Here is a 115,343-nt window from a genome sequence, read left to right on the forward strand (position 1 = left end):
GTTGTTTACGGCAGGCGCGTGCAGGCCTTATCCTGTATGTATAACAGCTAAGACGACAGGTGATGGTGGCACATGAGAAATCCTTTCAAGACGTTTTCGTTTCAGGCGACTTTCTACGTTTCTTTCCTAGCAATTTCCGCCCTTCTGATCCTGCTTCTCGGTTGGACGAGTTATTACATTACGAATCAGGAAGTAGTAGGGCAGACGATATCTTCAAGGAAGCTGCTTCTGGACGAGATCAACAAGCAGCTGGACATGCAGCTCCAGTCCGTCGAATACGACTCGCTCGCGCTGGCGAGCAACCCCAAGCTGATCCATTATTTGCAAACTAACGAAGATCCGTTCGAGCGCCTCGGTCAAACGTCGGAAATGATCGATCTGCTCAGCCGGCCGAGTTATGTGAAGGATGGCATCTTGTCCTTACAGCTGTATGCGAAGCATACGACAGGCAGCAGCCATATTGCCGGGAGCGGGGTGTACGGCTACGATCTTCTGGAGCGGGTTTCCTGGTATGACCAGATCAAGGATGCCGATTACTGCTGGGTCGGCGCTCATCCGGTCGAGGTCGGCGATTATCCGGAGGGTGACCGGCAGGTCGTCACCTTTGCGAGAAAAGTGCTGTCCGCGGCGGGCCAAGAAGCCGGCGTCCTCGTCGTAAATGTGAAGCTTTCCTATATCGAGAAGCTCGCGTTCGGCAGCAAGACGGATGCGAGCCGCTTTATACTCGATACGAACGGTCGGCTGATCGCGCAATTTCACGGCGGCCCGGTCCAGCCGGTTTCCTACGACAGATCCAGCGGCGATATTGCCGCGATTATGGACAAATCCGCTTCTGACCAATATGCGATAGCTCCGTTGGATATGAAATCGCTGATTATTTGGAACAAGCAGACCCGAACGTCATGGGTGACGATGGACGTCATTCCTTGGGAGACGATTACGAAAGGAAGCCGGCGTATTGCGAGCGTAATCCTGGTCGTAGTCGTTTTATGCATCCTGCTGACGGCTGCGATGGCGTTTTTGTTGTCCGTCCAGTTCGCTGCTCCGATTCGCAGACTGATCCGCGCGATGAATGCGATGAAGGTCGGGAAGCTGAACGAGAGGATCGATAACGATTACCGGAACGAATTCGGTCATCTCAACGATCATTTCAACGAGATGGCAGAACGGATCGAGACGCTAATCCGGCAAGTCACGGAGCAAAACCGGCGGCAGCGCGAAGCGGAAATTCAAGTGCTGCAAGAGCAGATCAACCCGCATTTCCTGTACAATACGCTCGATATGATGAATTGGCACGCGATCGAATCCGGCTCGCACGACATTAGCCATATGCTGGCCTTGCTCGGCAAAATGCTGCGGATCGGGCTGTCGAGCGGCGCTACGTTTATTAGCGTTCGCCAGGAAATGGAGCATCTGAGCTGTTATGTGGAGCTGCAAACGATCCGCTATAAGCAGACGATCCGCTTCGAGCTCTCCGTGCCGGATGAGCTAAAGCACTGCTATATTCCGAAACTGATTCTCCAGCCGTTCGTAGAGAACAGTCTCCTTCACGGGCTGCACGGGCAGCACACGGGCGGTACGGTGTTGATTACCGCCGGGGAAGATGATCGGGGCGTGTATTTCCGGATCGAAGATAACGGACGAGGAATGGAGGCCGTCCAATCCGCGCCCGGACGGGAGCGGGGCGGGATTCGGAATGTGCACGATCGCATTCAGCTGTATTTCGGTGAGCGTTATGGGGTGGAATTGCGCAGCGTGCCCGGTCAAGGAACAAGCGTAACGCTTCGTGTGCCCAAGCTGACGGAGGAGCCGGCACCGAACATCAGGGGGGAGACAGCATGATCAAAGCCGTCATTATCGATGACGATATGACAACCGTTCAAGGACTAACCCGCTCGGTCCGGTGGGAGCGATTCGGCATCCGGGTAGTCGGAACGGCGATGAACGGGAAGGAGGGGCTGGAGCAGATCGAGGCTCTCCAGCCGGACCTTATCTTAACGGATATATTCATGCCGGTCATGAACGGGATCGATATGCTGAAGGCGCTGCGGGAGGCGGGCAACACGGCGGAAGTGATCATTTTAAGCGGATATGAAGATTTCAAGTACGCCCAATCCGCGGTCAAGCTGCGTGTTCACGATTATATGTCAAAGCCGGCGACACTGGATGAAATCGAGCGGGTGCTGAAGGACGTCGCCGACCATATATCCAAGCGGGATTCGGAGGAAAAGGAAGAGAAAGAGCTCCGGGAGCTGCTTGCCTACAATTTGCCGACGACGCGCCGCCAGCTGTTGAAGGGGCTGCTTGAGCCGGGCTTTTGCCAAACCGGCTTTTACCGCAAAGTGTCCGATTATTTGAAGCTGGACTTCTCCGGCCAATATGTAACCGTCGTTCTGATCGAGTTTTTTATCAATCGGGAGCGTCACACGTACCGGCCGAACGATCTGTCCCTGTTCGCCTACGCGGTCCAAAATATAGTGGACGAGCTCGCGGGTCATCGGGACGGCGTTCATGTCGCCGATATTCAGCGCAACCTGCTGTCCGTCGTCGTAGCGGTTCCTTCGTGTGCGAGCCAGGAGCGGGCCAGGCGGCAGGGGATTCAGGTGGCGCAGGAGCTGCTGGATCATGTCCGGGACTGCCTGAAGCTGCAAGTGTGGGCGGCGGTCGGTTCGGTGGCGCAGGACGTCCGAGACATCCCCCGTTCTTACGCGGCGGCGGTCGATCTGCTGGCCAGACGCGAGCGGATGTCGGATAAACAGCTGCTGCTGAAGGAGGACGTCCGGGAGCTGGCGAAGCCCGTATCGCGGCGCCCGATCGAAAGTTATCAGGCGGTCGTCGACGCCATGATGCTCGGGCAGGAGGAGCTTGTCGAGGCCAGAATCGTCGAGCTGACATGTGCGCTTCGGGAAGGAGACGCTCCGAGCATCGGCGATTTGCGGGAGTTCGCGATCGATATCGTCGGCATTGTGACGCTGGCTTTGCACGAACACGGATTGCAAATCGAATATTTCCGCGCCGATTTTACGATGTACAAGGAGCTGGAGCTGATCTACGGCATTGCCGATTTCGCCGGCTGGCTCCGCGATCTGGTGTTTCCGATCTGCCGGGCGATGGACGAGCGCAGCTCGCAAAAACACCGGAAAACGATCGATTTCATCAAACGGTACGTACAGCAGCATTATGCGGAGGATGTAACGCTTGACGTGATTGCCGAGAAGGTGTATTTGACCCGCAACTATTTAAGCCAAATCTTCAAGCAGGAAACCGGCGAAAATTACAACAGTTACTTGACGCGCGTGCGGATGGAAAAAGCGAAGGAATTGCTGCTAACCGGAAACTATAAAGTTTTCGAAATCTCGCAAATCGTCGGTTACAAAAACAATGCGTACTTCAGCCAATTGTTCAAAAAGCATACCGGATATTATCCGTCGGAGCTGAATAAATAAGACTGGCAGCCGGGAGGAGAGACGGGGACGTTCTTGCAGACGATCCCCGTTATAACGGCAAAAAACGTACGATTCGGCACCTGTCCCAACTCCGTATATTCGTAGTAGTTATTGTAGATTTCTCTAATTTTAATAGAAATTCAACATTTTATAATGGAGTTGTACAAAAGAAAACTATCGAGGGGTGCATACACAATGAAGTGGCGGAACAGACCGGAAAGACGGGTACTCGGTTCATTGTTGGCGATGACGCTGTTAGGGGGCACGCTCGCAGGCTGCGTTCCTACGGAAAAAAAGAGCGGCGATCAGCCGGATGCCGGCACAAACAAAACGGAAGCGCTTCAAAATGTGGAGCTGAGGTTTGCCTGGTGGGGAAGTCAGGGCAGACATGACAGAACGCTGAAAGCAATCGAGAAATTTCAGCAGCTTCATCCTAACATTAAAATCAAGCCGGAGTATACGAGCTTCGACGGCTACTGGGAGAAGCTGTCTACGCAAGTCGCAGGGAACAATGCGCCGGATCTGATGCAGATGAGCGTGCTGTATATTAAGGAGTATACCGACCGCGGCGTGCTAGCCGATCTTACTCCGTATGCGAACAAGGAGATTCAGGTCGCCGACCTGAACAAGGAAGTGATCGCGAATCAGGGAACCGTCGGCAGCAAATTTACCGGCTTGCCGGTGTCCGACAACGCGTCCGTACTTATCTACAACAAAGAAATGTATCAGCAGGCCGGAGTTGAGCCGCCGAAGCTGGATATGACGTGGGAGGAATTTTTCGCCAAAGCGCGTGAGGTCAAGTCCAAGCTTGGCGACAAAGTGTACGGTGCGTTCGATATGTCGGCCTCGCTGGAAGCATTTATGTATTACGCTTTCTCCGTCGGAGATACGATGTACAAAGGAAACAGGCTCGGCTACTCCGATCAGACATTCCGAAACTGGCTGAAAATGTGGGACGACGCCCGGAAGGAAGGAATCGTGCCGACGGCCGCGATGACCGCTTCGTTTTTGCCGCTGGGCAACTTCGACCCGAACAAGGACGCGCTGATGAAAGGGATCGTCCCGATTATCGGCCCCCAATTTACGGCGACGTTCCCCGCGTACGAAAACGTCATGAAGGACAAGATCGATATGGTCTCCTATCCGAAGGACAAGCATACGGGAAGCGTGCTGCTGCCGGCGATGTTCTTGTCCATGTCGGCCAAATCGAAACACCCGAAGGAAGCGGCGATGTTTTTGGACTTTTTCCTCAACTCCAAAGAGGCGGCCGATGTGCTCGAGATCGAAAGAGGTCTGCCGGAAAACAAAAAGATATTGGAATATTTGACCCCGCGATTTAACGACCGCGACAAAAAAATGATGAACATGCTGGAGCATGTGACGGGTAACAAACCCGGCATGTACGACGGAGGGCCGAAAGGCACGGGCGAGGTAACGAAGCTGTTCGAACAGACCGTGCAGAAGCTGCAGTTCGGCAAAGCTTCGATCGACGATGTCGTCGCCGAATTCCGCAAGGAAGCCGACAAAATTTTCGAAAAAAACAATTAAGAGTGCAAACGGGAAAGGGGATTCTCCGGCATGAATAAGCGCCAGTTTTCCGTTATTGGCTGTCAGCATGCGCATATCGGGATATTTATTAGCGAAATGCTGGAGCTGGGTTACAGCTGCGCTGGTATCTATGAGGAAGAGCAAAACGGTCTTTCCCGCGCTTTGTCCGACAAATTCGGCATTCCGCTGGCGCGTTCCAAGGAAGAGCTGCTCGGCGACTCCGTTGCCGTCGTCGGTTGCGCGGCGATTAACGACGAGAAGATCGACGTGATCGAATACTGCGAAAGCCGGGGCAAACATGTCATGGTCGATAAGCCCGCAGTTGTCAGTATGGACGGGCTGCAGCGGTTAAAGGCGGTTGCCGGAAGAGGGAACATCGAAATCGGCATGCTGCTGACCGAGCGGTTTCATCCGGCGATTCACACCTTGAAGAAACAGATCGAACAAGGCGCTTTAGGCGACATCGTAACGGTTGGAATGCGCAAACCGCACCGTCTCGATGCCGCCGCCCGTCCGGAATGGTTTTTTTCGAAAAAACAGTCAGGCGGGATATTGATCGATCTGCTCGTGCATGATTTCGACCTTTTGCGATGGTTAACCGGCAAGGAGATTGAAACGGTGAGCGGATACATCGGAAAAACGATAATGCCCGAACGTCCGACCTTTTACAATTCGGCCAGTGTGCAGGTGTTGATGCAGGATAACATCGTTGCTCAGCTATACGCCGATTGGCACTCGCCTGTCGGGAGCTGGACGTGGGGAGACGGCCGGATATTCGTGACCGGGACGGAAAGCTTCGTGGAGCTTCGGCTGCAGGGCGATCCTTTGGTCGGGGCTGATCCGGTGGTTATCCGCTCGACGAACGGCGAGTCCGTCGAATCGCTTCCCGCGCTGCAGCCGCCATGCACGATTACGGAAGATTTCTTGCGGCGGATCGGCGGAGGGGAGAGCATCCTGACTCAGGACGATATCGTCAAGGCGTCGGAGGCGACGATGTGGGCCGATCGTACAGTTACGTACTTGAATCGATACGAAGCACCGTGAGCGGATGAAATCGGCGCCGGCAATGAAATCTGATTATCGGCTCATATGTGTAACCGACGAACAGGGCATGGATAGAAGTTTTCTCGTTAGAAAAAGCCGCCAAATGGCGGCTTTTTCTATGTTAAAGCATATCGTTGTTGAGAAAATATGACATAACAAACAGCTTTGCCCTGTGTTAAAATTATCCAAGGGCAACTGATATACCTTTCCTAAAAGAGGTGACGTTATGAGTCAGAGTGCGAAAGATCTAATCTCTGATGGTGTTGCAGGCAGAACATCTTCGGACGGGTACAAACCAGCGAATGTTCCGAATGCATTAAAAGTCATATACGATCATTCCAAAAAATCCTTGGAGGATGAAGACATGACAAGTACATCAAGTGCAGCGGGAACGAATGTGCTTTCCAAATCACTCGCACATTTAACTTACAGTACATTATACACAAGCGATTTGCAGAAATCCGCCAAGTGGTATTATAAAGCGTTTGGGATCCAAATCGTAGCCATCAACTCAGATTTCGCAACCATGGAATTTGCACCCGGTCGTATTGTGTTTTTTGAAAGAAATTCCGACTTTCCGCGGAAAATCAGCTTTTCAACGAGAAACATGGAGGCTGTAAGGAGACAACTTCAAATTGCGAATGTCGAGTTCGATGCGGATGAAGATTCTTACTTGAGAATCAAGGATATCGATAATAATACCATTGAGGTTTGGAAAACCGTCTCTGAAGTAGAGATCTCGATGCCAAATGAGTTCGTGCGAGATTTGATACGTTGTCGGTTGGAAACAAAGGACGAGATTCGTCTAATTGCTATGCAAATAGCTGAGGATCTTGACTTCCATGAGGCTGCGGCAATGCTTCGTGCCTTATTGAATCGGCATAAATGGAGCATAGAGGCAGAAACGTTTATCGCTTCCCGCTATTCCGGCAAGGTAGAAGCTATATTCGTATGTATGGAGGTTTCTGAAGCAGCTGATGGTTTGCTCGAGCAAGGGCTGGAATACATTCCTATTCCAAAGCACGATTACTGCGTCTTCCCGGTATCTTATGATCACAAGGATAAACTTCGTACGAAAGAGCAGTATGGTGCCAGGGCGGGTTTTATGAGTTGGTCGTTTACGAAGCCGGAGGAGAGCTACTACATACTCGAATTTTACAGAGATGATTGCATAGAGCTGTATATGCCCTATTACTGGGATAAAGGTTGGAAACTACATGATAATGCGGTAAATGGTGCCGGGGAGGTAGAGAAGGATGAGTAAGCAGTATTTAGAGTTCTCGGTTATTACTTTGTACGCTAGTGATATTCAAGTATCCGTCAATTGGTTTCGTAAAGTGTTGGGTTTTCAAGTCTTGCATATAAACGGCCGTCATGCTGAAATGAAAGTCGGACCTGGAGTCACTTTTCATTTGAGCACGAATGAAACTGCAGATCGAAGGTTGGATCTTATCACAAAATATTCTACAGAGCTGCGAGAACAGCTTAAAGTCAATCATATTGAAATCGAAGATGAGGATGACAACCATTGGTTTGCATTTCGGGACCCGGATAACAATTGGATCACCGCATGGGCAGGTGGCTTCGGCATGGAGAAAATGGAGATCCAAGAACGAGAGGGTGTTTCCTAGTCAAAACGTGTATGTGTGCAATTTCTTCAACTTGGGTAGTCGTTATTAGGCAGTATACAGAGATTCCGATGCAAATGAAAGAGCAACATTTCAAAAGCTCTCCTATGTTACAACTAGTATGAACTCGACAAGGGAGATGAAACGCATGAGAAGACTGGAAGGAAAAATTGCATTAGTAACCGGAGGCAGCCGGGGAATTGGACGCAGCATCGCCTTGCGGCTGGCGCAAGAAGGCGCATTTGTAATCGTGCACTATGGGAGGAGGCAGCATGAAGCGGAGGCTGTCGTGCGGCAGATCGAACAAAGCGGAGGGAACGCATGCGCGATCGGCGCAGACCTGAGTACGATGGACGGCATTTTGGATCTGTTTGCGGCGCTGGATGAAACCCTACATAATCGTACGGAGGGCAGCGGACTCGATATTTTGGTCAACAATGCCGGAATCGGTCAAATCGTCGGTCTGGAAAAGACGACGGAACAATCGTTTGACGAGGTTATGCGGCTTAACGTCAAGGCGCCGCTGTTCGTAACCCAGCAAGCTCTGCCACGGCTGAACGAGGGAGGACGGATCATCAATCTCTCCTCTTTTGTGACGCGGGTCGCCTCTCCTACCGTTTTCGTCTACAGCATGTCGAAAGGGGCGATCGACACGTTTACGCGTCTTTTGGCCAAACAGCTGGCAAGCCGCCATATTACGGTGAACGCGATCCAGCCCGGCATTATCAACACGGAGATGAATGCTGGGACGCTGCAAGATCCGCAAGGTCAAGCGTACGCGGCCGGTCTTTCCGCCTTCAACAGATGGGGAGAGCCCGAAGATGTGGCCGATATCGCCGCCTTTCTCGCTTCGCCGGACAGCCGCTGGATAACCGGTCAATTGCTCGACGCCAGCGGGGGGTCTCGTCTATAAACGGCTCACTGCCGATCAAGCGTAAATAGAAGGTATTGAAAACTTGCTCGATGAAATTAGGTAAGCTGCGGAAACAGTCCGAATTGGAATTACTCCAAACGGTAGCTGTGGAATGGCATATCTGGAGGTTTCATTAGAAAATTGCGTAAGAATAGTAGAAGTTCTTGTCCCGGGCTGGGACAAGAACTTCTATGAAAGGCAAACGATCTGACAATGCTGCTAATCGCTTTACTGATCTGTATTGATTTCACCGGCCCGGGCTCCCGGCTCCATGTCCCGTACCCGCTTCAAATAGGAGGTCACGTTTCGGTCCTCTTCAATCGGGTACACGAATTGCATTCGTTCGGCCACTTCTCCCGCCGTACTTCGGAACAAGTCCAACGTGGCGAACAAGGCCCGCCACACTCCTTCGTAAGTTGCCTCCGGGTAAGTGGACATGAAAGCCGACCAACTCGCCCTCGGAAGGTGCTTTTCCATATACTTCCCATTTTTCCCCGTGCTGAGTGAGAATCCGGTATCGATGCCAATCTTCCATTCGAGCATTTTGAACAGCATCGGTCTTACATACAGGTTCAAATGGTCCAGTGCATAAGTGATTTCTCGTCTCCACAAGCCTTTGGCGACATAGGTGGATACCCACCAAAATTCGTTGCAGCAATCAGCGAAAAAAGCGGCCGACGGACGTTTCACCCAATAATCCTCATCCGAAGGCGGCGCAAGCTTCGGTAAAGCTTGGTCCTTATCGAGCAGCACAACGGATAATTTGTCGCCGTTATTCCAATTGTCCTTTTTCTCGATCGGACATAGGGTAAGATCGATTCGGTTGCCGTCCGTAAACAACATCAGATAAGAGAAGTTTCCGTCCAGTTCGGGCGGGAATAAATCCATATCCTCCGGCGTTTGCATAACGATCCGGCTGCCGAAAACATCCACCCAATGTTTGTCCCCGATAAACGAATCCATGTCGGTTACCAAATAAACTACATCGTAATCCTGAAACCTGTCCTTTGGAGCGTTCGGATTCGTTCGCGATCCGTTCATCGCTACCGCCCGGACCCGCTCGTCATTGCGGGCAAAGTTCAAGATCAATTCCATCATTTCTCGTTCGCTTCTCATCTTGGATTTCAGCCTCCCCTAAAAAAATAGTTGTATGGGCAGGTGTAGGAGGGCGGTCCGCGAATTCGAACGAACCAAAACCGGCGTCGATCAGATCGTTACAAGTTAGGAAGCATCACTTTCATCGGATAAGTTCCTCCTTTAGTTCTATAACGTGTTTGTTAAGCAGCCAAGTTCGCAGTTACTGTCCATTTTACCACATGTTGGACTGTGAATCAGCCATTCCTTGTGAATCCACAGGTGGACTTAACTAGCCGCGTAAATCGCGGTTATTTTGGAGAGATCTCATAGATCAATTTTTGACGGAAATTCGGTCAATATTTTAACAGACGGCAAGTGCGCCTATACCTATAATTTGATTTGATGGCAGAAGTTCTATGTAAATGATCGGCCGAAACGGTTTGTTGGGAAGCAGGCTTAGGATATGAACCGCAATCGTTCGATAGGAGAAACGGGGGAAAAGAAGTGGAAGTGAAAAGTCAAACGGCACCTTATGCGAGTCTGGAAATTCATGCGGATGTTGCTGTTATCGGAGGCAGTCTTGGCGGTTGCGCCGCAGCACTGGCGGCCGCGTCAGCCGGCAAAACGGTAGTTATGACAGAAGAAACGGCTTGGATCGGAGGCCAGTTAACGAGCCAGGCGGTTCCTCCGGATGAGCACAGGTGGATCGAGCAGTTCGGCTGTACCCGCAGCTACAGAAATTTTCGCGAAGGGATTCGCAGCTATTATCGGCGAAATTTCCCTTTGACGATCGAGGCGATCCGCAAGCAAAACCTGAATCCGGGCAATGGATCGGTAAGCAGGCTGTGCCACGAACCTCGCGCTGCGCTGGCCGTGCTTCAGGAGATGCTGGCGCCCTATGTGCACAGCGGCAAGGTGAGGCTGCTGATACGGCGTGTTCCGATCCGGGCGGAAGTCGAGGGGGATACGGTGCAAGCGATTACGGTGCGCCATACGGAGACCGGTGCAGAGGAGACGATTGTCGCTCCTTATTTCCTCGACGCGACCGAATGCGGGGATTTGCTGCCGATGACCGGAACGGAATATACGACAGGAGCGGAATCCGTACACGAGACCGGCGAGCCGCATGCCGTGGATGGCGATCCGCTGCCGATGGATATGCAGGCGTTCACGTATTGCTTCGCTATGGATTACATCGAGGGTGAAAACCATACGATCGAGCGGCCGAGAGATTATTTGTTCTGGCGGGATTACGAAGCCGATTTTTGGCCCGGAAAATTGCTCAGTTGGACGGGAGTTCTCCCTCGGACGTTACAACCGCGCGAGTTCGGCATATTTAGCCAAACGGCGGATTTATGGCGTTACCGGCGGATCGTCGATAAGACGAATTTTACGGAAGGAACATTTCGCAGCGACATCACCATTGTGAATTGGCAGCAAAACGACTACTGGCTCGGTCCGATTATCGACGTACCGGAAGAGGTGCGCAACAAACATTTGGAAGGCGCCAAACAGCTAAGTCTGTCTCTCCTGTACTGGATGCAGACGGAAGCTCCGCGCCCCGATGGCAAGATCGGGTACCCCGGGCTGAGACTGCGCAAAGATGTGGTCGGCACGGAGGACGGACTTGCGATGTATCCGTATATTCGGGAATCGAGGCGCATTCAGGCAGAATATACCGTGTTGGAGCAGCACATCAGCCCGGATGTTCAAAAAGACGGACGGGCGGAACTTTTCCATGATTCCGTAGGGATCGGTTGTTACCGCATCGACCTCCATCCGAGCACGGGAAACAGGCATTATATCGATATTTCGTGCTTGCCGTTTCAAATCCCGCTAGGGGCGCTGATTCCGGTTCGCATGCAAAACTTGCTTCCCGCCTGCAAAAATCTCGGTGTTACTCACCTTACTAACGGATGTTATCGGCTGCATCCCGTAGAATGGAATATTGGCGAAGCCGCGGGATTTTTGGCAAGTTATTGCATCGACAAACAATTACAGCCCAGCGCAGTTCGAAATCATCCCGCCGCTCTTAAAGATTTCCAGCAAGTATTGACGAGGGCAGGAGTTGAATTGAGTTGGCCGGACATCCGTGCCATGTAGTGCAACCAAATCAATCCTATCCGGCCGTTTTGACCGGGTAGGGATTGATTTGGTTGTTTCACGTTATCGTAAAAAACCGGTTTTAAGTATAAAAACTTATTGACGATCCCGGATATACCTTGTATGCTAAAAATAATTTAAGATATTATGGTATGACCAATGTACAACTGAACTTGTACAAATAAATAAGGAATTGAATCCTTCTATTGGTCGGACCATAATATATATTGAGAGGGGAGATGTTTACTTCATTTTTTGTGATACTTCGAAAGAAGAGTTCAAGTCGAAGGCGGTCAAAGGAAACACGAATGGTCAGATTGACGTTGTACCTAAGCAGACAAGGAGATGGTGTGGATGCTCGCGAAAAAAATATGGCTAACAGTCGGAATATGCGTTGTCGCGACCGCTTGCGGAAGTAAGCCGGAGACGGATACCGCTCCGGGAGATACAGGCAAAACCCCGGAGCCTGGGATGTCGGTCCAGAAAGTCGTCGATACGCCGACCGACCTGTATATCGCTTATCCGGGCAGCGGGGAAAAGGATGAGCTGTTCATGCAGCGTTTCGGCGAGCAGATCAAGAAGAAGTTTCCGAACTACACGCTGAAGTACGTACCGCGGACTCTCGCCGAGGGGACAAATTATTATGCTTCGTATCTTGCCTCCGGCGCACCGATCGATATTATGATTTCCTCTCTCGGTACGACGTCGCTTTATTTGACCAATCTGAGACTTGAAAGCGATATCAGCGATTTGATCAAAACGTACAATTACGATCTGACCCGCATCGAGCCCTCCTTGATCGACATACAGCGTCAGCTCGCGAACGGGGGGATCTACGGCCTGCCATGGACGAGCGGAAGCTTCGTTTTTTTGTACAACAAAGACTTGTTCGACAAATTCGGGGTGTCCTATCCGAAGGACGGCATGGGTTGGGACGAAATCTACGAGCTGGCGAGAAAGCTGACCCGCACGGATTCCGGAACGTCGTACAAGGGCTTTGCGATCCAGTTCGAAAACGCTATGGGTACGAATCAGCTGTCGGCGCCGTACTTCGATCCGAAGACGCACAAGTCGAAATTTTTGGAGGACAGCTTCGTCAAAGCTTTTGACAACATGGCCCGGTTTTACAAAATACCCGGCAACGAACCGCCGACCACAAGCATTCCCCTCGCATTCCAAAAAGAGAAGACGGTGGCGATGTTTATGGGTACAAGCGGCCAAATCAAGCCTACGGCGGAGCAGGTGCCGAACTGGGACGCCGTATCGACGCCGGAGCTGTCGCAGAAACCGGGCGTCGGCTTTCAGGCTGCGCCCGAGTACTTCTATATCACGAGTAAAAGCAAATCGCGGGATGCCGCGTTCCAGGTGCTCGCCTTTATCGCCTCGGACGAATTCCAGGAGTGGCTCGGCAGAACGACGGCCATCCTGCCGGTGACGAAAGACCCGAATAAGCTGATGCAGACTTTCGGCGCCGATCTGCCCGGTTTTCAGGGGAAAAACGTGAAGGCGCTTATTCCTCGGACGTATGCTCCGTTAACGATCACCCCTTATCTGACCATCGGCAATTCGGAGATGACGACTGCGCTCAAGGATCATTTGGCCGGCCAAGATGTGAACACCGTATTAAGAGAAGCGGGAGAGCGTGCAGATAAGCGTATCGCGACCGAGCAAGGAAAGTGAGCGGTCCGGTGATAAACCGGCGCACATAGATATCAAACGGCCTGGAGCCGAATAGGGAGAGAACATACATGGGAAAACAAGGCTTTTTTCCGGCATTGGGTACGCCTCTGGACGAGAATGGACGATTGATCGAAGGAAGCTTGCGTCGACACGTCGCGGATCAAATTGAAGCAGGTGCGGCCGGGTTGCTCGTTATGGGATCGATGGGGCAGCAGCCCTATATCCGCGGCGGTGAAACAGCCGAAATCGCCAGAATCGCCGTCGAAGAGGCGAGAGGAGCTTGTCCGGTGCTCATCGGCGTAATGGACAATTCGATCGGGCGGGTCCAAGAACGGATGGATCGGCTCGACGGGCTTGCGATCGATGGAGTTGTCGCCACGACGCCGTTTTATTACCCGCTGACGCAAGCCGATATCGTCAACTTTTTCACGTCGTTGGCCGCTTATTCGCCATATCCGGTTTATTTGTACGATTTGGCGGTTGTGACGCAGAGCAAAATTTCGGCACAAACGGCGGAAAAGCTGATGAAGGTGTCGAACATCGGCGGCATCAAAACCGGCGATCTGACGACGGCGAGAGTGCTGTCGAGGCTGCAGCCGACTATCAATCCCGATTTTCGCATCATGTTCAGCGGCCTCGATGTGTTCGATGCGGCATACGCTTACGGAATCCGCGACAATTTGGACGGCATGTTCAGCTGTACCGCGTCTTTAACCACTGCCATGTATAAGGCTCTCGAGTCCGGGGACAACGAAGCCGCGGCTCGGAGTCTGGACGGGATATTGCTGCTGCGGGATACGTTTGTCGAAGTCGGCGTTTTCCCGGCCTTTACACATGCGATGAATTTGCTCGGATACGAAGGGACGTTTCATCCCGATTACATGCAGCCGATCGGCCCGGAGCAGCAGGAAAAGGTGCATGAATGCATGCAGCGGCTGGCACTGATCTAACATTTCGGGATATAGTCCCGGCATTGCCTGGTTGTCGGAAAACAGCCGAGGGAGCGGTATGGACAATTATACAGGGGGACCGGAATATCTAGGGGATGCGTTCGGCCCGGAAGGCAGCGCCGTATGTTTGCCGGGTGGAGCGATTCGATTCTTTTATACCGATAAATCCTCCAAGCCTTCCCATATCGTTTCCCGTACATCACGGGACGGAGGGAGAACTTGGGAGGAGCCGAAGCGGGAATTTTCTACTCCTCCGGTCGCATACCCGGATAAGGGCGGACCGTCGATCGACACCCAGACTTGGTATTCTACGGCTTCTCTGATCGATGAAGACGGGGAAATCCATGTGATGTTTCAGGTATACTACGGGACGGGAGCGATAGGCGTCACCCGGTTTATGGATGTGTACCATATCAAATCCGTGAAAGGGCGCACCGGCTGGTCGGAAGCCGTCCCGATCCGTTCCGGCATTTGGTGCGGGGCTGCAAAAGGGCTGACGACGATCAAAACATCCGGGGGCTGGCGGCTGGTTGCCACTTTCGGCGAATGGAGGGTCCCGGCCGTACCGGGCGAAGGCGTGCTGGACAGCCATGTGTACTACTCCGACGATAATGGCTTGACATGGACGGAAGCGGATTATGCGGACGGCAAGCCGCTGTATGCCCCGGTGCGGGACGATTTCAACGGAGCCAATTACGGGGCGATCGAAGGATGCATCGTCGAACGTGCACCCGGGTTGCTCAGCATTTACATGAGAACTCAAACGGGATCGATCTATGAAGCGTTGTCCACCGATTGCGGCAGCACGTGGTCTGCAGCAACCCCTTCTCCGCTCCGCGGCTCCAGTTCACCTGCATATGTGATCAGGCTGTCGGACAGCCGGCTTGTCGCCTTCTGGTGCAACCAGCCCCAGCTTCCTTTAATGGAGGCGGCCGGAGGAGGCGCGATCGGCATTTACAGCGGGCGGGACGCCCTGCACGGAGCGATTTCGGACGACGGCGGGACGACGTGGAGTGGATATCGCGAGCTGCTGCTGGACCCTAGAAGAAATGAAACGCCGATTAAAGGAGATGTCGGGGTCGCTTATCCGAGTGCTGTCGAATTGGCAGACGGAACGATCTTCCTGACGACCGGTCAAGGCATTTCCAGGGCGATGCTTCGCTTTGCTCCCGACTGGCTGTGCGAGACGAAACGTTCGGATTCTTTTACAAGCGGGTTACTCGATTGGTCGACTTACACCGTGTACGGTCTGGACGGCGAGACACCGGGTCTTGGCAAGAAGCCGCCGAGAACCGAAGGAGCTTGTTTGGTTGACCACCCCGACAGGGCCGGGGCCCAATCGCTGCATATCCGAAAAGCCGACCCGGAAAAACCGGCGGACGGAGCCACTTGGAACTTCCCGGGCGGAAACGGTGTCCGGGGTAAGCTTCACCTGCGGGTGAAGTTCAATTCCGGCTTTCAGGGAGCATGGATCTCGTTGAATGATGCCTTCTACGATCCCTGGTACCTGGATGGTGAAAAAAACGCGGTTTTCCAGCTAACCATCGGCCCTGAAGGACAAATCGACGGCGGCAGCCGATTGGAGCTCGACCAATGGCTGGATCTGGCCTTCGCTTGGAATATGGACGAAGGGCGCTGTCAGGTCGCCCTCGACGGTGGACGGACGCTTGCCGTCTTGCAGCAAAAGAATCGTGGCTGTGATGGAACGCCGATTTGTTATTTGCGGCTCAAGTCCGGTGCGGTGGGAGCGCTGCCGGACACGAAAGGGTTTATGGCGGATTCCGTATGGGCGGATACGGGCGTATGAGCCGGGACAGAAAATTCATTGAAAGAGGTGTCGAACCATGCTGCAAAAAAAAGGCGGCGTCGTATTGGATTTGCGTCCGGGAGAAGGGAATCCGCGCAACAGCGAAGGGGCGTTTCTCGAATTGCAGGACGGCAGGCTGTTATTCATCTACAGCAGGTTCATCGGAGAATCGAGCGGGGATGCGGGACTTGCTTGTCTCGCCGCACGGTATTCCGAGGATGAAGGGGAGAGCTGGTCCGGGGATGAGCGAGTCGTAAGTCCGGAAGAGCACGATGCGATGAATTTGATGAGCGTGTCGCTTATGCGTATGCAGAACGGGGATGTCGGCCTGTTTTATTTAATCCGGTACGGTTTGCACGATATGCGGCTTCATCTCCGGCGTTCTGCCGACGAAGGAAAGACATGGGGGGAAGCGATATGTTGTATCCCCGGGCCGGGCTATTATGTGACGAATAATGATCGGGTCATTCGGCTGGTCAGCGGCAGACTGGTCTTCCCGCCGCTTATCACAAGGTGCGCGGCGATAGCCGGGCGGACTGGAAATCGCTCGATGTCAGAGGTGTGGCGCACTTTTATTTGTCCGATGACGACGGATTTTCATGGAGAGAAGCCAAAAATTACTGCGTGCTGCCGTATTCACGTACGATTAGCGGTCTTCAGGAGCCCGGTGTCGTTGAACTTAGCGACGGCAGCTTGTTCGCATGGGCTCGAACGGACGTCGGCTGCCAGTACGGGATGTATTCCCGAGACGGCGGCGAGACATGGAGTTCGCCTGAGCCCACCCCGTTCTCTTCGCCTTGCTCGCCGCTTTCGATGAAGCGGATACCGGATCAAGACGCGCTGCTCGCCGTCTGGAATCCGATCCCTCATTATCAGACGAGGGAATATACCAGAATTTCGGGAGGACGTACGCCGCTGGTAGGAGCGATCAGCAAAGACGAGGGGCAATCATGGGCGGACTTTTTCGCCGCCGAACTGGAGGAGGACCGCGGGGGTTATTGCTACACGGCGATCCATTTCACGAGCGACTCCGTCCTGCTCGCTTATTGCGCCGGTGAACCGGAGGACCGCTCGCGTCTCGCCCGGCTGAAGGTGCGGAAAATCCGGCTGTCGGACATCGTTTTTTCCTAAGAAATCGGATAAACTGAAGATAAAGATGACGTTCAATCAACCGGGTAAACGCGGAGGATGACTCTATTAGGAAGAGTTGCCGATACTAAACAGAAGATGCACCACTAGGGGTCCGCGTACATCGCGGATTATTTTTTTGTATACAGCTATTGATCCAGTGCCGCTTCCTGCGGTTTATGAAATTACGTGCATAAACATGCTACAATGGAACTGGAACGATAGCTGATTAGGGGAGGTTATACATTGGGAGCCGAGATTATTAAAGTTTGCAAAGAACATTTACCCTCCCTGCGATTCATAGGCAAATGTTACACCGATGCGGATCGGGGACCTGACGGCGGTTATGGTCACAAATGGAGGGAATGGTTTCAGAAGGGCTGGTTCCAACAGCTTGAACAGCTGGGCGTCCTTCAAGGGATCGAGAACGGATATTTAGGCTTGATGGGTTGTTCGGACCAAGCTAACAGTTTTCAATACTGGATCGGCGTCTTTTTCCCGGAACAAACGGCTGTCCCCGAGCATTTCGATTCCGTCGATATCCCGGAAGGGGACGTAGGGATTTGCTGGATTTACGGAAACTCGAATAACGGCGAACTGTACGGGCAGGAGCCCCATAATCGGTGCATGGCCAAACTGCAGGAAAACCAGATGGGGCATTTTCGTGATGATTTTAAGGGCCCGGAAGAGAAGTGGTGGTGGTTTTTTGAGCGATACAACCATCCGCGGTTTACGACTCCGGACGATCAGGGGAATGTGATTTTAGATTATGGGATGTATTTGGGAAAGTAGACTGCCAGCTAGCCGTTAACATGCTTTCAACTGCAGCTTCGGTGCACCGCGCAGCCTCTCGCTCCTACAGCAAATTACATATCGGGGAAGGGCCGCTTCGCTAAAGGAGCGGCCTTCCTTATTTCCAAAAACGGGCAGCGAGGGCAAATCCGTTAAAAATAGATAGCAGTTGTTAAATAAATACCATTTTCAAACCGGGACAAGCTATTCTTATAATGGATTATCCGGAATAAACAATGGGAGATCGCCTCAATGATACGTATTCGCAAACGCAGCCTTCGGCTTTATCTTACGATCGCGCTTCTGACGCTGATGGCGGCATGGACGACCGGCTGCCTCGACGACGGCGGGCAAGCGGAACGCCCCGGCGGCATGGGTGAATCGCTTCTCGGGCGAAGCATTACGGTATATATGGGCAACAGTCCGGCGGCCGATGCGATTCGGGTATTGCTGCCCGAATTCGAAGCGAAAACCGGATTGAAGGTCGATTTGACGAGTTTCTCGAATGAACAGCTCAGCCAGAAGCTGTCCGTCCAATTCGCGGCGGGCAGCATCAACCCGGACGTATTCATGCTTCGGCCGCTGGAGGAGCTGAGACTGTTCGGCGTAAGCGGCTCGCTGGAGCCGTTAGACCGGTTTATAGACGGTGACGCGGAGTATGACTTCGCTGATTTTTCCCAGATTGCCGTCGAATCCGTCACCTTGGACGGAGCGATTGCGGCGATGCCGCTGTCGACGGAGCAGCAGATTTTGTACTTCCGCAAAGATTTGCTGGAGGAAGCGGGATTATCCGTACCGCGTACGCTTAGCGAGCTGGAGGCGGCCGCCGGGACGCTGCACGATCCGGCAGGAGGCGTATACGGCTTCGTAGCCCGCGGACAGCGGAATGCGTTGGTCACCCAGCTGTCTTCCTTCCTGTATTCGGAAGGAGCCGATTTTCAGCAGAACGGCAAGGCAGCGATCAATACCCCGGAAGCGATCCGGGGGATCGGCCGCTACGTGACGATGCTGAAGCGGTACGGTCCTCCCGGCGTATTCAACATGGGCTGGCAGCAAGCGGCGGGGTTGTTCTCGCAGGGAAAAGCGGCGTTTTACACCGACGCGAGCGCCATCTATTCGATCGCGATCGGCTCCGAGCAGTCGTCCATCAAGGGCAAGGTCGGCTTCGCCACATTCCCGGCGGGTCAGGCAGGCGCAAGGCCGTACAGCATTACCGCCTGGGGCCTGGGAATGAACGCGGCGTCGGACCGGAAGGAGGCCGCCTGGCAATTTATCCGCTGGGCGACCAGCAAGGACATTGTGTTGAAGTCGCAGCAATTGGGAAATCCGGGTGCGCGTCAGTCCGTCTGGAGCGATCCGCACGGCATGTCGGGTTTTCCGGAATCGTACATTGCCGTCGTAACGGAATCGATGCGCATCGGTGTTGGTCATGACCGCCCGAAGGTCGTCGATGTAGGGGCGGCTCGTGATCTGATCGGCGATATCGTCGTTCAAGGATTGCTGGACGAAGACATTCAGACTGCGGCCGACAAAGCGAATCGCGAGTTTCAAGCGCTCATCGACAAGGAGCGAAGCCCATGAACACGTTCGGCAAAATCATTTTACTGCTCGTCTCGCTGCTGATTCCGATCATTTTTCTGTACGGATACTCCAATCAGGTTAGCGTAAACGTTGTACGCGATACGATCGAAGCCGGCAACAAAAACCGGCTCGACTTTTTTATGAGCCAGATGGAAATGATGATCGATCAGTTGACGAAATATTCGGTAACGGCAAGCCGCGACTACAGCATCAAGGAGTATTTGGACGGCAGAAGCGCAGATTCGCGGGTCGTGCAGATGCAGCGGCGCAACCGGATCGTCGAGATGCTTAACATGCAGATTGCGACAAGCGCGTGGAACAATCAGATTATTTTGTATCTGCTCGATTCCAAAGAAATCTTATCGACCGATTACTCGGTCCAATTCGACGAAGGGTACATCCGAAACCCGCAATGGAAATTGTGGTCGCACCGGAGCGCGGTTACGTTCGGTATTACGCAAACGTTTTTCTCGCGGATCAAGGAGAGCGATATTCCGAACCTGCTCGTCGAGGTGCGGTTTACCGACGACAATCTGCGGAATATGCTGAACCTGCTCAAGCAGGGCGGGGAGCACGAGCCGTTCCTGTACCATGCCGGAAGCGAGCCGATCATCAGCTACACGGCCAACCGGACGCTTGTCGACCGGATCGCGGAGCGGCTGGACGGGACGGAGCTGTCCCCGCAGGGCGGCAGTATGACCGTTCAGCTGCAGGACGGCACCTATATCGTCAATTACGTCCGTTCGGAAAGTCTGGGCTGGTTTCTCGTTGATATCGTCCCGCTCCAGTCCGTGTTCGCTCCAATCGTTACAAGCCGGAACTTGTTTTACGCTTCGATCTGCCTGCTGATGGCGCTCGGCGTATTGGTTACGCTGCTGCTGTATCGTAACGTGCAGCGGCCGATCCGGATGCTGATCCTGGGCGTACAGCGGATCAAGGACGGCCAATATTCGGCCAGGCTGAAGCGTCAGCCGAACAACGAATTCGACTTTCTGTTCGGCAGCTTCAACGAGATGGCCGGACAAATCGGGGATTTGATCGAGAAAGTGTACAAGGAGACGCTTCGGTCGAAGGAAGCGACGCTTAAGCAGCTGCAGTCGCAAATCAATCCGCACTTTTTGTACAACTGTCTGTTTTATATTAAAAACATGTCTAACTTGGGCGATAAGGATGCGGTATCCGCTATGGCGCTTAATCTCGGCGAGTATTACCGCTATTCGACCCGCCTCGAAAAACCCACGGCGTCATTGGCCGAAGAAATGAAGCTGATCGAAAACTATTTGACGATCCAGACGATGCGTATGCAGCGGTTTCATTACGAGATCGACATTCCCGAACCGATGCTGTCCCTAGACATTCCGCGCCTGCTCGTCCAGCCGCTTGTGGAAAATGCGATCGTGCACGGTGTGGAAAACAGCGCCCGCTTCGGCTTAATTACAATTACCGGCATGGAGGAAGACGGGGTGAGACGGATCGTCGTTGAAGATAACGGTCCCGGCCTGTCCATGGAGCAGATTGCGGAGCTGCAGCGTAAAGTCGCGTCGCCCCAAGACGAGGAGACCGGGTTCGGCCTGTGGAACACGCATCAGCGCCTCGTGCATAAATACGGCGGAAGGTCGGGGCTGATCTTCGGCCGCTCCGAATCCGGCGGCTTGCGCGTGGAGCTGGTATGGGAGGAGCGGCTGGATACGCCGTGACTGGAGCTTATGGGCCGATTAGGAGGGATTCGGATGTTTCAACTGTTGATCGTCGATGACGAAGCGAGTGTGGTAGACAGCTTGGCCGATACGCTGCCTTGGCAGGAAATCGGCATTTCCGCCGTATTTAAAGCTTATTCGGGCAGTGAAGCTCTGGAAGTGCTGAAGACGAATACGATCGATATCATGATGACCGACATTCGCATGCCGGGCATGGACGGGCTCGAGCTGCTGGCGCTCGTCCGCCGCGAATGGAAATGGGTGAAATGCATCCTGCTGTCGGGCCATGCGGAATTCTCTTATGCGCAAGAGGCGATCCGGCACGACGCCCATGAGTATTTACTGAAGCCGGTCGGAGACGACGAAGTGTTGGCCAAGGCCGGCCAGCTGGTCGCCGAGCTGCGGAGGGAACGAGATGAGAGCCGGGCGTACGAGCGTGTCGCTAAAGCGTTCCAGGAGCATCTTCCGAAGCTGCGCGGCGATCTTCTCGCCGATCTGCTGCAAGGAACGAAGCTGTCGGCGGACAAGCTCGGGCATAAGCTGGAATCGCTCAAAATCGAGATGGCGACGGACGAACGGTTCGCGCTGCTGCTGTGCAGGCTGGAAGACCGGTTGGCCGAGCTCGATTTTTACAGCTTGTCGCTGATGGAGTACGCGGTCGTCAATATGGCGGAAGAGCTGTTCGAGGACGAGTTCAGGCTGTGGAGCTGTAAAGATATACACGGCTATCTCGTATTTCTGGTCACGCTGCGGGAACGGCGGGGCAGCAGCCCGGAGCAGAGCGAGCCGCCGGCGCCGCCGATGCCATTCGCGGAGCGGGCGACGGAACCTGAGGAGAGCCGGCTCCAATCGATCGCGTCCCAGCTGCAGCTCGGCGTGACCCGGTATTTGAAAGGCAGTGTGTCGGTCCTGATCAGCCGCTGGGGTTCGTTCCCGGCGGATATACAGCAATTGTACGAAGAGATTCTGTTATCGATGCGCAGACAAGTCGGTCAGCAAAGCGGCCTGCTCATCTACGTGTCGGACGAACTGGAGCGGATGCCCGTCCATGCGCTCCAGCGTCTGAACGAACCGCCGATGCTCGTCCATCTGCTGGAGTCCGGCGACTTCGAGCGGACGCGCGACAAGCTGAACGGCGTCTGGGAGGAGCTGAGCTTGAAATGGGCCGACTCCCGGGAGCATATGACGGAGGCGTTTTTCTCTATCTATGCCTCGTTCAGCTCGTTCGCGCATAAAAACGGCCGGCAGCTGACCGATATGATCGGCCCGCTGCTGTCCGATGTGACCGGCTTGACGCCGATCCGCTCGCTGGAGTCGTTTCATCAGTGGATGTTCCAGTCGCTGGAGCTGCTGCAGCAATGTATGGAGAGCGAGACGCGCAACGACCGGGAGAACGCGGTGCGGAAAATCAAGCATTTTGTGGAAAAGCATCTGGTAGACGACGTGTCGCTGCAGACGATCGCCGACTCGATGTATATGCACCCCGTTCATGTGTCGCGAATCTTTAAGCTGGAAACCGGAGAAAATTTGAGCGATTTCGTGCTGCGTCTGAAAATGGAGAAGGCGGCCGTGCTGCTTGCCGATCCGTCGCTGAAAAACTACGAGGTTGCGCTGCGGCTCGGGTATCAGAACCCGAACTATTTTATCAAAGTGTTCAAAAAATATTATTCGGTCACACCGCAAGAGTTTCGCCAGAAGCTCGAAACGGTGGGCGAACTATAGCGGGAAGCGGCTCATCCTCAAAGGGATGCAGCCGCTTTTTTTGAGCGTTGCTTATGATGGAAGCTGCTAAAGCGTTTAGTTTAGTCTAGTCTAGTACCAGCAAGTGTCGCAGGTCGTTTTTTGTGGACCCGCGCAAGAAAGCTGTTTACGGGACGGTAAGGCGTCCTGCCGCCATAAAACTTCAACCAAACACACTCAAAAACTCCTATCCGAACCGACTGCCGCGATTTCGTTAAATTAGTATCATCCCAGTTAAATAGTTGTCATTTTAAGCGTAACGGAAACGTCTTACTATGGAGACAAGAGGTTTTCGTTCCCCGCAGCGGTGGGTTGCACGGAAGCTCTGATCAAGAAGGCGGCGCATATGGCGGCCGCTATAACGGGAGGTCACCACGAAATGAATCGATGGATCAAGAAGGGGGCGGCCGTGTCGCTGCTTGCGGCGCTGGCTGTGGGCTGCAGCACGGGAGGAGAGACGGCGAATCAGGGTGCCGACAACAAAACCAAGCCGACGCTCACGTTCTGGATGAAAAAGCAGCTGTTCGAGGACCAAAACAAGCTCGTGCAAGAGCGGGCCAAGCAGTTCGGCACCGAACATAACGTCAACGTGAATATTGAACTGATCGCTTATGAAGACTTCTACCCGAAATGGTCTGCCGCAATCGAATCGAGGACCGTACCGGACATCTCATTTTTCGGCTATCAGGAAATCGGCCAATTTTACGCCAAGGGCGTGCTAGAGGATACGACCGATCTGGTCAAATCGATCGAAAGCAAAAATGGCGAGATGCAGGCGAGCATGAAAAAAGCGATTACCTTCCAAGGGAAGCAATACGCCATCCCGTTCTGGACCGAATCGCAGGTGCTGTACTACCGCAAAGATTTGCTAAAAAACGCCGGCTTCGACGCCCCTCCGAAAACATGGGACGAGTTCCGCAAGATGGCCAAGGCGCTGACCGATCCGGGCAAAGGCGTGTACGGCGCCGGCATGGGCTACGGCAAAGGCAACTCCGACGCCGAGTTCCTCACCCGCGGCATCATCTGGTCGTACGGCGGATCGCTTGACACGAAGGACGGTAAGACGGTAATTGCGAATTCGCCGGAAACGATCGAGGCGACGAAGGTAATCCGCGACATTTTCATGACAGACAAAAGCACGCCTCCAAGCGCAATCGGCTGGGACGACAGCGGCAACAACAAAGCGTATTTGAGCGGCCAGGCCGCAATGGTGTTCAACGTCGGCAGCCTGCTCAGCACGATCAAGAAGGACAACCCGGAGTTGTACGAGAAGACGGGAATCGCTCCTTATCCGGCCGGGCCGAAAGGAACGTTTATTCCGGGGATCAGCAACAACCTCGGCATTTTCAAAGATTCGCAAAACAAAGAGCTGGCCAAGCAGTTCGTCGAGTATATGCTCGCGACCGACTGGTACAAAACGTGGATTGAAAAAGGCGCGCCGCTTACCGGTCCGGTGTATACGAAGCTGACGAGCGAGCCGGTGTGGCAGGACGAGCGAAACAAAGCGTTTGTCGATTCGGTGAAAGGGTTCTACTTCCTCGGCTATCCGGGCGAATACAATCCGAAGGCGGGCGAAGTGTTCAATCTGCGCATCGTGAACGATACGTTCCAAAAGCTGCTGCTCGAGCCGAGCTATACGCCGGAGACGGCGATCAAAGATTTGCAGACGAAAATCGAAGAGATTTATAAGAAGTAATAAGACCAATTCAGGCTGCGGTCCAAGGCAGTGTCTTCGCACGGTTTGCCTGCGCCCGCAGCCTACAGTTAGGCGGGATTTCACTTGAGAACGAACACGGACAACAAGCTGGCGTATGCACTGATGAGTCCCGTATTGATTTACTTGCTTGCCGTTATGGTCGTTCCGTTCGGCTGGGCGCTGTACCTCAGCTTCACGAATAAAGTCGTCGGCAGTAACGCCACGTTTATCGGACTCGGCAATTACATCGAGCTCGTCCAGGATTCGCTTTTCTGGAGAGCGGTCTGGAATACGGCGGTGTTTACGCTGGTGGCCGTCATCGGCAAAACGGTGTTCGGCATGATCATGGCGCTAGTGCTGAACGAAAAAATCGTATTCCGCAACGTGTTCCGGGTACTGCTGTTTTTGCCGTGGACGATTCCGACGATCGTTTCCGTTTTTACGTGGCAATGGATCTATTCCGATGTGGGCGGCGTGCTCAACCATTTGCTGCTCAAGGCGCATCTCATCTCGCAGCCGGTCGGCTGGCTGGCCAGTCCCGATCTGGCGATGTTTTCGGTCATCCTGGTCAACGTCTGGCGCGGCATTCCGTTTATGGGGATCGCCATCCTGGCCGGACTGCAGACGCTGTCCAAAGAAATGTACGAAGCGGCGATGCTGGACGGAGCCGGGGCGATCAAACGGTTTTTCTATATGACGCTGCCTTCGGTGAAGGAAGTAACGGTGCTGGCGGCCGTCATGACGACGATCTGGACGCTGAACGATTTCGAGATCATCTGGCTGCTTACGCGCGGCGGGCCGTCGAACGGGACACAGGTGCTGTCTACACTTAGCTACACGATCGGATTTTTGAATATGAGCTTGGGGAAAGCGATCGCAATCGCGATCATGACGATGCCTCCGCTGATCATGCTGATCAACTTCGTCACGAAGCGTTCGCTTTCATCGAATGAGTAGGTGATGGCAGATGGAACATAGATCGATCGCGAACCGGATAATCGTATACGCTACATTGGCTGTCATGCTTATTTTTGCTTTGTTTCCGCTGTACTGGATGTTTAATACTTCGTTCAAATCGAATGCCGAGATTTACCGGATGACTCCGACGTTTTGGCCGGAGCGGTTTACTTGGTCGGCTTACGAGAAGCTGTTGACGGAGAACGGGTTTTTGCTGAACGTCAAAAACTCGCTGGTCGTCTCCGTATTCGTCGCGCTCGGCTCGATCGCGGTCAGCATGCTGGCCGCATATGCGATTGCCAAGCTGCGTTTTCGCGGCAGAAGCATCGTGTCCCGGGGCATTTTGTACGCTTATTTGATGCCGCGTGCCGTATTGTTCATCCCGTTGTATATGCTCGTCTCGCTGATCGGCGTTAATAATTCGATCTACGGACTGATGATTATTTATCCGACGATTACGATTCCGTATGCGACCTGGATGCTGATCTCGTATTTCAAATCGATTCCGGTCGAAATCGAGGAAGCTGCTATGATCGACGGATGCAGCCGGGCGCGCACGATGTGGAGCATCATTTTCCCGCTGGCCGCTCCCGGAATCGCGGCGACGTTTATCTTTTCGTTTACGCTTTGTTGGAGCGAATATTTGTATGCGCTGGTCGTAGTGACGAAGGGCTCGGACAAGACGCTGACGCTCGGGCTGTCGGATATGATCGTCGGGGACGTCTTCGCCTGGGGACCGCTGATGGGCGGCTCGATTCTCGCCTCGATCCCGGTCGTCATTATGTACCTGTTCACTTCTAAATATATGGTTAGCGGCATGACCGTAGGAGGAGTCAAATAATGGGCGAACTGAAAAAAGTGCTGGTGACCGCGACGAATTATTCGCGGTTGTGCGCGGAAGCGAAGCGGCTGCTCGAGGAGGGCGGCTGTGAAGTGATCGAGAACAAGGTCGGACGTCCGCATACGTTCGAGGAGCTCGCTCCGCTTGTTACGGATATCGACGGCGTCGTGGCCGGCGTGGATACGTGGGACGAAGCGGTGTTCCAGCTGGCGCCGAAGCTGAAGGCGATCGCCCGGTTCGGCGTAGGCGTGGACAATATCGACCTGGCCAAAGCCCGCGAATACGGCGTTCGGGTGACGAACGTACCGGGAGGGAATGCGAACGCCGTCGCCGAGCTGACTGTCGGAATGCTGCTGGCGCTGATCCGCAGCATTCCGGCGCTGCACCAGTCGGCCCGGCGGGGGTATTGGGACCGCCACGTCGGCGGGGAGCTGGCGGGCAAAACGGTCGCTCTGCTCGGCTTCGGCAACATCGCCCAGATGGTCGCCAAAAAGCTGAGCGGATTCGACGTCGAGATTATCGCTTACGACAAGTACCCGAATGCGGCGAAAGCCGCGGAGCTTGGCGTCGAGCTCGTCAGCGCCGGGGAAGCGCTGGCGCGTGGCGACATCGTCAGCATGCACCTGCCGAGCCTTCCCGAAACGCGTCATATGATGAATGACGGGCGGTTTGCGGCGATGAAGCGCGGCGCTTATTTCATCAATACGGCGAGAGGGGCGCTCGTCGACGAAGCGGCGCTGTACCGCGCGCTGAAGTCGGGAACGATTGCGGGAGCCGCAATCGACGTGTATGAGACGGAGCCGGTATCGGCGGACAATCCGCTGTTTCAGCTGGACAATATCATCACGACGCCGCATACGGCTGCAGAGACGGAGGAAACGTACCGCCGGGTCGGACTCGTCACGGCTCAAGCGCTGCTGGACGTATTCGCCGGCAAGCAGCCGGACAATCCGGTTGCCGCCGGTTAAGAGCTGCGGCCCCCCGCGGGAGTGGCGGTTTGATAAGGATGGGAACACCGCAGATTAATCGGAAGGAAAGGAAGGGAGCCATGGAACGAAGCGCTGTCGTCATCGGCAGTTTGAATATGGATATTGCGGTAACGGTCGATCGGCTGCCTGCGGAGGGAGAAACGCTGCAGGGCGGCGGGCTCGTCGAGGCGCCGGGCGGCAAAGGGGCCAATCAGGCGGCGGCGATCGGCAAGCTGCAAACCCCGGTGCGGATGATCGGTAAAGTCGGCGCGGACCGCAATGGAGCGGCACTGCTGCAATCGCTCGAAGCGTCCGGGTTGGATACGGACGCCGTGCATACGTCGTCCGGGCAGCCGACCGGCGTGGCGCTCGTTACCGTCGACCGGGCGGGGCGGAACCATATCGTCGTTGTCCCCGGAGCGAACGGAGAGTTGACCAAGGACGATATCGACAGCCGCGCCGATATTATCGAGCAATGCGATATGGTCGTGCTTCAGCTGGAAGTTCCGATGGAGACCGTCGCTTATGCGCTTCGCCAGGCGAAAGCGCTCGGCAAAACGACCGTGTTGAACCCGGCGCCTGCCCGCAAGCTGGACGACGAGCTGCTGCGGCATGTCGATTTCCTCATTCCGAACGAACACGAGCTGCAAACGATCGCAGGGCTCGATCAAGTCGACGAGCATTCGGTCGGGGGAGCGGCCCGGCGGTTCGCGGAGAAAGGCGTCGGCGCGCTCATCGTTACGATGGGGGAGAAGGGCTGTTATTACGCCGACAGCAGCACGGTCAAGGCGTATCCGGCCCGCAAAGTGAATGCGGTCGATACGACGGCAGCCGGAGACAGCTTCATCGGCGGCTTTGTGGCCGGCTACCTGGCATCCGGGAACGCGGATACGGCGATCCGGCTGGCGCAACTTGCCGCCGCTATTACGGTGACGAGGCATGGCGCCCAAAGCTCGCTGCCGACGAGGCAAGAGGTCGAAGCGTTGTGGCAAAGTGCGAACGAATAGTACGGCTCAGAAGAGGAGAGATCGAGAAATGAAACATTTATACGGCGTAACGACGGCTATGGTCACTCCGTTTCGTAAAGACGGTTCGATCGATTTCGAAAGCGTGGAGAGATTGACGGAGTTTCTCATTTCGAAAGGAGTTCACTGCTTGTATCCGCTCGGCACAACCGGCGAAATGCTGCGATTGACTGTAGCCGAACGCAAAGCGGTCGCCGAAACGGTCGTACGCCGGGCGGCGGGCCGTGTTACGGTGTTTATCCATGTCGGCGCGATGACCCAGAACGATACGGTTGAGCTGGCGATGCATGCGAGCGAGATCGGAGCAGACGGTATCGGGGTCGTGACTCCGGCCTTTTTCGGTGCGAACGACGCGGAGCTGGAGCATTATTTCGTAACAGTCGCTTCGAGTGTGCCGGACAGCTTCCCGGTGTACTTGTACAACATTCCTCAATGTGCGGCCAACGATTTGAAAACCGATGTCGCCGAGAAGGTGGCGGCACAATGCGCGAATGTAATCGGCATCAAATACAGCTATCCGGACTTTTTGCGGACGAACGAGTATTTGACCATCAGGGACGGGGATTTCTCCGTTATGCAAGGGGCGGACCGCCTGTTTTTGCCCGCTCTGGCGATGGGATGCGAAGGAGTTATCTCCGGCGTTTCGTGCGTCTATCCCGAACCGTTCGTCGCGGTATACGAAGCTTTTCTCGCAGGCGATCTGGATCAGGCGAGAAAGCTGCAGCGGATCGCGATCCGGTACTGCGAAACGCTCAGAAGCGGCAGCAACATGTCCTACTTTAAAGAAGCGCTCAAACTCCGGGGCATCGACGCATGCTACATGAGAGCACCTCAGCTCGATCTGCCCGAGGCGGAGATCGGCGATCTGAAGCGCAGACTGGACGAGCTGAATGCACTGACCGGGTATGCGTAATCCGAAGTAGATGGATGGATAGTCTTGAAAAACCGTTCCGGTTACCGTTACCGGGCGGTTTTTTTGTTGTTGAAAAGAAATAACAAACTTCAAATTATGTTGGATATGATGCGGTACTATATTTAATAACATCAAATATTAATTACATAAACTAAAATGCGAATAATGCCGGCAAAACTTCTGCTAAGTGACTTACCTGCATCTAAGTGATGTAACCACAGAAATTTTTAAAAGTTTAATAATCGATTATAAATCACGAGGAGGGAATAAAAGGAAAACATAGAATTAGTTACATGACTTATCCTTTGTTTAACACCGTACTTATCCTTTTTGAATGACTGTTCCTTCATGTTGTTTCGAATTGAGTTGGTCGATCCTATTGTAATGTCCGAATCTAAATTAGCGGAGGGGTTGGATGAAGAAGGAATACATTTTTTCTTTTATATTATCAATAGGCTTCTTTTCGTTCCTGCTAGCAGGCTGCAATCGAGAGGAAAAAGAAGTTCAACAGCAAAAAGTGGTCAAGCTGATGTTCTTAAATGAGGAGACTTACCGTCGCGAGTATGCGAATGTACTGGAGTATAAATTTCCGGAGCTGCAGATAGAGATCATTCCCTATTCGGATCTAATGCAGCCTGGCAAACTGAACATCAAATCCTTTATCGAATTTGTACTAAACCATAAGCCGGATATCGTTTCAATACTACCTATTCCAGGATTGTTCGAAACGATGATCCAGGAAGGGTACTTGCTTCCGCTGGATCAGCACATTTCGAGACATCGGTTTGACCTTGACCAATATGCACCCGTTGTGACGAACCTGCTTCGCGATAAAGGGCAAGGAAGTCTATATGGTGTACCTCCATCCTTCTCAACCAGCGCTTTATACTTTAATAAAGATCTGTTCGACAGGCTGAAGATTGAATATCCCCGTAACGGGATGAGCTTCAAGGATGTGTTGTATCTGGCCTATCGCTTTGCACGACAAGGAGACGGGGAGCCTATCGTCGGATTTTATATGAAAAATATGACTCCGAGAACAGTATGGCGTTATGCGGGAGATATGGAAGGGTTGCAATGGATCGACGCAAACGGTCAAAAAATGACCATACAAACTGCGGCTTGGGAGAAAGTGTTCTCGAATGTTGTTGACGCTTACCGGTCGGGGGCTATGTTTGATGCGTCATTGCTGCGGGCACAGTCGGATCAACAAGAATGGATTAAAAATTACGAGGCGGTCATCGCGCAAGCCAGAAGCAACAGTCTGTTTGCAACCGGCAAAGCGGCTATGACGATCGATTCGCCTCTGCTTATCAATGATATTAACCGGTTTGAGCCCGGTATGAACTGGGATCTGGTTTCTTTGCCGAGCAATGGAGGCGCGGTTCCTTCCAACTATGTGCAATTTCAAACCCTACACTCTATAGCTTCGGGAACGTCACTGGCAGAAGAGAGCTGGACCATATTGCAGCTTTTACATAGCGATCGGATGGAGAAAACGAATGCGATCCAAAACGGCGTTTTATTCAATAAGCTGCCTGTTAGGACGAAAAACATTTCATTTCCTCAAGAGAAAAATATAGAAGCTTTTTATTCCTTAAAAACAGAGGAAAAGGGAGCGGCTGTAGCGCAAATACCCGCCGGGTTGGAACCGCTGATCGAACAAATGATCACGGATCTGTTGGACGACAAATTATCCGTTTCCGACGCTTTGCGCGTCATTCAAGAACAGGGAAATGTGATGCTGCTACAAGATCGGGGTGTTCAAGATGAGTAAAATGAAACGTGGTCGTTTGACGGGACTGTTAACGGGGATCGCTCTCGTTGTCAGTTCCTGTTCGTCAGACACCCCGGAACCGGATAAGCTCACCGGAACTTTGAAAATTGCGGTTATGAATCAGTTTAGTTATTATGGAACCGCAGGAAAAATTTTACCGTTTTATTTCCCCAATATTACCTTCGAAATGGTTGATGTGGAGCATGGGTCTCCGGATCAAATAGCGGAACAGATAGACGAGTTGAAACCGGACATTGTCACATTCCTTACTCCCGCCGACTATGTGACGATGCTGGAACGCGGTTCTTTGCTGGACTTAAGCTCCCGGATCAAACGGGATCAATTCGATCTGGATCCGGTGCATCCTCAGGTCGTCCGCTACCTGAAGGAGATCAGCGGAGGCGGAACATTCGGTCTAGCCCCCGTCTTCAATAGTACCGCCCTTTACTACAATATCGATTTGTTTAACCAATACGGTGTCCCATATCCGACCGATCGGATGAGCTGGGAAGAACTGTATCAATTGGCCGCGCGATTTCCCTCCGGCGAAGGGAATGCAAAAGTTTACGGTTTTCGTTATTATGGGGGGATCAATAGCCAATTATCGATGGTTGCCCACGCGGAACATCTCAGTTATTATGATGCATCGATGGAGAACCTGCAAATGAACACGGATTCGTGGCGGCACTTGTTCCAAACCGTTATGGATTGGAACAAGAAAGGGGTCGTGGATACGAACATTACGGATTTATTTATCGAAGGCAGAGCGGCCATGACGCTGGGAAGCCCCGAATACATTTCCGTATTAAAGGAAAAAGGGAAGGAGATCAATTGGAGTATCGTAACCACTCCATCCAATTCCAAGGACCGCGACTTCAATCATTCGATCGGGCTAAATGACATCTATACCATACATGCCAAAGCCGCTTCTCCGGACCTGGCCTGGGAAGGTTTGAAGTTTGTGAATGGAGACGATATAGCCAAATTGCAATTTAAGTCACTCTCTACGCGAACATCCTACAGCAGGGAAAGGGAGGGCGTGTCTCTGGAGCCGTTTTATAAACTGAACTTCGATACGTTTGGTACTTTTGAAAGTTTGCGTAGAAGGGGAGTACCCGCGGATTTTCCGAACAGCTTGAATAAACTGGTCAATCAGAAAACGGAAGCTGTCATGAAAGGAACATTAACTCCTAATGAAGCCTTGGAGCAAATCCAGAACGAAGGCCAATTGCTCCTGCGTTCCGCAAAAGCTCCATGATGACCCAATAAATTCCAATATGAGTTTTTCGGAATCCAAGTACGATAGCGGCTCGTCTTTTTCCGCATGTAGCCGGATATACTGGTAGTAATTATCGTACAAGGAGGCAAACTTATGGCAGACCAAAGCAAAGTCACAATTAAGGTTAACGACAACGGGTCGCTTCGGGTGACCGGGCCGGTCGAGCTGGTGGACGCGGAAGGAAACCCGTTCGAGCACAAAGAGTCGTTCTCGCTGTGCAGGTGCGGAGGATCGGGCAACAAACCGTTCTGCGACGGCACGCATAAGTCCATCGGCTTCAAAAGCGAGCCGAGAGCGAAGTAGGAGATGGTTTACATAAACGTTGCCCGGACTCGATAAGAGACCGGGCTGTTTCCTATGCGGCCATGATGCCGGAAAGGAGCGAAGCTTTATTTTATTGCACACGTGTAATATAATAAGAAGCAATCCCGGCGATTAGGGGGAAAGGAGCCGTGCCGCAACGAATGACCGTTACGATTAAAGACATAGCCAAAATGGCCGGCGTCAGCCATCCGACCGTGTCAAGGGCGCTCAACGACGACCCTGGCGTAAACGAAGAGACAAGACGGAAGATTTTGAGGATTGCCAAACAGTTGAATTATGTGCCGAATTTGGCGGCAAAACGGCTGGCCGAACGGAAATCGAACTGCATCGGTATGATTTGGCCTGCTTTCGAATCGATGTTTTTCTACAATTTGAGTAAAGAAATCCAGAGAGAGGCCGGCAAAAAGGGGATGAGCGTGCTGCTGTCGCTGGACGAACCGGTTGAAGCGATGCGTACGCTGAACCAGCAGTTTGTCGATCACGTCATCTATTGGGCGGCACCGGATTGGGAGGCGCCCGCAGAGTTTTTGAAGGAGAAAGAGCGGTTCAAAGGCGACATGCTGCTGATTGGCGGAGGTACGGTCGAGGATGCCCACTGCCTGAAAATCGACAGAAGGCAGGGGATTTACGAAGCGGTCCGGTATTTGGCCGAGCTGGGCCATTCCCGAATCGGCTTTATCGGGCAGACGACGGACAAACTGGTCGGATTTACGCAAGGCATCGTCGACTCCAGACTGGATTTTCGAAAAGATTTTCTCGTATCGATCGGAGATTCCCACTCGGCCGACGAACCGTTCGACGAGAAGGCCGTAACCGATCTGCTGCTTGGGAGCGGAAAACCTACGGCGTTCGTACTGGATAGCCAAGTGACCTTTTTTCAACTGGCCAGAATGCTGAGACGCCACAAAATCCGTGTTCCTGAAGACTTGTCGTTAATCGTCTATGACGACGTTCCGGAGCTGCAGCTGTTCGAGGTTCCGCTCTCGACGATCGGCCCTCCGCTCCATGTTTTGGCGGAACGGGCGATAGCCATGTTGACGGAAAAAAACGCAGCGGACGAAGTGACCCCCTGTTGGCAAGTGGAAGAGATTAAAAGTGAGCTCGTAATCAGACATTCGGCCACGCCGCCTCCCCTGTAAAAAAATATGCAGGGGGCAGTTTACACATTATGAACACGTGTGCTATTATTAGTTTGTAAATAGCACATTATTTTATGTACACGTGTGTATAATTCGACAAGAAGGGAGACTATGGAACCATCTGCCGTATGGGGGGAGGGTACCCATCGGAAATAGCGGGTGAGTAGGCATGCAGCAGTCGCTAATCTCATATTTGACAGCGCTTACAATTGTTTTACGATTTAATCGCACCAGGAGGTTGGACAGCGAAAAACCGGCAAAAAAATCGGAGGAGGTATCGCTAAAACTCGAACTGCACAGCTTTACGATCATAAGAAACTAGGTGCCGCTGGCACTGTGCCAACCTGACGACATGAACCGGACGTTCGAATATGTAACGTTATTTTTGAGAGTGATGTACAGGAAAGCCCAGTTGAAATAAAGGAGAGGGTCGGGCATGGTATTGAGTAAAAGAGCAATCATCTCTGCAAGCATGATGGCATTGTTGCTGGCGGCTTGCGGCGGGGAAAAACAAGCAACCGGGGGAATCGCCCCGGAAACGGCGAAGACGGAACCAAGCAAACCGGTTACGCTGCAGATGCTCCAGGACGGGGCGACCATTACCGACGAAGAGTTCGATACGCTGATCGCGGCGCCTGTAAAAGCCAAATACCCGCACATCACCGTCGAGATGATACGCAACAAAAACGGCAACAACGGGCTTAGCGAACTCCTTACATCGGGAAGCTTTCCTGATTTTATGTTTATCACGTCTCTCCAGATCAAGGCACATCGGGATCTTGGCACAACGGAAGATCTGACGCCGTACATCCAGAAATTCGGGATGAACGTCAATCAGTTCGATCCGGCGGCGCTGCAAACCTCCAAAGTATACGGGGGCAGCGAGAAGTTGTACGCTGTTCCGTTCTCCTTGAACTTCCTCGCTTTGTTTTACAACAAAGATTTGTTCGACCGTTTCGGCGTATCGTATCCGAAGGAAGGGATGACCTGGCAAGAAACGATTCAGCTCGCCGCGAAATTTTCCAGAAGCGAAAACGGCGTCGAGTACAAAGGACTGCTTACCAATGCAATTACCGACATGTCCACGCAGTTATCGCTGCCGCGCGTGGATCCAAAGACGAATAAAGCGCTCATCAATACCGATGGATGGAAAAAGGTGGCGGAAGTTATTCAGGGAATTAACGCCGTACCCGGCAACAAAGGAGTCAATTTGGACCATTTCCTGAAAACCCAGACACTCGCCATGGTCGCCAGTTACGATGCGAGGTTCGCCGCTCTGGAGAAATTGCACGGCACCCCGGAAAATTTCAACTGGGACGTCACGCAATTCCCGAGCTACCCCGAACGTCCGAATACGAGTTTCCAGTCCACAGGGCACTTCCTTGCCGTATCGGCTCTGAGCAAAAATAAAAACGAAGCGTTCCAAGTCATTCAGCTGTTGACGGGGGAAGAGATTCAAACCGTGATTACCGAACGAGGCCGCTTTACCGCACTGAGCAACGAAACGATCAAAAATAAATATGGTGCGAACATGAAGTCGATGAACGGCAAAAACATCAAGGCTGTCTTTAAGAGCTCTTTTGCGCCTCCGTATGAGCCGACGACTTACGATCCGCTGATCAATACCCCACTTAACGATGCCGTCAAAAACATCGTCGATAACGGCCTGGACATCAACAGTGCGCTGCGCCAAGCGGAAGAAGCGGCTAACCGGGCGATTGAAGCGGAAATGAAATTAGCCAAGTGAGGATGGAATTTCGAGATCGATCTAAATCGGGGAGGGTTTCGGATGAGCGTTCGCAGCAATAAAATGCGGTTGGCTTTACTGATGTCGGTTTGTCTCGTCTTTCAAGGATTTACTTTCGGAGGGAGCGAGGTTTCGGCGGACTCACCGCCATCCGCCAATTTACTAGCCAATGCCGGCTTCGAAACGGTAACGAACGGTGCTCCATCGGGGTGGACGGCTATCGGAAATACATGGACCGGAGCGGCTGCAGCCGTTCCGGAAGCGGCGAGAACGGGGGGCTACGGCATCTCGATCCAGACGAACACGGCGAACAACCCATGGGTCCAGCAAGGGATTCCCGTGGAAGAGGAAGCGACGTACAAAATTTCGTCGTGGTTCAAGGCGATCGGCGTAAGCGGCGCGCCCGGCTACAAGATCGAGTTTTACACCTCGCAAGTCTTATCTCCGCAAACGGCTTTGCCCGGATATTCGTACCGCAGCTCCGCATCCGGCCTCGACGGACAATGGCACGAGCTGGACTATGAAGTGAAGGCCCCGATAGGAGCGAAATACATGTACGTTTATTTGCGCCTGTACGGAACCGGCAAAGTGTATTTCGACGACGCGGCGGTCGCCAAAACGAAAGATGCGCCGCAAATCGTGCTCACGCCCAATCATACCTACTATTACCCGGATCTCGCGTCCGGCAGCATCAATGTGGTGCTTAAGCCGCAAGACGGCATTTTTACCGGGAAAACGGCGGACATCAAGCTAATGAAGGAAGCTGACGGCACGGTTGTATTTGCGCAAACCGGTGCAGCCGCCGCAGTGGAGCTTAATGTTCCGTTCCAGCCTTCCGTCATGGAGCCCGGACAGCCTTACGTGCTTTCGGCCGAATTGAAAAACGCCGTAGGGGTCATCCTTTCGCGGGAGGAACGAACCATTTACCGATGGAACCGCCCGACGATGCTGCCGCAGAACGGTCCCGTTCAAGTAGGCGGACAGCCTTTTTTCCCGGTGATCGCCTACCATGCAGGCCTGGACGATTTATTGTATTTGAGCCAGATCGGGGTCAATACGATCCAAGGCATCAACACAGCGAGCGAGGCGACGGTACAAACGTTACTTGATACGGCACAGGCGAACGGCCTCATGGTGCTGCAGACGCTGTACCTCAACATGCAGGTCAAGGAAAATTTCGCGCTTACAGAGCAAATGGTCGCCCGTTTCAAGAATCACCCCGCCCTGCTTGGCTGGATGATCATGGATGAGCCGACCGGCAACGGAATCCCCCAATCGGAAATTCTCGAAGCGTACAAAAGGATCCGCTCCATCGACCCCGATCATCCGACCTATATGGTCGAGTCTGAGACCTATGCGTACCGTCCCACCGGACAGGCGACGGACATATTAGTGACCGACGTCTACCCGTACAATAGGGTGAATGCGCAGCCCATTTCCGCCGTCGGCGACGGAGTCCGCAAAGCGGTGCTCGATACGGAAGGAGTGAAGCCGGTTTGGACCGTATTGCAGACGTTCCTCTTTCCGGGTTCGACGTCGTGGGATTATTTGCCGACGATCGGGCAAGTGCGTAATATGGCTTACCAGTCCATCTTGGCCGGAAGCAAAGGTCTTGGCTACTACTCGATTAACGATCCGGGCTGGAAGCTGCGGGAATCGGTGTTATGGGCGGGATTGGCCGCATTCAAAGACGAACTGCCGCTGATGGGTGAGTTGGTGTCGCATGGAAGCAAAACGGCCGAGCAGATCGGGAGCGCAGTGCAGTGGGGGCTTTGGAATAAAGGGCAGGAGCAGTATGCGGTCGCCATCAATGTGACGAACACCGCCCAGTCGGCGGAGATTCCGCTCGCAAGCGCGGGCAACCGGGTACAGCTGCTGTATGGCGGCGAGCCGGCTTCGTGGGATAGCTGGAACGGGAAACTGAATGCGGACCTCGGTCCCGAGCAGGCTCTAGTTTACCGCATTACGCCGTTCAGCTCGGAAGTCGCAGCGGCGATCGATGCGATCGAGAACGCAAACGATATGCTGCAAAGCAGCTATTGGAGGCAAAAATCGGGCGATCTGGCTGCCAAACTCGCCGATTTGCAGCATTTCTTAGCGGGGCAGACTCCGGACGTAAAACACGTCATGAACAAAGCGGATAAAGTGCTGGACGATACGAATAAGCTGAAAGCATGGGTAAACGGACAAAACGATACCGTCCTGGAAGGTAAAAGGGGAACGCTGCTTTTGCTGCTTGACGGCATATATGACCGGGTAGTTCCGATCGTCCACTCGACGATCCGGCTCGAGTTGGAGCCGTTTCCGCTTGCGGCAGCACCCGGAGAACAAGTGACGGCAAATGTGCAGATCCGTAACACGGGTGATAAAACACTCCGTCCGTGGCTGCGCATCGATCTTCCGCACGTTTTCGGGCTGGCGCCGATCGAGAGGGAGTTCGGTCCCGTCAACAGTGGGGATGCCGGTTCCGCCTCCGCCAACTTTACAATTCCGTCTGCGGTTCCGGCGAAGGCTTACACGGTTACGGCATCGGTCTATTACGAGTTCAAAGGCTCGGTATTTCAGGTTTCGTCGTCCCGCGAGCTGAACGTGACGCCGCTTTTGCAGGCGAAGCTGACTCCAGGGACAATCGAGGCGGCGCTGGCCGGCACCTATCCATTTATCGTCGAACTGACGAACGGCTCGGCCGAACCGCTTACGGTGGAGCTGGAACGGTCCGTTCCAAGCGGTCTTGCGGTAGAACTGGCTTCGACAACAACAGTTGCAGGGCGCGAGACAAAGGCGATACAAGGGAACGTGACTATTCCCGCGACGGTGACGCAGGGCGTATACACGGTAACGATCGTACCCAAACTATTCGGCGCCAGCTATGCTTCGTTGCCACTCACAGTCACGATCGACACAAATCTGGTATACAACGGCGGCTTTGAGCAAGGCGGCAGCAGTCCGGACGGCTGGTTGATGCGCTCAGGCGTATGGGAGAGAACAACCGCTCACGGCGGAACGGCATCCGCCAAGCTGAACCCGGATGCGGGCAATACATGGAACGTAATCAATACGGATGACGCCAAAGAAATTCCGGTTGTGGCAGGACACCGGTACGTGTTGACAGGATGGGTGAAAAACAGCTCGACAACCGGATCGGTTGCACTCGGCATCCGGCAAATTGACGCGAGCGGCGTATCCGTTCAATACAATTGGGCGGAAGCGGCAAGAGGCGGCGACTGGACGAAGGTACAAGTAACCTTTACAGCACTGCCTCAGACCAAACGCGCTGCGGTATATTTCAAATTGGATCAGAACGTAAACGGACCGGCCTGGGTCGACGATTTGGAGATGCGTGAGCTTCCATAATAGGTAATGGATACGCGATTTCTCGCCGTCCGGCCCATATCCGGGATGATCCCGATGCCGTGCAGCGGCGGTGAATAATTGCATTTACAGGTGTGCGCATGCGATCCGGCATTGCGTCCTGGCGAAGGCCATAACCTATCTCCTTTTTGCAGGGGATAGGTTTTTTGTATGTTCCCAATCTCGGATTGGATGCACGAGCGGGGCTCCCTTTACTCCACCAGCCCCATTTCCCGATATACTTGAAACGAGACAACTCCGTTTGGAGGTAAACGATGATCCCGCTGATACTTTTTCAGCGCAGCGGTCGTATCGGAACGAAACTTGCCGTTGCTTGTTCCTTTGAAGTAACCCGCGCTTTTTAGACGGGACTGGATCAGCTGGACATCCGCTCCGACATCGCCTTCGGCCAAATCCCTGGGCCCGTGATTCGAGTCACCTAATACATGTCCGTGAATCGACACTTTTGTGCCCAGAGGAATCATCTGATACAGCTCTGTGACATCCCGGTTGTGCATCCGGATGCATCCGTGACTCTGATGCTGCCCGATCGAAAAGGGCTTGTTCGTCCCGTGTATACCGTAATATCCCCACGGAACATTGAGCCCGAGCCAGCGAGGCCCGAAGGACGGTCCCCAATTTTCCCCTTTGTACACAATCTTGTATTCTCCGATCGGAGTGGGAGTCGCCGGATTCCCGACGGCAACCCGGTATGATTTTATCAGCTTTCCGTGTCTTAACACTTTAAGGCGATGCTGCTGAGGATAAACCTCGATTTCATATTCACTCTGATCAGCTACGATCGGAAGCGACGGGTCGGCCGAAACCGGCGGAGTCCATCCGAGACCGGTCAAGACCCCCATCAGCCAAACGACTGTAAAGAAGCGCAAAGAAAAGGAGAATTTGGATTTGTTGTGGTTGTAGGTTTGACTCATAGTTCACCACGGCTATTAGTTTATTTTGCTGCTAAGACCATCCGAAAAACGAGTTAATGGTCCAAATTCATAAGTTATCCGTTCATAATCACTCCGCCGGTCACATGAATGAACTGCCCGGATACATAGGAAGAATCCTCGGAAGCCAAAAAAACGTACGCGGGAGCGATCTCGTAAGGTTGCCCCGCACGGTTCATCGGAGTTTTCGCGCCCCATTTTGCAACTTGCTCGGCCGGAAATGAAGCCGGGATGAGCGGAGTCCATATCGTCCCGGGGACAACCCCGTTAACGCGGATTCCTCTGCCATGCAGCGATTTCGATAAAGAGCGTGTAAACGCTACGATCGCTCCTTTAGTCGCAGAATAATCGATCAGTTGCTCGTTGCCCTCGTAGGCTGTTAAAGAAGCTGCGTTTACGATCGTGCCGCCGCGCTTCATATGGGGCAATGCCGCCTTCGTCAAATAAAACATGGAGTAAAAATTCGTTCGGAACGTCTGCTCCATTTGTTCGGATGTGATATCTTCCAGTCGATTTTGCACATGTTGCTCGGCCGCATTGTTCACCAAAATATCCAGCTTGCCCAAATGCCGAACCGTTTGTTCCACAATCTCCTTGCAGAACGGCTCGCTGCCGATATCGCCTGCGAACGATAAACAGCGGCGGCCTCTTTGCTCTACAAATTGTTTCGTTAACTCTGCGTCCGAATGTTCGTTCAAATACACAATGACGACATCAGCGCCTTCTTTGGCGAATGCAACGGCAATCGCTCGTCCTTGACCGCTGTCACCGCCGGTTACGATCGCAACCTTGTCCTTTAGTTTGCCGCTGCCGACGTAGTCCGGATTATCGAATACCGGCAATGGATTCATGAGCGATTCCAGACCTGGCTGTTGATCCTGGTGCTGCAGTGGGTAAGGAGGGGCCGGCTGTTTTTGTGAATTCGATATTTGCATCAGTAGTTTCTCCCTTATACGTGTGATAAGAAATCCGGATGCGGAATACGCGCTGTACGAACATTAATCAGACTCGGTTTGCTGCTGTTTTGCGACATAAGGAGTGCATTCGCCAATTGATCTGCATGTTCTGCGTGATAACTGATCCATCCGCAAGCTTCGGAAACTTTTACGAAATCCGGATTCGCGATCTCCGTATCTTGCAGCTGCAGTCCTTTCATAAGCATCTTATCCCGCTCCATTTGCAGCGTGCCGTTCTGAAAGACAATGACCGTAATCAAGAATCCATATCGGGAAGCCGTGATCAAATCGGCCAACACCATCGCCAGCCCGCCGTCACCCGTAATACAGACGACTTGTTTTTCAGGCAAACAGCATTTTGCCGCCATCGCAGCGGGTAATCCGAAACCCATCGTCCGCCAATGTTCCGAGAGAAGGACGTTCTGCTGCGCCGCACGAAAATTTCTCAGAAACCACAGGGTCGAATCGCCCTCGTCCAGAGCGATCACAGCATCAGCGGGTATATGGTTTTCCATAACTTGAATAATAGCTGAGGGGGAGAGTGGAGAAGCATTCTGATTCCGCTCTTTTTCGTTAAGTGCGGCCCACGCTTGCTTGCACTCCCGTATTTGCCGTTCCCAACCCGGATCCGGCTCGTATTCACTTAAGCCATCGATCCAATTCTCAAGGATTGAATTTGTATGGCCAAGAATCCTGCGGCTCGCTGATCGAAGCGTTCCGAATTCGCTAGGATGGCTGACCAGTTGAATAAGGGCGGGTGATGTCGTAATGAATTTATCCGGCCAGGACGCCTCGACGGCCAACACGACATCGGCCCTTTCGAGCAATTCGGGCAAATACGGATTACCGCCTTCACCAAGGCCGCTTACCATGAGCGGATACGAATCCGGAACGATTCCAACAGCTCCATAGCTGTTCGCGATCGCGCATCTCCACACTTCGGCCAACTTTCGGATAGGTTCCCGGGCTGAACGTGCCCGGCTCCCCACCAGCAAGACCGGTCGTTTAGCCGAACGCAACAGATCCAGCGCATGCCGGATTTCTAAAGGATCGGGGGACGAGACCGATACAGGGGGTGGTTCACAGGGCTGCATAGTTGTAAACATGGTAAAAACATCGGACGGTATCGATAGATGCGATACTGTGCGCTGCAGCAAGGATGTATACATGGCATGCGTCATCGACTCCAGAATCGCATCCGGATGTACGGCCATTTGGCTGAAAGAAGAAACGGCTTGGACGAGCTGCTGTTGATCGATGTATTGTTTGTATGTTGTACCGATTTTGTTCAGGGGCACTTGTCCCGTTATCGCAAGTACCGGCACTTTGTCCAGATATGCATCGCCAAGCCCGGTAATCAGATTGGTCAGACCCGGTCCCATATGCGAAATGCAGACTGCGAGCCTGCCTGTTACTTTCGCTTCCGCCGACGCCATCATGGCAGCAACGGATTCGTGCTTCACCGCAATAAAAGAAATGGATGTTTGCTTGGCAAGAGCGTCAATAAGGCCAAAAACAGCATCCCCTACAACCCCATATATTCGCTTGACGCCCCAAAGCCCGAGCTGTTCCAGAATCGCTTGCGCTACTGAGCGCGCCATAGGCTGGTTATCCGTTGTCGTTTGTGTACGTACGCAGATCGGTCAACTGGATCCATGGGAGGCTCAGCCGGAATGATGAAGCGAAAATATGAAGGAGAAGACGTGGATGTCGTCATTGTCGGGGCAGGTGCGGCCGGGGGCGTACTGGCGAAAGAACTGAGCGAAGCCGGCATGAGTGTAGTCGTGCTGGAAGCAGGGCCGTTTCGCGATCCTCAAAAGGAATTTGCAAGCGATGAGCTTTCCATGAAAAACTTGGGCTGGCAGGATACACGGATCGTGAGTGGATCCGACCCGCTTACGATGGGACATAACAATTCCGGCCGGGGCGTAGGCGGCGGGACGGTTCATTTCACAGCGGTGTTCCTTCGCTTTCATGACTCCGATTTTAAGGCGAGGACTATTGACGGCGTTGCGGATGATTGGCCGATCGATTATAACGAATTGGAGCCGTATTACTCCAGAATAGAAAAGGAAATTGCGGTATCCGGTCCCAAATATTTTCCTTGGGGAAATTATGCAGGACCTTATCCGTATCCGGAACGCGAGCCGCTCAGCCCGAACGCCTATATGTTCATGAACGGCTGTGAGAAGCTGGGAATCCGTTCGTCGGTTGCTCCGCTTGCGATTTTATCCGCACCGTTCGAAGGGCGTCCCCCGTGTATTAACCGGGGATTTTGCAATCAAGGTTGTATGCCGGACGCCAAATTCAGTACGCTGATCGTACATATTCCGAAAGCGATCAAGGCTGGAGCCGAAGTATTGGCCGATTGCATGGTCACCCAAATCACGATGGGAAAAGACGGCAAAGCCAAAGGCGTCGTATTCGTTCATGACGGAATCACGTATGAGCAAAAAGCGAAACTCGTGATCGTGTCCGCGTATGTGGTAGAATCGCCGCGGCTGCTGCTCAATTCTGCAAATTCCCAGTTCCCGGACGGACTCGCCAACAGCAGCGGGATGGTCGGAAAGTCGATTATGGTGCACAGCAGCCATGATGTGTACGCCTTATTTGATGAGGAAATCCGGTTATATAAAGGAACGCCGGTATTGGCCACGTCTCAGGAGTTTTATCGGACACATCCGGAGAACGGCTTCGTCCGGGGGTATACGATTCATTCGCACGGCGCGAGACCGGTCGAGTTCGCAAGCGGCGTGTCGAAAGCGAATGGCGGACCGGTTTGGGGCGACCGGTTCAGGGAAGCGCTGCTGAATTATAATCGTTACGGGAGAGTCACCTTAGTCGGAGAAGTTCTTCCTAGCGTAACGAATCGTGTAACCCTGGCGGACGAGAAAGACGAGTACGGGCTGCCACGCGCTAAAGTTACGTTTAGCTATGGAGATAATGACCGGAAACTGATCGATCATGCGGTAGGTAAAATGAGCGGGATTCTGGAAGCGGCGGGTGGAAATGTACATTTCGTCGTACCGGATACCGCTCATATGATGGGAGGATGCCGGATGGGGGACGATCCCGGTTCGTCGGTCGTGAACTCCTACGGGCAATCCCACGACATCCCCAACCTATTCATATGCGATGCAAGTATCTTCGTCACTTCAGGTGCCGGCAATCCGACGAATACGGTTATGTCGTTGGCCTTGCGGACAGCCGACTACATCAAGGAAAAAACAGGGAAGTTGGAGCTGACCATATCGGGTTAACCGGCCTCAAGAAAACGCACGTATTGCCGATAGGCAAACTCATCCGCACGCGCTTCGATCTGAAGCTTTCGATACGGCGTATTTGTACGAGCCGCTCTGGCCAGAGCGGCTTGATACGATTTTAGATCCTGATCTTGTCTGCAATGCGATAAAGCATCTATAAGATGATAGTATTCATGAAAGAAGATGAAATAGGGAAGAGCGTTCCTATTGATATTATACTTGGCCATCACTTGACGTTCGTCTAAGGTAAGATAACGGTCATAAGGCAATTGGACCTGAATTCTCGCTTTCGTAGACTTCCGGTTTAGAAGAACAGCGCCTCCATAAAAAGGACCCCATGATAAATCCAGCGAACAGCGGACCGCCTGAGGAAACTGGTTAGAGACAAGCTCTAATTGATCCAGCAGCCTTTTCTGCCAAACCTGCTTTCGCAGCTTTCTCCACTTGTATTTTCCCCATAGTTTTCGGAACATCGGTACCCACTCCTTGCTTCAACCATACAACGATGAGGTTAAGGATACAACGTTAAATAAAGGGAGAGGCCTTTGTGAGCCGAGCAGGCCAAAGAAGCCATATTTTGCGGCAGCATCCCGTTTCCACACATGAATCCGTTCGGGAGGAATAGGATTTATACATATATAGGGGAGCGGGAAGGAGGAAGGATGTGACGATCCATTTCAACGGGGTTTCGTTCCGATATGGCGGCGACGAAGCGTGGGTGATTCGAGATGTTTATTTCACGATCCATCCCGGCGAACGAATCGCCATTGTCGGTTTGAACGGAAGCGGGAAATCGACGCTCGGCTTGTTAATGAACGGCCTTCTTTCGCCAACGTCAGGCGATGTATTCGTCTTTGGCCGAAATACCAGGTCGTTGTCCGACTTAGCGGCAATCCGTCGAAAAGTCGGTTTCGTCTTTCAAAATCCGGATCAGCAGCTAATCGCGAATACGGTTGAAGACGACGTTGCGTTCGGACTGGAGAACTTGGGGATTTGTCCGTCCGAACAAGAACGGCGGATCGAGTACGTATTGCGCTCGCTGCGCCTTGATACATTGAAACAGCTGGATCCTAACGATTTGACTTCCGGGCAAAAACAAAAGCTGGCTGTAGCCGGCGTAATCGCCATGGAACCGGATGTGATCGTTTTCGATGAAGCGATGTCCATGTTAAGCCCGCGAGACGCAGAGGAATTGAATCAAATAATGACGGCTTTTCATAAACAAGGCTTAACGGTTGTTCAAATTACTCATGACATGGAGGAGCTGTACGATTGCGATCGGGTCATTGTTTTGAAAGAAGGGGCGATGTTGCTGGACGGTCCTACGTCCCTAGTTTTTTCCAACCGGGGGATATGGAAAGAGTCCGGTCTTCTTCCGCCATTTGCCGTTCGGGTTAGAGAAGCATTAAGGGATCGCGGGATTTCTTTTCTTGAAGACGCTTATACCGAAGATGATTTGGTGAGACGGATATGCGGATATATTTCGAAAACGTGAGCCTTATATGGAACCGAGGCACTCCTTTTTCCAAAAATGTACTGAGCGATATTTCGCTGGAGATTCCTTCGGGTCAATTTGTTGCGCTGCTCGGTCCGTCAGGGGCGGGAAAATCGTTATTCGCCCAGGTCGTGGGAGGACTGAGATTTCCGGATCGCGGGAGCGTGACCGTAGGATCGTTCCGGATATCGAAAACAAACAAGCAACTGCACCGGCTCCGGAAAAGTATCGGATTCGTCTTTCAACAGCCGGAACATCAGCTTGTACGGGAAACCGTAGAAGAAGACATTGCTTTGCGTTTATCCCCCTACGATGCGAGCTTTCCTCCCGAATTGGAATCGCGTGTGGAACTGATGATGGAACGGCTCGGGCTGCCGTACGGAGCACTTCGGCACCGGTCACCGTTCCGGCTAAGTCCGGGCCAGATGCGGCGTATCGCTTTGGCGGGCGCCCTTATCGGCCAGCCCGAATTGTTGCTGCTGGATGAACCTGCGGCCGGACTCGACCCTGCCGGACGCGAAGCGATGCTAACATGTGTAAAGGAGCTTCACGAATCGCGGAAAACGACAATCATCTATATTACGCAACGTTTGGAAGAAGCATTGGAGCATGCAGACCGAATCGTAGTATTCAACAAGGGGACGATAGCCGCGGATTTGGCGCCTCCCGGCGTACCTGATCATATGAGCGAACTGTACAAAGCGGAAATTGTCGCGACTCCGCTGCTCAAATTCGCCGAACGGCTGTATTCCGTTGCGCCAGGTCTTGTTCCGCGCCACTTTGTACAAGAACGTGCGTTCCTGATGGAGCTCGCTAAGCAAATCCGGCGAAAGGAATAATCGCGATGTTTGAATGGATTGGGATTGGGCGGTACGTTTCAGGGAATCGTTTTCTGCATAAGATGGACCCCCGCTGTAAGCTGATCATGGTCTTTATGTTCGTATGCCTTATTGCTTTCACTCCATCGGTCTGGATGATGGCTGTTCACGCGGCCGCTGCAAGTACGGCGGTGTTCTCGGCGCGAATCCCTATCTCCATCGTCTGGCGTTATTCGAAAGGGATCTTATTGATCGCTTCCGTCGCGGCACTGTTTCAATTGGTTAGTCATGGGGGAGGGGACACGGTCGGATCGGCCGGCCTATTCTCGATTTCAGAGGATGGCATGAAACAAGCGCTGCTTGTGTTCGGACGGATCATGCTTTTGATCGTTTCCGTATCTATACTCACTCTGACCACTTCATCCTCGGACCTGGCCTATGGAATGGCGGCGGTTCTTTACCCGTTGCGGGTTTTCGGCATCCCGAGCGAGCGTTTTGCTTTTCTAATTATTCTATCTTTGCGGTTTCTCCCTGTCTTCCAGCGGGAAATCCATCACATCGTTATGGCTCACAAAGCGAGGCTGGGCGGGTTACGACGTTCCGGTCTGTTTGCCTTTATTCCTCAACTGGTTTCGCTTTTCGTTCTCGCGTTTGCCCATATGTATAGGCGTGCTGAAGGTCACTCGGCCGGTTTGGCGGCAAGAGGTTATGTCATGGATGCGGAAAGAATCAGTCGGCGTACGTATCGGACCGGATGGCGCGATGCAGTAGGTTTGTTTATCGTTGTCGCGCAGTATATCGTAACATTCGTTTGATCCGAATGAGGCAAGTACGGGCGGATCGATTAGACCCATTGCGGCAACGTTTAATGCGGGAGGTGACACGGAATGATGAGGAAGGGATATCATTACTGGACCAAGACCGTTACAGAAGACGCCGCCGCGTTACATCGAGCCTTTCAGCATCACGACAACGGGATGAAGGAGATGCTGATGGTCGCGTTTTTGGGGGCTTTGGCCGCCATCCTTCAAGCCGCCGGAGGCTTCCTGCCAGGGATCGGACTATTCATCAGCCCTCTTGCTTCGGCTCCGATAATACTCGGGACGGTGTATTCGTTGCGCTGCGGCTTTTTGACCTATGGAGTAACCGTCGTCGTGTTAATGATCATTCAGCCCGGCGAGCTGGTTATTTTCCCGTTTACCACCGGGCTTCTAGGAATATTCCTAGGTTTCGGACTATTACGATTGAAAAAGAGACCAGGAATCCTCGTTGCAGGAGCTGCCGGTTTATGCGCTGGAATTGTTCTCCTGCTGTACGTCTTGCATGTGCCGGTGTTAGGGCCGGCCCTATCCGGATCGTTTCAAGTCAGGACGTTCGGAATTTTACTATTATTTTGTTTGGCATACAGCTGGTTATGGGTCGAACTAAGTCTAGCCGGATTAAGAAAGCTGCGAAAAATCCTGGAGATGGGGGTTCCATAGATTTCCCTTAATTTGTATTGTACTATGGGGAAAGGAGTGCAATTTCAGTTTGCTTGGCCGCTGCAGAACTAACGGTTGACCCATATAAAGGAGAAATGACAATATGCCGAAGCAGGTGCTCGTGACCGATGACGATCCGGAAATTCGCGACGTCATCCGCATCTATTTGCAAAACGAAGGCTACCGGATCTACGAAGCGAAGGACGGGCTGGAGGCGATTGACATCGTCAGCCGGGAATCGGTTGATCTGATCGTACTCGACGTGATGATGCCTCGCATGGACGGGATCAAAGCTTGCCTCAAAATCAGGGAGAAGACGCGAGCGCCGATCATTATGCTGTCCGCCAAAGGCGAGGATATCGACAAAATAACCGGACTGACGACTGGTGCCGACGATTACGTCACCAAGCCGTTTAATCCGCTTGAGCTCGTTGCGCGTGTGAAAGCTCAGTTTCGGAGACAAACGTTTTCGGAAGGGGGAACGGGACCGTCCGGCGGCCGATCGGTGATCGAGATCGACGAGCTGGTTATCGACAGCAAGCGTCACCGAATTACCGTCGCCGGCAAGGAAGCGGCGCTTACCCCTATCGAGTTTTCGATTTTGGAGCTGCTTGCAGGCAATCGGGGACAAGTTTTTAGTGTAGAACAGATTTACCGAAACGTATGGAAGGAAGACAAATATTCTTCGGACAACACGGTTATGGTCCATGTGCGGAATATCCGGGAGAAAATCGAGGTCAATCCGCGTGAGCCGAGGTATATCAAAACCGTATGGGGAGTGGGGTACAAAGTTGAGTAGCGGATGGTTGTCGGCCCTCAATTGGAGAAAAAGCATACGCCTGAAAATGTTCGGAGCGATTTTGCTCAGCTTTACGCTGACGGTCATGCTTACTGCGGCCATCCAAACGTATTTGACCCGGGTCACTTCGGTAATCGGATACTACATGTCATTTTTGTCAGACACAGCAGGAGATCTACTATTTCTGGCTTTTTTCGTCTGCAGCTTTTTATTTTTGTTCTTTTTGTTCATGCGCAATATCGTTCACAATATGCGCTCTTTGGCCGACGGTTTAATGTCGATTGCTAACGGCGATCTCGATTTCCGGGTGCCGACGTCGAGACAGGATGAACTCGGTATAGTGGCACGCAATATTAATTATATGGCCGAGCAGTTGCAGGTGACGATCGCCAAGCAGCGCAAGCTTGAAGAGTCGAAGATGGAGCTTATTACAAACGTCTCGCATGACTTGCGGACTCCGCTTACGAGCGTAATCGGCTATTTGAATTTATTGCAGCAGGACGACTATGACGATCTGACCGAGCATAAGCGCTATATTCGCAACGCGCTTAACAAATCGCAGCAACTGAAAAAGCTGATTGACGACTTGTTCGAATATACGCGGCTCACGAGCGGCGGTATTATGCCCCAATTATCGGCTGTCGATCTGGGAGCATTGCTCGAACAAATCGTAACTGAATTCGAGCCGATCGCAGGCGAGTTTGGGTTGAAGGTAAAGCTGGAAAGGGAGGAAGACCCCGTCATCGCCCATGTTGATGTGAAGATGCTGGTACGTGCAGTCGATAATTTGCTGATGAACGCTTTAAAGTTTTCAATCAAGCCCGGTGAAATCATAGTCCGGCTGACACTTCGCGAAAATCGGATCGTCGTTGCCGTGGACAATTGGGGCGAGCCGATAACGACCGAGCAGGAATCGCTGCTGTTCGACCGATTTTACAAGGCCGAGCCGTCGAGAACCGACAGCGGCATCGCTCCGGGAGCGGGGCTCGGATTGTCGATCAGCCGTACGATTATGGAGTTGCACGGAGGCTGTATACATTTGTACCACCGGGACGGCCATTACTCGTTCTGTCTCGAGCTTCCACCGGACAGGGTTGGCGATAAAAACACTAATCACATTAATAATTAACGACATAAATTAAAATACCTATGAACAAACCGGCTCTATTAGATCCGGTTTTGTATCGTTTGAAGCTCCATCCGAATGGTCGCTGGAAGGATCGTATTTTTTATGATTAGGTGATTCTTGCAAACGATTTTCCGCTTCTCCATGATACAATCGATATAGTCCGATTTTTTATAAAGGAGATTGATATGCCAGCCTTTCAGATTGAAGAAGCCACGATCACAACGATGCAAGATGCCATGGCCTCAGGCTGGCCAAACCTAACGTGCAGTTGATGATTTACGGATTCATGGCATTCGTCTGGTGAAAGGGGCTATCCATTTGGAGCATACATCATTTCCCATGAAAAGGTTTAACCCAAATAGACCTGGTGCCTTGATCGGTACCCTAACGGATCTATCGGAATATTTGAGTTTGCTTTATGCTTTATGCAGAGATCGCTTGCGACATATGCGTGACGCAGGCACGACCAGCAGGGGGAATCTTAGAGCGATCCGTTTTCTCTCCCGCCAAGATAGATGCCCGAGATGTAACGGTAAGGAATCGAGTCCAAATGATATGGCGATAACCATCGGCGGACGTTCCATAACGGAGATTTCGAGATTATCGATTCCGGACCTGCTTCTATTTATTAAAAATTTTTCTGCTTTGCTGGACGCTTTTGAATTCGAAGCATGTACGGAGATACGCAATGAAGTGGAGATGCGGCTGAATTACCTGCATAAAATTGGTCTAAAGACACTGCCTTCCACCGGCACCTAAGCGCCGTGAGCTTGTGCAATTCGAATATTGATTTTGAACACTTCAAGAAGCAGTTACCGCCGGCAACTGCTTCTTCTTTTCAAGTAAAGGGCAGACCGGATCCAGACCCAGATTTTCCCGGAGCGTGCGCCCGGTATAGGTTTCGGGAAAAAGCTGTCTCCGTTGCAGACTTCGCCTCCGTTTCGGTAGAACCGACTAGCACATGCAGACCGGGCAACACTGGAGGAGTGGGGAAATGATGGGGAAACGGAAGTGAACTTCACGGGAACCACGTTCACCGCTTTCGGAACGTAATCCATGAGATGAACGCGTTTTTCGCCGCCGTTCCGCCCGATCTTCAGGCTCAGTTCCATGTTTTTTTCAAAATGTGCAGATAGGAGAAAAAGTGCGGAACGGCGTTCACGGAGCCGGAGACGACGGCCGAAAGCAGATCTTGAAGACAAGGCTCCGTCTCCGACCGATGGGGCGGCCTCCATCGCCGGTCGTTGCGGTGCCAACGGAGTTTGGCGGACGTCGATTGATAGAGGCGAATGATCTCCTCATTTTGACCAAGCGATACCCATTGCTGCCACATCTCGCTTTCAAGCTTGTTTATAGTATCGGGCGTTTCCCCGGCGAACGCCTCCATTCGCCGTCCAAAGGACGATGCGGCTTCGGCCATCTCCGCCGGTTTCGTCCGTTTAAGCAGCTCGTACGCAAACAGAACAAGCGCGATCCACGTCTCCAGCAAGTCGCCGACCCGCCCGGCGGAGGACGGAACGATATGCACCCCGTGTTTGGGCGCGATGCGGACGAATCCTTCGGTTTCCAGCTGCTGCAGCGCGGCCCGAACCGGCGTCCGGCTCATGTCGAGCGAACCGGCCAGCGCGATCTCGGAGGTGACGGCGCCTTCCGGTATCCGGCCGGAAACGATCCATTCGAGTATGGTTTCGTAAGCGGTTTCTCGGAGCGACAGCGGTTTCATTGTGAAGCAGCCCCCTCTTGTAAGCGATTCGGATTCATTATACCATCATAAGGAAACAGGACGTACAGGAGGAACCGGGATGCCGATTCAGCAAGCGCATCAAACGTTGAAGGAACGGGCTTTCGAGACGATCCGCGAACGCATCGTCAGCGGGGAATGGCCGGGCGGGACGTTCATACCGGAACGAATGCTGAAGGAACTGCTGCAGATGAGCAATACGCCGATTCGCGCGGCGTTGGATCGGCTCGAGATGATGGGGCTCGTGAAGCAGTCGCCGAATCAAGGGGCGATCGTTCAGGAAATCTCGCTGAAAAACATACTGGACCTTTACGAGCTCCGGCTCGTGTTGGAGACCTACGCGGCCAGAAAGCTGACCGGCCGGATGGACCGGGCTTTTTTCGACGAGCTGGACGATAATTTGAAGCGGCAGGAACGGATGATTCAAGCGGGCGATATTGCGGCTTACGTCCGGCTGGACCGGGAATTCCACGAGCGCATCGTCAGAGGGCTCGACAATATGGAATATACGGAAACGATGGCGCGTCTTCAGGACAAGTTCTTAATGGCGGTGCGAACGACGTTCGTCAAAAACAAAGAGAGATTGTGGGGGAGCATCGAGGAGCACCGGCAAATTCGCGAAGCGCTGGCCGGTACCGACCCGCACCTGACGGAACGGCTGGTCGAACGACATATCGAATATGTGAAGACGATTATGCTCTGATGTATACAAGTTATGCATATTGTGCGTTTTCCAAATGCTGTGATACGGTTGAGACGGACGTAATCACTCATGCGGGAGGACGTACGGGAATGAAAATAACCGGAATTCGTACGGCTATACTGGGAAATCCGTGGAAAAACTGGCTGTTCGTGCTCGTCGATACGGACGAAGGCATAACGGGTCTGGGAGAAGGCACACTGAACGGCTTCGCCAAGACGGTGGAAGCGGCGGTACACGAATTGAAGCATCTCGTCGTCGGGATGAGTCCGTTCGATGTGGAAGCGATCGGCCTGAAGCTGTTCCGCGACGTGTATTCGGACGGCGGACAGATTCAAGGGTCGGCGCTGGCCGCCATCGAGACGGCGTGCTGGGACATTATGGGCAAGGCGCTGGGCCAGCCTCTGTACAAGCTGCTGGGAGGACGATGCCACGATAAGCTGCGCTGTTATGCGAACGGCTGGTACCGCGGCCCGGGAACGCCCGAGAGCTTTCATGAAAAAGCGAAGCTGGTCGTCGCCAAAGGATATACGGCGCTGAAGTTCGACCCGTTCGGAGCGGCCTGGCGGACGGTGGAGCGACAAGATTTCGAGCTGGCGCTTGAAAATATCGCAGCCGTTCGCGAGGCGGTCGGACCTTTTACCGACATTTTAATCGAAGGGCATAACCGCTTCTCGGTCCATACGGCGCTGCAGTTCGCGGAAGCGATGCTGCCGTACAAGCCTACCTGGTTCGAGGCGCCGACACCGCCGCACCGCATCTCCTCGATGGTCGAGGTAGCCAAGCGCAGTCCGGTGCCGGTCGCCTGTGGGGAAGATTACTACTGCCGGGAACAGTTCGCCGAGCTGTTGAAGCACGACGCGGTGCATATCGTCCAGCTGGAGCCGCAATTTCTCGGGATCTCGGCATCGAAGCAGATCGCCGGTATGGTGCACGCCCATAACGGAGTGATCGCGCCGCACAGCGCACAAGGGCCGGTATGCTCGGTCGTCTGCAGCCATCTGAATATGGCGACGCCGAACTTTTATTTGCACGAAATCTTCGACGAATTCAACGAGCCTTGGGAAGAGCGCGTATTGACGCCTGCCCTGAAGGTGGAGAACGGGTATTTGCAGCCGCCGGAAGGACCGGGCCTCGGGGTCACGCTGAATATGGACGAAGTCGGCAAGCATCCTTACCAGGTCGGCAACTGGCTGCCGCTGTTCCGTCAAGGCTGGGAGAGAAGGGAGTCGGTAACATGACGACGGCGGACAACCGGGAGCTGCATACGCAAACGCCGCCGACCATGAAAGCGCTTGTGTACGAAGGGCCGAAGCTGCTGAATATTCGTGACGTGCCGCTTCCCGGGCTGCAGGACGGCGAAGTGCTCGTCCGTGTGGCGCTGGCGGGCATATGCGGCTCCGAATTGAGCGGTTATCTCGGGCACAACTCGCTGCGCAAACCGCCGCTCGTTATGGGGCACGAATTCGCGGGTGTCATTGAGCGGTGCGCACCCGGGGAGCCGTTATTTCGGACGGGAGACCGCGTAACCGTCAATCCGCTCGTAACTTGCGGCGCATGCTCGCACTGCGCGAGCGGCCGCTCCCAGCTGTGCGCGGATCGCAGCCTGCTCGGCGCGCATCGGCCCGGCGCTTTCGCCGAATTCGTGGCGGTACCGGGCAGCAACGTCCATCTGCTGCCGGATGCCGTCTCCTTCGGGGAAGCCGCCTATACCGAGCCGTTCGCCTGCGCGGTGCATATCGTCCGGCTGCTTGCGCTGCACCCGTCCGATCGGCTGATCATCTACGGTGCCGGTCCGATCGGCTTGCTGGCAATGCAGGCTGCACACGTATTCGGCGCGGGCGATGTCGTGATCGTCGACCGGAACGAAGCGCGGCTGGAAATCGCCCGGGAACTGGGCGGGATCGGCGTAACGGAGCTTGAACAGCTCGGACCGCAGCTGGGGAGCGGCTTCGATGCGGCCATCGATGCGGTGGGAGCGGGCGTCACCCGGCAGGCTTGCGTCAAGGCTGTCCGCAGGGGCGGCCGGGTCGTCTTCACCGGTCTGCACGAGCCGGACAGCGCGCTGCCGATCAACGACATGATCCGGGAAGAAATCATGACGATCGGAGCGTTCGCCTACTCGGCTGAAGATTTCGCCGCTGCTCTGGCCTGGATCGGTCAAGGCAAAGTGAATTTGTCGCCTTGGACGGTGACGAGACCGCTTGAGAACGGGGCGGAATGCTTCGAGAGACTGATCGGTGGACCGGGGAAGATCGCCAAATATTTGCTGCAAATCGCGAGCCGGTAACCACCCGGATGCACTGTGGAGGTACAACGAGTTGAGGATGGAGGAAGACGGGATGAAGTTACCGTGATTCGGCTGGCAGCTAAACTCTACGGTGAACAAATCCGTTTTCTAACATTCTTAATCCGTTTTCAGGTAGCGGGCCGGAACCCTTTTCTCCTAAGCTGGGATGAGAATGATTATTAGCTGATGGAGCGAAGGGAGAAACGTACGATGGCCAAAATCCGTTTCAGTAGTTTTTTCAGCGTATTTGTAGCGATGGTGGGCTTAATGATAATCGCTCCCGTTATGCCGCCGATTATTCGTGAAATGGGGCTCTCCGAGACGCATTCGGGATTGATTATTTCGCTCGGCTCGGTAGCCATGGCGCTGATGGCGCGGGTGTGGGGAATATGGAGCGACGTCAAAGGCAGAAAGACGATTATCCTGGTCGGCTTCCTGGGGATGTTCGTAAGTTACGTCCTGTTTACGGCAACGATCTATGCCGGCTTGAACCTGCTGGTCGGCAGCATGGTTTTACTGCTTTTCTTCGTCAATCTGGCCGTTTATTTCTTGGCGTACTTCCTGTTCGGGATCGGAGCCGGGTTGATGATGCCGGGGTTTATGGCCGGCGCGTCGCTAGCCGTATCCCGCGAACAGCAAGGCGGCGTGGCTGGCTTGGTCGGGTCGGTCCAAGGCATCTCAGCCGTCATTGCCCTCATCCTGAGCACGACTCTGTATCAACTGGATAAACATATCCCGTATGCGGTAATTGCCGGACTGGTCGTATGCATGGCCATCGTGCTGTTTGCGGGATCGGTTCGTGCGGCGGAACGGCCGCAAAGCCTGGAAAAGTAACGGTTGGAAAAAAGCATGGAATCCTCGCTTGTGTTGGGCGGGGGTTCCATTTATTTTGAGCGGCCGTGTAGCTGGATCAGACGCCCGCGTCGGTCTGGTTGTAGGAATAGGCGAACCGGCAGCAGCTGGCGTTAACTTGTCGTGTAGAAGAAAGAAATAGACGTAAATTCTTTCCTCGAAGAAACATTATTGCGCATATGCAAATTAATTCCCTTGATGTACACTGATAATGTCACAGGTAGTCCTTGAATAATCGCCGCTGTCAATTGTCCGGAGCGGGTGTTTCGTCAAACCGTTCGCGGACGGAGCGGTGCGCAGATCAGAGCATGGATGCAGGAGGGATCGCCTTGAACCCGAGCGAAGCTATGCTGATATATCAAAGGAATCAGACGGCGCGAAAATGACCGTTTATGTAAATGGCCTCGAAGAGAATGTCACAGAAAGGCTCGCCTGACAGGGAACAGGGGACGTTCCCATTTCCACGCGAAAGGACCTCAATTTCCACCGCAATGCGGGGGCCGAGGTCCTTTTTCTCTAAGAGGTCAACAGCGCCAGCATTTCGTCCAGATGACGCTCCAAAGCTAACGCATCATAAAGGCCCCAACGATGATCGACGATGTACGACCATTTTTTTTGGACGGCAGGAAGGCATCGCCGAGAAGCAATTTTAAGAAATCGGCGCTCAATCAATCTCCAAAACCGCAATAACCGCTGCCAGTCTCCGCACATGCTCTTCAATTGTTTGTTCGTCGAAGCGCAGCGAAGGGCCGGATATGCTTAGTCCCGCGACAACGTCGCCCTTGCGGCTGCGGATCGGCATGCCTACGCATTTGATGCCGAATTGGTGCTCCATATTGTCGATCGCATAGCCGCGAAGACGGATCGTGTTCAATTCGTCCAGCAGCGCACCGGGATCGGTAATGGTGTTGTCCGTTATCGAAGCCAGTCCCCGCCCGATCACGGTATCCACGACCTCGCGGGGGAGGTAGGCGAGCATCGCTTTCCCGATTCCGGTGCAATAGAGCGGAGCCTTGATGCCCATGACCGATTTGACGGTCATCAGATTTCGCGGCGAGGAGGAATCGAGGTACACGACTTCCGCGTCTTCGCCGGGAATCGCCAGGAAAATGGTCTCGCCCGTAGCGTCGGCCAACTCCTGCATATGGGGCTGGACCGTTTTGCGGAAGCTGATGTTGCTCGATACGACATGGCCCAGCTGCAGCACTTTAAGCGTAAGCCTGTACTTGCCGTTATCCGGATTTTTTTTGATATAGCCTGCTTTGACGAACGTGTCCATGATGTTATGCACGTTGCTTTTGTACAAGCCGAGACGCTCGCTGATCTCCGTAACGCCCAGTTCGGGCGTCGTCGCGGTGAAGCAATCGAGCACCTGCAACGCTTTAAATAACGTTTTTGTTTTGATTTGATCGTCAGCCGCCATAAGCTTCCACTCCATCCCCATTCCATAATCGATATAACAATCCTAAAGGTTTGCCATGTTTTTCGCTCTGTTTCCGCTATAATTTAGAACTCAGTTCTTATATTTAGAATTCGATACAGCCTCATTATACGATAACGGTTTGCGTCAATCAACGATCAGGTGTGAAAAACGTTCGAAATCCGGGATTGTATTTCAACGATCGCTGTGCTACTATTTGGGTGTGAAATAATAGAACGTCGTTCTAATAATTAGAACGTTGAGGAGGTGACTTATCCGCTAGCCGTTCATTGTCTCAATTTGCGGACGGAGAGCGGGGGATGAAAAGAGCACGATGCGTCTGTAAGCGGTCGCATAATCACGAAAACAACACGAATCAAGGGGACGAAGGAGGACGAACGATGCGTTACGATGTCATCGTATGCGGAGGAGGCCCGTCGGGAGCCGCAGCTGCCATTGCGGCGGGGCGTGCAGGAGCGCGCGTTCTGCTGGTTGAGCGGTACGGTTTCTGCGGGGGCATGGCGACAAGCGCCCTGGTGAATCCATGGGCCGGCCATGAATACCCTCATCCGGTAACGGGCGATATGGGCTCGCTGATCGGCGGCATATTCAAAGAAATTGTCCGCGGGCTGCACGAGGCGGGCGGCTACGGCTCGGAGCTGACACACTCCGCGTTTGACGAGGAACGCCTGAAAGTGGTCTATGACTGCATGCTGCAGGAGGCGGGCGTTGACATGCTGTATCATACGATCGTGACGGATGTCGTCTGCCGGAACGGCCGGATCGAATCGATCGGCGTCGCTTCAAAAGACGGCGCGAGGGCTATCGAAGGCGATATGTTCATTGACGCGACGGGCGACGCGGACTTGGCGAGCCTGGCCGGCTGCGAGTGGAGCCTGGGCCGGCCGGCGGATCAATTGACGCAGGCTATGACGGTAAGCTTCCGCATGGGGAATGTGAACAAGCCTCTGATGCTCAAGCATCTGCGCGAGCGCAACGAGACCGGACACAAGAAGGCGCGGCTGCTGGTCGAGCCGTATTTTCAGGAGGCGATCCGGGCTGGGCGGCTTCACTATCCGTACCGCAATTGGATTCATTTTTATGATTATCCGCACCCGGGTGTGTTGCATTTCAATATGACGCGGATCAACAAAGTCAACGGGCTGGTCGCCAAAGATTTGAGCTTCTCTGAAACAGAGGGCCGCAGACAGGCTTTCTTGCTGGCCGATTGGCTGCGTGCCGAGGTTCCGTACTTCTCCGGCGCTTATTTGGAGAAGGTCGCCTGCCAGGTGGGCGTTCGGGAAACCCGGCATATTCAAGGGCTGTATACGGTGACGGAGCAGGACATTACCGGTGCGGCAAAGTTTGACGACGCGATCGTGCGCAGCCGTTATTTTATCGATATCCATTCGCCGACCGGCTCGGGCTTCGACCACGAATCTTCGACAGGCTACGGCGCGGTGGCGGACCGGTACAATGTGCCAGAGGGAGATTATTACGAGGTTCCGTACCGGGCGATCGTGCCGAAGGGCGTCCAGAACCTGCTCGTACCTTGCCGGGCATTGTCGGCGACACATGAAGCGTCCGCAGCGATCCGCGTCATGGCGACGATGACCGGGATCGGCGAAGCGGCGGGGATTGCAGCCAGCCATGCGGCCTCACGGGGGATAGCCGCGCAGGAAGTCGATCCGCAGTGGCTCAGAAGCAGGCTGGATTATTTGTCCGAAGGCCCCGATTTCGATCCGTTATGGAACGGCTGCGCCAGCCGGCGGATGACGGAAGCCTCCAAGGCTCCGGAGACTCCGGAAATTCGGAAGATTCCCGGGATGCCGGGCGTTTGAGATTCGAGATTTCCTCAGCATTCATCGATTAAGTGGTTCATATAGGAGGCAGAGCGCATGTTCAAGGTAACCCCTTTAGCGAACGAGCATTTGACGATATTCGAATCCCCCGAACCGGCCTCCACCTTTGTGGGCAGCCCCGGCATCACCCGGCTCGCGAGCGGGAGAATTGTCGTGACGATGGATCTGGGCAATCGTTGGGCGGACTGGACGTATACGAAACCGAAAGATTTGAGCAAGATGGGCAAAGTGTTCGTATCCGACGACCACGGCAAAACCTTCGTTCTGAAGAAGGAATACCCGTTTTTTCACGCCAGGCCGTTTGCCGCCGGGAGCTCGCTTTACGTCTTGGGGCATTGCCGCGACTTGATGGTGATGCGTTCCGACGACGACGGAGAAACCTGGACGGACGCTTATCCGCTTACGGAAGGGCAAAAGTGGCACCAGGCCCCCAGCAACGTCCATTACGCAAACGGGAACGTATACTTGGTCATGGAGCGGATGGCGTACACCGACTTTAAAGGCTGGGGCGTCGGCTCGCTCGCTCCCGTGCTGATGCGGGGCAGCGAAGCCGCCGATCTGACGCGCAGGGACAACTGGACGTTTGCCTCGGAGGTTGCTTTCCGCGATGTGATCGACAGTGGAGAGCTGGATTATTTCGGCGTACCGTTTTATGAAACGCCGCCCAACGGGTATGCGCTTATCGCGCCTAAGCGGAAGGCCGACGCGGCCGGCTGGCTGGAGACGAACGTTGTGCAGTTCGTCGATCCGAACCATTACTGGCACGATCCGGACAGAAGAACGTTTCATTTGTGGATGCGCGCGAATACCGGAGGAACGGGATATGCCGCGATAGCCAAAGTCGTGGAACAGCCAGACGGCTCGATGGTAACCCAGTTGGAAACTGTACCTTCCGGCAAACGTATCGCGTTCGTCCCTTGCCCCGGCGGGCAATTGAAATTTCATATTTTGTACGATGACGTATCGCGGCTGTACTGGCTGTTAAGCTCGCAAGCCCGCGACAGCATGATCCGAGCGGAGCGGATGCCGGACGACCGGTACGGCTTGCCCAATAACGAGCGCGACCGGCTGCAGCTGCATTTCTCCACCAATTGCGTCGATTGGTGCTTCGCCGGGCTCGTGTGCGCCGGAAGCTTCGCCAAGGAATCGCGGCAATACGGCAGCATGGCGATCGACGGCGACGATCTGCATATCGTCAGCCGCTCCGGAGGCGAGCATTCGGTGACCGCCCATGACGCTTATAAGCTGACGTTTCATACGGTCCGCAATTTCCGAGAACTTGCGTATTAAACGGTTCGGGGAAACAGCCGCTTCGGCGTCCGGACGAAATTAGGAATTAGACAGGGGGAATCCATCCATGGGGGACTCAGGAAGATCGAGAAGACAGAGCCTTTTATACACGACGCTGATTGTCGGCGGATTGCTGATCGCGAGCGGCTGCGGTCGCGAGGCGGACGTAGGCAAGACGCCGGATAATCCGGCGGGATCGCTGGCGGGAGGCGAACCGGTCACCTTGACTTTGTTCGCGCATGGCATACTGCGGGATCAAGATTTTATCGATTATATGCAGGAGCCGATTAAGAAAAAGTACCCGAACGTCACGCTCCGCAAGGTGGACGCCGACAAGCAGGTGACGATGTCAAACCTGATCGCTGCGGGCGACATTCCCGACCTGGTATGGCTCGGCCTGACCAATCTTCAGCAGTTGACCGATCTGAACGTGCCCAGCAATCTGGAGCCGCTCGTCTCCAAGCATCAATTCGATCTGAAGCGGCTTGACCCGCAGGTGGTCAAAAGCATCCGCTCGTATACGGATAAAGGGGAACTGGTCTATCTGCCATTCCGCACCTATGCCTTCGGCCTTCATTACAACAAAAGCATCTTCGACAAGTTCGGAGCCGAGTACCCGCGAAACGGCATGACCTGGGACGAAGTCATCGAGCTGGCGCGCAAGGTGACACGCACCGAAAACGGCGTCGCCTACCGCGGCTTGAATGCGGGCACCGCTCTGAACCGGATGCAGTCCCAGCTGTCGCTGCCTTATGTGGACCCGCAAACCGACAAGGCCCTTGTTTCTTCGGATGACGGCTGGAGGAGACTGTTTCAAACGTTCCAGGATATATACGGCATTCCGGGCAACTATCCGAGCGGAGCGACGTTCGGCGACGGCGCCAAGGCGTTTTTGGATACGAAAACGCTCGCGATGTTCCCGCAGCTGCTGCTGCTTAACAATCTCGATTTGGCGAAGGCCGCGAGCGAAGGGTTCCAATGGGGCGTCGTCAGCTACCCGACGTTTAAGGACAAACCGGGCGTCGGCCCCGGGCTTTTCTCCGACGGCTTCGTGATTCCACACGGCAGCAAGCATCCGGATCAGGCGTTTGAGGTGATGGCCTATCTGCTGACGGATGAGATGCAGAAGGGTTACTCCGAAAAGGGCAACATGTCAGCGCTGGTGAACCCGGATATCCATAAACGGTTGTATGCCGAGAGCCCGCTCAGCAAAGGGGTGGATATCGCCGCGCTGCTGGCCGTCCGGTCCGCCGATCCCCACGAGAAGACGATCTACGACGAGAAGGGAAGAGTGATCGTCACCAAACATCTGGAGGCGTATTTTACAGGGAAAGTCGATATGAATACGGCCATGCGGATGGCAAACGACGAGCTCAACAAGGCGGCAGCCGAGATGAAGGCAGCGAAGCAATAAAGGCAGTCGGAACGATGAAAGCGGTTACCTCTTGAACCTAAAAGAAAGCAGGTGATCCCATTGTCGGAGGAAGAAAAAGGCGCATCGCAGGGGCCGCAAGAGGAGAAGGAGTTTTCCCCGTCCCCGAAGATCAGCAGAAGAAAGCTGCTGGCCGCCGTAGGCATGACCGGAGCTGCATGGGCGGCAACCGGCGCATATGGGGTGGCAGACGGCAGGTCGGTCAGTACGGCGGTTTATGGGTGGATGGGCGGCCCCGGGATGCCGTTCCGCAACGTGAAGGCGCTCGGTTCCGTAGCCGAGCTGGCGGGCTTCGAAGGAGAGTACGACGGGCGGCAGGCGCATGTCATCGCTTATCATCCGGGTAAGGAGGTCGGCGGCGGTCTTTTCTACTTCGATGCCTCACGTCCCAAGTCGGAGCATGACGGCGGAACGGTCATCAGTTGGACGGTCCCTTGGGACGGTCAGCAGGCGACACTCGCGGATTACTTAAACGGAGCCGGGGAAACCGATCCGAACGGGCTCGGCTGCTGGGTACGTCCCTTCGACGGGCGCGGCGTGTATGCAGAGTGGTTCGGCGTAGTGGGGGACAACGGCGACGAGACGGCCGGGCTGCTGGCAGCCAAGCGGGTGGCGGAGGCGGAGCCTAACCGGTACTTGTACTTGCCGGCTCGCATCGTGACGGTCACACTGAACGAGCCGCTGCTATTTGCGGTGCAGAGCTCCGGCTTGTTCGGGACGGGCGCCGATCCCTACATCTACTCCCCCAACGAGCAGAACGTATCCGGCCTGCGGATCAACGGCGGACCTGTCGGTGAAAACAACCGTGCGGCGGTCGTGTTCGACGGATTGGGGCAATGCGGCGGCAACTTCATTCTGATCCCGGGCGAGCAGAACAACTGGTATTGGCCGCTGGATACGTGCGTGTATTCCGGGGATTTTCAGCGCATCCGGACCCGGAGGTTTAACGGCGGACACAGAGTATACAACTCCGTGACCCACGGCCATGAATCGAACAACAACAAGTTTGAGATGGTGGAATGTTATGCCATCAAAAAAGGTCTGCTGCTGGGGGTCAACCCCGTGCCCGGGGCGAAGCAGGTAGCCTTTAATGAGAACACATGGATCAGCTGCCGTTACCGCGGCAACGTTCATTGCTTGTACATGTACCGCAACAGCACGCCGAAAGCATACGGGAACGTATTCATCAATTGCATATTCCAGGAACGGGCGGCGCCGCTTCAAGGTGATTTCGAAATGTTCAAGGCCGAAGGGGGCCATGTGGAAGGCGTCACGTTCATCAACGGACGTTTCGAATGCGTGCAGGAAGCCGGACGGCAGCGTCCGGTAATCCATCTGAACGGGTTGTCCGGCCGGTCGTTGTGTACATTCATCGGCACTTACATTCATTCCACGATTGCGATCATTGACGATAACAACATTATGCGCTCGCTCGGGACCGTGCACAACCCGAACTGGACGGCCAAAGTGCTGGAAACGAACTCGTTGACGGCCAGGGGCACCTCGGAGATGGTTAACGCGCTTAACCCGAGCAACTCGATCCGCTGGACGGGGAAGGGCGATGTGCAAACGCCGACGCGCCATTGGCTGGAAACGCCGTATATCGCGAACGGACACACGAGCGCAGGGTATGGGGGCAAATACCGCAAAGGTTCGTCGTGGTCGGAAAATGTGATCGAGTTTCTCTCCACGGGCGGGGTGCGCGAAACCAAAATGTGGGTGGACGGCGTGCCGGTAACCCGCACGATGTTGTCGGGCACGGACAAATTCCATGCGCCGGCGAGCGACGCGGACGTTCATCTCGGCGCATCCTACGCCCGCTGGGCGGACGTATACGCTGCAAGCGGCGTTATTAACACGTCGGATCGGCACGAAAAGCAGGATATCCAGCCGATCCCGGGCGCTGTGCTCGATGCGTGGGCTAGCGTGCAGTACCGGATGTTTCGTTTCAAGGACGCCGTAGCGAAGAAGGGAGACGGGGCCCGGTTGCATATCGGGCTCGTGGCCCAGGATATCGAAGAAGCGTTTCGCCGGTTCGGGCTGGACGCCTTCGCTTACGGCTTGCTGTGCCGGGATGAGGTCGTCGAAGAGAAAACCGGCAACCGGCGGGAAACTTGGGGTATCCGGCCCGACGAGTGCCAGTTTCTCGAATCCGCCTTGCAGCGCAGGGAATGGAACCGGCGGATGAGTGAGCGGTTGAACGGCCAATTTTAAGTTCATTCGGGAGTTAGTTCACGTAGACCGGCACGTCGTGCCGGGAGCAACGGCAGAGTTGGATGAGTGTTACTTATCCGACCCTGTCGTTTCTTTTGGTTTTTTTCGGCCGAAGCGGCGTCCAGATTAATCCGTGATCGCAGGGCAGGAACGGGTGCGTATGTTTGCCTGAGGAATGGACCTCATCTTGGAATGATCGGTAATTTATCGGTATATTAAATCGGGTTTCTAATGTAAAATAATTGAAATGCGTAAACTAGGAACCTGATAGGAACAGCTTAAACGTTTGGAGGAACAAGACTGTTTGCTCGGCAACTGATCTTAGTACGAAAAAAGGGAGGATTTCATTCATGAATCAGATCAAGGATGACTCGATCGTACAGGAAGTTAATTTTATTCATATCCCTGTCAGTAACGTTGATGAGGCTATGGAATGGTAAATGAAGCACCTTGGATGCAAAAATGCCCATAAAGTCCATGATGGGTTAGCGAGCGTCAGCCTTCTCTTTGATTTTTATAATCCATATGGAAACAGGTTTACGATATGGGGATGCCAGGTCGAGGATTATAATCGCTCATGAAATCAGGCTGGAGATTTCATTTATAGGGAGACACCAACGATGTCATAAAGTAAGATATTAGGGAAAGAGCCAAAGGACAATGGACAACTGGCATTGGGCGCTTGGAGATATCTATTCCATCACCAAGGGTGACGATGGATTATGGAAGACAAGGATTTGAAGGTTGTAGAGGAATACGCAATGAAAAGGTAACTTTATTGGGAGGAATTCATGAGGAATATTCTAAATTTACTTGTTACACTTATTGTGTTCTGGGTAGGCAATCAGTATTTTAATGAGTATCTATCCATTGCGGATACTAAGACTTTAGTAATTGCATCTGTTCTAATGTTTGTGATTAGTTTTTTGTTCAGTTTGGCCATGGCATTGTCAGTGATGCTGATTGTAGTGGGGGTTGGCTGCTTAACAACACCGGCATTAATTCTCGCCTCCATAGTGCTGACGCCAATAAAACTCTGGCTGCTTGATAAATACCTTGGCGGTTTTGAGATTCATGGGTTCTGGACATACGTTTTACTTACGATAGTTCTCAGTATTTTTACGGTGAAAGTAAAGTCGAAACAAGATAAATGATAAGACAAATCCATTGGATAAAATAATACTTTCATTAGGAAGTGTGGGGAACTTAAGTGTCAATGATTCAAGATAAACCGGGATACTTGTCGAAAGTCCATTATTTATTTGGGAATCATCAAAACTACATTAATACAACGGAAAAGTTTCTCTATGACTTAGAAAAGGTAAAGACAACTGAAGCAATCGCTTTTCACAATGGGGAAGAGCAAGAGGTTATCCATACAGAGATTACTAATGTCGATACTTTAAATCATTACCCTCATATTTATAGAAATTCACTATTTATTACAATAAGCAGCACGTTAGAAGTGCTTCTTTATGAACTATGCAATAGGATTAACATAGAAATGAAGTTGCAAAATCCTTTTCGTAGCGGAAAAGATACACTTACAAGAGCGTGTAGATATATGAAACAAGCTGGCTTTAAATTTCCGGAGGATGAAAGATTGTGGCATCAAATTAGTGACCTGAATAAAATTAGGAATTGTATTGTCCACCACCAAGGGAACATTAGTGAAGATCGGGAAAATCTACTTTTGATTTCAAAGCGCTATCCTTCAATCACTCATAATAAAATGGATCTGATAAACGAATTGCTTCAACAATCAGGAGCAACAACTCTTCAATCAATGAGCGATTTTGAATTTGAACCGGAATTCATCTTCTTAAAAAAAGACTTTTGTTCCGAAGTAATTGAGATATATAAACGTTTTTTTGAACGACTGTTTTCGATTAATAGTATCAACAATCAAGAAGCCCGGAAGGATTAAAATGGATGATATTTAAGTCACCCACCGATCCAGTCAATTAGGCTGGCAATGAACCGATTCGGATTCAATGTTCGATCTAAAAATATGCTTATCCAATCCTCCAGCAGGTGGGAGGCCAGAACATCAGGCCGTTCTGTGTTCAGAAAGGTAGAAAAAGGAGAGAGCGTTTTATCCTGAATCCACTCTTCTATGTAGGCACTGTCCAAAATGCTGTCAATCTGAATCGATTGGATGCGTTTTCGGAATTCATTTACAACGGATTCATTGGCAAGATGTCCGAGATAGAGTAAGTTGATTTTCGTTTCTGTTTCCGTACCTATGATGAACTGCTCAATTCGAAAATGGACATTTTTATTCTTTTGCGCAGGAGGGACAGGTTGACGGAAATGTCTTCGGTAAATCTTTCCTGTGGTCCGAGAACAGTGGATTCCATCAAAGGTTCCGATACATTGCGGTGAGTCGTCCTGGACGCATCCAATAACAATACGGCGCCTTCATCGGCGCTGCGGGCAAGCAGTCCCGGCAAGGGGACGCTTTTTGCCTTGAACCGCGCCACCTGCCGGATTCGCCCAATCAGCCGGCCTTTCCATCCACGGTGTTAAGGCCCGGCGAATGCTTCCAGGCGACGACCATTTATAAATTTTCGACTGACGCGGATTAAGAGAGGATGGACTGCAGCCGTTGTGTAAACCGGGATGAACCATAGCAAGGGCACTTAAAGAAAAATTTGGCCCTACTTAAAAGATGGTTCCACGAGATGATTCCAATATCGTCCGGGAGTCATCTTTTTTGTCTTATGGTTTGGCCGTACTTTCGCTTGATTACAGAAGAGCAAAATAGTACTCAGTTTTAGGCATCATCATCCGTTGGAATGCCGGCGGGGGCGATTGTATGATGAAGAGGAGACGGCGAGGCGAGAGGAGATCAGCGGCAAAGCAATGGGCAAGGCAAGCCGGAGAAGGGCGGTCAGCAGAAGGCAAGAAATAATGACGGATTAGGGAAAGGATCGATCGATATGTTCAGAAAAAGCGCGGCAGTATGCACCGGAATCGCATTATTTGTAACCGCTTGCAGCGGAGGCGGGGGAAGCGGCAGCAACCCGCAGGCCCAACCGGAGGAGAAGCCTCCCGAGCCGGTTCAACTCGTCATGCTGCAGGATGTAGCGGCGCTGACGGACGATGAATTCGCCAATTTCATCGCTGCGCCGGTTCGTGCCAAGTATCCGCATATTACGGTAACGATGGTCAGAAACACCAAGGGCAACGATGGATTGAGCAACTTGATCTCGTCAGGCGAATTTCCGGATTTTATATTCACGACGTATCCGCAAATCAAGGTGAACAAGGAACTGGGCACGGCACAGGATCTGAATGAATGGATTCAGAAATACAAGGTAGACCTTGGCAAATTCGATCCGGCGGCGCTGCAAACTTCCCAAATATACGGAGGCGGCGATCATTTGTTCGCCCTTCCGTTCTCCTTGAACTTCCTCGCCCTGTTCTACAACAAGGATCTGTTCGACAAGTTCGGGGTCAGTTATCCGAAGGAGGGGATGACGTGGGACGCAGTCATTCAATTATCCCGAAGCTTTGGAAGAACGATGGAAAATGTGCAATACCGCGGTCTCGGAGCGATCCCCGGAGCGTCGGATTTGAGCACCCAGCTGTCCCTTCCGTATATAAACCCGAAGACCGGCAAAGCCGAGATTACGACGGACGGCTGGAAGCGGATTATGCAGCTGTTGAAGTCCGTGAACGAAGTTCCCGGCAACCAGGGAGCGGTATTGGACCATTTCCTCAAGGACCAGACACTGGCGATGGTCGCCAGCTATGATGCGAGATTTGCCGCTCTGGAGAAGCTGCATGGCACGCCGAGCCAATTCAATTGGGACGTTACCCAGTTTCCGAGCCATCCCGAGCGGCCGAATACGAGCCTGGCCTCATCTGGTCACTTCCTGCTCGTCTCTTCCTTAAGCAAGCATAAGGAGGACGCGTTCCGGGCGATCGAAGTGCTGATCGGCGAGGAAGTCCAGAAACTAATTACGGAAAACGGCAGATTCACCTCGCTTAAAGACGACACGATTAAAGGGTTATTCGGCAAAAACATGAAGTCCATGGCGGGGAAAAATATTAATGCGGTGTTTAAAAGTGCTTTTGCAACGCCGTTTGTGCCAACTACGCATGATGCGCTCGTCAGGCCGCAGCTGACCGAAGCGGTCAAAAAAGTGACCGGCGGCCAGACGGACATCAATACGGCTCTGCGCGAAGCGGAAGAAGCCGCCAACAAAGATATTGCAGCTCAGCCCAAATAAGACACGACGGCAGCCGGCGCATGGCGAGGCTTCCGGGACCGTGCTCCCGGCTGTTCCGGAGCGGCACAAAATTTCATAATGTCTATTCGGATAGCCCCATTCAAAGAGTGGTTTGAGCATCTTAATACCGGCCAAAAGGGAGCCGCCCCACCTGTTGGATGAAATAAGGGGTGCAAACCATCTCTATTTGTCTCTATCATCCCTATATGCGGAAAATAGAACATGCCAAAGACTCTTATCCTATTCGTTTGCCGATACCCAGTTCAGCTTCAACTGAGCCATACTCGATCTGCCCGCAACCGAGCTGTTTCCGGGCCGCAGTTGAGGTCGTGTCGTTTCCCCTGAACAACCATCAACGAGCGTCTGGAGTGAAGTACCCATACCGATACCGATTCCCATCTGTGGGAATCCAATCGCTGCGCTCGTGTTGGAGTTCGCGGGCGATCCGGGGGGCTGCCGCCGGACGAGCTGCGGAGCCGAGCCTTCTTTTACCCGTTCTGCGGATCATAGCCGCTGTTCCGGTAACACTTTTTGAACTGCGAGGGCGATACGCCCGCTTCCCGTTTGAACACTTTGCCGAAATATTGAATGTCGCAAAATCCGGTCCTCTCGGCGATTTCCATCACGGACATGTCGCTGTTCAGCAGCATTTTTTTGGCGAGACGGATGCGAGTGGCCGTAATATGCTCCGTCAGGGTAATGCCCATGCTTTTTTTGAAAAACCGGCTGAAATAATAAGGGCTCATGTTGACCAGCTCGCAGAGCTTGCTCAAATAGATCGGTTCGGAAGCATGCTCGTCGATATAGTCGAGAACCGGGCTAATCACGGAGAACTGGCGCTCGATCTGCAGTTTATGGCTCGCCGGGTCCATGAAGTTTTCCTTCCAGTAATGGCGCAGAATCGAGACAATCATGCGGCTGATATGCGACTGGATGATCGTTTCGTGGTACATTTCTTTCGTGGCGTATTCACGGATGGCCGCATCCATGCATTCGCTCAAATTCGCCCATAAGGGGTGGGAAGAGGCATATAGATTGTAGTGATGATTCCCTCGCAGATACAGCGTGTGCAAGTACATGGTGTCGATATTTTCCGCCAGCCGCGTCATCAGCAGATTGTCGAAGATCATGCCTTCGATTCTAGCATCCGGTCCCGATATCGCTTCAACGGCGTGAATTTGTCCTTTGTTGATGAAAATGATGTCATGCTCGGTCGCATCGAATTTGCGGTTGTCGATCGTAACCAGAACCGTTCCGCTTTTCACTTTAATGAACTCGGGCTGCTCATGCCAATGGGCCACAACCAAATATTTATTGTTTTGCTTGACGACGCTGGTTGTTTTGAATGGAAAGCGCTTACCCTTTGTTGGGTCCTGTTTATCCACAGACTGAAGCATACGGAGCCCTCCTCCCAGACATCCCATTTTAAGAGCCAAGCCAATAGAAGCGTTCGGCGAAGCTGAATACGTTCTGCTCACAAGAAAAGTTGCTGCTGCACAGGATCGCCGTTTACAAGATTTCGTTAATCGTTCAGACGTTTTTCTTACAGCTTACCATCGAATCCCGTCGTTTTCCAACTGATTCCGGCGCGCGTTATTATCTTTTCTCGTCCGATATCCGCTTCGGGTCTTGAACAAAATATTACTTAGTTTTCGGCAACAGCGTCCGTTGGAATGCTGGCGGGGCGATTATATGATGAAGGGAGACAATGGAGGAGGGCGGTCAGAGGCAGAGCCCCTGTGAAGAAACGGTACGCCGGACGGGCCGTCTGCTGTAAATCGGTTTTTTTGTCTAAAAGGTCCGAAGGAGGCATCATTTATGGAAAAAAAGCTGAGCAGGAGAACACTACTCGCATCGACGGGCGTAACAGGAGCCGCGATGATCAGCGGCGGTATGTTCCCGGCAACCGTGAATGCGGAACAACCGGAGGGGGACGCAGTGTTGATGCTGGACAGTGTGGCCGATATCTCGCAACTGCAGGCCGCCCAGATCAAATCCGGTCAAATGTTTTATTTGGCGGGCTGGCACCCCGGTGCGGCGCTTTCCTCTCCGCAGGGCGTTACAGGCGGAGGAATATTTAGTTATGACCCGAATTGTTCCAAATCCGAACATAACGGGGGAACGAAAATAAGCATCACCGTACCGTTTAACGGCAGTGTAGCCGATTATATAGCCGGTGCGGGGGAGACGGACGGGTCCGGGACGGGATGTTTGCTGCGGCTGGAGACAGCGGATGCAGGGATACGGGACTTCGGAGCCAAGGGAGGGGACGCTTCCGCCGACACTCCTGCCATCCATGCCGCTTTTGCCGCGCTGAACGAAGTGCTGATCCCGCCTTCCACCCAGCCTTATGTATATGACGGCATCCTGAATATTACCAAATCGGTGCGGGGGACTTCCGACAGACCGACGATTCGTTGCAATGGGGTTCTTGTCGAAAATACGAAATCCAGACTCCTCATCGAGAATCTTATCTTCAACGGATCGAAAGATTACAGCTCCGCGAGCGCCGCGGACGACGGCACGGTCGGAATCGACTTTCGCGGCCAACATTGCCGGGTAGATAACGTCATTGTCGAGAAGTATTACCGCGGCGTCTATGTAGACGGCTGGAGCAATACGTTTCATTCTCTGATGGTCCGGTACTGCCATGTATCGCTCACCGGCCGGACGAATATGCAGAATTGCCATTTTGATTTGTTCAAAAGCATCAACTGTCACGCGTTACCTGATTTGCGTAACAGCCACGGCATCTTGTTCAGCATCCCCCAGTTTCAAAATTATGGCGTGGCGATGTTCGTTTATCAATCCGATGTCATGTTAAACGCCCCGTATTTTGAAACGCATAAACAAAAGCCGTCCAACGGGATGATACGAATCGGAAGCGCGTTTGAGGTTTCAGCAAGCAGCGTGACCATCCTTTCGCCGGTAGTGAACACGGATGAACCATATATTTTCCAGAATAGCCCGGTAAGGCCCACGCTTACGATCATGGGGAGAAGAGCCGAGAAAATCAAGATCGTCCCGGTTAGCCAAGGCTCAAGAAGTGCGGTAAATGCCAAGAGCGTGTTAAGTGACGCTCAATATATTTCCACTCCCGTACTGGCGTTTGGCGGCGGGCTGGGATATGGAAACGGCATGGATCCTTCAACGCTTGTGTCCGTTCAGCTTGGCAGACATTTGCTGCAGCTTGTCTTTCATGCGCCTGATCAAGGGTTCCGGTTTTCCGGCTTAACCGTCGGCAAGCGCTATTATATGATCTTTGACTGGGAGCTGGCAAGCGGAGCGACCATCCGCTACGACTCCGGTCTTACGGAGCAGTTGCTCGGGGTGCACCAAGCGGACGGCAGCCGGGTAAACGGAATCGTGGAGCTGTACGCCGCGGAGTCGTCGGGAGCGATTACGTTTGCGGACACGAATGTGAACATTTATCATTTCTATTTGTGCGAATCGGTTCAGCCTATGGCAGCAGGCGTCATGAAAGCATACAGCGTCTCTCAAGCGAGCGGGCCCGGATGGCAGCTTGGCGATCTTCTGGTAACGGCGGAAAAACACCAAGGCTCGTACCAGCATGTATGGAACGGCACGGCGTTTGCGAAAGGTTGACCCGGTTCGATTCCGTAAATCCGTGCGGACCTGTACCTAAAGTTCCATTTTTTCAAGATTACCGATTGATTGCAGACTGGGCGGTGTGCGATAATTTAATGGATTCATTTGTCAGGTTATTAGAAATCGATATCTAGTAGGAGAGGTTGTCATGAAGATCGGACTGGCCGAAGTGAATGTGACGCCGCCGCTCGGGATGCAGATACCGGGTTACGGCCCCAAATCACGGCTGTCAACGGGATTGAAGGACGAACTGTTCGCCAAAGCGATGGTGATCGAGTCGGGGGAAGCTGTTCTTGCTTTTATCGTTATCGACATTCTTTCGCTCGAGCTGGATTCCTCGGATCGCATCCGCAACCGGGTGCATGCCTATACCGGGATTCCGGCCGAGCAGGTGATGGTCTCCTGCACGCATACGCACACAGGCCCGCCGCGCCCGCTGGATGAGGCGGCGCTGGCCTACTACCCGACGCTTGAGGCGAAGGCGGCGGATGCGGCGATACTGGCTTACGGCAACCGGGAAGAAGCGAAGATCGGCTGCGGCCGGGGGAGCGAGGACAGCGTTGCTTTCAACCGCCGCTTCTTCATGAAGAACGGCGGGCTCCAGACGAATCCGGGCGTTCTGAACCCGAATATCGACCGACCGGAAGGCCCGATCGATCCGGAGGTGCTCGTCGTCCGCATCGATAACGCACAGGGAGAACCATTAGGCATCGTCAGCAACTACGCGGTTCATACCGATTGCGTGGGAGGAACGGAGTACAGCGGCGATTACCCGGCGTACATCAGCCGGACGATCAAGCAGCTGTACGGCGAGACGGTCGTCAGTCTGTTTTTCCAAGGGGCGTGCGGGAATATTAATCATATCGACGTGTTGGGCCGCCACGACCCCAAGGTAATCCCGCACCGGGTTCGGATGGGGAATATCCTCGGCAGGGAAATCGCCAAGGTACGGGACAAGACGACTACCGATTCGAGCGAGGTCGCACTATCCGCCGCCAGCCGGTTTGTAAGCGTATCCGAGCGGGCGCTGAGAGAGCATGAAGTCAAGTGGGCGCACAGCACTTTGGCAGCTCTGCGGGACGTGCCTGACGACGAGTTGAGCGGCAGACAAGCGATGGAAAAAGCTCGGGCCGAGCAGCGACTGGAGTCGCTCCGGCAGCCGCTTGGTTCCCGGGAATATGAAGTTCAGGCGGTTGCCATCGGCGATCTCGCGGTCGTGGCGCTGCCGGCCGAAATATTCGTCGAGTTCGGGCTGGAGATCAAGGAGAAGTCTCCGTACCCGTATACGATCATCAACGAATTGGCCAACGGCTCGGGCAACGGTTATGTTTGCACGCCGGAGGCTTTCGACCGGGGCGGCTATGAGCCTACGGGAACGAAATTCGCCGAAGAGGCGGGAGGTTTGTTCGTCAGCGCCGCCCTGGAGCTGCTGAACGAGCTGCACGGACGGTCGCAGTAAGCGCTTCGGATTACGGGCTCAGCTCCAGCAGATCAAACAGGTTCAACAAGCAGCGGGAATGAAGCTTGCCGGCTCTACCGGAGGTTTCATTCTCGTTTCGTTTCAGTTAGGCAGGCTCCTTGGACGCCGAAACGTTTCATTGCGAATTTCAGCTTAAACCAGCCGCTTACAAAGACAAGCCAACCGGCGGTTTCCGAACCAGTCCGTCCATGCAGCCGTCGATGTCGGATCAATCAAGTTCCGATAATATGCCGGACAAATGAATCCGCCGTTGCAGGAGGTTTATCGCCTTCGAAACAAACAAAGACGCTTTCAGCGGTTTTGAAAGCGTCTTTGCACGTCTTTTGGAGCGGTGCCGGCTCGGATGATGAGCTCCGGAATGAGCAGAAGCAGCACGATCGAGCCGTATACGCCATATGTATAGCCGGTAACGTAATCGAGTCCGAATCCCTGTTGACCCGCGAACGTAAGGAGATGGATGACCATGTTCGTAAAGCAGAAGGCGTAGCTTCGGATCATCCAGTTCCGGTGCCTTGCGATCCGTTTCTTTCGGATTTGAACGAGCGCCGTAATGGTGAATAGCGGCCAGATAATATTGAGCGCGTTAAACCCCATGCTGCTTCCTTTCCCTCCGGTGGCGTACGGCGCCATATATCCGGAAGTGAGCACAACAAGAAATACGGACACTACATATACGTAGCCGTTTAGACGATGGAGCTTGCGTTTGTTTTCCAGCAATCGATTCGAAAAATTAAGCAGCCCGGATGCCATGGCGATGCAGGCAAATGCGACATGGACGTACATCACGTTTAGCCAGACGGGTAGGTACAGCTCGCGCTTGAGCCCGGTCTTATGGCTCAAAAACTGTTCGGCCCGGGGATCGATGATATAGTTGTTTACTAGAGCGTATAGAATAAATCCGATGCAAATCGCGGCCAATAGGACGGACCATAGATTTGGTTTGTTCAAGAGATGCCAGCCTCCCCTTGCTCCATATTTAGTATCCGGGCGTTATTCGGGTTCACGACACCCGCTGACCCGCTAAGTTCGATGCGGCGCGAAAAACTTCGTAAGGCGCAACGGCATCCAGAAGATCAAAGCCGTCAAAAAGCGCGATTTGAACCGTAAACGTCAAACCTCTCACATCCTTCTCCATAACCGGTCGGAACCCCGTCTTCCGATGATCCCGCTTCGGTTGAGCCGCAACTCGTGGTATTCCGTTCCGTGTCCGCAACAAGCATTGTAACAAACGAATATCCCAAATGAAGCTGTAAAAAGGTCACAAAACAATAAAGAACCGTCACAAAATAGACGGCTGCGTTAGTTTGTTCCGGGAAACATGATAAACTGGAGTCCAAAGGTGGGATACGATGAGCGAAGGAAATACGATACTAGTAGTGGACGATGATCCGAGTATTGTCGATTTGTTGAGAGACTTTCTGGAATACGAAAATTATCGCGTCCTTACCGCTTGTGATGCCGAGCAGGCCTGGTCCGCATTCCAGACTAACCCGGTACATGGCATCGTTCTGGACATTATGATGCCGGGGCTGAACGGATTTGAGCTGTGCCGCCGGATCCGGACCGAAAGCAACGTTCCGATTCTGTTCCTGAGCGCGCGCAGCGACGACGTGGACAAAATTCGGGGGCTGACGCTCGGTGGCGACGATTATATCATCAAAACCGCTTCGCCGGGCGAGATTATAGCCAGAGTCAAAGCGGTATTGCGGCGTTCCGCCTCTCAGACGCAAACTGGTCATAAGATGCTGGACTTCGGCCGCTTCCAGCTGAATCTGTCGACGAGAGAAGTGATCGTGGATGAGAAGAAGGTTGTGCTCACGCCGAAGGAGTATGAGTTGATGCGACTATTCGCCGAGCATCCGAGACATGTTTTTACGTATGATCAGATTCTTGCAAAGTTTTGGGACGGGGTGGGCGACCGGCATACGATCCGGGTGCATCTCGGGCGGCTTCGCGAGAAAATCGAATCCGACCCGAATCATCCGGAGTTACTGGTCAACGTGTGGGGAGTGGGGTACCGCTTCGAGGGAGGTTGACGTGAGAACTCTTCGGATACGAACCATTACGATGCTGATCCTGGTCGTCATTTTGCTGGTGCCGTGGATCTTTTACGTTACCGTCTACTTCATGGAGAATTTAACGCTCCGTCTCGGAAAGGACCGCCTGCAGGACGAGATGGTGCAAGCACAACTGAACGAGATTGTTCGTCTTATCGAGACGGGTTCGGGTCAATGGGGGGATCCGGGTTGGCAGGGCCAATTGATTGCTCGCTTGCAGACGGCGAAAATGGAGGCCGATCTTATATCCGCGTCCGGGGAGGAGCTGTTTCGATCCGATCCGGTACGAAGCGGCGGCGCTTTTACCTTGACCGAACAGTTTTCTTTCATCGAAGACGGGTGGCTTCGCGGGAAGGCCGTCGTGTACGTGCCGAAGTCGAATACGGTTCCGGTGCTTTCGATGTTTGCCGGACTTTTCCTGATATTTATCATAGTTGGCGTTGTTATGCGAAGAGTCTTGCTAAAGCCTCTGGAAAGGATGAGCTTTGCAGCCCGGCAAATCGCCGCAGGCGATTGGGAAGTAAAGCTGCCCCGCTCCAGGATCACCGAGATTTCTGAAGTTCGCGACGGATTCGAAGTGATGGTGAACGGGCTTCGCCAAGCCTTTGACAAACAAACGGAGCTGGAAGAAAAACGCCGATTTGTGATCGCTGCCGTCGCGCACGATTTGCGAACCCCGTTGTTCGCCTTGCGAGGCTACTTGGACGGTCTGGAGCAAGGGGTAGCCCAATCTGTGGAGAAAGCGGCGAAATATGTGGCGGTCTGCAAGGAAAAATCGGCGCAACTGGATCGTCTGGTCGAAGATCTGTTTACCTATACAAAGCTGGAGTATCCGGAAATGAAGCTTCACTGCAGGACGATCGACTTCAAAACATTCATTCAGAAGTCGATAGACAGTGTAAGTCCGCTAGCCCGGCTCAAACAAATTTCAATTGCGAACCAAACCGCAGACGGCTGCACACTTAGCGGCGACATGCACTTATTGGAGCGTGCCCTCGACAACCTGCTCGATAATGCCGTCAGGTACACCCCCGCGAACGGTGAAATCGTAATTCAATGCTATACGGAGAATGACAAGATGAAGTTTACGTTCCGCGATACCGGGCCGGGCTTCTCATCCGAAGACCTGCAGCGTGTGTTTGAACCTCTATACCGGGGGGAAACGTCCAGAAATCGTTCTACCGGGGGGAGCGGATTAGGGCTGACGATCTCGCATACCATTATGAAGCGTCACGGAGGCGGACTTGCCGTAAGCAACCATCCGGAGGGTGGAGCCCTCGTGACGGGCTGGCTTCCTGTAAACGGACAAGGATAAAACAAAGATCTCGTAGCTTTAACATTAGTAAGCCGAAAGAAGCCTGCAGTTTCAGGCTTCTTTTTTAGGTGAACACAAATGCGGCAGGCCGTTCATATAAGCTACTACATACGCATAGGGCAAGCCGGGTATAGCACGTCGCCGGATCGGGACGGACCAAGCTGCGCCATTATTCCAACCTTTTCACCTTCGAACGGAATTCGGACGGGCTGAAGCCGGTCTCCTCTTTGAACCTTTTCCCAAAATAATGAATGTTGCAAAAACCGGTTTTTTCCGAGATCTCCGTCACCGTCAGCTCCCGGCCGGCGAGCATTTGCTTGGCCAGATGAATCCGTGTGGAGGTGAGGAAACGCGTAATCGTAACCCCGTTCAATTCTTTGAAAATCCGGCTCAAATAATTGGGACTGATATGGATGACTTTGCATAAATCTTCAACCGTAATGGTTTCGGCTATATGCTCCTCAATATAATCCATAACCGAACGGATCAGGACGAGTTTTTGTCCGGCCTGGTATCTGCGCGACCCGGCATTCCCGGTTCCCTGCTGTAAAAAGTAGCGGATAACGACCGTTACGATCCGGTAAATGCTGGACTTGATCGCCATTTCATAACAATGCTGCTTGCCGGCAAACTCGTTTTTGGCTATCTCCATGCAATCGTTCAGCTCGCTCCAAATCGGTTGGCAAGGGGAAAACGACTGGCGTTCCGAACGAATGCCGGTGTTGACAAACAAATGGTAGGTGTGCATGCTGTCGAAGCCTTCCAGAAAGTTCGTGACAAAAAATTTGTCGAAGATGATGCCGTTAATGCGCACAGATTGGCCGGATAACGACCGGATAGAATGAATTTGACGGCTGTTAATGAAGACGATTTCGTTTTCTCCGGCTTCGAACTGGTCTTGATCAAGGGTAACCGATACGCGTCCCTTCACGATCTTGATGAATTCGATATGATCGTGCCAATGAGGTTTTACCAAGTGGCCGTCAAATTGCAGTTGAACGTCTGTTATGCGGAATGGAAAGCGCTTTCCAACATTCGGATAGTGAAATAGTTCCGGTTGCGCCATTCGCGTATCCCCTTTTCCGTAATCGGTTCGCTAGATTCTGCCTGCATTTATTATATCAAATCACCGGTCCAGTGATAATGCGTCCTTCTGCCGGCGATGAGGATAGAATTGCATCAATTTCATGTGCGAACTTATATAGAACGAAAACGGCAGTAAAAGTAACCTATACCTATAAGCCGCAGCGGAAGCTCCATCAAGAGTGCGGCTTCTATGCTCGGGAAGGAGGACCGGTGATTCGCAATCGTTACATTCATCGTGCACGACGCAGGGTAATAATCACGAACGATCGGAGGAGTCCCAATTGTTGAATAAAAAAGACGACCTTATTCATCCCTCGCATGAGGAGCACCTTAATCCGGTTGCACTGCACCACAAGATCAGTAGAAGAAAGCTTCTCGTTTCCTTAGGCGCGACCGGTGCGGCTGCGTTTCTGTTGAACAACACGATGCTTGCGGCGCAGGACGACCGCCCGACGATTACGGAGACGGTATACGGACCTGGCGGCGGAAACTCGAACGGATCGCTGCATTCCTCTAAATGCCGAATGACCACAATAGCCCAGCTTCGGACGATATCGACATCCGATGCGAATACGATTTATTTTGTAACCGACTCGGGCAAAGAGGGCTGGTTCTTGCACGATCCGGGGGATACGGTTTCGGCGGATAATACGGGAACGGTGATCGTTTCCGTATCGGGTGCACGATACAAGCGGGTGATAGAGAATGATGCGCTCAATGTGAAATGGTTCGGGGCTATGGGAGACGGGAGTACGGACGATACGGCTGTTATTCAACAGGTGCTGGATGCTGTGCCTGCAAGCGGGGGAACGGTCTTCATTCCGAACGGAGAGTATATGATCAATTCGCTCGTAGCCTTGAAGCCGAACAGCAACACGAATCTGCTGTTAGCTCCGGGCGCGGTATTGAAAGCGATTCCGAATGCGGCGAATTTATACCATATCATTAATATTGTCAGTAAGGACCATGTAACGGTTCAGGGCGGGACGATTGCGGGTGACCGATACGGGCATCTGGCTGCAACAGGCGAGCATGGAATGGGGATTTCGATACGCAGCAGCCGGAATGTTACAATCCGGGACACTATTATCAAAGACTGCTGGGGCGACGGAATATATATCGGAATAGTCAGTGCGACCACCAGAATCCAATGCGAGAACATTAACATCTTAAACGTGACGTGCGAGAATAACCGGCGGCAAGGCATGTCCGTCACTGCCTGCGTCGGCGGGCTCGCACTCGGAAGCCGGTTTAATCAAACCAATGGTGTAGAGCCCCAAAGCGGTATAGATATAGAGCCCAATGAAGGGGACGTCGTTCAGAATTTCACTGTGCTGAATTGCGTCTGTAACGATAATAAAGGCAGCGGAATAGCAATCTATGGGACCACCGGCGACAATGCCCGGGGCAACATCCTCGAAGGCAATACCTGCGATCGCAATATCCGCGGGATTCAAGTTAGAGGCGCATCCCATAATAAAGTGCTGTACAATCACTGCAGCGGCAACACCGACATGGGGATCCGAATCGCCGGGAACAGCCGGACCGGGAAAAATCAATACAATCAGATTATCGGCAATACGGTACTCGACAACGGGACAAAAGGAATTGTAGTGGAGGGAACAAGTGCAACGGATATCGGATATAACCTATTTCAGCTTAATGTGTGCAAAGGCAACCAGAATGAAGGAATCAATCTTACGCATGCCCGATACTGTCTTGTGACTGACAACCAGTGCGATACCAATCAGTTCGGCATTCGCTTAGTGGGAGCTACCTGCCAGCATAACGATGTTTCCGGCAATTTGTGCGTCAGAAACCGGTACGGTCTTCAGTTGTGGGAATCCTCGTTTAATAAGCTGCAAGGCAATCGTTGTAATGACAATATGCAAGCCGGCTTATGGCTGCGGAGACAGTCGAACTCCAATCAGATCGTGTCGAATACATGCATCGGAAACGGCCAGGAAGCCCACAACACGTTCGACAATCTGCTCATCATGGAGCAAAGCAGCAACAATCAGCTCCAGATGAATACGGTTCGCAAAGGTTCCGGCAACATCCGGCCGAGGTATGGGGTGAACATCGCCGACACTAGCAGCTCACATAATTTCGTAGCGAATAACGATCTGCTGGGCGGAGGGGAGACGGCGGCATTTTTCGATGCAGGAACGGGAACGATTACGATTTCGGGGAATCGGATCTGAGCAGTATGGATAACGGTTATAAGGATGCAGAAAACGCCTTTTGATCGAAGAGATCATAGGGCGTTATTTTCTTTCCTCTTCGTTTAGAGGCTTTTCTTGTTCCGTAAACTGAAACGGCCGTCCGCAGCCTAATACCGGTTTTGCTTGCGGAACTCGGATGGGCTTACGCCCATCGTCTTGCGGAATACCCGGCTGAGATAAAAGCCGTTCTCGTATCCGCATTTCCCCGCTATGACATCCAGCGTCCATTCCGTAACGAGCAGCAGTCTGCAGGCCATCTTTACCCGAATCGAGGTTAAGTATTGCAAAGGGTTCACGCCGTAGGCGCTTTTGAATTTCCGAATCAGCTGCACAGGCGTCAATCCGAACAGACTGGCGACATCCCGGACTTCGATCGGTTCATGCGCATGGTCTTTGAAGTAAACGGCGACATCGCGAATGAACTCGTCTTCGTTCAACAAAGAGACGGAGTCGGGGGATTCCAGCGCCTGCTGGGTAATCATCAGCCAGATGTCCGATAAATAGTGCTGCTTCGGCATTTGATTTTCCGGGTTGAAGGGAAGCTGCTGATCCGCCTGTCTTAAGCTGCTGTAGTTTTCGGACAACCGCCGGAATTGCGGCAGCCGGATTTTCCGCTGCGCCAGAAGGGGCATCAACTGCTGAGGTTCGCCGTCCGGCAAAGTGAACGTAATGGAGTGGAAACTGAAGCTCAAGGGTGTCAGCACGTTTCGGTAAAAGGCGACCTGGGGCGGGCACACGACGACATCGCCGAATTCGGCCACTCCGTAATCTTCTCCGATCCGGTATTCGAACTTGCCTTCCTCTACTCCAAACAAAACCCAAGTGACATACGTATCCGTCTCGTATAAAAACTGTTCTTTTTTGCTCCAGTACACATGGTAAAAAATATCGGGCAAGCCTGCGAACAATTCTCTTCACCTCATTCGAGTATTTTGTAATTTTGGATATGAAGAGGTAATTCTATGAATTCCAATTAGTCAACGAAAGATCTTAATATGTAATTAAAGATATCATAGAAAATAAAGGAGTCAATGCAACATGGGGAAGCCAGATACGAAACTGTTAAACACGGACATTTTGATCGCCGGCGGAGGGATGACGGGGGTGGCGGCTGCTATTGCCGCGGCGCGTAACGGAGCCCGGGTGATTGTATGCCAGGACCGTTCGGTTCTCGGCGGAAATGCATCGTCGGAAATTCGCATGAACATATCCGGCGCATCCACGATCGGCAAGGAATTGGAGACGGAGCGCAGAGAAACCGGCATAATCGAAGAAATCATGCTGGAATGCGCGGTGCGAAATCCGCAGCGGAGCGCGAGCATGCTGGACTTGATTTTATATGAGAAATGCCGTTCCGAACCGAATCTGACCCTGATGCTGAACACGGCGGTTGTCGGCGCTGAAGTCGAAGGCTCCCGTATTCGTTCGGCTTACGCGGTGAGAGAAAGCACGGAGGAGAGCTTCACGATTCACGCTGATATTTTCGTGGACTGCACGGGCGACGGACGGCTCGGGTTTGAAGCCGGGGCCGATTTTACGACGGGCCGGGAAGCGGTAGAGGAATATAACGAGTCCGGCGCGAGCCTGAACAGAGACGCTTACCGTCTCGGATCTTCGCTTTTGTTCACATCGAAGGATATGGGGCGTCCGATGCCTTTTACCGCGCCGGAATGGGCCCGCAAGTTTACGGAAGAAGATCTGAAGTTCAGAAGCCACGACTCCTGGGAGTTCGGGTATTGGTGGGTGGAATTCGGCGGTACGCTGGATACGATCAAGGATAACGAGCAGATCCGCGACGAGCTGCTTGCAATCATGCTGGGGGTATGGGATCACATCAAAAATAGCGGCAATCACCCCGATTCCGCAAACTGGGCGCTGGATTGGTTCGGCTTTCTTCCGGGGAAAAGAGAGTCCAGACGATTTATCGGCTTGCACGTACTGACCCAAAACGACATTCAGCAGGCTATCGACTTCGATGATGTAATCGCTTACGGCGGCTGGTCGATGGATACCCATCCTCCCCAAGGCATCGATGCGAAAGACGAGAAGCCGTGCAATCAGCCGTTCACGCCTTATCTGTACGGCATTCCGCTTCGCTCGATGATAAGCAGGAACGTATCGAATCTGATGTTCGCCGGACGCAATTTATCGGCTACCCATATCGCATTCTCCAGCACCCGGGTTATGGCGACATGCGCGGTCATGGGGGAAGGGCTCGGAACGTTCGCGGCAACGGCGGTGAAGCGCAGGCTTCCGCTGGAACAAGCGCGGCGCCAAAGCGATGTAGTGAAGGAGGCCCAGCAGCAATTGCTTCGGCAGGGAGCGTTTTTACCCGGTAAAATGCTGGATGGAAACCTCGCCAAACTGGCCCGGATCTCCGCATCGTCCGAACAAACACACGGATGTTGCGGGAACGTTGTGGACGGACATACCCGCGCCGTTCACGGGAAGAAGGGGGTACGGCCCGACTTGACTACAGGCGGCACGCATCGCTGGATGTCGGAGCCGGGAGACGGCCGTCCATGGCTGGAGCTGGAGTGGGAGGAGCCGGTATCGGTTTCCCGGATTACGATCGTTCTGGATACCGGGCTTCACCGTTTATTGATGTTATGTCATTTGGACGTAGTTCAGAATTATATGCAGTGGGGGCGCCCGCAAGCCGAAACGCTGAAGGAGTTTAAGCTGATCGCTTATGACGAACGAGGGGAGACGGAAATCGCCCATATCAGGGACAACTACCAACGAATGATCCAATTGCCCGTAACTTTGAAAAATCTGAAGAAGCTCCGCTTGGAGGTTATCGCCACGAACGGCTTGGACCATGCGCGGGTGGTTGAGCTCGTCTGCGAGTAACGCCGCTTACGGAAGCGTCTTCGGGAGGAGAATGGGATGAATAACAGCAAAGTCAGTCCTGCCTGGTTGTATGCACGAAAAAACAAGTGGCTGTATGTTTTGCTTTTACCCGGGTTTATTTATCTGCTTATTTTCAAATATATCCCGATGTTCGGCATTGTCATTGCGTTCCAGGATTTCAATTTGACCAAAGGCATCTGGGGAAGCGACTGGGTCGGCTTCGAGCATTTCCGCTATCTGTTTCAATCGGACGATTTTTTCAAGATTTTAAGGAATTCGCTAATTATTAGCTTTTATCAAGTTTTATTCGGATTTCCGGCACCGATCGTACTGGCAATTATGCTGAACGAAATCAGGAACCTTCTTTTCAAAAGAGTCGCCCAAACGGTGCTGTATTTGCCGCATTTCATATCGTGGGTCGTCATATCCGGAATCATTATCAATATGCTGTCGCCGTCGTCCGGCTGGGTCAACCGGCTGATCGTCGATTTCGGCGGAGAGCCGATACATTTTCTGCTGAAGCCCGAGTTTTTCCGGACGATTCTGGTTTCCGCGGAAATATGGAAGGAGCTCGGCTGGGGAACGATCATTTACTTGGCTGCGCTTACGTCCGTGGACCCGTCCCTTTACGAATCGGCCACGATCGACGGGGCCAACCGGCTGCAGAAAATATGGTACATTTCGCTTCCCAGCATCGCGACCACGATCGTCATTATTTTGGTCCTGCGGGTCGGAAGTGTTTTGGATATCGGCTTCGAGCAGATCTTCCTGCTGTATAATCCGGCTACTTACGAGGTGGCTGACGTGTTTGAAACCTACACGTACCGGGTCGGCTTATTGGAAGGAAGACTTTCTTTCACGGCTGCCGTCGGCTTGTTCAAATCGGTAGTCGGGCTGGTCATGATCGTGCTGGCCAACCGGATTGCGCGCCTATTCGGAAAGTCACTGTGGTAGGAGGTGAAGAGGAACATGCACAAAAAAATCGAGCTTTTTGACATCGCCATCTATCTCATCGTTTCTTTGATTTGCGCGGTCATGCTGTACCCTCTTCTGAACGTCGCGGCGGTTTCGATCAGCTCGCACAGCGCTTATTTGCAAAACCCGATGCGCATATGGCCCAGCCAGATCTCGTTCGATGCCTATAAGGAAATTCTTTCCCATCCGGTGCTTGCGAGAAGCTACCTTAATACGCTGATCGTTACCGTCAGCGGTGTAGCTTTAGGCATCTTCCTGTACATCATTACGGCGTATCCGCTTTCCAAAACGCATCTGAAAGGCAGAGCGATCCTGATCAACCTGGTCATCTTCACGATGCTGTTCAACGGCGGACTCATTCCGAACTTTTACCTGATTCGTTCTCTCGGCATGCTGGACACATTGGCCGCGCTCGTATTTCCCGGCTTATTCTCCGCATTCAGCTTAATCCTGATGGTTAATTTCATGCAGAACATTCCGGAGGAGCTGGAGGAAGCTGCAAAGATGGACGGAGCGTCCGAGCCCTACATTTTGTTCAAAATCGTCGTTCCGCTCTCTATGCCGATTATTGCCACATTAACGCTGTTTGCGGCGGTCGGTTATTGGAACAGCTTTTTCTCTGCGATCATCTATATCCGGAGCGTGGAAAATTGGCCGTTGATGCTGTTTTTGCGTGAGGTCATTGAAGGCGCACACATGCTGCAAATATCGGCTGGAGGCAACAGTGCCGAGATCGGCAATATGAACGTCATGCCGGAGACGCTGAAATACGCGACGATTATGATCGTCATGCTGCCGATTTTGTCGGTGTACCCGTTTCTTCAACGATTTTTCGTCAAAGGAATTATGCTGGGGTCGATAAAAGGATGATCAGAAAGACCCTTGACATAAAAAGCAAAAATAAAAGGGAGGCTGAACACATGTTCAAAAAAGTAATCGCCGGGGTAGGCGTAACGGTGCTGCTCGCCGGGGCTACCGCATGCGGAAGCAATAACAATACGGCAGAAACGGGCGAAAAGAAGCCGGCTGCTGCGGAAAATGCGCTAGTAAGCATGAAAATCATGGGGCAATTTGCATCATCCAACTTGTCGGAAACGGACAAGCTGCTCATTCAATCGATCGAGAAAGCAACGAATACGTCGATCAAATTCGATATCCCGCCGTCGACCGGCTACAGCGAGCGTCTTCAATTATCGCTCACGACCGGAGACTATCCCGACGTCGTTTATTTTCCGAGTCCCAGCGACAGCGCGTTTTTGAAAGCGGTTAAGGACGGCGTAATCGTGCCGATCGATGAATATTTGAATAGCGCCGACAACGTTAAAAAATATTCGTACGATATTTCCTGGGACTCGTTGCGGGTCAACAACGACGGCAAAATTTACGGGATACCTCGGACGACCGTGATTCGCTCCGACGGGTACTGGCTCCGGAAAGACTGGCTCGATAAATTAAATATCAAGCTCCCGGACAATAACGAAATTACGCTGGATCAAATGATCGAGATTATGCGGAAATTTTCGAAGGAAGACCCCGACGGCAACGGAAAACACGATACGTACGGGTATGGGACGGCTGCGGGCGGCGATAAATCACTCAAGCCGATTTTCCAGAACGAGCTTGGTTTATACGGCTGGCAGGAGTCCGGCGGTGGCGAGTATAAGTTTATGAACCCCCAATATGATATGAACTCCGATCCATATTCGAAGGCTTTGGAGTTAACGGCCAAGCTGTTCAAGGAAGGGCTGATCGATCCGGATTCGCCGTCGCTCGACGCCACTAAAGCTCTCGAGCGGTTTCAAAGCGGCAAAACCGGCATATTGGAAGGGTTCGCAGGCCATTACGAAACGTTCCTCAAAGCCGGCAAAACGATTAATCCGAACTACGAGCTTGCTTACGTATACGTGAAAAATCAACAAGGCGAGATGAAAGGGCTCGGGCTCGGAACGGGCATGTGGGGCTTTTGGGCGGTAACCCGCAATGCGAAGGACCCGCAGCGAGTTGTCGACGTATTCGATTACATGCTGTCGGACAAAGGCTGGGATTCGATCTATAACGGCGTGGAAGGGCATGATTTCAAGGTGGAAGCCAACAAGCGCGTCTTCGTGGACCCGCCGCTGGAAACCTTTGTCCGCAAAAATATCGTTCGCCGCGCCAACGACTACATGTTCTTCATTAATCCGGGGATGCCGGAGGAGATGAAGCAAAAGCTCGTGCCGAACATCGAAAAAGCCGTGAAAAGAATCGTGCTGTCTAAAGACCGAGAGTTCACGCCGGCCATTGCGAAAACGCCGCCTTATCTGGATTTCAACAAAAAGTTCAGCGAGGTTACGACGAAAGTCATTATTGGCGACGCCGATCCTTCCGAGTACAAAAAAGTGCTGCAGGAGTGGCATGCGAAATTCGGCAAAACGTATTTGAAGGAGATGAACGATTACATCGGTCAAATGGAAAGCAAGAAATAAGGAGAAGGATTGTTCGCACTCCCGCTTTGGGGTGTAACAATATAATTCCCGGCCATCAGGCCCAAGCCCCCGGAATGATCATTCCGGGAGGCTTCAACAAAAGGAGGCGCTAAGTTGAGGATGAGGAAAGGAAAACGGTTCGTTTGGCTGTTGATTTTGGTATGGGCTGTTGCCCCGCTGCTGATGGCGGCCGGGCAAACGAGTGCAAATGAAAGAGGCCTGGCGGACGAAGCAGGTCGGAAGCATCAAGGTGCAGAGCAAGGCGTTGTGCTAGTGAGTGACGGCAACCCTTCGGCAACCGTTGTAACGACGGTGTATGCTTCGGTATTGGAGAAGAAGGCGGCAACTGAACTGGTGAATTACATAAAAAGCATATCCGGGGTGGAGCTTCCTATTGTAACGAACGTGGGAGAAGCAACCGGAACGAAAATCTATATCGGAGGGGCGTCCCCCCATATCGACCTGGATGCAATCCGTCAAGGAGGAGACGATCCTGCATCTTTCCGACTAGCTGCGGCGGCGGACTCCATCCAACTGTACGGGCTCTCGGAACAAGGCACGTTATATGCGGCTTTCGAGCTTCTGGAGCAGTTGGGCGTACGTTGGTTCATGCCCGGAGACATCGGGACGGTAATTCCGTCGAGAAAAACGATAACGCTTCCAATTCAAGATACGATCCAGCATCCCGGCTTTTCGGCCAGAGCGATGCAAGCAACCGAAGCTTATCAGAAACCTTCCGGACTTCCGAACGGCGTCAATTTGAACGAGGGCAAGATTTGGGTTGAATATATGAGACTGAATCAAAAGTACTACGGCAATCATGGTCTTCCGTGCACCATCAGCGCAAAGGATCGGCCCGATCTGTACCTGCCGAACGAGAACGGACTACCGACGACCCAATTGGACGTTACGAAGCCTGACGTTTTGGCCTGTGTCGTACAGGGCTCGTTGAACAAATTGAAGCAGGATCCCAATCTGAAAGACCTGAGAATGGGGCCGAATGACGGTCTTGTGAAGGTGCTTCAGCCTCACCCGGACTGGGATGGAAATGATTTGGACGCAACGCACGACACTTTGTCGTTAACGGATCGTTACGTAAAATTTTACAATCTAGTGTTGGAACAGCTGGAGTTGGCCGGATATCCGGATGTCAGCATCTCGTTTTACGCCTATGACACGTATTACCAACCGCCGGTACGCTGGACGCCGCATCCCAGACTCATCCCGGTCATCGCTTCGATTACGGTAGACCGCTTCCATGCCCTGGACAATCCTCTTTCCTGGGAACGCGGTCACCTGAAAGAGATCATCGAAGGCTGGCGGAATCTTGGGGTTCAGCCTCACATTTACCAGTATCTGTACAATCTTGCCGATCCGGGCCTTCCGTTTTCGCCCGTCGATCAAGTGTCCAGCGAGTTGAAGTATTACAAGCAGAACGGGATTACCGGCATTCGCGCCGAAAACTTGCCCTCTTGGGGGTATCAGGGTCCGGGACTTTATCTGGCGGCAAAAATGATGTGGAATCCGGATCTGGATGTCGAGGATTTACTGGACGATTACTATTCGAAGTTTTACGGTCCGGCGGCCAAGTCGATGCGGGAGCATTTTGAAACGTTGGAGCAGGCTTTTGCCGATGCCGATTATTTTGCCGGAAACATCTATGATTTCCCGCATATTTTGACGGACAAGGTTTGGAAGGAAATGGAGAAAACGCTGAGCAAAGCCGAGAAGGAAGCGAACAAATCGAACGATCCGGTTTATGGCAAGCGTGTTGCGATGGTGCGGCTTGCTTATCACTTCGGCGACCAATTTCTTGGTATGATGGAATCCATAAATCGTCTTGATTTTGTGAAGGCCAAAGAACAGTTTGACCGAATATACGCTCTACGGAATGAAGCCGTGCTCCATTCGCCCGTCATCTTAAATCCGTATGGATCGTTTGTGTTTACCGATATCTTTTGGAAGAAGATGGTGACGGAAGGCGAACAGCGCGTTACCGGAGGAAACCGGGTTGTCGCTCAAATGCCGGACGAATGGAATGCCATGCTGTTCCCGCACGAGAACGGAGATTTGTTAGGTCTGTGGAAACCCGGTTTGGGAACGAAGTCGTGGATGAAGCTGAAGACTTATTCCGAGACATGGTCCAGCCAAGGACTTCGCTATTATAAAGGGCATGTCTGGTATCGGACAGAAGTAAAGGTCGACAAAAAGTTCGATAACGGCAATCCGATTCGCCTTTGGTTCAGCAGCATCGATGAGACCGCAAAGGTTTGGATGAACGGGCAAGAGCTGCCGCTGGTGAAAAAGGGCAGCGGGTTAACGTCGCCGTGGGAGTTTGACGCGACTAACGCCATCCGGTTCGGACAGTCCAATCTAATCGTTGTCGATGTAGGCAATAGGATACTGGATGAATTGGGAACAGGCGGAATTACGGGGCCGGCGATGCTTTGGCAGGCTGCATCTGACTGATTGGCTGGAACGGGTCCGCAAGGAATTTGCAATAAAGGGAAAAAGTTCTTGTCCGAAAGTGGACAAGAACTTTTTTTGCGACTACAGGGTGAATGGCCAGACGAGGCGCTTATTGGAATAATCGGTATGATATAATGGATTTTGTAGACAGGTTACCCGAGCACATCTAGGAGGGGATCGTATGGCGAAATCGATCGCCGATCGGCTTACCTATGCATTTGAAATATTGGAAGTCGACCCATCAGATCGCATCCTGGAGATCGGTTGCGGATACGGAGCAGCGGCTTCCTTGATTTGCGGGCGCTTGGTCGACGGGAAGATCACGGCAATTGACCAATCCGAAAAAATGATACGTGCAGCGGAGAAGTTAAATGCTCCTTTTGTGTCGGCAGGGAAAGCGATATTTCTTGCCGCACCGCTTCACGAGGCCGATTTGGGTCATAGCCGGTTTAACAAAATTTTTGCCGTAAACGTGAACTTGTTCTGGATGAAGGCCGCGCGCGAGCTGGAGTGGATCCGGGAACTTTTGCTGCCGGGAGGCACCTTATATTTATTCAATCAACCGCCTTCAGCGGGCAAGCTGCGGAGTATTGCCGATAGCACCGGTCAAAATCTGACGGATGCCGGTTTTACCGTTAAACAAATAAAAATAGGGGATCAGAAGCCGATCCCTGTAGTTTGCGTTATAGCAGTTGGGGGACAAGATCATACAGCGTAACGGACCCGCATATATCGCGTCAATGATTTCGTGTCTGTTTTTTTGGAGAAAATAGTAACTGTTGATAGAATACGTATGAAGATGATCAGCTAATAAATTTTGTATACATAAGGAGATCAAACAATGGCAACTAACAAATTACTAAGAATGGACAATGTTGGCATCGTTGTAGAATCCCTTGATAGCGCAATCTCTTTCTTCGAGGAGATTGGCTTGAAGCTCGAAGGGCGAGCTACTATCGAAGGGGAATGGGCGGGTCGCGTAACCGGGCTGGGTTCCCAGTGTGTAGAGATTGCTATGATGGTTACCCCGGATGGCCACAGCCGACTTGAACTTTCGCAATTTCTTACCCCGCCTGTTGTATCGGATCACCGAACGGCTCCCGTAAATGCTCTCGGTTATCTGCGCGTCATGTTCGCCGTTGAAGACATTGACGAAATGGTATCCAGACTCACTAAGCATGGTGCTCAGCTCGTAGGCGAAGTGGTTCAGTACGAGAACTCGTATCGGCTCTGCTACATTCGTGGAAAGGAAGGAATTCTAATCGGCTTGGCGGAACAACTCGGTAAAAAATAAATGACGTTAAAAAGAAGATTTAACTGAAATAGAAACAGAAAAACAGTGTGAAGCCGACTGAAGCTTGAAGATAAGATTAACCTTATCTCCAGGCTTTTTCTTTTGTAGACCCCTGGCGACAAACACGTCGCATTGCCACTGAAAAGCTTTTTTATTTTTTCCTTGCAAGTGACGTATGGTCATCCCTTACGCTTGGTTACAGCACCAATTCAAAGGGGGAAGGTTTCATGACCATGCGTAAAAAAGTAATGGTAATTTTCGGTACACGTCCGGAAGCGACGAAGATGGGCCCGGTGATCCAGGAATTCAACAAACATCCGGAATGGTTCGAAACGAAAGTGGTGGTTACGGGGCAGCATCGGGAGCAGCTGGAGCAGGCGCTCTCTCATTTCGGGATTCGTCCCGATGTCGACTTGGCCCTCATGAAGGAAAACCAGTCGCTCGCCTATGTTACATCCGCAGCCATAACCGGGTTGGATCGAGTCATCTCTGCAGAAAAGCCGGATCTCGTCCTTGTTCACGGAGATACCCAAACGGCCGTGTGCGGCGGGATGGCCGCTTTTTTCCACAAGATCCCGGTCGGACATGTGGAGGCGGGACTGCGTTCTCACCACAAGTACTCCCCTTGGCCGGAAGAGGTGAACCGTAAAATTATCGACGTTGTGGCTGATCTGTTATTCGCACCTACTGCCGGGAGCAGACACAATCTGATCCGGGAAGGTTATCCGGAGCAGCCTATTTATGTGACGGGACAAACGGGCGTGGATGCCGCCATGAAAACGTGCCGCTCCGATTATGTATTTCATGAAGACCGGCTCAATCGTCTGCTCCGTCAACCGGGCAGAGTGCTGACGATGACGGCCCATCGCAAGGAAAACTACGGATCGCCGATGCGCCAAATGTTTCGCGCTGTGCGGCGGATTGCCGACGAGTTCCCGGATCTGTCGGTCATTTATCCCGTTCATTTAAGCCCTACCGTCCGGGAAACCGCTTATCCCATCCTGGCGGGGCATGAACGCATTCATTTGCTGGAACCGATCGATTATCCCGATATGATGAATCTGCTGTCCCGCTCGGATCTGGTGCTCAGCGATTCCGGAGGGCTCCAGGAAGAAACGGTCGTCTTCCATAAGCCGCTTGTGCTGATGCGGGATACGACGGAGCGGCCCGAAGCGGTTGCGGCTAACGCTGCGTATCTCGCCGGGACGGATGAAGAGGCCATCTATGCGGCAGTGAGCAGACTTCTTACGGATACAAAATATTACGCATCGATGGCGAGCGCCCACAATCCGTTTGGTGACGGAAGGGCTTCGAGGCGCATCGTGCAGATCGTTGCCCGCCATTTCGGATTCGTTTCGGGTCTTCCCGCGGAGTTTCGGGCTTAGTCGACTCGGCGGCGTCCTGATATCCTGCCATTGGCAGGGCTGTTCATGGAGCAGACGGGTGTTGTATAGTAAAGTCTTACAGGAAACCGGCAGGGGGCGTATATGGAGCTGCGAGAAGAATGGATGACCGCTGGACAATTCGCGGACAAGGCGGGCGTAACGGTCCGCACGATCCGATTTTACGATAAAGTAGGGCTGCTGCATCCGAGCCACCGAACCGGTTCGGGGCACCGCTACTATTCGAAGCTGGATTTGGCGCGGCTTCAACGCATATTAACGCTGAAGTATATCGGGTTGACCATCGACGAGATCGGGGCCATCGTTCGGCGCGAAGGGCACGAGGAGGATCTCAAGGAATCGTTGCGGGTTCAAAGTACGATTATCGGCCAAAAGATGGAGCATCTCCGCCTCGTCCAGAAAACGATCAAGGAGACGCTGTCGCTGCTGGAAGGGCTGGATTATGCGAAGCGGGAAGGTGAGGAACCCGCTGCAGGGACCGAGGAAAGCAGTCCCGCCTGGGAGCTGTTCGCCTCGATCATCCGGGTGGTGAACCAGGAATACGAGAACGCCTTCAACCTGCAGACGAGGATTCGGTTGCATGACGACTTCAGCGTCAATCCGTACAAATGGCACCACTGGCTGTTCGACCAATTGAAAATCCCGGAACGCGGGGCCGTCCTGGAGTTGGGCTGCGGGGACGGAACGTTGTGGCAGCGCAATATGGACCGGATTCCGGAAGACTGGGACATTACGCTGACCGACCTGTCCGAGGGAATGCTGAACGACGCCAGGGAGGGGCTGAAAAATAACGCCGACCGATTCCGATTGATGCCGGCTGACGCCCGCTCGATCCCGTTTCCGGATAACAGCTTCGATGCCGTGCTGGCTAACCATATGCTCTATCATGTGAGCGAACGCCACCAATCGTTGAAAGAAATCCGGCGCGTGCTGAAGCCCGGGGGCATGCTGTTCGCCTCGACGATGGGAAAGCGTCACATGAACGAAGTCGAAGGTTTTCTAAGCCGATTGAATCCGAACTATGATTTCGGACGGCAAGATTTCGCTTGCGAATTCGGATTGGACAATGGGGAAGACCAGCTGGATGCCGCGGGTTTCGTCCGAATCCGTTTGCTGCGTTACGAGGACGGTTTGCAGGTCACGGATGCGAAACCGCTGATCGACTACATCCGGACCACTCCCGAAGGCCGGGAAAATTTCACGGACAGCCGCTTGTCCAAGCTGGAGGCGATGCTGAACGAGTCGATCCGGGCGAAGGGGGCCATAGCGATTACGAAGGATGTCGGATTGTTTGTAGCGTTTCGCGATTAATCAGGGGAGAAGTGAACCGCCGCCGGTACGGATCGGACCAAACTTTTGCCTGAAGATCGAACCTATGGGATCTTCGGGCTATTTGGTCTGCCCGGGCATCGATGGATTGAAACTTCAGCCGGTATTGACTGGTGGTAATTCCAGCCGCCTTCCGGAAAATCCGCTAATTCATCCGCTCCAGCAAAGGCTATCTCATTCCATACACGCTAACTGCCGTTCGACATCTTGTAGTGGCGCGGCGAAATGCCGGCGTACTTTTTGAACAAACGGGAGAAATAGAAGACGTCGCGATATCCGAGCGCCGTAGCGATCACCTTAAATGTACGCTCGGTGCTGATCAGCAGCTTTTTCGCTTCTGCCACTTTGAGCCGGTGAACATATTCGTGCAACGGGTAGCCGGTCACCTTTTTCACCGTTCGTTTCAAAGTGGAGATCGATATGTGGTGGCGGGCGCACAACTGCTCGGGTTGGAACGGGCGATACAGCGTTTTGGCGATGTCGTCAAGCAGGGAGAGCGTATCTTCGTTTTTGTGCGTTTGCGGCGCCGACCGGGCGTGCATCATAAATTCAAACAGCAGCGACTCCAGCAGCATCGCTGCGCGATCGACATTGATCGGCACTCCGCTATCCATTAGCATAAAGATCCGCTCGATCTTGTTCTGCTGGTCTTCATCGCTCTGAACCGGCTGAACCGTCCCTGATTCAAACAACCATGAATCGAGCCACTCCTGGATGCGCGGCCCTTCAATTGTAAAATAATACTCGTCCCAAAAGCCCCCCGGATCGGGCCCATAGTGAAAAACGGCCCCCGGATAAAACATAAAAAGGCTGTTAGCTTTTACTTGCTGCTTTTCACCATCGTTAACCTGGTACGTCCCCGCTCCGCCCGCAATAAAGATGACCGCCCATTTATTCATAAAAACCGCATCTCTTCGAAACGATGTCCGGCCTGGCAAATAGCCGACATCGAGAATTGTCAATGACTTCATTTCCAGCATGCTCTTCTCGACCTTCAGCCCGATAATTTGCAGCGGTTTCGAACTAATCCTATAATCCATGTATTTGGCCGCCATTTCCATTCCCCCGTCTATGCCCAGATGGTACTTTAAGTATACAGTCCTTTTGAAAACCTGCCTAGAGAAGCGCGCGAATAGCAGAACAAAAGTGAGGCAGGGGAATGGATTGGTGCTTCGCAATGAATAGGGGATGAACCGATGTATTACGGACTACAGTCCATGTTTTACAAAGCAATTAAAGGGTACCAGCCATGGTCGCAGTTGGTGAAACAAACACAAACGAAACAACTGGAGGTGATGTGTTGTAGAAGGGACAGCACAGCGGTGCAGTGCGTCGTCGCGTCACAAGAACCTTTTTTGCTGACGACGCATACCGATCCGCTGTTCTGGAAAGGAGGTCCGCTGCCAATCGTCCGTGTGGAAGTGGACATCGATGAAGCGCTGACCGTAGATGTGCGCCTGATCGGCTTTGTCGAAGATGACGACCGGACACAGAAAGCGGATGTGCTGCTGGATGCACCGGAGTTGTATGTGGAAGCACGTACGCTACAGCCGGTTTGGATCGAGTGTACGGCATCCGCGGATACACCGAGCGGAACTTATATGGGAACTGTGCGACTGTATTCCCATACGATGTTTGAAGATGAGCAATTGCTAGGCGCGTGCACCTTCGTGTTGAACGTCAAAGAAGCGGTACTGCCCGAACCGCAGCATTACTCGTTCTATCTCGATTTGTGGCAGCACAACGCAAACATTGCACGTAAGTCCGGTACGACATTGTGGTCGGAGGATCATTTCGCCGTACTGGATGCTTATTTGGCAAGCATGGGGCAACTGGGACAAAAAGCGTTGTCTGTCGTCGTATCTGAAATTCCGTGGTCGGGGCAATTTTCCCATCGTGACCGAGAACCGTCCAATCTGTTTGAGTACAGCATCATTGGCGTGACAAGGGATCGAAGCGGGACTTTTCATTACGATTACACAGCGCTCAACCGGTATGTGGCGCTGGGGGAGACGCATGGCATCCGTGCCGAGATTGAGCTGTTCGGGCTGCTGAACATTTGGCAGGATACCGATGCAGGTTACGGTGCAATTGTCGAAGGATATCCGGACGGCATTCGCGTTCGGTATTACGATGCAGCGACCGGAACGTACCGCTTTATGCGTCGGCAGGAGCAATTGGAACACTACATTCGTGCGTTGGAGGCACATCTCGCTGACCGCGGCTGGATCGACCGCGTCCGCGTGCTTGCGGATGAGCCGGGAGATGTCCCGTTATTTCAGCAGCGTTTGGAGCGGCTGCGGCATATTGCGCCTGCATTTCGCTACAAAATCGCGATACACAGCACATCGATTATGGAGCAGTTGACATCGGAGGTGCACGACTACGTTCCGGTGCTATCCAGTATTGGTGCCGCTCGGGAGAAGCTCGTCCGACATCAAGCGCAGCCCGGCAGCAGGACGCTATACTACTTGGCATGCAGCCCGGATATTCCGAATACGTTTTTGCGCTCGCCTGCGCTGGAATCGCGCCTTATCCCTTGGATCGCCGAGAAGCTGGGGCTTGATGGCTTCTTGCGCTGGAACTACACGGCGTGGGTTGACGATCCATTGCGGAAGCTGTCGTACCGCTCACCGATCTGGAAGGCAGGTGACGCCAATTTCGTCTATCCTGGTGCAGCGGGCAAGCCACAGCTATCGCTCCGGTACAAATGGCTGCAGCGCGGGATCCGGGACTATGAGCTGATGCAGCTGTTAAAAGCGGCCGGACGCAGAAGCGACGTGCAGCAGGCGGTCGATCATGTGATGTTATTTGCCGATCCGTGCGAGCTGGATCCTAACGCGCGAAAGCGCAGTACGGAGCTGTATCGTTTGACCGAAGACGCGTATGATGCATTGCTGCGCCTTGTATAACGGCAGGTGCAGCAGGCGGAAACAACATGATAATAAGGGGGATTTTTACAGATGGGTACATGGAACAAACAAACATTGTGCGCCATTGGCGCTGCGATTGCGCTGGCAGGGTGCAGTGCGAAGCAAGCAGATCCGCAGCCTGGGGAAGCAGGAGGGCAACCGAACGGAACAGAGCAGCAGGCAGGCGGCTTTATTGTCGATACGACACCGGTCAAGCTGACGCTTTTTTTCGATATGACCTTCGGACCGGAAGACAACCAGCAGAACTTTATTCTCGACCCGTTAAAGGCAAAGTATCCGCACATTACACTGGACATTATCAAACGCGCGAAGGGGTCGTATTTGGAAGATCTGATGGCGCAAGGGCGTACACCGGACATCATTTACAATTGGAACGGTGAGATGCCGTCGTATGCGGACAAGGAGCTGCTGTTTGATCTTGAGCCGCTTGCTAAGACGCTGCGTTTTGACCTTGGCCGTTTTGATCCGGCGCCGATAGAAGCGATTCGCGCCACAACCGGTGGAACGGAGTTATATGGACTACCGTTTGAGAGCGGCGGGATGGCAACGTTCTACAACAAAGATTTGTTCGACAAGTTCGGGGTTGCGTACCCGAAGGACGGGATGACATGGGACGAAATGATTGAAATCGCTAAGAAAGTATCGCGTACAGAAGATGGAAAAGTATATCGCGGACTCAGCGCCGATGTTGTGGACCGGATGGCGATGTCGCTGTCGCAGCTGCCGGTAGACGGCAGGACGAACAAAGCGTCGGTGCAGACGGACGGCTGGAAGCGAGCGTTCGAGACGGCGAAGACGATCTGGTCGCTGCCGAATAATGCGCCGGATAAATTGAACGATACCGGACAACGGTCGTTCCTTGTGGACAAGACGCTGGCCATGGACCCGACGAACAACATTTTGTATACGTCTGCGCAATATTTTCACCCGAAAAACGGCTTGAACTGGGATCTGGTCCAGTACCCGAGCTTTACCGGGCAGCCGAACGTATCCGGAGCGCTCACCCCATCGGTATTCTTGATTACGAAGACGAGCAAGCACAAGGAGTCGGCGATGCAGGTGCTTGATGTAGTGACTTCACTAGAAGTACAGCGCAAAATCGTGCGTGAACAGGGACGGATGACGCCGCTTGCGGACAAGCAACTGCAGCAGCAGTTGGGACAGGACGTCGACTATTTGAAAGACAAGAATATGAAAGCGTTTTTACTGAGCCAGCCGGCGCAGCCGAAGCAGTACTCGCCATTCAACACGAGCAGCAACGTTATTTTGCGCAAAAAGTTCGAAGAGTTTTTTAACGGCAAAGACGTCAACTCCGCGCTGCGCGAAGCAGAGGAACAAATTAATTTGGACATTGCCAAGCAGTTGTCCGCCATCGGCAAGTAACGGGCTTGCCTATAACTGATCGAAAAGGAATGGTGTAGTTTGGGATCGAGAATATAGTCGAAGGGAGCGAACGGCCATGAGCGAACACCGTAAGGAGACGGAAACGAGGGCAATCGAGGAGCCGTTGCTGAAGGGCACGAGCCACAAAATAAGCCGCAGAGGATTGCTTGCTTCAATTGGGGCTGCTGGCGTTGTGTTGGCGGCAGGCGGAATCGGGCGGACAAGCGCACTGCCCGTTTCCGCTGCTGTTGGTACTGTAACCGCATCTGTGTATGGAGGCGGAGGCGACGGGAGCACGGGAGTGGAGCACGGTATATGGAACGTCCGGGAGCAAGGCGCGCATGGGGACGACGTGCACGACGATACGGCGGCGATCCAGTCCGCGATCGATCAATGCGCCGCTGCGGGAGGCGGTATCGTCTACCTTCCTCCAGGCGTGTACAAGGTGACAGACACGCTTGTGCTTCATACGAGTGTCACGTTGGAAGGAGCGGGCGTTGGCGCCTGGGACATTCCGTTTCCGAACCGGACGAAGCTGCCTGCGGCATCGGAACTGCGGTTTACCGGCACGGGGGCAAAGACGTACTCGCTGACGTATGCGACCGATTTGTTTCCTTCCGGTGGTGTACTGACCCATACAGACACACTTCCCGACCATCAAGATGCGGTGTACAGCTTGACCAATTTCCGTCTGGGGGATGCGTCGCCAGGGCAAGCGGCAACAGTGCGGCCGTTCTCGGTCGCGGTATACGTGCCGAAAGGAAGCCAATTCGCGGCCATCCGCCATTTGCGCATCGTACCAAATTTCGACGGCTTGAACGGCTACAACAACAAAACGACGTTTACGCTTGGCGATGAATGGGATGTCGGTCTGTATCTAGACAATGCTCAGGATATCGCCGTTCACAACGTGCAGGTGGTCGGGTATTGGCGCATCGCAGCGAACCTGATTGGCGCGGGCGGTTTGGGAACGGAATACAACAACGCGGGAGCGGAGCGGAACCGGTTTTACGACTGCGTGTTCCAAGGATTGACAGGCGTCTGTGTACGCGGAGGCGACTTGTACCGCTCGCTTGCCTTTGGCGGGACTGCTGGGAACTACACGCTGGATATTCCGTGGTGGAGCAGCAGCCCGCTCGGTGCCGCGGGACGGATCAAATTCGGCAGTAAAACGTTGGATTACACGAGCACGAGTGTGTCCGGCGACCGGATGACGCTTTACGGTTTGACGATCGATCCGGCACTACTAGGCAAAGTGGGGGATGAGGTGCGCATCTCGCCATATAGTACCGGATACGCTGGCTCCACGTATATCAACTGTTATATCGCGGGACTGGAGCATGCGTCCAAGCGCGCGGCCAGCCATAACGCGATCGGGCTCGGCGTATCCAAAAACATCGAGATGAGCGGGACGTCCCTGCGCGGGTTCAAATTTATTAGCTGCACGATTCAAGGGCATGAAGATGTGCTGCTCCATCTGCACGAAGCGTTCGATATCCAGTTTATCGGGAGCTACTTCGAGTCTGGCGCACGTTACGATGGCAAGCTCGGCGGCGGTCGGATGATCGCAGCGCCGTGGCGCAATACCACTCAGGCGCGCGGTCCATACCCGAGCGGACAGACGAATAATGTATACTTTTTGGCGACCGAATGCAGCAGTGTCGACAAAGCGCCCAAATTCAAGCGGCAATCGTCGGTACGTTACACGGATACAGGCTTTTTTAACCCGAGATATATGTTTGACAGTTACGAGACGATGCCCCAGACGAGCGAAACGGATTTCTTGCTCAAAGCGCCGCTCTCCGCGCGGACGAAGCTGCAAAACGGCGAAGGGAAAGATGCGCTGGCCGTGACGCCGGGTGCGAACGTCGAAATATTCGGTGCAATTAATCAGGTAAGCGGGCCGATGGTGCTTGAGAGTAAGAATGGACATGAGCTGCGGGTCCAGGGCGATGTAAAGCTGCGGCTCGCTGCGACTGGGGATGCGGTGTTGAGTGCAAATGTGCTGCCCAAGCAGGACGGAACCGCTTCGCTTGGGGAGGCTGCACAACGGTGGAAGCAGCTCCATGTAACGGAAGGGATCGTCATGATGACACCGGATGGGAGCAAAACATACAGGCTGTCGATCAACAATGACGGAACATTGCGAACCGAACTGGTGTAGCGTCTGACGGTGCAAGGAGCGACGGCTTTACACTCGATCCGTTTATCAAGCACAAGATTCACCATCGTGGCCAGCTGACCGTCCTGTTTAGGCGGGACTTCCCGTTATCGGCGTGTATGTCCTTAGAAGCTTTGACGGGAGGCGATCCGGCGCTGAACATCCCCGGACTTTGCGGGAGGTTAAGGGGAAAAGCGCCCTTGGATGTCCAACTGCGATGCGGCCTCATCGTCCTCCGCCGGCGATTTCATCGATGTGGCGCCATTGCGGTATTCCCTGGCCGTTTTGCCGGTCACTTTGCGGAACGTTTTGTTAAAAAACCGGTAGTCGTTATACCCTACGCGTGCTGCGATTTCCGTAACCGTAGCCGTTCCTTCCTCCAGCAACCGGCAAGCTTCTTCGATCCGCAGCCTTTGCAAATAATCGAAGACGCTCATGCCGGTCGTTTTTTTGAACAGAGCGGAAAAATAGCTTTTGCTCAGCAGCGCATGGCGGGATATGTCGTTAAGCTGGACCGGGGAGGCGTAATGCTCCCGCAGGTAAGCGACCGCTTTTTGGATCAGCTCCAGCTTGTATGTGTCCGAGTTCGGCTGGAGCGACTTGTTCCGGTTCCCGTAAGCACGGTAAATTTGGATGAGCAGTTCGCACAACTTGAGCTTCAGCAGCTCCGTCCGACCTTCCCGATTGGCGCTATATTCCTCGTGCAGAGCGGTAAAGATCGACCGGAAGTTGTGATCGTGCGAATCCGGCAGCTTGAGGTCGGGCTGGTACGTCTGCTCTCCCGGGTATAGGCCGCTCAGCAGCAGGATGGATGTGATCTCCTGCAATACCGGCAGCTCCAAGGGCAAGGAGCCGACGATTTCGGGCATAAACATGCAGTTGTACACCTCTAGCCGTCCGGTGTTGTCCGGGTCCAGCGGGAAGAAGCTGTGCGGCGTATCGAACTGGATGATGAACAGGTCCCCCATCGATACCGGCTGTTCCCGGCCGCCTACGACATGGATTCCCTTTCCTTTGCAGACGTAAGCGATCTCGATAAACTCATGGCTGTGCATCCGGATTCGCTCATGCGGGTCATAAACATAATGATTGACGCATAACGGCAGTCCGTCTACGAAAAAATCGTCCGCCCTCAGCTTGTCCACCCGTTCCATCTGCGAACACCTCCGAATCGTTCATTTTTTTACCTTACCATAATCGCAAGGTGCGGAAAAGTGCGATCGCCACACTTTCAAAGTAGGATCAGACCTGTTCGAGATGCCGCTTCCCAAGTTACGCTTTATAAGAAGCGGCGGCGGGAGAGCGGCCGCTTTGCAACCATTTCGACCAAGAGTCTGCAGATAGAAAGGACAGGAAAACGGTATGGAATATCCATTTGCACAATCGGGGGGCAAAGACCCTCGCACCCGTTATTACGTCGACCCGCGCCGCATCGTATGGAGAAGCGAAGGGACTGATTCGATCGTTCAGCGAGCCGAACTGCTGCTGACAGGGGGAGACGGCCAAGCGACATTAACCCGGAAGAACGGCTGTACCCTGCGCAGCGGGGCGGAAAACCGTGCCGGCTTGCTGATCGATTTCGGCTTAGAGCTGCAAGGCGGCATCCAGCTGTGTGTCTGGTCCGCGAATGAGAACAGAAAAACGGTAAAGCTGCGAGTCCGGTTCGGCGAATCGGCGATGGAGGCAATGAGCGAGCTTGGCGGGGAAGGCAATGCGGGCAACGATCACGCGGTTCGCGATCAAGTTGTGGAAGTAAGCAGCTTTCTCGGCACGACGGAGGTCGGCAATACAGGTTATCGTTTTGTCCGGATCGATTTGCTGGAGACGGAATGCGAGATTGAGCTGAAAAGCGTACGCGGCATCTGTCTGTTGCGCGACATCCCCTACAAGGGCAGCTTCCGCTGCAGCGATCCGCTGCTGGACCGGATATGGCAAACCGGGGCTTATACGGTTCATCTGAACATGCAGGAGTACTTGTGGGATGGCGTCAAGCGCGACCGGCTCGTCTGGATCGGCGACATGCATCCCGAGATAGCTGCGATTGGAGCCGTATTCGGCTATAACGAGGTCGTGCCGAAAAGCTTGGACCTGGTCCGCGACAATACGCCGCTCCCGGGCTGGATGAACAGGATCGCCAGCTATTCCGCATGGTGGATCTGGATTCAGCGTGACTGGTACAAGCTTAACGGGGATATAGCTTACTTACGGGAGCAGAGGGCGTACCTGCTCGGTCTGATTGGACAGTTTGACGAAAGTATCGACAGCGAGGGCCGTTTTAACGATCCGAGACCGTTCCTCGATTGGCCGACGTCGCCGAACCGATCCGGGGTGGAAGCCGGCGTACACGCTTTGCTAATTGCCGCCGTGGCAGCAGCTGCGGAGCTGTGCGCGCTGCTGGATGAGCCCGATGCGGAGCGGCGATGCCGGGCTATGGAACGGAGGCTGCGGAAGCGATTGCCGGAACACGGAGGAAGCAAACAAGCGGCGGCGCTTCTGGCTCTGGCCGGCCTGCTCGATGCGGATGCGGTCAACCGTGACGTGTTGGCTGCGGGAGGAGCGCGCGGGATTTCCACCTTCCTCGGATATTATGTGCTGAAGGCGCGGGCGGAAGCCGGCGACATAAGCGGCAGCCTGGATTGCATCCGTGAATATTGGGGAGGCATGCTTTCTCTCGGAGCGACGACGTTCTGGGAAGATTTCAACCTCGATTGGCTGGATAACGCCGCCCGTATCGACGAATTGACGCCGCCCGGCCAAAATGACGTACACGGCCTCTTCGGAGATTACTGCTACAAAGGGTATCGGCACAGTCTGTGCCATGGCTGGGCGGCGGGACCGACAGCATGGCTGTCCGAATATGTGCTCGGCATTCGCGTTAAGGAAGCGGGCTGCCAAGTTATCGAGGTGAGGCCCATGCTTGGTGATTTGGATTGGGCCGAGGGCAGCTTTCCTACCCCGCACGGTACGATCCGGGTCAAGCATGAGAAGCGGAGCGACGGCACGATTGCGACAGAGATCGAAGAGCCGCCGGGCGTAACGGTTATTTGATCGTTACAGTTTTGCTAAAGTGGCAAATCTCCAAAGAGTTGCTTCGAAAAGGCGAATAACGAGTTTCTGTACCAAGAAAGCTGTTTCTTACGCAGGGTCATGCTTCATGGCTAAGGCTTCGTTTAGAAGCTTTTCTTATTCGGTTGCCGGACCTATGGGGAGCACGGTGATCATGGTTATGGCTCCCCCGGACGGCGACAAAGATTGGATAGCATTGCAAGAACGAGGTGCGTAGTTTGGAAACGAAATTGATGAGACACTATCCGCATCCGTACGACTTTCCGTTCTGGATTCAGCGTAACCGTCATAGCAGCGTCGATACGCCGGGATGGCATATTCACGAGTTCGTGGAGCTCATCTTCGTGATGGACGGACAAGCGACTCATATGATTCAGGATGCTTCCTACGATCTGAGAGCCGGCGACGTATATGTCATTAATCCGGGAGAAATGCACGAGTATGTTCTAGAGGAGCGGCAGCACATCGAAATTTTTAACTGCATGTTCGACCCGGGGCTTATTTCGCCTGCTCTCTTGCGAGAGATCGATGCGTCCGATTCTTTCGATTTTTATTATGTACATCCGTTTTTGAACAAGGAATCCTCATTCCATTCGAAATTAGTTTTGCAAGGGGAAGCGTCGCGCGAGGCGCTGGAGCTGTTAGACGGAATGGAACGGGAAATGCGGCGTCGGGACTACGGTTTCCGAACGGTCATCCAGTTGAAGCTGGCCGAGCTTTTCTTGCTGCTATCCCGGCACTACCAGAAAAAAAACGATAAAATCAACGACGCTTGTTCTTCCGGCGAGCTTTTGGTGCAGCGTGTTCGAGGATATATCGAAAGACACTTCAACCATAAGATCTCTCTCCCGCTTTTGTCGGAGCTTTTTCATATCGGAACGCGCCAGTTAAACAGACAGTTCAAAAAATATATCGGGAAAACCGTAATCGAATATTTGCACTTGATTCGGATGGAACATGCCAAAAAACTGCTCGTCGAAACAGACGAGATTGTCGCCGTTGTGGCAAGAATGATCGGCTACGAAGATCCGGCTTCTTTCAGCAGACTGTTTGCCCGCGAAGTGAACTGCCCTCCCGGCAAGTACAGAATAACGGCCCGGAAATAGATAGGGCCAAAGTCTCCGTCCCTAATGACAATTTAGATGTCTGCATCGCCAATTGTCCCGGGTTGTTCCCATCCCTTATACTTTTCCATGCAAAGGCTTTCAATCTATCGGGAGGCGCCCTCGATAGGGAAAGCGATTACTGCCTGCTAGCAAAAGACGAGAGACCAAAGGGGATGTAGAACCGATGAACCTAACGTTCAAACGAACGGCTGCCGCGTGCAGCCTCGCCATTATGCTCGGTGCTTGCTCGAACGGCGGCACGGAGTCGAATCCGGGAACGGCCGCGAATCCGGAATCCGTTAATCCGGCTGTCTCTGATGCCGGCAAAGAACCGGCCGAGGTTATCTTTTATTCCAACAACAACGATACGGTGGAAAGCTTCGACAATCGTTTCGGGGGCGCGCTTCGTAAAAAATTTCCGAATTATACGATCCGGTACATTCAAAGCCAGAAAGGATTCACCTTGCCGGAAATGATCGCTTCAGGAACCCGGTTCGATATCTTCTTCCAGTCGATCGGCAATTTTGAAGGAAATGCGTTTCCAAACGGAATCCAGTACGACATGACCGAATTATTGAACCGGCATAAGGTCGATCTCGGCAAGTTCGAGCCGTCCATCATCGAATCCGTCCGACAAGCTTCCGGCGGAAAACTGTACGGGCTTCCCGTGTTCACGAACAACTTGGTGCTTTATTATAACAAAACGTTGTTTGACAAATTCGGAGTGGAATATCCGAAGGACGGCATGACCTGGGATCAATTGACCGAGCTGTCCAAAAAAATGAGCCGGGACGACGGAGGCAAAACGTTCTACGGGTATGCCCGTTCCCCGGACCATCTAATCCGGATGAATGCGCTGTCGATCCCGATGGCCGATCTGAACACCGATACGCCCACGATCAATACCGATGAGCGCTGGAAGACGTTTATGAACAGTCTGGTCGCTCCTTCTCAGGACGCTCTGACCATGGATTATATGAACAAAACCGGCAAAATACTCGGACTGGAGGACTTCGCCGTCAACCAGAACGTCGCCTTATTCCCTTACCTGGCCAGCTACGTGTATGTAGGGCAGGAGCAGCTCAAAGGGCTGGATTGGGATATGGTTTCACTTCCGAGTTTGCAGCCGGGAATCGGCTCGCAATCGTACCCGAGCTATTTCGGAATAACCAATATGGCCAAAAACAAAGATGCGGCGATGGAAGTGCTGAAGTATATGGTATCCGAAGAGTTTCAGAGCCAGCTCGCCAAAAAAGGAATCATGCCCGTTTTGCAAAATGCGGATCTGCAAAAGCAGTTGGGCCAAGAATCCCCTTTTAAAGCCAAAAACTTTTCAGCTATGTTTTTTAACAAGTTCGCGCCAATTCCGCCCAAAGCTTTATATGATGCGCAATTGGTTTCCGTCTATCTAAAATACGCCCAGCAGGCGCAGATCGGTAAAATGGACTTGAATACGGCATTGCGGTCGGCCGAAGAGGAAGCCAAAAAGACGATCGCCGATTACAAAAGCAAAATGAAGTGACCGCACCGGCGCACCAATCCAGGATAGAAGGGAAGAGACGTGCATGAAGGACAACCGGAATCGAATGAGTCGGCGTAAAATGCTTGCCGCAATGGGAATGGCTGGAGCTTCGCTTAGCTTACTGGGAACGATCGCGAATGGAGAGCGAAGTTCCGTCACGTCCGCCGTGTACGGTCAAGACGGACCGTCCGCGTGCTGTGGACTGCGCATGATCAGCTCCATCGATCAGCTTCGCGCCGTTACCTCTACTGTCAGCGGCGAAACCGTGTGGGTAGCCGGTTATTATGAAGATACGCCCGGAACCGGGGGCGGAGCTTTTCGGTCGGACCCGTCCGATACCGTATCGCTCGATAACGGCGGTACCGTCATCGTGTCTTCGGATGGCACGCGCTGGAAGCGGAACAATACGGAGCCCCTTACGCCCGAAATGTTCGGAGCCCGTAATGGAGAACTGTGTCAGTCCGCTTGTCAAGCGGCGCTGATGGCAGCCTCGGTCTCCGCCAGCGGCTCGTTGCGGTTTTCTGATGGATTCGTGTACCGAGTGACCAGTCTGTACGTCCCTCTCGGTGTCCGGAAAGTGTACGGTTCCGGGGAAATCCGGGCGGAATCGGTCGTCGACCAACTGTTGTATACGAAAGGCCCGGTATTTGGCGGTACGGCCGGTTTTCGATGCGACTTTTTCGATTTGAACATAAATTGCGCCGGTAAAGCCCGACAGGGCCTCCTGCTCAACGGCGTATCGGATTCGTCCATATCCGCGTGCACGATTTATGGTCTTGCCGTATCGGGTGGAAACGGAATACGCGTTGCGACAGACTGCAGCCGAATCGACATCCAAGACAATACGATTCGGATGAGCCGGGATATTCCGGTCGGCACCTATGTCACCTTAAACGGCATCCTAATAACGGCGGAGATCGCATCCGATTACGGCGGGATCGATGCCGGAGGTTTGCCCGTCTACGCAACTGTTACGACGACGGATATTCGTTGCTGCGGCAACCGGATTTATGACGGAACGCACGGCATTCACGTCAGAGGCTTGCTGCGAGGTGAAATCAGCGGCAATACGGTGATCGGTTCCTCTCATCGCAACATCAACCTGAGTCCGGCATGCAGGCAAATTAATATTTACGGCAATCAACTGCATGACGCACGATCCAGCGGCGTCAATATCGCATGGGGATGCGAGCGCATCGTTGTAGAAGGGAATGTCATCTCCTCTTACGTTTCTTCAGCGGAAAATACCGATGATGCCGCGATTCAAGCCTACAAAGACGGAACAGGCATTACGATTGCGAATAATAATATCTCCGGCGACTGGAAATACGGCGTTTTCCTGTCCCAGGTTAAACATTTCACAATTACGGGCAACACTTTTATTGACGGAGGCTCGCTGGCCAATATCGGCATCGAAACAGATTTTGCGGCAGCACCTCCGCCTATGGCGATCTATTCCAAAAGCCGCAGCGCAGTGGCCGCGGCTAGCGGAACGTACGCCGGGTCCATTACCGGTAATGTTCATGGAGGGATTGCAGCCGCAATCTCCATAGCAGCCTTTGGCGACAAATCACTAAAAGAAATAACGATATCCGGGGAAACCGTAAGGGGCACGACAATGTCACACGTGCTGTACGTGTATGCCGATTCGGCAGCGCTTATTCCTCGATCGATCGATATAAGCGGAATCGGAGGCACTGTACCGTCCGGCAGCGGCTATTATTCCAATATAGGTCGCTCGGCCTTCGGGCGCGTGGCGGATGCGGCAGGTTTGGAGGACGGAACCGGCGAAGTCGTCATTATGGGTCCGACTCCTTCGGTGTTGCGCGGTCCGAATTTGGCGATTGGGGAAGCGGTTGCGATTACGGATTTTCTGGACGGCGGCAGCGGGCAGCGAATCTCGGTTCGCTTGTATGTTGGGGCTAGCTTGGTGAACAACGACAGCAAAATTCGCTTAAAGGGAGGCGTCAATGTAACAGGGGATTCGACGGCAGGGAGAAAAATCATTACCCTCGTCAGACGTGCGGACATTTGGTTCGAAGAGTCCCGTAACTTTTGATATCCGTACGAATGGACCGTACGCTCACGAGTGGAGTAAAAGCGAAGTCATAAGTTCCGAGGCGAATGATGAAATTAAGCCGCTCAAACGCTGGCCTTCGAAGCAGTCTTTTAGGCGGGTTCCGTTTCTAAACGGGACCCGCTTTACTTTTGGAACGCATTATGGTCGTGTGCCGTTCGCAATATTTTATGATTAATCTGTCCGGGGGAACGTCCGCTGAATCGAAATCAGTTGCAATTCCGAGTCCGATTGTTTATTATGGATATCACAGGTCCACAATAGGATGGATAGGGGGAAGGAGGTCTGAAACGTGCAGTTCTCGAAAAGCACCGATTACGCCTTGCACGCCCTGCTTCATCTGGGTCACCCGGAACGTCATGCCAATGTCGGAATCAAGGAATTGTCCGCGACACTCGGCGTATCGGAAAGCTATTTATCCAAAATCATGTCCAAGCTGAGACAGGATGGCATCGTACGCGCCGTACCGGGAGTGAACGGCGGTTACGAGCTTGCGCGGCCGGCCGGACAGATTACGTTTCTCGATGTGATTCAAGTGATGGAAGGCAGAGAGCAGCTGTTCGAGTGCTCGAATTCGAAATCGCAGCAGCATCGGTTGTTAGCCGACGACGGGGCGGCCGAGCCGGTTCGGGAACGCCGGGGCAACGGCGAATGTTTGGTGGAGAAGGTCATGCTGGGAGCACAGCAGCATCTGCACCAATACTTGCAGGAGCATACGATTCAGTCGTTATTGGATGAGGCGTTCAAGAGACATTTCAACTTGGAAGGAAACAAGAAGTGATCACGATCAAGAAGTGATGCGCTTCTTGTATTTTAATTATGGATATTGTAGATCCATGGAGGTGTCTAATGGTGAAAAAAGCAGAACTTCTTGACGCAGCGATTATAGGCGGAGGACCAGCCGGGTTAAGCGCGTCCCTCGTGCTGGGGAGAGCGAGAAAACGGGTGGCCGTGTTCGATGACAGCCGTCCCCGCAATGCCGTGACCCGTAAAACTCACGGGTTTCTTACCCGCGACGGGGTGAGTCCGGGCGATTTTCGGCGATTGGCAAAGGAAGAGATTGGCGCTTACCCTTCCGTATCGTTCGCAGCGGATACGGTTGTGTCGGTTACGGGAACGGACGGTCATTTTCAAATTGGGACCGCTCAAGGAAACACTTATTCCAGCAAAAAACTGCTGTTTGCCGTCGGAATGAAGGATCGTCCGCTGGACATTCCCGGGCTGGCGGAGAGTTACGGAAAAAGCGCCTTCGTCTGCCCGTACTGCGACGGTTGGGAGTTAAGGGACGAGCCGCTTGTGGTCATTAACAAGGGAGCTGAGCTTATGCATTTCGCTCCGTTGATATCCGGATGGACGAACCGGTTTACAATTTGCACGAACGGTCCTGATCAGTTGACGATTGAACAGCGCGAGGAGCTTCGGCGGCACCAGGTTCCCTTGTTCGATTCGCCGATCCGGCATATCGATTCCAGCGATGGTATCGTACGACAAGTTGATCTTGAAGACGGGACGGCGATTCCGTGCAGAGGCATCTTTTTTAAACCGGATCTGGTTGCGGGATCGGACTTGCCGCGGACGATCGGCTGCCGCTTGACTGAAACGGGTACGGTTGCGGTCGATGAGATGGGGAGAACAAGTGTTCCGGGTGTCTACGGCGCCGGAGATGCGGTATCCCGCATGCATCAGGCGATAGCCGCCGCCGCTATGGGCGCAGCCGCCGCCGGGGCGATGAACAACGAGCTGAACACGGAGGCTTGGAGGCGTAACGGATGAATAGGTTCCACATCGGAGATTTTAATTTTGGCATAGGAGAGAGGGACGGATATGAACGACTTTTACTAGGAAGCGATATGGGAAAAAGCATGGAAAGACCGCGGGGATACCCTCATAACCAGGATGAAAAAGGCGGGGATCGAACCGGCCCGGGCGTTTGATCAGAAGGCGAAGTCTTTTAACGAGCAATCGTTTGACGCGGAGGGAAGAAAGCGGACCGCCAGAATTATCGGCTGGCTTGAAGGGCAAGGAGTGCGATTCGAAAATGTTCCGGTGCTGGACGTAGGCGCCGCTTCGGGCGTGTTTACGGTACCGTTTGCGGAGCGGGGGGCCCGGGTAACCGCTGTCGAGTCATCTCTTCCGTTGGTCGAGCTGCTGAAAGAAAATATCGCCGGTTTCCCGGAAGATCAGGTACAGATCGTACCCGAGCCGTTTGAAGAGATTAACGTGCAGGCGAGACGCTGGAGCGAGGCATTCGATCTCGTCTTTGTTTCGATGTGTCCGGTCCTCCACGATTGGGAGAGCGTGGAAAAGGTGCTTCAATGCGCGCGAAAGTTTTGTTACATCAGCATGCCGGCGGGTTCCACCGAGCATAGTCTGGTGAATGAAATCTGGCCGCTGATTACCGGCAAGCCTTTTGGGGCGACGTATACGGAGCTGGGGTATTTGCTGCATTTGCTTTATCTCAAAGGTTATGCCTACGAGTCTCTGATCACACGGGAAACGAAAACGACGGAAGTCCCCGCAGAAGCGGCGCTGCAGGAAATAATGAATCTGCTTCGCAGTCACGGCGTGCCTGCCGACGAGCAGAACCGGAAAACGGCAGCCGACTATGTGGAACGCGCGTATCCGTCGGGCCGGGTGACCGTGCGTCAGAGCGGCCGTTACGGCAAAGTGCTGATTCGCCTGCAGGATCAGCATATGTATGGCTGAAGCTTGGTGATAGTTGCAGTGCAGGGATCAGGCGAATGACTTCTCCCAAAAACAGGAGTTTCAAAAGGGGGTAGCGAAATGATACTCATCGAGAATGTACCGTTTCAACCATTGGGAAGGTGATCGAATGAGTGAAATTCGCAACAAAAGCAATATCGCCCTCATAGGAATGCCGGCATGCGGGAAAAGTACAATTGGCGTCATCGTTGCAGAAGCGCTGAATAGGCCTTTTATCGACACAGATTCGATTATTCAAGAAATTAACGGGAAGCCGTTATGGCAGCTTCTTGAAGATGAAGGCAGGGAACCATTTATGAGGTTAGAGTCGGATGCGGTTTGTTCCCTGGCATGTACGAACTCCGTCATTGCGACCGGTGGTAGCGTCGTTTACTCCGAGAAGGCAATGGAATATTTAAAATCAATAGCAGATATCATATTTATGGAGATTTCCTACCCGGCTATTGCGAAGAGGCTTGCCGAACTGGACATCCAGAAGCGCGGGGTCGTCATGGATAACGGAAAAACGTTGCTGGAGCTGTACGAGGAGAGAGATCGGTTGTACCGCAAGTATGCGGACTACACGGTCTCTACGGATGATCGAACCGTGGAAGAACTGGCAGCACGACTAATTGGCTTATTTCGCGCTTCATAAGCAGAATAGTGATTGGATGCCAAAAACCTGCGGTTCCGCTAACGGACCCGCAGGTTTTCGCATTGCCTTCCCGATTCGGTTGAGTTACGGCGCGTAGGTGCGCATATAGTCAAAGCGCAGCCAGATGTTCTGCGACGACGGATGTTTGTTGCCGGTGACGACAAACTTCACTTTATGAAGTCCGGGCGTCAGCGTACCGGTATCCCAAATTTGCGACTGGGTCACGCCGGTGCCGGCTCGGTAATAGTCATACGTCATCACATATTGATCATCCAAATAAATGTCGACCAAACCGCCATTGGAAGCGAGCGTGCCGTACACGATCGCCCGGTTGCCGTAAAATTCGGTTTCGAAATAAGCGCCGGCTTCCCGGCCGATCCGCTCCGTTCCTCCGTAATAGCTGGAGCTTGAATTGGCCGTAATGTTGCCGTAATACGTGATAAGCGGATTGGTATCGTCAATGAGCGTGGACGTCGTGGCCACGATGTCGATGGCCGCGGAAGCTGCGGACACGATGCCGATGTCCGAGACCGCGTAGACGACATAGCGGTCCTGCGCCAGATTCGTCGTGTCCAGCGTAGCCGGAACGTTGGCTTGCGCCGCTACCTTGACGCCGTATTTGTTCAGTCCGGTCCGCTGCGTTGCTTGATCGATTTTCGCCCATGTGGCTTGCGTCGAGCTAGGAACCAGATAAAGCGTGCCGTTGTCCGAGCTCGTCGCCGTCAGGGATGTGCCCGCTTGCAGGCTGGCGGCGGAAACGCCGCTGACAACCGGCGCCAAATGACCCGAATCGATAATGTGCAGCGCGTCCACAGAGACGTGGTCGTTGGTGGCCGGACTGATGTGCTGGCCTTTTACGACGATTTTCATCGTGTGAATGCCCGGTGTAAGAACGCCGGTGTCGTACAGCGTTTGTTTCGAGATCAAGGTCGGATTGTACAAATTCACCGTCTCCTGAAAGACATCGTCAATATACACATCGGCAAGTCCATACGCCGCATTGCGCGAGCCGATCCAGGCCGCCCGCGAGCCGTAGAACGGAATTTCCGCATAACTGCCGGCGATACGGTTAAGCACCATCGTTCCTCCATGATAGCTGGAGGAGGAGTAGGATGTCCAAGTTCCATGGTACGTAAACAGGCTGTTGGTATGGTCGATATAACCCGACATGACCGGAAGCAGCGTGACGGCGGAGCTGTTCGTGCTCACATTATGGCCTTCGTCGATCGCATATACCCGGTAGCGGCCGTATTCGAGCCCGAGCGTCGACAGTTCTGTCGATACGTTCTCGGCGGCGTTCGCCTGCTTGCCGGCACCGCTTGTAATCGCCCCGCGGATCGCCTCTGCCGTTGCTGGCGTCGTCTCCGGCACGATGTACAGCGCGGCCGGTTCATCCGCCTGAGCGTAAACCGACGAACCGACGGTAAGCAGGGCAGGGCCGGTCAGGCTGACGGTCGGCGGGACGATATCCACAAACGGATAATACACGTTTGCCGTCACGGTGTTCGTCAGGCTCTCGATCTGCGCAAGCGGCGACAATACGGAGCCTTTCGCCGGGTGGCTGACCGCCAGACGGCGCTGACTGGGTCCGACGCCATGCAACTGGAATTGTCCGTACACGTTGGTCGTTGCCGTCAAGGTCGTGCCCGGAATCGTGACAATGGCGCCTGAGACCGGAATCGTCCGCTGCTCGTACACGACGCCCGCCACCGTAAACGGCAGAGCGTCCGGCTCGTAAGCGCGGAAGACGTCGACGGCATACGCGCTGGCCGATCCGCCCTTCGCATTTTGCAGCGTGACGGCGTTGGCGCCGGCTGCAAGCGCCAGGGGCACGGTCAACGTGCCGGTTGCGGACAAGCTACCCGAGGTGATCGTTGAGCTGCCGTCGATCGCCGCCGCTGTCACGGAAGCGCTCGCGGACGAGCTGGCGACACCCGCTTCATACCGGTAGCGGTCCGGACGGAAGGCCAGGACGAGCGGTGCGGTGTCCAGCGACAATCCGGCCAAATCTGTCCCGTCGTACAGCTTGACCATGCGAGCCGCCTCGCGATAGCCGTCCGCGGTAATGCGCACAAGCTTCGAGCCCGGCTCGTCAAAAGCGGACGGAGCAAGCGCCAGGCTGCCTGCCGATAACGTGTACTGACCCGGCGTCAGCAGCGTATCGCCAACGTAAACACCGTCCACTTCGCTACGCCAGGCGGACGAATCCGCAAACGTGAAGGTTACGGCATCGCCGATCCGCAGCGGGATGCCGGGCGCCGTTAATGCCGGCGGCTGCAGTCTGCTTTCCTGCAGCTTCAACTGGCGGACGCCCATCTTGTAATTGGTCGAGCTGGCATGCTTGCCGGTATTCGTAAACGTAATCGTATGCGTGCCCTCGGTGAGATAACGGGTGCCCAGTAGCTCGAACGTACTGATCGCCGCGCCGGTAGAAGCGTAAAACTCGTACGAGCCGAGCGGGCTGCCGTCAACGGCCACATCGTACTGTCCGTAGCTGCGCGCGACGAACGGGGTGAACCGGATGTCGTACGTATCACTTTTCGCTGCGTCAAAGGCGAATGTAATCGATTCGCCCGGCGTATTCGCCTCCAGCTGGACCGTATCCGAGCCGGCTACATAAAGTGTCGGCACCGTTTGCGACGTGATCGGCAAGTTGTTGAACGAGAACGTTTCGGAACCGCTCGACTGGGACACGAGCGTGATCCGGTCGGTATAGGTACGGCCGTTCCAGTCGACGACGGCGGTAATTTCCGCTATACCGCTACCGACAGCGGACACCGTTCCGTCCGAGCCGACGGCAAATACCGATTCGTCGCTGCTTTTGTAACGAACCTCATGGAAGACGCCGCCGAACGGACTGCCGCTGCGGGTCGTGCCGGCAACGGCAAGCTGCACCGGTTCGCCGGGCAAGTAGTAAGTTTTGTCCGAAGTCAGCGTAACGGCCGATACCGGATCAGCCTCATAACCCGCGACCGTATCGATCTGGAACGTATGCGTTCCCGTCCAGCTTGCATGAGGGATGAACAGCTGGCGCGAGCTGCCGTCGCCGGCAATCGTAAAGCCGGGATCGTGCTCTTCGAACACGATCGTCGAGCCGCCGGAGCCTGTCGTCACTTCACGAATCAGGAACGACTCGGTCGATTGGTCGGGATGTTTCACCACGATGTACTTGCCGGACAAGGAAGCGGCAACGCCGGCCGGAATGACGGTTGACGTCACGAGGCCGTCGAAGCCGTCGCCCGCCGCCTTGCGTTTCGTCGCGGTGATCGCCCCTTGTACGGTCCCGTCACCATTTACGGTAATCGAGCCTTTCGTCAGCGCAGTGCCGCCGACGACAACCATTTGCGTCACCTGCTGATCGATCATCCGGATGAAGCCGGTTTTGCCTTTCATCACGATATCATCGAATACGATTGGCGTATCCGGAGAGCCGGTGTTGCTGATGATGATGTCGGTTACGTTGTCGTAGGTCACCTGGACGGCAACGGCGCCGTTCGGTGCGGAATCCAGCTGCAGCCGGTCGACAGTCCGGATTTTCGGCGCCGCCGCAGCCGCATAAGGCTCCATCGCTGTAATAAAGGTGCTCTGCAACTGGGTGCCGTCACGGCGCAGCACGAGCTTCGGCATGTCGTACTTGACAGCCTCGTCGTTCGTATCGAGCGCCTTACCCGACAGACGGGTGGAGCGGATCGACGGGGAGCGGGCCAGATACAGCTCGTTGCTGCCGTCGTCTAGCACGCCGATGATGTTCATCCGCGCCTTATCCGTACCGTTTTCCGACGTTTGCAGCGTGACCCGGAACGTGTCGGCGTTTTCCGGCAATACGGCTTTTTCGACATCGTTAATCGAGATATAACCGTAGTAATGGCCCTGAGCGCTGCCGCTCTCATTGAAGCCGGTCGGCTCGACAACGGTAACGCCTGGCGGCAGCAGATAGTCTCCGTAAGGTTCGAGCTCCAGATCGGTGACGAACTGCGCATCGCGGTTCGCATCGCCGTTCAGCGTATATTCATGGCGGGTGCCGCCCTCTACGCGGAACAGATCGAGCAAGTAGCCTTCGCCGTTCGGCGCGCCGGGGAACGTAATATGCCACGGCTCGCGGCGGTACTCGGACGCGGCGTTATAACCCGCGCTTTGCTCGGCGCGTACGACCTGGGCGTCGCCAAGCGGCGCGAACAGCTCGATATTGCCCCCGTTCCGCGAATTGTTATTGATCGCCATATTGGAGCTATTGACGACGACGGTATTATGGCCGATGGTCGATAACGTAAAATAGCGGTCTTTCGTGTACGTATAGCCCAAGTCCGGCAATAACTCCTGACCGAGCGCATAATAGTTCAGGTTCAACGGATCGTAATGGTTGTGCCCATACTTCGGCACAAATTGCAGCCACGATTGCGTCTGGCCGGCGCCGCTTCCCGACGCGGTGCGGGCGATTTTGGTCGTTGGCATCAGGAAGGAGCCTTCGGCCGTTATCGGCTTGGCCGATTTGTCGTTGGCCCACGTATCCATAACCGGCAGCACATGGCCGTTCGGATAGACGAGCAGGTCGTTGTTGCGCAGCGCCTTGTCGATAATCGGATAATCGGCCGCCATGTTTAATTGGTCAAAACGGCGTCCGGTGCGCGGCGACAAATAACCGATCGGATCGCTGTAGCCGTTCAAGGCGTCAACCGCCCGATCCAGACCGTCGATCGACTGCTTGTGGTACGACACGGTAACCTCTTTCCAGAAGCCGTCGGATAAAAACTCCATCTCGGTGTAAGCCTGCATCCATTCGAACGCCATATGCAGATAGTCCGGTTCGTTCAGCGCTTTGCCCGCATCGATCAGACCGAGCCATTGCGCGTAGTTCATATTGCCAAGCGCCTTCGGAAAACTGAGTACGAAATCGATCGACGGGATGAACAGCTCGTCCAGCAAACGCTGCTCCAGATCATAGCCGTGGATCGAGCTGAGCTGCGCCAGCGCATCCGTTTTCCGGACGTTGCCGAACGCGACGCTGACCGGGCTCAGGCTGCTCAGATCGGATACGGACCATCTGCCCCACAAACCGCCCCAGTAGTTGAACGGAGGGCCCGACGTCAGGTTGA

87 protein-coding genes and 2 pseudogenes (2 of these 89 only partly in view) are annotated in these 115,343 nt (G+C 53.4%); 73 read left to right on the top strand and 16 right to left on the bottom strand.

Annotated elements, in window-relative coordinates; all coding sequences use genetic code 11:
- From PV433_RS06770 to PV433_RS06805, 8 genes are all read left to right on the top strand, one after another.
- Position 1, top strand: partial view of a carbohydrate ABC transporter permease gene (locus PV433_RS06770; protein WP_332071422.1) — a 1-nt sliver only. 827 nt of this gene lie to the left of the window's left edge; only 1 of the gene's 828 nt is visible here; its start codon lies beyond the left edge, outside the window; only part of the stop codon is in view: it crosses the left edge, with 1 base visible at position 1.
- A 71-nt stretch (positions 2 to 72) separates the two neighbouring features.
- Positions 73 to 1,842 carry a cache domain-containing sensor histidine kinase gene (locus PV433_RS06775; RefSeq protein ID WP_332071423.1) on the top strand — a complete coding sequence of 590 codons (1,770 nt, stop codon included), beginning with the start codon at positions 73 to 75 and terminating at the stop codon, positions 1,840 to 1,842.
- Positions 1,839 to 3,446, top strand: a complete 1,608-nt coding sequence (locus PV433_RS06780) for a response regulator (protein ID WP_332071424.1) — start codon at positions 1,839 to 1,841, stop codon at positions 3,444 to 3,446. The genes PV433_RS06775 and PV433_RS06780 overlap by 4 nt, the downstream gene beginning before the upstream one ends.
- Before the next feature lie 195 nt (positions 3,447 to 3,641).
- Positions 3,642 to 4,994: an ABC transporter substrate-binding protein gene (locus PV433_RS06785; RefSeq protein ID WP_332071425.1), complete on the top strand. Its 1,353-nt coding sequence runs from the start codon at positions 3,642 to 3,644 to the stop codon at positions 4,992 to 4,994.
- 30 nt (positions 4,995 to 5,024) lie between these two features.
- Positions 5,025 to 6,038 (top strand): Gfo/Idh/MocA family protein, encoded by a 1,014-nt coding sequence (locus tag PV433_RS06790; protein ID WP_332071426.1) that lies wholly within the window; start codon positions 5,025 to 5,027, stop codon positions 6,036 to 6,038.
- Between the two features lie 226 nt (positions 6,039 to 6,264).
- The gene (locus PV433_RS06795) at positions 6,265 to 7,302 is read left to right on the top strand and encodes a VOC family protein (RefSeq protein ID WP_332071427.1); all 1,038 of its coding nucleotides are present in this window, start codon (positions 6,265 to 6,267) and stop codon (positions 7,300 to 7,302) included.
- Positions 7,295 to 7,669: a VOC family protein gene (locus PV433_RS06800; RefSeq protein WP_332071428.1), complete on the top strand. Its 375-nt coding sequence runs from the start codon at positions 7,295 to 7,297 to the stop codon at positions 7,667 to 7,669. The genes PV433_RS06795 and PV433_RS06800 overlap by 8 nt, the downstream gene beginning before the upstream one ends.
- A gap of 145 nt (positions 7,670 to 7,814) precedes the next feature.
- A complete protein-coding gene (locus PV433_RS06805; RefSeq protein WP_332071429.1) occupies positions 7,815 to 8,579 on the top strand; it encodes an SDR family oxidoreductase in 765 nt (254 codons plus the stop codon).
- Between the two features lie 228 nt (positions 8,580 to 8,807).
- On the opposite strand, the gene PV433_RS06810 is transcribed toward PV433_RS06805, so the two are convergent.
- Entirely contained in the window at positions 8,808 to 9,695 is an 888-nt protein-coding gene (locus PV433_RS06810; RefSeq protein WP_332071430.1) for an aminoglycoside 6-adenylyltransferase, read from the bottom strand.
- 465 nt (positions 9,696 to 10,160) lie between these two features.
- Between PV433_RS06810 and PV433_RS06815 the strand changes: the two genes are divergently transcribed.
- The 21 genes from PV433_RS06815 (at position 10,161) to PV433_RS06915 (ending at position 39,154) form a co-directional block, all read left to right on the top strand.
- Entirely contained in the window at positions 10,161 to 11,759 is a 1,599-nt protein-coding gene (locus tag PV433_RS06815) for an FAD-dependent oxidoreductase (RefSeq protein WP_332071431.1), read from the top strand.
- Between the two features lie 354 nt (positions 11,760 to 12,113).
- Positions 12,114 to 13,439 (top strand): ABC transporter substrate-binding protein, encoded by a 1,326-nt coding sequence (locus PV433_RS06820; protein ID WP_332071432.1) that lies wholly within the window; start codon positions 12,114 to 12,116, stop codon positions 13,437 to 13,439.
- Between the two features lie 68 nt (positions 13,440 to 13,507).
- Positions 13,508 to 14,389 (top strand): dihydrodipicolinate synthase family protein, encoded by an 882-nt coding sequence (locus PV433_RS06825; RefSeq protein ID WP_332071433.1) that lies wholly within the window; start codon positions 13,508 to 13,510, stop codon positions 14,387 to 14,389.
- Positions 14,390 to 14,447: 58 nt separating this feature from the next.
- Entirely contained in the window at positions 14,448 to 16,196 is a 1,749-nt protein-coding gene (locus PV433_RS06830; protein ID WP_332071434.1) for a sialidase family protein, read from the top strand.
- Positions 16,197 to 16,757: 561 nt separating this feature from the next.
- Entirely contained in the window at positions 16,758 to 17,327 is a 570-nt protein-coding gene (locus tag PV433_RS06835) for a sialidase family protein (protein ID WP_332071642.1), read from the top strand.
- A 243-nt stretch (positions 17,328 to 17,570) separates the two neighbouring features.
- Complete coding sequence (locus tag PV433_RS06840) at positions 17,571 to 18,116, top strand: AraC family transcriptional regulator (RefSeq protein WP_332071435.1); 546 nt, start codon at positions 17,571 to 17,573, stop codon at positions 18,114 to 18,116.
- A 252-nt stretch (positions 18,117 to 18,368) separates the two neighbouring features.
- Positions 18,369 to 19,697: an ABC transporter substrate-binding protein gene (locus PV433_RS06845; protein WP_332071436.1), complete on the top strand. Its 1,329-nt coding sequence runs from the start codon at positions 18,369 to 18,371 to the stop codon at positions 19,695 to 19,697.
- Positions 19,694 to 21,394, top strand: coding sequence for a sensor histidine kinase (locus PV433_RS06850; protein ID WP_332071437.1), 1,701 nt, complete (start codon positions 19,694 to 19,696; stop codon positions 21,392 to 21,394). Before PV433_RS06845 ends, PV433_RS06850 begins: the two co-directional genes overlap by 4 nt.
- 33 nt (positions 21,395 to 21,427) lie before the next feature.
- A complete protein-coding gene (locus tag PV433_RS06855; RefSeq protein WP_332071438.1) occupies positions 21,428 to 23,116 on the top strand; it encodes a response regulator in 1,689 nt (562 codons plus the stop codon).
- Positions 23,117 to 23,513: 397 nt separating this feature from the next.
- Positions 23,514 to 24,830, top strand: a complete 1,317-nt coding sequence (locus PV433_RS06860; RefSeq protein ID WP_332071439.1) for an ABC transporter substrate-binding protein — start codon at positions 23,514 to 23,516, stop codon at positions 24,828 to 24,830.
- 84 nt (positions 24,831 to 24,914) lie between these two features.
- Positions 24,915 to 25,787 (top strand): carbohydrate ABC transporter permease, encoded by an 873-nt coding sequence (locus PV433_RS06865; protein ID WP_332071440.1) that lies wholly within the window; start codon positions 24,915 to 24,917, stop codon positions 25,785 to 25,787.
- A 10-nt stretch (positions 25,788 to 25,797) separates the two neighbouring features.
- The gene (locus PV433_RS06870) at positions 25,798 to 26,628 is read left to right on the top strand and encodes a carbohydrate ABC transporter permease (protein ID WP_332071441.1); all 831 of its coding nucleotides are present in this window, start codon (positions 25,798 to 25,800) and stop codon (positions 26,626 to 26,628) included.
- Positions 26,628 to 27,596 carry a phosphoglycerate dehydrogenase gene (locus tag PV433_RS06875; protein WP_332071442.1) on the top strand — a complete coding sequence of 323 codons (969 nt, stop codon included), beginning with the start codon at positions 26,628 to 26,630 and terminating at the stop codon, positions 27,594 to 27,596. The genes PV433_RS06870 and PV433_RS06875 overlap by 1 nt, the downstream gene beginning before the upstream one ends.
- An 80-nt stretch (positions 27,597 to 27,676) precedes the next feature.
- Positions 27,677 to 28,603, top strand: a complete 927-nt coding sequence (gene rbsK / locus PV433_RS06880; protein ID WP_332071443.1) for a ribokinase — start codon at positions 27,677 to 27,679, stop codon at positions 28,601 to 28,603.
- Positions 28,604 to 28,631: 28 nt separating this feature from the next.
- A complete protein-coding gene (locus PV433_RS06885) occupies positions 28,632 to 29,534 on the top strand; it encodes a dihydrodipicolinate synthase family protein (RefSeq protein WP_332071444.1) in 903 nt (300 codons plus the stop codon).
- A 415-nt stretch (positions 29,535 to 29,949) separates the two neighbouring features.
- The gene (locus PV433_RS06890) at positions 29,950 to 31,311 is read left to right on the top strand and encodes an ABC transporter substrate-binding protein (protein WP_332071445.1); all 1,362 of its coding nucleotides are present in this window, start codon (positions 29,950 to 29,952) and stop codon (positions 31,309 to 31,311) included.
- Positions 31,304 to 32,569 (top strand): ABC transporter substrate-binding protein, encoded by a 1,266-nt coding sequence (locus tag PV433_RS06895; RefSeq protein ID WP_332071446.1) that lies wholly within the window; start codon positions 31,304 to 31,306, stop codon positions 32,567 to 32,569. The genes PV433_RS06890 and PV433_RS06895 overlap by 8 nt, the downstream gene beginning before the upstream one ends.
- Positions 32,570 to 32,683: 114 nt before the next feature.
- Entirely contained in the window at positions 32,684 to 32,893 is a 210-nt protein-coding gene (locus tag PV433_RS06900) for a CDGSH iron-sulfur domain-containing protein (RefSeq protein ID WP_332071447.1), read from the top strand.
- 149 nt (positions 32,894 to 33,042) lie between these two features.
- Complete coding sequence (locus PV433_RS06905; RefSeq protein WP_332071448.1) at positions 33,043 to 34,053, top strand: LacI family DNA-binding transcriptional regulator; 1,011 nt, start codon at positions 33,043 to 33,045, stop codon at positions 34,051 to 34,053.
- Between the two features lie 436 nt (positions 34,054 to 34,489).
- Complete coding sequence (locus PV433_RS06910; protein ID WP_332071449.1) at positions 34,490 to 35,800, top strand: ABC transporter substrate-binding protein; 1,311 nt, start codon at positions 34,490 to 34,492, stop codon at positions 35,798 to 35,800.
- A gap of 42 nt (positions 35,801 to 35,842) precedes the next feature.
- The gene (locus PV433_RS06915; RefSeq protein ID WP_332071450.1) at positions 35,843 to 39,154 is read left to right on the top strand and encodes a carbohydrate binding domain-containing protein; all 3,312 of its coding nucleotides are present in this window, start codon (positions 35,843 to 35,845) and stop codon (positions 39,152 to 39,154) included.
- Between the two features lie 209 nt (positions 39,155 to 39,363).
- Here PV433_RS06915 and PV433_RS06920 read toward each other — a convergent pair whose 3' ends face one another.
- The 3 genes from PV433_RS06920 to PV433_RS06930 form a co-directional block, all read right to left on the bottom strand.
- Complete coding sequence (locus tag PV433_RS06920) at positions 39,364 to 40,014, bottom strand: L,D-transpeptidase family protein (RefSeq protein ID WP_332071643.1); 651 nt, start codon at positions 40,012 to 40,014, stop codon at positions 39,364 to 39,366.
- A 146-nt stretch (positions 40,015 to 40,160) separates the two neighbouring features.
- Positions 40,161 to 41,039 (bottom strand): SDR family oxidoreductase, encoded by an 879-nt coding sequence (locus PV433_RS06925; protein ID WP_332071451.1) that lies wholly within the window; start codon positions 41,037 to 41,039, stop codon positions 40,161 to 40,163.
- Between the two features lie 14 nt (positions 41,040 to 41,053).
- Positions 41,054 to 42,661 carry a thiamine pyrophosphate-binding protein gene (locus PV433_RS06930; protein ID WP_332071452.1) on the bottom strand — a complete coding sequence of 536 codons (1,608 nt, stop codon included), beginning with the start codon at positions 42,659 to 42,661 and terminating at the stop codon, positions 41,054 to 41,056.
- Between the two features lie 72 nt (positions 42,662 to 42,733).
- On the opposite strand from PV433_RS06930, the gene PV433_RS06935 reads away from it, so the two are divergent.
- Positions 42,734 to 44,320: a GMC family oxidoreductase gene (locus PV433_RS06935; RefSeq protein WP_332071453.1), complete on the top strand. Its 1,587-nt coding sequence runs from the start codon at positions 42,734 to 42,736 to the stop codon at positions 44,318 to 44,320.
- Here PV433_RS06935 and PV433_RS06940 read toward each other — a convergent pair.
- Entirely contained in the window at positions 44,317 to 44,796 is a 480-nt protein-coding gene (locus tag PV433_RS06940; RefSeq protein WP_332071454.1) for a hypothetical protein, read from the bottom strand. The genes PV433_RS06935 and PV433_RS06940 overlap by 4 nt on opposite strands.
- 191 nt (positions 44,797 to 44,987) lie before the next feature.
- Here PV433_RS06940 and PV433_RS06945 point away from each other — a divergent pair, with 191 nt between their 5' ends.
- From PV433_RS06945 to PV433_RS06970, 6 genes are all read left to right on the top strand, one after another.
- The gene (locus PV433_RS06945; protein WP_332071455.1) at positions 44,988 to 45,818 is read left to right on the top strand and encodes an ATP-binding cassette domain-containing protein; all 831 of its coding nucleotides are present in this window, start codon (positions 44,988 to 44,990) and stop codon (positions 45,816 to 45,818) included.
- Positions 45,815 to 46,657 carry an ATP-binding cassette domain-containing protein gene (locus PV433_RS06950; protein WP_332071456.1) on the top strand — a complete coding sequence of 281 codons (843 nt, stop codon included), beginning with the start codon at positions 45,815 to 45,817 and terminating at the stop codon, positions 46,655 to 46,657. Before PV433_RS06945 ends, PV433_RS06950 begins: the two co-directional genes overlap by 4 nt.
- Before the next feature lie 5 nt (positions 46,658 to 46,662).
- Positions 46,663 to 47,451: an energy-coupling factor transporter transmembrane component T family protein gene (locus PV433_RS06955; protein WP_332071457.1), complete on the top strand. Its 789-nt coding sequence runs from the start codon at positions 46,663 to 46,665 to the stop codon at positions 47,449 to 47,451.
- A 72-nt stretch (positions 47,452 to 47,523) separates the two neighbouring features.
- Complete coding sequence (locus tag PV433_RS06960) at positions 47,524 to 48,117, top strand: hypothetical protein (RefSeq protein ID WP_332071458.1); 594 nt, start codon at positions 47,524 to 47,526, stop codon at positions 48,115 to 48,117.
- Between the two features lie 103 nt (positions 48,118 to 48,220).
- Entirely contained in the window at positions 48,221 to 48,916 is a 696-nt protein-coding gene (locus PV433_RS06965) for a response regulator transcription factor (protein ID WP_332071459.1), read from the top strand.
- On the top strand, positions 48,909 to 50,045 hold the full coding sequence (locus PV433_RS06970; protein ID WP_332071460.1) for a HAMP domain-containing sensor histidine kinase: 1,137 nt from the start codon (positions 48,909 to 48,911) through the stop codon (positions 50,043 to 50,045). Before PV433_RS06965 ends, PV433_RS06970 begins: the two co-directional genes overlap by 8 nt.
- A 1,102-nt stretch (positions 50,046 to 51,147) precedes the next feature.
- On the opposite strand, the gene PV433_RS06975 is transcribed toward PV433_RS06970, so the two are convergent.
- Complete coding sequence (locus PV433_RS06975) at positions 51,148 to 51,768, bottom strand: GntR family transcriptional regulator (protein WP_332071461.1); 621 nt, start codon at positions 51,766 to 51,768, stop codon at positions 51,148 to 51,150.
- A gap of 79 nt (positions 51,769 to 51,847) precedes the next feature.
- On the opposite strand from PV433_RS06975, the gene PV433_RS06980 reads away from it, so the two are divergent.
- From PV433_RS06980 to PV433_RS06995, 4 genes are all read left to right on the top strand, one after another.
- Positions 51,848 to 52,489: a GntR family transcriptional regulator gene (locus PV433_RS06980; protein WP_332071462.1), complete on the top strand. Its 642-nt coding sequence runs from the start codon at positions 51,848 to 51,850 to the stop codon at positions 52,487 to 52,489.
- Between the two features lie 89 nt (positions 52,490 to 52,578).
- The gene (locus PV433_RS06985) at positions 52,579 to 53,727 is read left to right on the top strand and encodes a mandelate racemase/muconate lactonizing enzyme family protein (protein WP_332071463.1); all 1,149 of its coding nucleotides are present in this window, start codon (positions 52,579 to 52,581) and stop codon (positions 53,725 to 53,727) included.
- The gene (locus PV433_RS06990) at positions 53,724 to 54,776 is read left to right on the top strand and encodes an alcohol dehydrogenase catalytic domain-containing protein (RefSeq protein WP_332071464.1); all 1,053 of its coding nucleotides are present in this window, start codon (positions 53,724 to 53,726) and stop codon (positions 54,774 to 54,776) included. Before PV433_RS06985 ends, PV433_RS06990 begins: the two co-directional genes overlap by 4 nt.
- A gap of 210 nt (positions 54,777 to 54,986) precedes the next feature.
- Positions 54,987 to 55,610 (top strand): MFS transporter, encoded by a 624-nt coding sequence (locus PV433_RS06995; protein ID WP_332071465.1) that lies wholly within the window; start codon positions 54,987 to 54,989, stop codon positions 55,608 to 55,610.
- Positions 55,611 to 56,292: 682 nt separating this feature from the next.
- On the opposite strand, the gene PV433_RS07000 is transcribed toward PV433_RS06995, so the two are convergent.
- On the bottom strand, positions 56,293 to 57,051 hold the full coding sequence (locus PV433_RS07000) for an IclR family transcriptional regulator (protein WP_332071466.1): 759 nt from the start codon (positions 57,049 to 57,051) through the stop codon (positions 56,293 to 56,295).
- 398 nt (positions 57,052 to 57,449) lie between these two features.
- Between PV433_RS07000 and PV433_RS07005 the strand changes: the two genes are divergently transcribed.
- From PV433_RS07005 to PV433_RS07030, 6 genes are all read left to right on the top strand, one after another.
- A complete protein-coding gene (locus PV433_RS07005) occupies positions 57,450 to 58,889 on the top strand; it encodes an FAD-dependent oxidoreductase (RefSeq protein WP_332071467.1) in 1,440 nt (479 codons plus the stop codon).
- Positions 58,890 to 58,946: 57 nt separating this feature from the next.
- Positions 58,947 to 60,200 (top strand): sialidase family protein, encoded by a 1,254-nt coding sequence (locus PV433_RS07010; protein ID WP_332071468.1) that lies wholly within the window; start codon positions 58,947 to 58,949, stop codon positions 60,198 to 60,200.
- A 67-nt stretch (positions 60,201 to 60,267) separates the two neighbouring features.
- Entirely contained in the window at positions 60,268 to 61,614 is a 1,347-nt protein-coding gene (locus PV433_RS07015) for an ABC transporter substrate-binding protein (RefSeq protein WP_332071469.1), read from the top strand.
- 60 nt (positions 61,615 to 61,674) lie between these two features.
- On the top strand, positions 61,675 to 63,846 hold the full coding sequence (locus PV433_RS07020) for a tail fiber domain-containing protein (protein ID WP_332071470.1): 2,172 nt from the start codon (positions 61,675 to 61,677) through the stop codon (positions 63,844 to 63,846).
- 791 nt (positions 63,847 to 64,637) lie between these two features.
- Positions 64,638 to 65,000, top strand: coding sequence for a hypothetical protein (locus PV433_RS07025; RefSeq protein ID WP_332071471.1), 363 nt, complete (start codon positions 64,638 to 64,640; stop codon positions 64,998 to 65,000).
- 56 nt (positions 65,001 to 65,056) lie between these two features.
- Positions 65,057 to 65,773: a hypothetical protein gene (locus PV433_RS07030; RefSeq protein WP_332071472.1), complete on the top strand. Its 717-nt coding sequence runs from the start codon at positions 65,057 to 65,059 to the stop codon at positions 65,771 to 65,773.
- 17 nt (positions 65,774 to 65,790) lie between these two features.
- On the opposite strand, the pseudogene PV433_RS34030 reads toward PV433_RS07030, so the two are convergent.
- Positions 65,791 to 66,329 (bottom strand): annotated as a pseudogene (locus tag PV433_RS34030) (spore germination protein).
- Between PV433_RS34030 and PV433_RS34035 the strand changes: the two are divergent.
- Entirely contained in the window at positions 66,270 to 66,434 is a 165-nt protein-coding gene (locus PV433_RS34035) for an aldose epimerase family protein (RefSeq protein WP_442951486.1), read from the top strand. The pseudogene PV433_RS34030 and the gene PV433_RS34035 sit on opposite strands and share 60 nt — an antisense overlap.
- A 354-nt stretch (positions 66,435 to 66,788) precedes the next feature.
- The gene (locus PV433_RS07035) at positions 66,789 to 68,084 is read left to right on the top strand and encodes an ABC transporter substrate-binding protein (protein ID WP_332071473.1); all 1,296 of its coding nucleotides are present in this window, start codon (positions 66,789 to 66,791) and stop codon (positions 68,082 to 68,084) included.
- A gap of 488 nt (positions 68,085 to 68,572) precedes the next feature.
- Here PV433_RS07035 and PV433_RS07040 read toward each other — a convergent pair whose 3' ends face one another.
- On the bottom strand, positions 68,573 to 69,481 hold the full coding sequence (locus PV433_RS07040; RefSeq protein ID WP_332071474.1) for an AraC family transcriptional regulator: 909 nt from the start codon (positions 69,479 to 69,481) through the stop codon (positions 68,573 to 68,575).
- Between the two features lie 421 nt (positions 69,482 to 69,902).
- Between PV433_RS07040 and PV433_RS07045 the strand changes: the two genes are divergently transcribed.
- Positions 69,903 to 71,690, top strand: a complete 1,788-nt coding sequence (locus PV433_RS07045) for a hypothetical protein (RefSeq protein ID WP_332071475.1) — start codon at positions 69,903 to 69,905, stop codon at positions 71,688 to 71,690.
- A 151-nt stretch (positions 71,691 to 71,841) separates the two neighbouring features.
- Complete coding sequence (locus tag PV433_RS07050; protein WP_332071476.1) at positions 71,842 to 73,152, top strand: neutral/alkaline non-lysosomal ceramidase N-terminal domain-containing protein; 1,311 nt, start codon at positions 71,842 to 71,844, stop codon at positions 73,150 to 73,152.
- A gap of 312 nt (positions 73,153 to 73,464) precedes the next feature.
- Here the strand turns inward: PV433_RS07050 and PV433_RS07055 are convergent, their stop codons facing one another.
- Positions 73,465 to 74,121, bottom strand: coding sequence for a DUF2306 domain-containing protein (locus tag PV433_RS07055; protein ID WP_332071477.1), 657 nt, complete (start codon positions 74,119 to 74,121; stop codon positions 73,465 to 73,467).
- A 58-nt stretch (positions 74,122 to 74,179) separates the two neighbouring features.
- A pseudogene (locus tag PV433_RS07060) lies at positions 74,180 to 74,308 on the bottom strand (DJ-1/PfpI family protein); the annotation flags it as partial.
- Between the two features lie 214 nt (positions 74,309 to 74,522).
- Between PV433_RS07060 and PV433_RS07065 the strand changes: the two are divergent.
- Both PV433_RS07065 and PV433_RS07070 read left to right on the top strand, forming a co-directional pair.
- On the top strand, positions 74,523 to 75,209 hold the full coding sequence (locus tag PV433_RS07065; RefSeq protein WP_332071478.1) for a response regulator transcription factor: 687 nt from the start codon (positions 74,523 to 74,525) through the stop codon (positions 75,207 to 75,209).
- Position 75,210: 1 nt separating this feature from the next.
- The gene (locus PV433_RS07070; RefSeq protein WP_332071479.1) at positions 75,211 to 76,545 is read left to right on the top strand and encodes a sensor histidine kinase; all 1,335 of its coding nucleotides are present in this window, start codon (positions 75,211 to 75,213) and stop codon (positions 76,543 to 76,545) included.
- 169 nt (positions 76,546 to 76,714) lie between these two features.
- On the opposite strand, the gene PV433_RS07075 is transcribed toward PV433_RS07070, so the two are convergent.
- Complete coding sequence (locus PV433_RS07075) at positions 76,715 to 77,611, bottom strand: AraC family transcriptional regulator (protein ID WP_332071480.1); 897 nt, start codon at positions 77,609 to 77,611, stop codon at positions 76,715 to 76,717.
- 304 nt (positions 77,612 to 77,915) lie between these two features.
- On the opposite strand from PV433_RS07075, the gene PV433_RS07080 reads away from it, so the two are divergent.
- Positions 77,916 to 79,835, top strand: a complete 1,920-nt coding sequence (locus PV433_RS07080; protein ID WP_332071481.1) for a right-handed parallel beta-helix repeat-containing protein — start codon at positions 77,916 to 77,918, stop codon at positions 79,833 to 79,835.
- A gap of 128 nt (positions 79,836 to 79,963) precedes the next feature.
- Here PV433_RS07080 and PV433_RS07085 read toward each other — a convergent pair whose 3' ends face one another.
- Positions 79,964 to 80,764 (bottom strand): AraC family transcriptional regulator, encoded by an 801-nt coding sequence (locus PV433_RS07085; protein WP_332071482.1) that lies wholly within the window; start codon positions 80,762 to 80,764, stop codon positions 79,964 to 79,966.
- Between the two features lie 130 nt (positions 80,765 to 80,894).
- Here PV433_RS07085 and PV433_RS07090 point away from each other — a divergent pair, with 130 nt between their 5' ends.
- The 9 genes from PV433_RS07090 to PV433_RS07130 all read left to right on the top strand — a co-directional run bounded on the left by PV433_RS07090 (position 80,895) and on the right by PV433_RS07130 (position 92,626).
- Positions 80,895 to 82,709, top strand: coding sequence for an FAD-dependent oxidoreductase (locus tag PV433_RS07090; protein ID WP_332071483.1), 1,815 nt, complete (start codon positions 80,895 to 80,897; stop codon positions 82,707 to 82,709).
- Between the two features lie 36 nt (positions 82,710 to 82,745).
- Entirely contained in the window at positions 82,746 to 83,663 is a 918-nt protein-coding gene (locus PV433_RS07095; RefSeq protein WP_190930356.1) for an ABC transporter permease, read from the top strand.
- Positions 83,664 to 83,678: 15 nt separating this feature from the next.
- The gene (locus PV433_RS07100) at positions 83,679 to 84,554 is read left to right on the top strand and encodes a carbohydrate ABC transporter permease (protein ID WP_332071484.1); all 876 of its coding nucleotides are present in this window, start codon (positions 83,679 to 83,681) and stop codon (positions 84,552 to 84,554) included.
- A 50-nt stretch (positions 84,555 to 84,604) separates the two neighbouring features.
- Entirely contained in the window at positions 84,605 to 86,149 is a 1,545-nt protein-coding gene (locus PV433_RS07105; RefSeq protein WP_332071485.1) for an extracellular solute-binding protein, read from the top strand.
- Positions 86,150 to 86,269: 120 nt separating this feature from the next.
- Positions 86,270 to 88,618, top strand: coding sequence for a DUF4838 domain-containing protein (locus tag PV433_RS07110; RefSeq protein WP_332071486.1), 2,349 nt, complete (start codon positions 86,270 to 86,272; stop codon positions 88,616 to 88,618).
- Positions 88,619 to 88,799: 181 nt separating this feature from the next.
- The gene (locus PV433_RS07115) at positions 88,800 to 89,336 is read left to right on the top strand and encodes a class I SAM-dependent methyltransferase (protein WP_332071487.1); all 537 of its coding nucleotides are present in this window, start codon (positions 88,800 to 88,802) and stop codon (positions 89,334 to 89,336) included.
- Positions 89,337 to 89,459: 123 nt separating this feature from the next.
- Positions 89,460 to 89,912 (top strand): VOC family protein, encoded by a 453-nt coding sequence (locus PV433_RS07120; RefSeq protein ID WP_332071488.1) that lies wholly within the window; start codon positions 89,460 to 89,462, stop codon positions 89,910 to 89,912.
- Between the two features lie 227 nt (positions 89,913 to 90,139).
- Complete coding sequence (gene wecB, locus PV433_RS07125; protein WP_332071489.1) at positions 90,140 to 91,297, top strand: non-hydrolyzing UDP-N-acetylglucosamine 2-epimerase; 1,158 nt, start codon at positions 90,140 to 90,142, stop codon at positions 91,295 to 91,297.
- Positions 91,298 to 91,399: 102 nt separating this feature from the next.
- On the top strand, positions 91,400 to 92,626 hold the full coding sequence (locus tag PV433_RS07130) for a MerR family transcriptional regulator (RefSeq protein WP_332071490.1): 1,227 nt from the start codon (positions 91,400 to 91,402) through the stop codon (positions 92,624 to 92,626).
- 206 nt (positions 92,627 to 92,832) lie between these two features.
- Here the strand turns inward: PV433_RS07130 and PV433_RS07135 are convergent, their stop codons facing one another.
- Entirely contained in the window at positions 92,833 to 93,684 is an 852-nt protein-coding gene (locus tag PV433_RS07135; RefSeq protein ID WP_332071491.1) for an AraC family transcriptional regulator, read from the bottom strand.
- A 156-nt stretch (positions 93,685 to 93,840) separates the two neighbouring features.
- On the opposite strand from PV433_RS07135, the gene PV433_RS07140 reads away from it, so the two are divergent.
- The 3 genes from PV433_RS07140 (at position 93,841) to PV433_RS07150 (ending at position 99,124) form a co-directional block, all read left to right on the top strand.
- The gene (locus tag PV433_RS07140; protein WP_332071492.1) at positions 93,841 to 95,556 is read left to right on the top strand and encodes a DUF4091 domain-containing protein; all 1,716 of its coding nucleotides are present in this window, start codon (positions 93,841 to 93,843) and stop codon (positions 95,554 to 95,556) included.
- Between the two features lie 51 nt (positions 95,557 to 95,607).
- Positions 95,608 to 96,960, top strand: a complete 1,353-nt coding sequence (locus PV433_RS07145; RefSeq protein WP_332071493.1) for an ABC transporter substrate-binding protein — start codon at positions 95,608 to 95,610, stop codon at positions 96,958 to 96,960.
- Positions 96,961 to 97,036: 76 nt separating this feature from the next.
- Positions 97,037 to 99,124, top strand: a complete 2,088-nt coding sequence (locus PV433_RS07150) for a glycosyl hydrolase family 28-related protein (protein WP_332071494.1) — start codon at positions 97,037 to 97,039, stop codon at positions 99,122 to 99,124.
- Positions 99,125 to 99,303: 179 nt separating this feature from the next.
- On the opposite strand, the gene PV433_RS07155 is transcribed toward PV433_RS07150, so the two are convergent.
- Positions 99,304 to 100,275, bottom strand: a complete 972-nt coding sequence (locus PV433_RS07155) for an AraC family transcriptional regulator (RefSeq protein ID WP_332071495.1) — start codon at positions 100,273 to 100,275, stop codon at positions 99,304 to 99,306.
- A 208-nt stretch (positions 100,276 to 100,483) separates the two neighbouring features.
- On the opposite strand from PV433_RS07155, the gene PV433_RS07160 reads away from it, so the two are divergent.
- From PV433_RS07160 to PV433_RS07195, 8 genes are all read left to right on the top strand, one after another.
- Positions 100,484 to 102,169, top strand: coding sequence for an alpha-L-rhamnosidase-related protein (locus tag PV433_RS07160; RefSeq protein ID WP_332071496.1), 1,686 nt, complete (start codon positions 100,484 to 100,486; stop codon positions 102,167 to 102,169).
- 236 nt (positions 102,170 to 102,405) lie between these two features.
- On the top strand, positions 102,406 to 103,293 hold the full coding sequence (locus PV433_RS07165; RefSeq protein WP_332071497.1) for an AraC family transcriptional regulator: 888 nt from the start codon (positions 102,406 to 102,408) through the stop codon (positions 103,291 to 103,293).
- Between the two features lie 184 nt (positions 103,294 to 103,477).
- The gene (locus tag PV433_RS07170; protein ID WP_332071498.1) at positions 103,478 to 104,815 is read left to right on the top strand and encodes an ABC transporter substrate-binding protein; all 1,338 of its coding nucleotides are present in this window, start codon (positions 103,478 to 103,480) and stop codon (positions 104,813 to 104,815) included.
- Positions 104,816 to 104,858: 43 nt separating this feature from the next.
- Positions 104,859 to 106,874 carry a right-handed parallel beta-helix repeat-containing protein gene (locus PV433_RS07175; RefSeq protein WP_332071499.1) on the top strand — a complete coding sequence of 672 codons (2,016 nt, stop codon included), beginning with the start codon at positions 104,859 to 104,861 and terminating at the stop codon, positions 106,872 to 106,874.
- 310 nt (positions 106,875 to 107,184) lie between these two features.
- Positions 107,185 to 107,673, top strand: coding sequence for an RrF2 family transcriptional regulator (locus PV433_RS07180; RefSeq protein ID WP_332071500.1), 489 nt, complete (start codon positions 107,185 to 107,187; stop codon positions 107,671 to 107,673).
- A 68-nt stretch (positions 107,674 to 107,741) separates the two neighbouring features.
- Positions 107,742 to 108,665, top strand: a complete 924-nt coding sequence (locus PV433_RS07185; RefSeq protein ID WP_332071501.1) for an NAD(P)/FAD-dependent oxidoreductase — start codon at positions 107,742 to 107,744, stop codon at positions 108,663 to 108,665.
- A 75-nt stretch (positions 108,666 to 108,740) separates the two neighbouring features.
- A complete protein-coding gene (locus PV433_RS07190; RefSeq protein WP_332071644.1) occupies positions 108,741 to 109,598 on the top strand; it encodes a class I SAM-dependent methyltransferase in 858 nt (285 codons plus the stop codon).
- A 127-nt stretch (positions 109,599 to 109,725) separates the two neighbouring features.
- Positions 109,726 to 110,250, top strand: coding sequence for a shikimate kinase (locus PV433_RS07195; RefSeq protein WP_332071502.1), 525 nt, complete (start codon positions 109,726 to 109,728; stop codon positions 110,248 to 110,250).
- 84 nt (positions 110,251 to 110,334) lie between these two features.
- Here the strand turns inward: PV433_RS07195 and PV433_RS07200 are convergent, their stop codons facing one another.
- Positions 110,335 to 115,343 carry the 3' portion of a hemoblobin-interacting domain-containing protein gene (locus tag PV433_RS07200; protein WP_332071503.1) on the bottom strand. The gene runs 1,552 nt beyond the window's last position, so the window shows 5,009 of its 6,561 coding nt (coding positions 1,553-6,561); its start codon lies off the right edge, out of view; its stop codon occupies positions 110,335 to 110,337.

This window comes from Paenibacillus sp. GYB004 (assembly GCF_036577605.1).
Lineage (GTDB): Bacteria > Bacillota > Bacilli > Paenibacillales > NBRC-103111 > Paenibacillus_AB > Paenibacillus_AB oceani.

Bases quoted from the DNA above. Each gene is read 5' to 3' on its own strand.
- PV433_RS06775 (WP_332071423.1), top strand. From the start codon at position 73: ATGAGAAATCCTTTCAAGACGTTTTCGTTTCAGGCGACTTTCTACGTT.
- PV433_RS06780 (WP_332071424.1), top strand. From the start codon at position 1,839: ATGATCAAAGCCGTCATTATCGATGACGATATGACAACCGTTCAAGGA.
- PV433_RS06785 (WP_332071425.1), top strand. From the start codon at position 3,642: ATGAAGTGGCGGAACAGACCGGAAAGACGGGTACTCGGTTCATTGTTG.
- PV433_RS06790 (WP_332071426.1), top strand. From the start codon at position 5,025: ATGAATAAGCGCCAGTTTTCCGTTATTGGCTGTCAGCATGCGCATATC.
- PV433_RS06795 (WP_332071427.1), top strand. From the start codon at position 6,265: ATGAGTCAGAGTGCGAAAGATCTAATCTCTGATGGTGTTGCAGGCAGA.
- PV433_RS06800 (WP_332071428.1), top strand. From the start codon at position 7,295: ATGAGTAAGCAGTATTTAGAGTTCTCGGTTATTACTTTGTACGCTAGT.
- PV433_RS06805 (WP_332071429.1), top strand. From the start codon at position 7,815: ATGAGAAGACTGGAAGGAAAAATTGCATTAGTAACCGGAGGCAGCCGG.
- PV433_RS06810 (WP_332071430.1), bottom strand. From the start codon at position 9,695: ATGAGAAGCGAACGAGAAATGATGGAATTGATCTTGAACTTTGCCCGC.
- PV433_RS06820 (WP_332071432.1), top strand. From the start codon at position 12,114: ATGCTCGCGAAAAAAATATGGCTAACAGTCGGAATATGCGTTGTCGCG.
- PV433_RS06825 (WP_332071433.1), top strand. From the start codon at position 13,508: ATGGGAAAACAAGGCTTTTTTCCGGCATTGGGTACGCCTCTGGACGAG.
- PV433_RS06830 (WP_332071434.1), top strand. From the start codon at position 14,448: ATGGACAATTATACAGGGGGACCGGAATATCTAGGGGATGCGTTCGGC.
- PV433_RS06845 (WP_332071436.1), top strand. From the start codon at position 18,369: ATGATACGTATTCGCAAACGCAGCCTTCGGCTTTATCTTACGATCGCG.
- PV433_RS06850 (WP_332071437.1), top strand. From the start codon at position 19,694: ATGAACACGTTCGGCAAAATCATTTTACTGCTCGTCTCGCTGCTGATT.
- PV433_RS06855 (WP_332071438.1), top strand. From the start codon at position 21,428: ATGTTTCAACTGTTGATCGTCGATGACGAAGCGAGTGTGGTAGACAGC.
- PV433_RS06860 (WP_332071439.1), top strand. From the start codon at position 23,514: ATGAATCGATGGATCAAGAAGGGGGCGGCCGTGTCGCTGCTTGCGGCG.
- PV433_RS06870 (WP_332071441.1), top strand. From the start codon at position 25,798: ATGGAACATAGATCGATCGCGAACCGGATAATCGTATACGCTACATTG.
- PV433_RS06875 (WP_332071442.1), top strand. From the start codon at position 26,628: ATGGGCGAACTGAAAAAAGTGCTGGTGACCGCGACGAATTATTCGCGG.
- rbsK (WP_332071443.1), top strand. From the start codon at position 27,677: ATGGAACGAAGCGCTGTCGTCATCGGCAGTTTGAATATGGATATTGCG.
- PV433_RS06885 (WP_332071444.1), top strand. From the start codon at position 28,632: ATGAAACATTTATACGGCGTAACGACGGCTATGGTCACTCCGTTTCGT.
- PV433_RS06890 (WP_332071445.1), top strand. From the start codon at position 29,950: ATGAAGAAGGAATACATTTTTTCTTTTATATTATCAATAGGCTTCTTT.
- PV433_RS06895 (WP_332071446.1), top strand. From the start codon at position 31,304: ATGAGTAAAATGAAACGTGGTCGTTTGACGGGACTGTTAACGGGGATC.
- PV433_RS06900 (WP_332071447.1), top strand. From the start codon at position 32,684: ATGGCAGACCAAAGCAAAGTCACAATTAAGGTTAACGACAACGGGTCG.
- PV433_RS06910 (WP_332071449.1), top strand. From the start codon at position 34,490: ATGGTATTGAGTAAAAGAGCAATCATCTCTGCAAGCATGATGGCATTG.
- PV433_RS06915 (WP_332071450.1), top strand. From the start codon at position 35,843: ATGAGCGTTCGCAGCAATAAAATGCGGTTGGCTTTACTGATGTCGGTT.
- PV433_RS06920 (WP_332071643.1), bottom strand. From the start codon at position 40,014: ATGGGGGTCTTGACCGGTCTCGGATGGACTCCGCCGGTTTCGGCCGAC.
- PV433_RS06925 (WP_332071451.1), bottom strand. From the start codon at position 41,039: ATGCAAATATCGAATTCACAAAAACAGCCGGCCCCTCCTTACCCACTG.
- PV433_RS06930 (WP_332071452.1), bottom strand. From the start codon at position 42,661: ATGGCGCGCTCAGTAGCGCAAGCGATTCTGGAACAGCTCGGGCTTTGG.
- PV433_RS06935 (WP_332071453.1), top strand. From the start codon at position 42,734: ATGATGAAGCGAAAATATGAAGGAGAAGACGTGGATGTCGTCATTGTC.
- PV433_RS06940 (WP_332071454.1), bottom strand. From the start codon at position 44,796: ATGTTCCGAAAACTATGGGGAAAATACAAGTGGAGAAAGCTGCGAAAG.
- PV433_RS06955 (WP_332071457.1), top strand. From the start codon at position 46,663: ATGTTTGAATGGATTGGGATTGGGCGGTACGTTTCAGGGAATCGTTTT.
- PV433_RS06960 (WP_332071458.1), top strand. From the start codon at position 47,524: ATGATGAGGAAGGGATATCATTACTGGACCAAGACCGTTACAGAAGAC.
- PV433_RS06965 (WP_332071459.1), top strand. From the start codon at position 48,221: ATGCCGAAGCAGGTGCTCGTGACCGATGACGATCCGGAAATTCGCGAC.
- PV433_RS06975 (WP_332071461.1), bottom strand. From the start codon at position 51,768: ATGAAACCGCTGTCGCTCCGAGAAACCGCTTACGAAACCATACTCGAA.
- PV433_RS06980 (WP_332071462.1), top strand. From the start codon at position 51,848: ATGCCGATTCAGCAAGCGCATCAAACGTTGAAGGAACGGGCTTTCGAG.
- PV433_RS06985 (WP_332071463.1), top strand. From the start codon at position 52,579: ATGAAAATAACCGGAATTCGTACGGCTATACTGGGAAATCCGTGGAAA.
- PV433_RS06990 (WP_332071464.1), top strand. From the start codon at position 53,724: ATGACGACGGCGGACAACCGGGAGCTGCATACGCAAACGCCGCCGACC.
- PV433_RS06995 (WP_332071465.1), top strand. From the start codon at position 54,987: ATGGCCAAAATCCGTTTCAGTAGTTTTTTCAGCGTATTTGTAGCGATG.
- PV433_RS07000 (WP_332071466.1), bottom strand. From the start codon at position 57,051: ATGGCGGCTGACGATCAAATCAAAACAAAAACGTTATTTAAAGCGTTG.
- PV433_RS07005 (WP_332071467.1), top strand. From the start codon at position 57,450: ATGCGTTACGATGTCATCGTATGCGGAGGAGGCCCGTCGGGAGCCGCA.
- PV433_RS07010 (WP_332071468.1), top strand. From the start codon at position 58,947: ATGTTCAAGGTAACCCCTTTAGCGAACGAGCATTTGACGATATTCGAA.
- PV433_RS07015 (WP_332071469.1), top strand. From the start codon at position 60,268: ATGGGGGACTCAGGAAGATCGAGAAGACAGAGCCTTTTATACACGACG.
- PV433_RS07025 (WP_332071471.1), top strand. From the start codon at position 64,638: ATGAGGAATATTCTAAATTTACTTGTTACACTTATTGTGTTCTGGGTA.
- PV433_RS07035 (WP_332071473.1), top strand. From the start codon at position 66,789: ATGTTCAGAAAAAGCGCGGCAGTATGCACCGGAATCGCATTATTTGTA.
- PV433_RS07040 (WP_332071474.1), bottom strand. From the start codon at position 69,481: ATGCTTCAGTCTGTGGATAAACAGGACCCAACAAAGGGTAAGCGCTTT.
- PV433_RS07045 (WP_332071475.1), top strand. From the start codon at position 69,903: ATGGAAAAAAAGCTGAGCAGGAGAACACTACTCGCATCGACGGGCGTA.
- PV433_RS07050 (WP_332071476.1), top strand. From the start codon at position 71,842: ATGAAGATCGGACTGGCCGAAGTGAATGTGACGCCGCCGCTCGGGATG.
- PV433_RS07065 (WP_332071478.1), top strand. From the start codon at position 74,523: ATGAGCGAAGGAAATACGATACTAGTAGTGGACGATGATCCGAGTATT.
- PV433_RS07075 (WP_332071480.1), bottom strand. From the start codon at position 77,611: ATGGCGCAACCGGAACTATTTCACTATCCGAATGTTGGAAAGCGCTTT.
- PV433_RS07090 (WP_332071483.1), top strand. From the start codon at position 80,895: ATGGGGAAGCCAGATACGAAACTGTTAAACACGGACATTTTGATCGCC.
- PV433_RS07095 (WP_190930356.1), top strand. From the start codon at position 82,746: ATGAATAACAGCAAAGTCAGTCCTGCCTGGTTGTATGCACGAAAAAAC.
- PV433_RS07100 (WP_332071484.1), top strand. From the start codon at position 83,679: ATGCACAAAAAAATCGAGCTTTTTGACATCGCCATCTATCTCATCGTT.
- PV433_RS07105 (WP_332071485.1), top strand. From the start codon at position 84,605: ATGTTCAAAAAAGTAATCGCCGGGGTAGGCGTAACGGTGCTGCTCGCC.
- PV433_RS07110 (WP_332071486.1), top strand. From the start codon at position 86,270: ATGAGGAAAGGAAAACGGTTCGTTTGGCTGTTGATTTTGGTATGGGCT.
- PV433_RS07115 (WP_332071487.1), top strand. From the start codon at position 88,800: ATGGCGAAATCGATCGCCGATCGGCTTACCTATGCATTTGAAATATTG.
- PV433_RS07120 (WP_332071488.1), top strand. From the start codon at position 89,460: ATGGCAACTAACAAATTACTAAGAATGGACAATGTTGGCATCGTTGTA.
- wecB (WP_332071489.1), top strand. From the start codon at position 90,140: ATGACCATGCGTAAAAAAGTAATGGTAATTTTCGGTACACGTCCGGAA.
- PV433_RS07130 (WP_332071490.1), top strand. From the start codon at position 91,400: ATGGAGCTGCGAGAAGAATGGATGACCGCTGGACAATTCGCGGACAAG.
- PV433_RS07135 (WP_332071491.1), bottom strand. From the start codon at position 93,684: ATGGATTATAGGATTAGTTCGAAACCGCTGCAAATTATCGGGCTGAAG.
- PV433_RS07140 (WP_332071492.1), top strand. From the start codon at position 93,841: ATGTATTACGGACTACAGTCCATGTTTTACAAAGCAATTAAAGGGTAC.
- PV433_RS07145 (WP_332071493.1), top strand. From the start codon at position 95,608: ATGGGTACATGGAACAAACAAACATTGTGCGCCATTGGCGCTGCGATT.
- PV433_RS07150 (WP_332071494.1), top strand. From the start codon at position 97,037: ATGAGCGAACACCGTAAGGAGACGGAAACGAGGGCAATCGAGGAGCCG.
- PV433_RS07155 (WP_332071495.1), bottom strand. From the start codon at position 100,275: ATGGAACGGGTGGACAAGCTGAGGGCGGACGATTTTTTCGTAGACGGA.
- PV433_RS07160 (WP_332071496.1), top strand. From the start codon at position 100,484: ATGGAATATCCATTTGCACAATCGGGGGGCAAAGACCCTCGCACCCGT.
- PV433_RS07170 (WP_332071498.1), top strand. From the start codon at position 103,478: ATGAACCTAACGTTCAAACGAACGGCTGCCGCGTGCAGCCTCGCCATT.
- PV433_RS07175 (WP_332071499.1), top strand. From the start codon at position 104,859: ATGAAGGACAACCGGAATCGAATGAGTCGGCGTAAAATGCTTGCCGCA.
- PV433_RS07185 (WP_332071501.1), top strand. From the start codon at position 107,742: ATGGTGAAAAAAGCAGAACTTCTTGACGCAGCGATTATAGGCGGAGGA.
- PV433_RS07195 (WP_332071502.1), top strand. From the start codon at position 109,726: ATGAGTGAAATTCGCAACAAAAGCAATATCGCCCTCATAGGAATGCCG.